Origin of the sequence: Streptomyces sp. NBC_00872 (assembly GCF_045161915.1) — a bacterium.
Taxonomy (GTDB): Bacteria; Actinomycetota; Actinomycetes; order Streptomycetales; family Streptomycetaceae; genus Streptomyces.
Genome location: NZ_CP108806.1, coordinates 2,700,686 through 2,816,028, shown reverse-complemented (window position 1 = coordinate 2,816,028; position 115,343 = coordinate 2,700,686). Strand labels below are relative to the sequence as shown.

The window sequence follows — 115,343 nt, the reverse complement described above, 5'->3', positions numbered from 1 at the left end:
CACCTGCCGCACCCCCTCGAACCCCGTGACCAGCCACGCGTCCGCGTCCCCATAGGGCAGCCGGATCTTGGTCACCGGATTCCTGGACATCAGTTCTGCGAGCAGGGGATCGAATTCCAGGCCCTCGCTGAAGTCGAACGGACAGGTGGTCGTTTCGCCGATTTCAGTCATCGCGTACTCCAGGACGGGCACGTTCGGTATGAACGGTGCGGTTGTCAGCGATGCATGATTACCTCCCCCATTTCGCGTATATACCCCAGGCGCGGCAAATGGGTAGCCCGCCACCCGTTGGAGTACCCGCCCCGATGCCCGCCCCCTCGCGCGCCCGCCCTCACTCCCGCCGGGCTGCGGCGAGAAGATGCCACGGACCCGCTCCGTCGGCCGTCGGATGCTTCACTTGCCGATGAGGTGACATATCGGAGCATCAACGCGACTTTGTGCGCGAATCCATGGGAGGAGGGTCTGATGACGGTCTTACCGACGCGCGGGACCGCGGAGGGCGGGGACGGCGAGGAGAAGGACAAGCTCCCCGGCCAGCCCTGGAAGCCGATCCTGGAACCGCATCCGGACGGCGGGTCGCCCGAAGGGGATGGGAAACACCGCAAGTGACACTCATGTCTGAGCAGGAGGGCCGCGCCGGCGATGAGTTGACGCGGCATCTCCTCGAACTCGGAGTTCTGACGCCCGAGTGGGCGAAGGTGTTCCGGGCCGTGCCCCGGTCACTGTTCCTGCCGGATCTCTTCTGGGCGTACGACACCAGCACCGGCCGCAGCGAGCCCGTGGCCAAGGACGATGATCCCGCGGGCTGGGCGCGGGCGGCGTACGAGAATATCCCGTTGATCACCCAGTGGGACGACGGGCAGCACGCCGGTACCCGGCCCGGAGACAAGCCGACCAGCTCGGCGAGCATGCCATCCATTGTCGCGTCCATGTTGTGCGATCTCGATGTGAGTGACGGGATGCGGGTGCTCGAAGTGGGCACCGGCACCGGCTGGAACGCCGGCCTGCTCGCCCACCGTCTGGGCGGCGCCGACGTCGTCAGCGTGGAGATCGATCCGGCGGTCGCGGCGCGTGCGTCGGGAGCCCTGGCGCGAGCCGGAGTCGCCCCGCTGGTGGTAGAAGGCGACGGCCGGGACGGCTGGGCGCCGGGAGCGCCGTACGACCGCCTGATCGTGACGGCAGGCGTACGGGTCATCCCGCCCCGCTGGCTGGAACAGACACGGCCGGGCGGCGTCATTCTCGCCCCGTGGGGCACCCACTACACCCATCAGGACGGACTGGTTCGGCTGACCGTGGGCGAGGACGGCCGGGCGGCAGGCCCGTTTCTCCGCATGGTGGAATTCATGAAACTCCGGGACCAGCGGCTCGACTGGAACCAGTTCGTGGGTCACGTCAAGGAGTTCCCCGGCGATGCCGACGTCTCCAGCACGGCTCTCACCGCGGCCGACGTCGGAGGCCGCTATGACACGGCGGACTTCGTCGCGGGCCTCTGCGTACCCGACTGTGCCCACGTCGTCAATCAGGGAGACTCGGATGAGCCGGGCGACGCGAAGGCCTGGTTCCTGGACATCCGCAGCCGCTCATGGGCGGCCGTAGTCTTCACCCCCGGGGCCGCCGACGCCACGGTCTACCAGTCCGGGGCCCGCCGCCTCTGGGACGAGGTGGAGCATGCTCTGACCTGGTGGATCGACCGTGGCAGACCGGAGTACGACCGCTTCGGCCTCACCGTGGCCCGGGACGGCGGCACAACCCCCTGGCTCGATGATCCGTCGAACATCCTGCCGTTCGCCGGGCCATGACCGCATGAGCGCGTCGACCAGCCCTCGCGCATTCCCTACGGGCGCTTCGCGCGATACCGCGAGAAGCCGTGGGCCGTCCCGGCGAGGGTGAATCCGGCCTTCACAAGGACCCTGCCGGACGCTGCGTTGTCCACCCGGTGTTTGGCGTGCACGGTGGAGACCCTCAGTGCGTCGAAGGCGAAATCCATCAGGTCGAGCACGGCGGCAGTCGCGTACCCCCGCCCCCAGCTGTTCCGGCGAAGGATGTAGCTCAGGGCACTGTCATCCTTGACCACATTGAGCTTGACGACGCCCACCAGGTCGCCGTTCACGTCGATACCGAAGACATAGCGAAGGCGCGGTCGGTCCGTGGACCAGGCCATGGCCCTGTGGATATATTCCACGGCTTCGACCTCGCCCATTGGGCCACGGTCCAGGAAGCGCACCGACTCGTAGCCGTAGCTGGCTTGGACGGCTGACCTGTCGTTCGGCTTCAGTTCACGGAGTTCGATCACGCTTCCGCCAGTGCGATGCCGAGCTCGGCGGCCGTAGGACGGTCGTCCGGGCCGGACAGAAGGACCGCGCGGAGTACGTTCTGGAGTGTTGGCCACGGGGTGGCGGAGTCCAACGGGATCGTGCCGGTGGCGATGGCCGTCCGTCGCGCGACCGGCCCCGCGTCCGGGCGTACGCCGACAGCGGCGTAGTCCAGTGGCCATCTTCCCGTCGTGCAGGTCCAGAGCGTACCGGCGAGGGCGTACACATCGGCTGAAGCGGCCGGCTTCACCGGCTGTGGGCCGTGGGTGATCCACGCCGCGAGCTCCGGAGCCACCAGATGTGTGATGCCACCGTAGAACTTCGGCCAGGGGGCCTCGCCTTCACGCCACGTCCATGCGAAGTCGATGAGTCTGGCACCACTCAGGGTGTGGATGCCGTGGGAGGGCTGGAGATCCCCGTGAATCCACCCGGCGATGTGGAGGTCGGCAACGGCGCGGCACAGTTCCACGGCTCCCACGAGCGCCTGACTGCGGCCGAGAACATGGGTACAGCGGTCCGAGCCGTCCCGGATCGACTGGAAGAGCTGAAATGTGGATGGCCCGTTCAGCCAGGGTGTGACGCACCAGACGCCTCCCGCGGCTCGCCCCGCCGTGACGGTGTAGCGGGGGAGCTGGTCGAGGACGGCGGCTTCCCGCGCTGTGGTCTCCGCACCCTCCCCGTAGCCGAACTTGACCGACACGGTGGCTGTGGCACCGGTCGCCTTCCATACGGCGGACCCGCGCCGGTCGGTGATCTCCTTCAGCTCAACTGGACCACAGAGGTACTCCGCTGCCTTCAGCGCCTCTTGGGGGCAGGCAGTGAACCGGCCCATTCCCGTACCACCTTCCACTCGCACGGCATATGGGCGAACACGTCGTGGCCGTCGTCGTCGGCTGTGGCCACCGTCGCTGAGAGGTCAGGGGTGTCCGTCAAGAACGCGGGGTCACGCAGACGCACCGACGACCGTACGGGAAGGAATGAGTACGGGGCCGGTGGGACGGACCGGCCGTGCTTGTCCCACTCCTGGACGCCCCGGGTGAATTTGCCGAACATCACACCCACCGGTCCGTAAAGATGCTTCAGCGCCCAGTGCGGCCAGACCATCAGCTCCCCGGGGTCCGCGTCCGCTCCCTCGCCGGCGGGGAGAACGACGATGTTCTCGCATGCGAGCGGGGACAGGGTTCGCCTCGCCGACGAACGTACCCACTCGGCGGCCCGGACCGCGGCATGGAACAACTCTGCCTCAAGCGAGTACCGATGGACTTCCGGTGCCATCTCGTACACCGTCCAGCACGTCATGCCTCGGGCAGTGGAGGCCTTGAGGAACGGGCAGTGCTTGTACATCGCCGTGACGTACCCGGATACGTCCACGCTCGTGGGATCCACCGACCGGGACTCGATGAGGCGGAGCGCCCCGGCGGTGGGCCGGGACGCTCTGTTTGTCCCTGCGGTGATCACCTGGTGGTCCTCTTGGGCTGAACGTCCTCGTCGTCACCGGGCGCGGGTGCGCAGTCCCACTCGGCCACCACTGTGCCGGTGTCCCGGTAGTGGGCCAGGGCGTACTCGTCGACGGTGCCGTCCGCGTGGGTGAACCAGATCTCCGGCAGGGGGCCGTAGGTCTCCTCGTACGCGCCGACCCAGGCGATGAGCCCGCTTCCCGCGGCCTCGACGTGTGTCAGCTTTCGGCCGGCGTGCTCCGCGGTGAACGCACCCTGCGCCTCCGGCCTCTCGGCAAGTCGATGCCACACCGCGTCGATCGCGTCGGAGAACATCTCAGGCGCGGTCTGGCCGGCGTCGAACCGTCGGCCGGCAATGACGAAGAACTTTCCCAATTCGACAAGCTCCACAGCGCCTTTGGTGGTGATAGCCATATGCTCTCCAGCGAATAGGCGAGTTTCGGCCGACAGTGGTCGGCTCGGTTGCCATCGAGGTTAGAGACAGGAGAAAGACGACAGCAATGAGTGTGCCGGAATGTGCCGAGAATCAAGGGAGAGAATCGACGGCCTTCATGATCAGGTCTTTTGCCGCCAAGCCGTGGAGGGCGAGTTCCGAAAGCGCGGAGAATGTCTGGATGTACATGCCGATCTCATGTGAATTTTTGACACTGAGATGAGCTGAGACGAGCTCGACGTTTACTTCCTCCTCATCGAAGACGAAGAACCCCTCGACCGGCCAGAGGCTGCTGCGATCGGTGTCCATGGGGATGATGCCGAGACTCACCGAGGGAAGGGACGCCGCCACCAGCAGGTGGTCCAGTTGTCCAGCCATGACCTCCGTGCCGCCGACGCGGTGGCGGAGGGCGCTCTCCTCAAGGATGATCGCGAAGCGATGGTCTCCCTCATGGAGAATGTGCTGTTTCTCAACACGAACTCGGACCGCCTGTTCCACATCGTCGATGACATGGCGACGATCGCGGATGGATTTCAGCAGCGCCTCGATGTACGGAGCTGTCTGTACGGGGCCCGGGATGAGCCAGGGTGAGTAGACACGAAAGCGCCGGGTGCGTTCCCACAGCGGAAGTACGGATTCCTGGGCGCGTTTGAGTCCGGTCTGTTCCATACGACGCCACTCGACGTACAAGCCGTCGATACCACGTGCTGTGGTCACCAATTCCTCGGCCAGCTGTGGGACTCCGCAGTGAAGTGCCCACGCTCGAAGGTCGGCTTCCGAGGGGCGTCGGATTCCGCTCTCGAAGCGTGAGCACTTCGATTCATGCCAGTCGGCTCGCAGGGCCAAGGCGCGCGCCGTCAGTCCGGCGTCCTTCCGGATCTCACGCAGCCGTCGGCCCAGGGCTTTCGTGGCCTCTTCCACGCTGGATGACGGTGACGACGAGCAGGACGGACGAGGTTGCCGTGAAGATCTCATGACCCGAGGCGAGTGCGGTCCGGACGGCTATACGGTCGGCTCATAGTCCTCGTGCGGTGTACCGCGTTCCCAGACGGCTTCGAAGGCCGATGCGCACAGCTTGGCCACCTCGGGGTCGCCCGTCACCTCGTGTTCCAGGGAGTCGCCGTCTCCGTCGAAGTGGTTGACGAGCACCAGGCTCTCGTCGAACAGCCAGAAGTCGTTCCCCGGAAGGGCGATGTCCGTCGCCTGACGGCGCGGGAGCCAGCGGACCTGCTCTCCGGCCGCGATATTCAGACCGTCGGTGACCTCGTACTCGAAGCGGATGTAGTCGCTGACGGGCTCGGAGACGATACGGGCACGGCGTACCCCGACGCCGCGATGTGTTGCCCGGGAGACCAGTTCGAGCCAGTCGGTCCAGCGCTCTGCCGGATCGATCCGGTGTCCGGCGCTCCAGTCGACGAACGCGGGGTCCGACTTCATGTAGCCGTCGCGCATCTCAAGATGCACCGCCGAGCTACGGCAGTTCAGGAACAACTCGTCGAACGTCGGCACCGTCGTCACCCTTCACCTCCAAGAAGAACTGCACCATGCGCCTGGGGATCTCCACCACGGTCTCGTGTTCGGGGATGTCCATCTGGGCCAGGTGCTCCTTGTCCAGCACTTTCCAGCCCTGGACAAGGTAGTTGTCCTTGACGTCGTCCAGATACACCGTGGGAGAACCCCCGCTGGGGCTCTCGGGATCCTTGCCGAGCGCGTGCAGGGCCATGATGGGGACCTCCGTCGTCGGTTACGTTCCGTGCGGTCCACGTTGCCGTGTGCTCGCCACCGGCGGCCAGGGACTTGCCAGAACTTGCCAACGGTACGGGCCGGCTGATCGGCGGCTTCATGAGCGCGGGAGGCATGTAGAACGCCGTTGCCCCCGGCCTGCCGCGCTGTTCGTGCGTGTACACGGCGTGTGCAGCGTGGTCGGCTCCGTGGTGGGCGCCGGGGTTGTCCGGTGGCCCGGAAGCGGGTGATGACCCGCTGTGGCTCCGGGCCGGTGGGCTCGGAGCCACAGGGGGGTCGCGGTGGGGCGCGACGGGAGCGGCTCGGACCGTTGGGGGACGGGCCCGGCCGGGTCAGCCGAAGGGGATCCGGACCACCGACTGGTTGCCGGTGCCGAGGGTGCTGGTGCCGTTGCCTATGGCGTTCCAGACCTCGACGCGGACCTTGCCGTTGACCAGGTTGCCGTGGGTGCCGGTGGCCGACTTGAGGCCGCTGGTCTGGGTGTAGTGCTCGTAGCCGGGGACGGGATCGGTCGCGAAGTACACATACGTCTCCGTGCGGTCCCAGGTGCCGTCGCCCGTGCGGTCGTAACTCACCCTCACCTGCTGGCCGTTGCCGACCGTCGCGCCCGAGTCGACGAAGAGGTCGAACTGTGTCGAGCCGCCGTTGTACGTCCGGGTGATACCGCTGGAGGTGAAGACCTGCGGGTTGTGCGGTGTGCCGTCGTAGTTGGCGCCGCCCGCCGTGGCGACGGTGGCCGTCGTGGCGGAGCCGGTGGAGTCGCCGAGGCCGGCGCCCGTACGCGCGTACAGCGTCGAGGAGCCCGAGGGCGGCGGGTCGGTGGGCGGATCCGTGGGCGGTTCGCTCGGGGTCGAGCCGCCGCCCCGGGTCCAGACGCCCACATAGTCGACGAGCATGGGACGGCCGGGAACGGTCGCCGCCGTCGGCGTCGGGCCGCCGAGCGCGTCCGGGAACGCGCCGCCGATCGCCACGTTGAGCAGCAGGAAGTACCCCGCGTGGTCCGTCATATTGGCCCAGGTGCCCGCGTCGACCTGGTTCTGCCGCACGGTGTGGAAGAGTTGGTCGTCCACGTACCAGCGCAGCTCGTTCGGTGTGGTCGAGCGGTCCCACTCGAAGCGGTAGGTGTGGAAGGCGGACTGGCAACTGGCGCCGGGGCAGGCGCGGTTGGCGCCGAGGCCGGTGGTCTCGTTGCAGGGGCCACCCGGGCTCACACCGCAGTGCAGCACGCCCCAGACGGAGTTGATCCCGTTGACGTTCTCCATGATGTCGAACTCACCGGTGCCCGGCCAGTTCCAGTAGTTGCCCCGGTACGGCGAACCGAGCGCCCAGAAGGCGGGCCAGTAGCCGAGCGCCGCGGTTCCGGTCACGTTCGGCATCTGGATACGGCCCTCGATACGGAGGGTGCCGCCCGTCGGAGCCTTGAAGTCGGCGCGCCGCGTCTCGATCCGGGCCGAGGTCCAGTTGCCCCCGCCGTCCCTGAGCGGGGTGATACGGAGATTGCCGTTGCCGTCGAGGCTCAGATTGTCGGGGTTCGCGGTGTAGTTCTGGATCTCGCCGGTGCCCCAGTTGCCGGGCCCGCCGGGGTAGCCGTGGCCCGTGTCGATCTGCCAGTCGGCGGCGGAGGGCAGGCTGCCGCCCGCGCCGTTGAAGTCGTCGCTCCATTGGAGGTTCCAGCCGGGAGCGGGCGGAATGGCGCCCTGCGCGCTGCCCGCGCCCGTCAGTCCGACGAAACCCGCGAGCGCGACGGTCAGGGCCATGGCCGCGGCGAGGAGGGGGGTACGGGAGCTGCCGGAGATACGCGGACGGACGGCGGCGGCCGTAGGCCGGGTACGGCCTCCGACGGAACGGATGGAGCGGATGGAACGGATCGTTCTGCTGATGCGGCTCGTTCTCAAGGAAACACCTCCGGTGAGGATGGTGCCGAGGGAGATCTGAGAGCGCTCTCAGTACGTCTTGTATGACCTGCCGGGGGAGTCGTCAATGGCTGCGACTCGTCCATTTCTTGAAGGAATCGGCTTCTTGCCTTGACGTCGGCGTCAGGGATTACCGTCGAGGACATGCGAATCGGTGAGCTGGCGGAGCGGGCCGGGACCACCGCCCGGACTCTGCGGTACTACGAGTCCCGCGGGCTCCTGCCCGCACGGCGCGCGGTGAACGGGTACCGCGTGTACGACGAGAGCGATCTGCGGCTCCTCCGGCAGATCCGGACCCTTCAGGACTTCGGGTTCGGCCTTGAGGAGACACGGCCGTTCGTCGAGTGTCTGCGTGCCGGGCACCCGGCCGGGGACGTGTGCCCCGCCTCGCTCGCCGTGTACCGGCGCAAGCTCATGGAACTGGACGGTCTGATCGACGAGCTCCGGTCGGTGCGGGTCCAGGTCGGGGCGCAGCTCGACCGGGCGGAGGCCGTACGGGCCGGTCTCGCGGCCGGCGCGGAGATGCCCGGCGGCCCCGAGCCGCGGTGCGAACTGACGGGACAGGGGCTCACCCATGTCACTCACGAAGGGGACGAGAAATGATCAACGCGGCGGATATTGAGACAGCGGGTATCCAGAGAGCGGGTATCCAGGCGTCGGGGGCCAAGGCGTCGGGTACCCGAGCGTCGGAGGCCAAGGCGTCGGGCGCCAGGGCGGCGGGCGTGGAATCCGTGACGGACGCCGACTTCGACGACGAAGTGCTGAAGTCCGGCCTGCCGGTCCTGGTGGAGTTCACCGCCGACTGGTGCCCGCCGTGCCGGCAACTCGCACCGGTCCTGAGCGCCGTGGCCGAGGAGGAGGCCGGCCGTATCAAGGTCGTACAGCTCGATGTGGACACCGATCCGCGGACGGCCGCGCGGTACGGCGTGCTCGCCCTGCCGACACTCATGGTGTTCCGCGCGGGAGAGCCGGTGGCGTCGATGGTCGGCGCCCGTGCGAAGCGCAAGCTCTTGCAGGAACTGGCCGACGTGCTCTGACGTGCCCTGTCACAAAAATGCCCCGGTCCGAATTGACGGCCGGGGTATTCGTCTGCGTATATTGAGTGTTTCCGTGTCCTGATTTCGTTGAGGATACGGGCTACTCACTGGAATGCAGCGTATCGGACAGGGGTCGAATTGTCAACCAGGGAATCCAGCGACGAATTGCGGAATGAGCAGCAATTCATCTCTGTCCTCTATGAGCGTCTCGACGCCCTCAGGGAGCAGGCCGAGACCGCCGTGGAGACGTCGATCGGCCAGGTCACCACCGTGCGGCAGGGCCGGGTGGAGCGGGACATCAGCGTCGCGGAACAGTCCCACCGGCTCTCCTCGCTGAATGCCGTCGAGACGGGACTCTGTTTCGGGCGGATCGATCTCCGGGAGGAGAGCGATCCGCAGGAAGACACCGATACCACCACCGCTATGGCCGGCACCGGCACCGGCACCGGCGCCACCCATCACATCGGGCGTATCGGAATGCGCGCCGACGACGAGGAGCACACCCCCCTGCTGATCGACTGGCGGGCTCCCGTCGCACGCCCCTTCTATCTCGCCACCGGCTATTCCCCCATGGGTCTGCGCCGGCGCCGGCACATCACCACCCAGGGGCGCCTGGTCACCGCGCTGCACGACGAGATCATGGATCTCACCGACACCACCCGCACCGGATACGAGGACCCGGACGGCGACGCCGTACTGCTCTCCGCGCTCAACTCCGCGCGTACGGGCCGGATGAGCGACATCGTCCAGACCATCCAGGCCGAGCAGGACCGCATCATCCGCGCACCGCACCGCGGCGTACTGGTCGTCGAGGGCGGTCCGGGCACCGGCAAGACCGCGGTCGCGCTCCACCGGGCGGCGTATCTGCTCTACGCGCACCGGGAGCGGCTCGCCCGCCGCGCCGTGCTGATCGTCGGCCCCAACCCCGCCTTCCTGGGCTATATCGGCGAGGTGCTGCCCTCGCTCGGTGAGACCGGGGTACTGCTGTCCACCATCGGCGAGCTGTTCCCCGGTGTACGGGCCACCGGTACGGACACCCCGGCGGCGGCCGAGATCAAGGGGCGGGCGGCGCTGGCCGAGGCGCTGGCCGGTGTCGTACGCGACCGGCAGACCGTGCCCCACCGTGCCACCGAGATCGCCCACGAGGGGTACGGGACGCTCCTCCTCGACCGCGCGATGGCGGAGGACGCCCGCTGGCACGCCCGGGAGACCGGCCTTCCGCACAATCTGGCCCGTCCGCACTTCGCGTTCCATGTCATCGACGCCCTGACCGCCCAGCTCGCGGAGCGGATCGGCGCCGATCCCCTCGACGGCGGCAATCTCCTCGGCGCCGACGACATCGCCCAGCTCGGCAAGGAGATCGCCACCAGCCGTGAGGTGCACGCGGCGATCGAGGAACTCTGGCCGCTCCTCACCCCGCAGCGGCTGATCGCGGACTTCCTCGCCGCCCCCACCCGGCTGCCGGACGGCGACGCCGAGCTGATCCGCAGGCCCGGGGGCAGGACCGACGGCCCCTGGACCCCGGCCGATGTACCGCTGCTGGACGAGGCCGCCGAACTGCTCGGCGAGGACGACAGCGCCGCCCGCGCCGCCGCGGAGGCCGAGCGCCAGGACCGGATCGCGTACGCGCAGGGCGTCCTCGATCTCTCGGAGGGCTCGAAGACCTACGAGTTCGAGGACCAGGAGTCCGAGGTGCTCGCCGCGCACGACATCATCGACGCCGAGCGGTTCGCGGACCGCCAGGAGGAGGCCGACACCCGCAGCACCGCGGAACGGGCCGCCGCCGACCGCACCTGGGCCTTCGGCCATATCGTCGTGGACGAGGCCCAGGAACTCTCCGCCATGGCCTGGCGGTTGCTGATGCGCCGCTGCCCGACCCGCTCCATGACCCTGGTCGGCGACCCCGCCCAGACCGGGGACGCGGCGGGCTGCGACTCCTGGCGGCAGATCCTCGCGCCGTATGTGGGCGACCGCTGGAGACTGGCGAAGCTCGGCGTCAACTACCGCACCCCCGTGGAGATCATGGAGGTCGCGGCGGAGGTACGGCGGACGGCGGACCCGCTCTTCGAGCCCCCGAAGTCGGTACGTTCGACGGGCCGCGCCCCGCTCGTACGTACCGTGGAACCGGCGGCCCTGGTCCGTACGGCCGCCGCGCTGACGGCCGCACCGGAGCTGGCGCACCCGGACGAGGGCCGTCTCGCGGTGCTCGCCCCCGCCACCCTGCTCCCCGCGCTGGCGGCCGAACTCCCGGGCGCCTCCTGGGGATCCGCGCCCGATCTCACCCGGCCGGTGGTTCTGCTCAGCGCCCGCCAGGCGAAGGGCCTCGAATTCGACACCGTGATCGTCGTCGACCCGGACGGCATCCTGAAGGCCTCACCGCGTGGTGCCAACGATCTGTACGTGGCACTGACCCGGGCGACCCAGCGGCTGGGGATCGTACGCACCTGACGGGGGACCGTACGCACCTGATCCGCCGCGCCGCCCGGTCCATCCGGGCCGCCCCCACCGGAACTACCCGGTGCCGCCCCCGCCGGAGCCCCCGCCTGAACCGCCCGGTGCTCGCCCCCGCCGGAACCGCTCCGGCGGGGGGCGGAGGGCATGCCACCCGGGGGGGCGGGGGGCACGCCACCGCGTCACCGTCACACAGGCCGCAGCCAGACCGTCGCCAGCGGGGGCAGTGTGAGCTGGATACTGGCCGGGCGCCCGTGCGCGGTCACCGACTCCGGCTTCACCGGCTCCGGGTTGAGCACATCGCTGCCGCCGTAACGCGCCGCGTCCGTGTTGAGGACCTCGGTCCAGGCCGTGAACTCCTCGGGCACACCGAGCCGGTACTGATGGCGCACCACCGGTGAGAAGTGCGAGACCGCCAGCAGCGGCGAGACGTCCGCGTCGAAGCGGAGGAAGGCGAAGACATTGTCGTCGGCCGCGCCCCCGTCCACCCACGAGAAGCCCTCGGGCACGGTGTCGCGCTGCCAGAGCGCGGGGGTCGCGCCGTACACCCTGTTGAGATCGCGCACCAGATCGCGCACGCCCCGGTGGTCGGCCTCCGCCTCGTACGACGGGTCGAGCAGCCACCAGTCCGGGCCATGGCTCTCCGACCACTCCGCGCCCTGGGCGAACTCCTGCCCCATGAAGAGCAGTTGCTTGCCGGGATGGGCCCACATGAAGCCCAGATAGGCGCGTTCGTCCGCGCGCTGCCGCCACCAGTCGCCGGGCATCTTGGAGACCAGTGAACGCTTGCCGTGCACGACCTCGTCGTGCGAGATCGGCAGGACGTAGTTCTCGCTGTACGCGTACACCATGGAGAAGGTCATCTCGCCGTGGTGGTACTTACGGTGGATGGGTTCCTTGGACACATAGTCCAGCGAGTCGTGCATCCAGCCCATGTTCCATTTCAGCCCGAAGCCGAGACCGCCGAAGCCGTCGGGGCCCGTCTCGTGGGTGGCGCGGGTGACACCGTTCCAGGCGGTGGACTCCTCGGCGATGGTCACCACACCGGGGCAGCGGCGGTAGACGGTGGCGTTCATCTCCTGGAGGAAGGCCACGGCGTCCAGATTCTCCCGCCCGCCGCGCTCGTTCGGGGACCACTGGCCCTCCTCGCGCGAGTAGTCGAGGTAGAGCATCGAGGCCACCGCGTCGACGCGCAGTCCGTCGACATGGAACTCCTCGCACCAGTACACGGCGTTGGCGACCAGGAAGTTACGGACCTCCGTGCGGCCGTAGTCGAACTCCAGCGTTCCCCAGTCGGGGTGCTCGGCCCGGCGCGGGTCCGGGTGCTCGTACAGCGGCGGGCCGTCGAACCGGGCCAGTGCCCAGTCGTCCTTGGGGAAGTGGGCCGGCACCCAGTCGACGATCACCCCGATGCCCGCGCGGTGGAGGGCGTCGACGAGATACCGGAAGTCGTCCGGGGTGCCCATACGGGACGTCGGCGCGTAGAAGCCGGTGACCTGATACCCCCAGGAGCCGCCGAAGGGATGCTCGGCGACGGGCATCAGCTCGACATGGGTGAAGCCGAGGTCCTTGACATAGGCGGGGAGCTGCGCGGCGAGCTGACGGTACGTCAGACCAGGTCGCCAGGAAGCGAGATGGACCTCGTAGACGGAGAACGGCGCCTCGTGCACCGGGCGGTCGGCGCGGTGCGCGAGCCACTCCTCGTCGCGCCACACATGGTGCGACTCGGTGACGACGGAGGCGGTCGCGGGCGGCACCTCCGTACGCCGTGCCATCGGGTCGGCGCGCACCGTGTGGGAACCGTCGGGCCGTGTGATGTCGAACTTGTAGAGCGCGCCCTCGCCGATCCCCGGCACGAACAGCTCCCACACCCCGCTGGAGCCGAGCGAGCGCATCGGCAGAGCCGTCCCGTCCCAGTAGTTGAAGTCACCGGAGACCCGTACGCCCCGGGCATTGGGCGCCCAGACGGTGAAGCGGGTGCCGGTCACGCCCTGGTGGACCATCGGCCGGGCGCCGAGCGCCCGCCACAGCTCCTCGTGCCTGCCCTCGCCGATCAGATGCAGATCGAGCTCGCCGAGGGCGGGCAGGAAGCGGTACGGGTCCCGCACCTCCAGCTCGTCGAGCTGTTCCGTGGCCTCGCTGTACCGGACGAGCAGGAGGTACTCCGGGACGGTCCGCAGGGGCAGGACCCCGGAGAAGAAGCCGTCGCCGTCGTCGTTCAGCCGGGCCCGTACGGCCGGCTCCTCGGTGACGACGGTCACAGCACGGGCGTAGGGCCGCAGCGTCCGGAAGAACACACCGTCCTTCACGGGATGCGCGCCCAGCAGCGCGTGCGGATCGTGGTGCGCGCCGCTGAGCAGCCGCTGCCGGTCGTCCTCGGCCAGGACCGGCGCGGCCCGCACCCCGCGCCCGCCCGGGTCCTCGCGCGGCGCGTCCTTGCGCGGCGGGTGCTCAATCGGCGCGTCCTCACGCGGCGTGTCCTCGCGGGTCCGGGGCGCGGAGGCGGCGCCGGAGTCCTGCGGGCGCGTGCGCCGCGCGGGCTTCTTCCCCGCGGGCTTCTTCCCCTGCGCGGGCTCCGGCTTCTCCTGCGCCCGCTTCGGCTTCCCCGATGCGGGTTCCGGCTTCCCCGATGTGGGCTCCGGATTCCCCGGCGCGGACTTCTTCCCCGTTCCGGCCGGAGCGGGGACGGAGGTGGTGGGGAGCCTGGGCTCCGAAGGACGGTCGGACGGCGTGCGGGCGGTCACGGGGGCTGCCTCCTCGGCGGGACTGCGCTGTGCGGACGGTGAGTAGGGGCGGGTCGGGGGCGGGCGGGGGTCCGGTCCGTGGTGGCGTTACGTTCCTTCCCGGTCCTGTCCGGCCGGAACGGGACCTGGCCGCACCGGGCCGCCGGGTCAGGCGTCCTCCGCCAGCCGGCGGATCGCCGCCATGGGCACCGGAAGCCAGTCGGGACGGTGCCTGGCCTCGTACAGCACCTCGTAGACCGCCTTGTCCGTCTCGTACGCGCGCAGCAGCTCCGGCTCGGCGCGCGGATCGGTGCCCGCCGCCAGCGCGTAGCCCTCGCAGTACGCCGCCCGGCAGCGCGCCGCCCAGTCCGGGCGCCACGGTTCATGGGAGCGGGCCGCGTAGTCGAAGGAACGGAGCATGCCCGCGACATCGCGGACCGGCGGCTGCGGACGGCGGCGCTCGGCGAGCGGACGGGCCGGCTCGCCCTCGAAGTCGATGACCGACCACCGTCCGTCCGGTGTCCGCAGGGTCTGTCCGAGATGCAGATCGCCGTGGACGCGCTGCGCGGGTCTGCCACGCGCCGCCTCGTCCAGCCCGGCGAGCGCGTCGAACGCGGTGCGCAGCCCCGGTACGTACGGCATCAGCACCGGCACCGCCTGCGCCGCCGCCTCCAGGCGCTCGGCCATTCCCTCCGCGAGCTGCGCGGTCTGCCGGCGTCCCAGGGTGACCGTCGGCAGCGCGGCGGCGAGCGCGATGTGCACCTCGGCGGTGGCCTGCCCCAGCGCACGCGCCTCCTTGGTGAAGTCACGGCCCCGGGCCAGCGCGGCGAGCGCGAGCTGCCAGCCGTCCTGGGAGCCGCGCAGATAGGGCTGGAGCACCCCGAGGGTGAGGGAGTCACCGCTGCCCGAGGGGTCGGCCGCCTCGAACCAGGCCACGGGCGCGGGCACCCGCTCGCACCCCTCGGCGGCCAGCGCGAGCGGCAGCTCCAGATCGGGATGGGGCCCGGGGAAGACCCGCCGCAGGATCTTGAGGATGTAGGCGTCCCCATACACCAGGGACGAGTTCGACTGCTCGGCGTCGAGCAGCCGGCCGGTCAGCCCGGTGGGGACCGTGCCCGCGTGGTCGAACCGCAGCGGTCCCAGCGCGCCCGACGCGCGCAGCCGCTCCAGCAGCAGCTCGGCCAGGCGCGGATCGTGCAGTCCCTCGTAGACGGTACGGCCGGCCAGCGGACCCTGGGTGGCATGGCCGATCAGCGCGGACGCCAGGGCCGGCGGCAGCGCCTTCCGTACCCCGAGCAGCAGCTGGTAGCAGTCGCCGCCGGAGACGGTGGCGGAGGTGGCGGCCGAGGAAGGGACCCCGGAGGGGGTGGACGAGGGAATCGATGGCGACGGCCCCGAGGCGCTCCGCTGTTCGACCCGTACGAGCAGATGCAGCAGCCCCGGACCCCCCGCGTTCATCGGCAGCAGCTCGGTGGCCGACACCGGCACGAAGCCGGTGACCGGCCGGCCCTTGCCCGCGAACCAGCGCTGGCGGGGCAGCCAGTCATGGAGCAACGGCGCGAGCGAGCCGACCAGCGCCCTCGCGTCGGCGGGCGACAGAGCGGGCGACACGGCTGGTGAGGCAGCGGGCGAGGCGGTGACGAGGCACGGGGTAGTCCGGGTGGATGCAGCCTTCGACATGGCATCGCGTCCTTTCCCCGGGCACACCACAGGATGCGCAGAGTGTCCCGGATTGCGGCAATGGCTGTCCGGCTGTGCGGGACGTGTCGGGTGAGGATGATCCGTACGGGCTCGGTTCTGTTCGCGCGGGGTGCGCACAAAGTCCGTACTGAGTCCGTAGTGGGTCGGTGCGGAGATCGTTTCCGTATGAACTCTGTACGGATTCGATCAAACGGAATGTGCTGGATGTGGTGGAGCGTGCCCCGTGCGGGGCGGCGGAAACCGCCTCGCACGGGACCGGGGCCGTCGCCGCGTTACGCGGGGACGCCGGGCATGCCGTCTTTCCTCAGCCGGAACCAGTAGAAACCGTGGCCCGCGAGCGTCAGCAGATAGGGCCACTCACCGATGGCGGGAAAGCGCACCCCGCCGATCAGCTCCACCGGATGACGCCCGCTGAACTGCCGCAGATCCAGCTCGGTGGGCTGTGCGAAACGTGAGAAGTTGTGCACGCAGAGCACCAGGTCGTCGCCGTTGCCCTGGGGGGAGGGCGCCTCGCGCAGAAAGGCGAGCACCGCGGGGTTGGAGGACGGCAGCTCGGTGTAGGAGCCGAGCCCGAAGGCCGGATTCTGCTTACGGATCTCGATCATCCGCCGGGTCCAGTGCAGCAGCGAGGACGGCGAGGCCATCGCCGCCTCCACATTGGTCACCTGGTAGCCGTAGACCGGGTCCATGATCGTCGGCAGATAGAGCCGGCCGGGGTCGCTGGACGAGAAGCCCGCGTTCCGGTCGGGGGTCCACTGCATCGGGGTGCGCACGGCGTCCCGGTCGCCGAGCCAGATGTTGTCGCCCATCCCGATCTCGTCCCCGTAGTAGAGGATCGGGGAGCCAGGCAGCGACAGCAGCAGCGCGGTGAACAGCTCGATCTGGTTGCGGTCGTTGTCCAGCAGCGGGGCGAGCCGGCGGCGGATGCCGATGTTGGCCCGCATCCGCGGATCCTTGGCGTACTCCGCGTACATGTAGTCGCGCTCTTCGTCCGTGACCATTTCGAGGGTCAGCTCGTCATGGTTGCGCAGGAAGATGCCCCACTGGCAGTTGGTCGGGATGGCCGGGGTCTTCGCCAGGATCTCCGAGACCGGGTAGCGGGACTCGCGCCGTACGGCCATGAAGATCCGCGGCATCACGGGGAAGTGGAACGCCATATGGCATTCGTCGCCGCCCTTGGCGTAGTCGCCGAAGTAGTCGACGACGTCCTCCGGCCACTGGTTGGCCTCGGCGAGGATCACCGTGTCCGGGTAGTTGGCGTCGATCTCCGCGCGGACCCGCCTGAGGAACTCATGGGTGGCCGGGAGGTTCTCGCAGTTGGTGTTCTCCTGCTGGTACAGATACGGCACGGCGTCCAGCCGGAAGCCGTCGATGCCCAGGTCCAGCCAGAAGCGCAGCGCGGAGATGATCTCCTCCTGCACCGCCGGGTTCTCGTAGTTGAGATCGGGCTGGTGGGAGAAGAAGCGGTGCCAGTAGTACTGCTTGCGCACCGGGTCGAAGGTCCAGTTCGACGTCTCGGTGTCGACGAAGATGACCCGGGCGTCCTGGAACTGCTTGTCGTCGTCGGCCCAGACGTAGTAGTCGCCGTACGGGCCTTCGGGGTCCTTGCGGGACTCCTGGAACCATTCGTGCTGATCGCTCGTGTGGTTCATGACGAAGTCGATGATCACGCGCATACCGCGCTGGTGCGCGGCGTCGACGAACTCCACGAAGTCGGCGAGATCGCCGAACTCGGGAAGCACCGCCGTGTAGTCGGACACGTCGTAGCCGCCGTCGCGCAGGGGCGACTTGAAGAACGGCGGCAGCCAGAGACAGTCGACCCCGAGCCACTGGAGATAGTCCAGCTTGGCCGTGATGCCCTTGAGGTCTCCGATGCCGTCGCCGTTGCTGTCCTGGAACGAACGCACCAGGACCTCGTAGAAGACGGCACGCTTGAACCAGTCGGGATCGCGGTCCTTGGCCGGGGTGTCCTCGAACGTGTCGTGGACGGGCTCATTGACGATCATGATGTGGGTGACCCTCCGATCGGCGGGGACGGTCGCAGCACCACGATGTGCGCGGGCGTGACGCCCGGCTCCAGACGCACATAGTTGGAGCTGCCCCAGTGATAGGTCTCGCCGGTGAGCTCGTCGCGCACCGGAACGGTCTCGTGCGGTTCAAGGCCGAGCCGTTCCATGTCCAACGAGACCGTCGCCTCCTGGGTGTGGTGAGGGTCGAGGTTGACGACCACCAGAACGATGTCCGTGCCCGCCCGCTTGCTGTACGCGATGACCGCGTCATTGTCGGCGTGGTGGAAATGGATGTCGCGCAGTTGCTGAAGAGCGGGATGCCGTCGTCTGATCCGGTTGAGCAGGGTGATCAGCGGGGCGATGGTGCGGCCCTCACGCTCGGCCGCTTCCCAGTCCCGTGGTCTCAGCTCGTACTTCTCGGAGTCAAGGTACTCCTCGCTGCCCGGCTTCGCGGGGGTGTTCTCGCAGAGTTCGTACCCCGCGTAGACACCCCAGGAAGGCGCCATCGTCGCCGCGAGCACGGCCCGTACCTCGAAGGCGGGCCTGCCCCCCTGCTGAAGATAGGCGTGCAGGATGTCAGGCGTGTTGACGAAGAAATTCGGCCGCATGTACGCGGCGGTCGCGGTGGACAGCTCGACCAGGTAGTCGGTCAGCTCCTGCTTGCCGTTGCGCCAGGTGAAATACGTGTACGACTGCTGGAAGCCGACCGCGCCGAGCGTACGCATCATGGCGGGCCGGGTGAACGCCTCGGCCAGGAAGATCACATCGGGGTCGGTGCGGTTGATGTTGCCGATGACCTTCTCCCAGAAGACCACCGGCTTGGTGTGGGGATTGTCGACCCGGAAGATCCGGACCCCGTGGGCCATCCAGTAGCGCAGCACACGGGTGGTCTCCCGGACCAGCCCGCGCAGATCGGTGTCGAAGGCGATCGGATAGATGTCCTGGTACTTCTTCGGTGGGTTCTCGGCGTACGCGATCGAGCCGTCGGCGCGGTGGTGGAACCACTCGGGGTGCTTGGTGACCCAGGGATGGTCGGGGGAGCACTGGAGCGCGAAGTCGAGGGCGATCTCCATCCGCAGGGTGCGGGCCGTCTCCACGAAGTGGTCGAAGTCCTCGATCGTGCCCAGATCGGGGTGGATCGCGTCATGACCGCCGTCGGGCGAACCGATCGCCCAGGGCACACCGACATCGTCGGGGCCGGGCTCCAGGGAGTTGTTGCGGCCCTTGCGGAAGGTGGTGCCGATGGGGTGGACCGGCGGCAGATAGACGACGTCGAACCCCATCGCGGCGACCGCGGGCAGCCGCTCGGCGGCCGTTCTGAACGTACCGCTGACGGGCGGCTCGCCCTTCTTGACGACCGCGCCCTCGGAGCGCGGGAACAGCTCGTACCAGGAGCCGTACAGCGCGCGCCTGCGCTCGACCAGCAGGGGCGCGGGGCGCGAGGCGGTGACCAGATCGCGCAGCGGATGCCGGGCGAGCGCGGCGTCCGCCGCCGGGGAGAGCGCGGCGGCCAGCCGGTCCCCGGCGGACAGCGACCCGTCGCGCAGGGCGTCGACGGCGGCCAGCACGGCCTCCCGGCCGTCGCGCTTCGGCACGCCGGCGGCGGCCCGTTCGTACAGCTCCGCGCCCTCGGCGAGGACCAGGGCGATGTCGTGCTCGTCGGTGGCCGCGGGGATCTTGATCCCGGCGGCGTGGCGCCAGGTGGCGACGGGGTCGCTCCACGCCTCGACGGTGTAGGTCCAGCGGCCTTCCTCGGTGGGGGTGACCTCGGCGCCCCAGCGGTCGGTGCCGGGGGCGAGTTCACGCATCGGGGTCCAGGGGCCGGGGCGGCCACCGGGGTCCATGAGGACGACATTGGCCGCGACCGCGTCATGGCCCTCGCGGAAGACGGTCGCGGTGACCTGGAAGGACTCACCGCTCACCGCCTTCGCGGGGCGTCTGCCGCAGTCGACGAGCGGTTGTACGTCCAGGACGGGAATGCGACCAATCAGCGGTTTCACTGGATCACCTGAGGGCTGTGCGGGCTTGACAGGCAGGGCGGGTGGGGCGGGTCGGCCGGACGCGGTGGACGGAGCGGGCCCGGCCGTTCGACCGGATGGACCGGACGCGTCGGGCTGAGCCGGCTCCGTACCTTTGCCGGTTCTTGATGTTTCGGATGCTCTTTGTAGCTGCTCGGTAGACGACTGGGAGGCTGCGGGCATGGCCGCTCCTGTCCGCGTTCACTCGAATAGCGCTGGAATCGTGTGGGAACGCGCTCGTTTGCCGTACGGACGCCGCGTATGAGCGGGGCGTATGGGCTGTGCGTACCGGGTGCGTACCGGATGAGCCTTCCCCCTCCCTTCGGGTGGGCAATCCGGCGATCTGTTAACTACTGGGGCGTAGAGAGCCCGGGGCGAATGCGCGAATGCGCCGTGGTTGCGAAGGGCGCCTGGGGACTACCGTCGGAGGGACGGCGGACCGTACACCCGTGGTGCGTCCGCTCCGACTCGTATGTCCCTGCGAAGGTGGAACACGTGAAGGCAATCCGTCGGTTCACCGTCCGCCCCGTCCTGCCCGCACCACTCCAACCGCTCAGCGACCTCGCCCGCAATCTGCGCTGGTCCTGGCACACCGAGACCCGAGAGCTCTTCGAAGCCGTCGACCCCGCCGGCTGGCGGGCCGCCGACGGCGACCCCGTGGGGCTGCTCGGATCCGTCTCCGCCGCCCGTCTGGCCGAGCTGGCCGGGGACAGTTCCTTCCTGGACCGGCTGACCGCCGCCGCGGCCGATCTCGACACCTATCTGCGCGGCGACCGCTGGTACCAGCAGCGTGACGCCGAGGGCGCCGAGCTGCCCGCCGCCGTCGGCTACTTCTCGCCCGAGTTCGGTGTCACCGCGGCCCTGCCCCAGTATTCGGGCGGTCTCGGCATCCTCGCCGGCGACCATCTCAAGGCCGCCAGCGATCTCGGCGTACCGCTCATCGGTGTCGGTCTGCTCTACCGGCACGGCTACTTCCGCCAGTCGCTCTCCCGGGACGGCTGGCAGCAGGAGCAGTATCCGGTCCTCGACCCCAACGAACTCCCGCTCACCCTGCTGCGCGAGGAGGACGGCACCCCCGCCCAGGTCGTCCTCTCGCTGCCGGGCAGGCGCTCGCTGCGCGCCGGTGTCTGGCTGGCGCGGGTCGGGCGGGTCCCGCTGCTGATGCTCGACTCGGACGTCGAGGAGAACGGTCCGGGCGAGCGCGATGTCACCGACCGGCTCTACGGCGGCGGCAGCGAGCACCGGCTGCTCCAGGAGATGCTGCTGGGCATCGGCGGAGTGCGCGCGGTCCGGGCGTACTGCCGGCTCACCGGCCACCCCGCGCCCGAGGTGTTCCACACCAACGAGGGCCATGCCGGATTCCTCGGCCTGGAGCGCATCCGTGAACTCGTCGACACCGGGCTCGGCTTCGAGGCCGCCCTGGAGGCCGTCCGCGCCGGCACGGTCTTCACCACCCACACCCCCGTGCCGGCCGGGATCGACCGGTTCGACCGCGAGCTGGTCGCCCGCCACTTCGGGGAGGACGGGGAGCTGCCCGGTGTGGCCGCCGAGCGGGTCCTCGGCCTCGGGATGGAGAGCTATCCGGGCGGTGAGCCGAATCTCTTCAACATGGCCGTGATGGGCCTGCGGCTCGCCCAGCGGGCCAATGGCGTCTCCACCCTGCACGGCGCCGTCAGCCGGGAGATGTTCGCGGGACTCTGGCCGGGCTTCGACCCGGAGGAGGTGCCCATCACCTCCGTGACCAACGGCGTGCACGCGCCGACCTGGGTCGCGCCCGAGATCGCCCGGCTGGGCGAGGGCCCCCCGGACGCCACCCTGTCGCCCGCGGTCCCCGACGCCGATCTCTGGGACGTACGCCGTCTGCTGCGCGAACAGCTCGTCATGGAGGTACGGAAGCGGCTGCGCGCGTCATGGCTCCAGCGCGGTGCCCAGGCCGCCGAGCTGGGCTGGATCGAGGGCGTGCTCGACCCGGACGTCCTCACCATCGGCTTCGCCCGCCGGGTCCCCTCGTACAAGCGTCTGACACTGATGCTGCGCGACCGCGACCGGCTGACGGATCTGCTGCTCGACCCGGAGCGCCCGGTCCAGATCGTCGTCGCGGGCAAGGCGCATCCCGCGGACGACGGCGGCAAGCGGCTGGTGCGGGAGCTGGTGCGGTTCGCCGACGATCCGCGGGTGCGCCACCGCATCGTCTTCCTGCCCGACTACGGCATGGGCATGGCGCGCAAGCTCTACCCGGGCTGTGACGTCTGGCTGAACAATCCGCTGCGTCCGCTGGAGGCGTGCGGCACCAGCGGGATGAAGGCCGCGCTCAACGGCTGTCTCAATCTGTCGGTGCTGGACGGCTGGTGGGACGAGTGGTTCGAACCGGACTTCGGCTGGGCCATCCCCACCGCGGACGGCGCGACCACCGATGAGAACCGCCGGGACGAGCTGGAGGCCAACGCCCTCTACGCGCTGATCGAGGACCGGGTGGCGCCCCGCTTCTACGACCGGGGTCCGGACGGTCTGCCCGAGCGCTGGATCGAGATGGTCCGCAGCACCCTGGTCACCCTGGGGCCGAAGGTACTCGCGGGACGGATGGTGCGTGAGTATGTGGAGCGGCTCTACGAGCCCGCCGCCCACGCCCACCGTGCTCTGGACGCCGCGACCGCGACGGAGCTGGCGTCCTGGAAGTACCGCACACGCACACTCTGGCCGTATGTGTCGGTCGACCATGTGGAGGCGGTCTCGGCCACCGGCGCCGGTGGCACGGCGGAGCTGGGCTCCACACTCTCGCTGCGGGTCCAGGCCGGCCTCGGCGAACTGCGCCCGGACGATGTGGAGGTACAGGCCGTCGCGGGCCGGGTCGGCTCGGACGACACACTCGTGGACGCGCGCACGTTCCCGCTCAAGCCGTCCGACGGGCCGGACCCGGAGGGCCGCTGGGTGTACGAAGGGCCGCTCGCGCTGGACCGTACGGGCCCTTACGGCTATACGGTCCGGGTGCTGCCCGCCCATCCGCTGCTCGCCACGAGCGCGGATCTGGGGCTGGTCGCGCTGCCCACGGAGGCGACGGGGGAGGGCGCGGGCGTACTGCTGCGCTGATCCGACGGGCGGGTCCGACAGGCGGGACGGAAGGTGCGGGGGCGGGGCGCGGGGGTGGGCGCCCGGCCCCCGCACCAGGTCATTGGTCCAGACCTTGACGTGTTCATGGGATGGTTCTACCTTCCTGGTTCATAACAGGTTCACGACTCCACTCACGGTTCATATGAGTGAATCGAGTTGAGGATCGTCCACTGACCGGAAGGCACCCCCACATGCGCCCCGGATCCATCCCCGGAATGACCAGAATCCTCGGACTCTCCGCCGCCCTGGCCGGTGTTCTGGCCGCGGCCTTCACGGCACCCGCCGCCGCCGAGAAGGCGCCGAAGACAGTCCCCGCCGCCGTCGCCGCCCCTGCCGTCGCCGCCGCCCCGGCGAACTTCACCCACCCCGGCGTGAACCTCAGCACCGCCCAGCTCGACTTCGTACGGAGCAAGGTGCAGGCGGGCGCGCAGCCCTGGAAGTCCGCCTACGACCAGATGATGGGGAGCAGGTACGCCTCACTCACGCGTACGGCCAAGCCCCGCGCGGTCGTCGAGTGCGGCTCGTACTCCAACCCCAACAACGGCTGCACGGACGAGCGCGAGGACGCGATCGCCGCGTACACCACCGCGCTGGCCTGGTACATCACCCGCGACGACCGGTACGCGCAGAAGTCGATCCAGCTCATGGACGCCTGGTCCAACTCGATCCAGGACCACACCAACAGCAACGCCCCGCTCCAGACGGGCTGGGCCGGCTCCTCCTGGCCCAAGGCCGCGGAGATCATCAAGCATGTCTACGGCAACTGGCCGAACGCCGGGCGCTTCAGCACCATGCTGCGCAATGTCTATCTGCCGGAGATCATCAACGGCTCCAACTCCAACGGCAACTGGGAGTTGACGATGATGGAGGCGGCGGTCAGCATCTCCGTCTTCCTCGACGACAAGGCGAGCTGGGACAAGGCGATCGGCAAGTACCTCGTCCGGGTGCCCGCGTACATCTATCTGGCCTCCGACGGCGCGCTGCCCAAGACCGTGCCCAGCCAGAACCTCAACACCCGCGACAAGATCGTCGGTTACTGGCAGGGCCAGGGCACCTTCATCACCGGTCTCACCCAGGAGACCTGCCGCGACTTCGTCCACACCGGCTACGGCATCTCGTCCGTCTCGCATGTCTACGAGACGGCCCGTATCCAGGGCCAGGACCTCTTCCCGCAGGTCGGCGAGCGGCTGAGGCAGGCGCTGGGCTTCCAGTCCAAGTACGAGGTCCAGGCCGAGCCCGTACCGTCGAACCTGTGCGGCGGCAGTGTGCAGCGCGGCCTCGGACCGATCACCGAGGTGGGCTTCAACGCGCTCAACACCCGGCTGGGCTACGCGATGACCAACACCCAGCGGCTCACGGAGCAGCAGCGGCCCTCGGGCACGAACAATCTGTTCGTGGCCTGGGAGACCCTGACCAACGCGGGCAACCCCAACTAGGCTCGCTGCTCGATCGAGCCCGGTAGTACGGAGAGGTGCCGGCCCCGGCGGGATCGGGGCCGGCACCTCTCCTTTGCGTCGGCATCTGCCTTCCGTGGCGGCCCGTGTCAGTGCGCGGAGGCGTCGGTGTCGGTCAGGGTGCGGGTGTCCGTGTTCGCGCCGCACAGGATGACGCAGATCCGCTCGCCCGGGGCGGGACGGTAGCCGCCCGTGGGGGTGGTGAGGGCCGCCAGGGCCGTGGCGGCGCCGTGTTCCACCGCGACGCGGTGGGCGGTCCAGAGGGTGTGGCGGGCGCGGGTGATCTCGGGGTCGGGGACCAGCACCGAGCGGACATCGGCGTGCTGGGCCGCGTGAAGGGCCAGCGGAGTGGCACGGGAGGCGCCCAGGGAGTCCGCGGCGACCGAGTCGACCGGGACGTCCACCACCGCGCCGGCCTCGATCGCGGCGTTCAGGGCGCGGCAGTTCTCCGGCTCGGCCGCCACGACCCGTACGCCGTGGTGACCGGCCGCCGTGGCCACTCCCGCGAAGAGACCGCCGCCGCCGACCGCGACCACCACCGTGTCGAGGCCCGGGAGCTGCCGGTGGATCTCCTCGAACAGCGTGCCCGCCCCGGCGGCGATCAGCGGATGGGCGTACGCGTGCGAGGCGAGCGCCCCGCTGCCGGCGGCGAACTCCTCGCAGGCCGCCAGCGCTTCGGCGTACCGCGCGCCGACCAGCCGTACCTCCGCGCCGTACGAGCGGAGCCTGGCCACCTTGACCGGCGGCGCGGTCTCGGGCAGGAACACCGTGGCGGTCACGCCCACTTGCCGGGCGGCCCAGGCGCAGGCGAGCCCCGCGTTGCCGCCCGACGCGATGGTCACCCCGGCGTCCGGGAGGGTGCCGGCCGCGCGGTGGGCCTGGAGGAAGTTCTGGGCGCCACGGGCCTTGAAGCTGCCGGTGTGCTGCATGAACTCCAGCGCCAGCCAACTCCGGGAGCCGCCGGGGGAGTTCGCGGCGCCGGCGGCGTCGCCGGCATCGGCCGCGCCGAGCTCCGTCGGCGCCAGGGCCACCGGGCGTACACGTCCCGCGACGCGGTCACCCGCCTGCTTGACGTCGTCATAGGTGAGTCGGTTCACGGGAGCTCCTGTGCTGCCGGGTATGGCGGAAGAACGCGGTGTACGGGCCTGCCTGGCGCCGGTGTCAGCCGCCGGTCGTCTCCAGGACGTCCGCCGCGCCGTACGCGCGCAGAAAGGTGTCGACCGCGGCCTTCGCCACGGCGCGCGTCTCGGCGGCGGGGACCTCGCGGGTGCCCAGCCGGGACCGTGTCTCCATGGGACCGGTGAGCAGCGCGAGCAACTGTTCCGCGGCTTCCTCCGGGTCGCACGGGCGCAGACGCCCGGACAGCGAGAGCCGTGCCAGCCGGTCCGCGAGGGCTTCGCCCAGCCGGTTCGACGTGCGTCCCTGGACCGCCTCGATCAGATCGGGGAAACGGGCGACCTGGGCGTACGTCAGCCACCGCAGCGCTCGTCCGCGCTCGTCGCAGCAGACCAGGAGCATCCGGTACGCCATGTCCTCCAGGGCGGCGCGCAGATCGTCACCGGGCTCGCGCAGCCGCTCGACGGCGGCGAGGTTCTCCGCCATCACCGTGTCGGCGGCGGCCTCCATCGCGTGCCGGAACAGGGTTTCCTTGTCGTTGAGGTGGTTGTACACGGTCGGCTTGGCGACGCCCGCCACCTCGGCGATCTCCTTGACACAGGCCTGTCCGTAACCCCGGCGGGCGAAGACCGTGAACGCGGCGTCGAGGATCGCCCGCCGCTTGTCGATGCGCCCCCGTGATGCCGTCCGCCCGGCCGGTGCTGTCGCTTCTGTCACCTTCGCACTCTACCGCCGGGCCCTCACCGACCGTACCTGCTGGTTCATTTCCATGGACCCGTCTGTTTCTTGACTGAGAAAACCATTAGATTGAACCCGCAGGTTCATTATCGCTCCGCACTCGGGAGAAATGCCCGTGATGGTTCATATTTTGCGTTTTGCCTTCAAGGACGGGACGACCGAGGAGGAGAAGGAGGGCGTCCTCGCGACGATGAGACGTACGGCCGCGGTCGGCCCGGTCTCGTTCTCGGCCGTCGGCCAGGACCTCGGGGACCCCGCCGAGGGCTTCACCCATGCCTACTGCGTGGGTATCGAGGATCTGGCGGCGCTGGAGCGGTACATGCACGACCCGGTGCATCTCGCCGGCGACGCCGGGATCGTCCCGTATCTCGCGAGGCTCTCGGCGGTCCGTCTGTCGGACGACATGGACCCCGGGCTGGGCGGGGAGATCGGGGCGATGCATCTGAGGAAGGTCGCCATGTACCCGGAGTGGGGCCGGCTCCTGGAGACGATCCCCGACGTACGGATCGCGTCCGGCGCCTGACCGACAGAACCGCCCGGGGTGTCGGTGAGGACACCCCGGGCGGTTCCCGGATCGGCTTCGGTCGGCTTCGGCCGGCTCGGCCGGAGCGGGCCGTCGTGCGGCTCAGCTCTAGAAGGTGAGCTTCCAGCTGTTGATACGGCCGACGTCCGCCGACGCGACGTCCTGGACGCGGAGCTTCCAGGCGCCGTTCGCGACCTCGGACGAGGCGCCCGCGTAGAACGTCTCCACGACGTTGTCCGCCGAGTCGCTGCCGCTGGCCGGCTTCAGGTTGTACACGCTGCCGTCCGGGGCGACCAGGTCGATGACCAGGTCACCGCGCCAGGTGTGCGTGATGTTCACGTCGACCTGGAGGGACGCCGGGGCGTTGCCCGTGACACCCGCGACGTTGATCGTCGAGGTGACCGCCGCGCCGTTGTCCGGAATGGAGACCTGCGTGGTGCTCTCGAACGACTGGCCCGTGCCGCCGCCACCGGGGCGGGGACCGACCGCGATACCGGCCCAGGCGTTCTGGACGGCCGTGTACTCGGCGCTGGTGGCGCCGTACAGCTCAGCGGTGGCCGCGAGGGTACCCGTACGGGCCGCCGAGTAGTTGGTCGTGGACGTGAACTTCGTGGCCAGCGCCCGGTACCAGATCAGCTCGGCCTTCGCCCGGCCGATGCCGGTGACCGGCAGACCGTCCGAGGTCGGGGAGTTGTAGGAGACACCGTTGACGACCTTGGCGCCGCTGCCCTCGGAGAGCAGGTAGAAGAAGTGGTTCGCCGGGCCCGAGGAGTAGTGGACGTCCACGCCGCCGATACCGGAGTACCAGTAGTCCTTGGACGCGCCGTCCTTGCTCGGCTGGTCCATGTACCGCAGCGGGGTGCCGTTGCCGTTGATGTTGATCTTCTCGCCGACCAGGTAGTCACCCGGGTCCTGCGGGCTGTTGGCGTAGAACTCGACCGCCGCGGCGAAGATGTCGGAGGTGGCCTCGTTCAGACCGCCGGACTCCTGGCTGTAGACCAGACGGGCCGTGGCGGCGGTGACGCCGTGGGACATCTCGTGGGCGGCCACGTCGATGGACGTCAGCGGCCGCTGGTCGCTCTGGCCGTCGCCGTACGTCATGCAGAAGCAGCTGTCCTGCCAGAAGGCGTTGACGTAGCCGCTGCCGTAGTGGACGTTCGAGGTCGCGCCGACACCGTCATTGCGGATACCGGTGCGGTTGTGCACGTTCTTGTAGTAGTCCCACGTCTGCGCGGCACCGTAGTGGGCGTCCGCGGCGGCGGTCTCCGTGTTGGACGGCAGGCCGTTGCCCCAGACGTCGTCGGGACCCGTGTAGAGCGCCCCGGTGTCCGAGTTGTACGTCCGGTGGTTGCCGCGGCCGGTGTCGGTCAGGGTGTACGCCGGCGCGGTGCCGAGGGTGACCTGACCGCTGTACTGGGTGTTGCCCACACCGTTGTTGACGGCCTGCCACTCGTACAGCTTCTTGCCGGTGGCGGCGTCGGTCACGACGTGCAGCTCGTTCGGGGTGCCGTCGTGCTGGAGTCCGCCGACGACCGTCTCGTACGCGAGGGTCGGCGTGCCCTTCGCCGCCCAGACCACCTTGCGCGGCGCGCGGTCGGCCTCGGTCTTCTTCGAGCCCTCCGCGGCGGCGGCGCTCAGCGCCTGCTTCTCGGCGACGGCGGGCGCGATGTCGGCCGTGGTGGCGACGTTCTCGAGGACGGCCTTGGACGCCTTGCTGACGGACTTCGTCGCGCCCGCCTTCGTCGCCGCCACGACGAGGTCGCCACCGAGGACCGGGAGGCCCTGGTACGTGCGCTCGTACCGGGTGTGCGTGGTGCCGTCCACATCCTGGAGGACATCACGGACGACGAGCTTCTCCTGCGCGCCGAGGCCGAGGTCCTGGGCGGTGGCCGCCTTGGACGAGTCGGCCGCCTTGATCAGCGCGGTGCGCTGCGCGGGGGAGAGAGTGCGCTCCTGCGCACCGGGGTTGGCCTTGCCGGCCACCGGTGCGGCGGGTGCGCTCTCGGGCTGGGCGGAAGCGGTACCGGCCTGCACACCGACGGTGAGCAGAGCGGCTGCCGCTATCAGAGCACCGGTCGCGGTGGCGCGACGGCTGGGCGTGGATCTCACGCGAACTCCTTCTGCGAGGGGGGTACCGGGCCGCTCGGTGGGCAGCCCGGACAGAGCAAGCGGAGCAATGTGGTGCGGAGAACGGGGGAAGAGTGACAGCCGTGACGGCTCACTGTCAGGAGCGCGTCAAGAAGTTGGCCGGAAATCGTCCGCTGCTCGAAAGGGCTTGTTCGTTAAGCGGACGTTTCGTCGATCATCGTGGAGATGCCGCCGAGGGTTCGCACAGTGTCAACAACGGTTTGCGGCAGCGCGATTCGATGACCGTGCGGAGTTCGGACGCGAAGTTGCCGAATGTGAACGTGATGTTGAGCGGACGGTGTGCTGACGCTGACGGGAACGTTTCGTAACGTGACCGATTTCTTACCGTCCCCTCCGCGGGGGCGCGGGCGTCAACTCCGCGACGGTACGCGCGTCAAGTCGCCGTACCACGCAGGGAGACGCGCGGTGCGGGAGCGGCGGCGGCCGGCGAGGTCCGGCGCGACCAGCGGCCCGCGATGACCGCGCACACCATCAGCTGGAGCTGGTGGAAGAGCATCAGCGGAAGGATCACCAGCCCCGCCGAGGATCCGAAGAGCACGGCGGCCATGGGCAGTCCCGTCGCGAGGCTCTTGTTCGAGCCGCAGAAGACGATGGTGATGCGGTCCTCGTGGCTGAACCCCAGACGCCGCGCGGCGAACGAGGTCGTACCGAGCGCCACCGCCAGCAGGGCCGCGGCCAGCCCCAGCAGGACGAGCAGCCGTGCCGGTGTCATCTGCTGCCAGATGCCCTCGGCCATGCCTCTGCTGAAGGCCGTGTAGACCACGAGCAGGATGGAGAACCGGTCCAGGAGCCCGACGTACCTCTTGTGGCGGCCGATGAACTCCCCGATCCAGCGGCGGCAGAACTGCCCGGCGACGAAGGGCAGCAGCAGTTCCGTGACGATGGTCAGCAGACCGTGCGGCGAGAAGCTCACCGCGGAGCCGATCAGCCAGGCCGCGAGCAGCGGGGTGACGGCCATCCCGGCCAGGCTGGAGTACGTACCGGCGCAGATGGCCGCCGGGACGTTGCCGCGGGCGGTGGAGGTGAGCGCGATCGACGACTGGACCGTCGAGGGGACGGCACAGAGGAAGAGCAGCCCCATGTAGAGCTGTTCGCCGAGCAGATACGGCACGAGGCCGCCGACGGCCAGCCCCAGCAGCGGGAAGAGCGCGAAGGTGCTGGCTCCCACGACGAGATGGAGCTTCCACTGCCGCAGACCGTCCAGCGCCTCCCGGGTGGAGAGCCGCGCGCCGTACAGGAAGAAGAGCAGACCGATGGCGATGTCGGCGGCATGGCCGACGGCCGTCGCCGCCCCGCCGGTCGCGGGCAGCAGCGCCGCGAACACGACCGTGCCGAGGAGGGCGACGACATAGGGGTCGACCGCCCTCCTCAAGCGGCCTGGCCAGGAACTCAGCCAGGTCATTGACGTCACGTCACTCACCGCTTTCGCCTTGCCACGGGGGATGGCCGACCTCGGGGATCCAGTTGCCGGAGGAAGTATGCCGACGATCCGGTTCCGGTTCTGCCCGGGGCGTCGGTGCCGGAGCGGGTGCGGGCGTCGGTGCCGGTGCGGGTGCCGGAGCGGGTGCGGGTGCCGAGCCCGCGCCCGCGCCGTCTCCGGTCTGTACGTCGATGGCCCCGCCGCCCCCGTCGTGATCGCTGCCCGCCGTGCCCTTGGCGAGGAGCAGCGTATTGAGCGTCCGGTCGATCTCCAGCCATGAGTCCGCGTAGGAGTTGTCGATCACGATGAGTCCGACGCTCCGGTTGCCCGCGGGCTCCGGCCGCGCTTCGTCCTCGTCGTCCTCGCCGCCCCAGGCCTCCACGGGAGTGACCGCCGGCCCGGCCGTCGCGGTACCGCCCGCGCACAGCACACTCGCCGCCGCCGCGACGACGGCCCCCGCCGTGGACGCCCCTCGTACGAGGGACCCTGCTTTTCGCTGCCGGTGCCGGCCGGTGCCGGACCGGAAGAGTTTCACGGACATACGACGGTTCGGCGCGCGGTCAGACCGACACCGACGAGCGGAACCGGTGGTGCCTGCTGATGTTCTTCTCCAGCAGTTCCGTGGATCCCTTGACGCCGATGGCTCCGGTTTCCGAGGTGTCCGGGAGACGGCCGTCGGCCAATTTGAGATCGGCCAGCGCGCCCTCGATCGCGCCGTGCGCGGCGAAAAGACATGGCGTGCTGTAGATGGCGAGATCGACGCCCAGCTCCGACAGTTCGGAAAGCGAGAGCCTCGGCGACTTTCCGCCCGCGATCTGATTGAACAGCAGCGGCTTGTCGCCGACGATCGAACGGATCTTACGGATCCACTCCACACTCCGGACCCCGTCGACGAGGACGACATCCGCGTCGGTCTCCGCGAGGGCCTCCGCCCGGCGGATGATCTCCCCCTCCTCCGTGGCGTCCGTACGGGCCACCACGAGCAGGTCCTGCCTGCTGCGCAGCACCAGGTCGAGCTTCTCCAGATACTCCTCCAGCGGCAGGATCAGCTTGCCGTCCGCGTGCCCGCATCTGCGGGGACGCTTCTGGTCCTCCAGGATCACCCCGGACGCCCCGGCGCGCTCCAGCCGCTGCACCACATGGCAGGCGACCTCGGGGTCCACATAGCCGTCGTCGATGTCCACGAGCAGATGGTGCTGCGGGAAGGCCAGCCGCAGCCGCTCCACGAAGGCCAGCATGTCGGGCCAGGCGATGAAGCCGATGTCGGGCAGTCCGTAGTGCGACGCCGCGAATCCGAAGCCGGAGACGAAGAAACCGTTGTAGTGCTGGGCCGCGATGGAGGCCGAGTACATGTCATAGATACCGATGAGAGGCGTCGTACGCGATGACGCGACCGCTTCTCGCAGAGTGGTGCCGTAGTTCATGGTTCTCCCTCAATTCAGAACCCGCCGCCCGAGCACGGGTTCAGGCCCTGTCGTGACGGGCAAACATTTACAGAAAACCAAGACTTCGTAAAACGACACACCGGTTCTTACCCCGAAGAGGCAAAAACTTGAGAGCGGTCATTGTGTGACTAATTATCGAGAGGCGACGGCCGTCGCGCCGGATTCCGCTGAATTCCCCTGTCAGGCAAGGCTTTCGCGCCAGGCGCGGTGGAGGCCCGCGAAGCGGCCCGTGCCCGCGATGAGATCGGCCGGTGTGCCGTCCTCGACGATGCGGCCGTGCTCCATCACCAGCACCCGGTCCGCGATCTCGACGGTGGAGAGCCGGTGGGCGATCACCACCGCGGTGCGGCCGTGCAGGACGGTGTCCATCGCGCGCTGGACCGCGCGTTCGCCCGGGATGTCCAGGGAGCTGGTCGCCTCGTCGAGGATCAGCACCGCCGGGTCCGCGAGCAACGCGCGCGCGAAGGCGACCAGTTGACGCTGGCCCGCGGAGATCCGGCCGCCCCGCTTGCGTACGTCCGTGTCGTAGCCGTCCGGCAGACCGCTGATGAAGTCGTGCGCGCCGATCTCCTTGGCCGCCCGGACGATCTCCTCGCGGGAGGCGTCGGGCCGGCCGATGGCGATGTTCTCGGCGACCGTGCCGGAGAAGAGGAACGCCTCCTGGGTCACCATCACCACACCGCGCCGCAGCTCCGGTGTGTCCAGCTCGCGCAGATCGACCCCGTCGAGCAGCACCCGGCCCTCCGTCGGGTCGTAGAACCGCGCCAGCAGCTTGGCCAGGGTGGACTTGCCCGCGCCCGTGGAGCCGACGACCGCGACCGTCTGGCCCGCCGGGACCGTCAGATCGAAGCGCGGGAGGACCTCACCCCCCGTGCGGTACGCGAAGCTCACCCCGTCGAACACGACCCCGCGGCCCGGGAAGCCGCTCGTGAGCGCGGGCAGCGGCCGGGGGTGCTCCGCCTCGGGCACCGAGGGCGTCTGGGCCAGCAGGCCCGCGATCTTCTCCAGGGAGGCGGCGGCGGACTGGTACGAGTTGAGGAACATCCCGAGCCGGTCGATCGGGTCGTACAGCCGCCGCAGATACAGCACGGCCGCGGCCAGCACACCGAGGGCCAGGGTGCCCCCGGCGACGCGATAGGCGCCCCAGAGCACGATCCCGGCGACGGCGGTGTTGGCCACGAGCCGGGAGCCGACCACATAGCGGGCCATCTCCAGCAGGGCGTCGCCGTTGGTGCGCTCGTGGCGGTGGTTGAGCTCGTGGAAGCGCGCGTCGTTGGCCCGCTCGCGCCGGAAGGCCTGCACCGGCCTGATGCCGTTCATCGTCTCCGCGAACTTCACGATGACGGCGGCGATCGCGGTGGACCGCCGGCCGAAGACCTCGGCCGCGCGGCGCTGGTAGAGCCGTACGAGCAGATAGAGCGGTACGAAGGAGAGCACGGCCAGCGCGCCGAGCCCGAAGTCCAGATAGAGCAGCATCGCGCAGATGTACGCGAAGGCCAGCACCACGCCGATGAGTTCCTGGAGACCCTCGCTGAGCAGTTCGCGCAGGGACTCCACATCGGTGGTGGACCGGGAGATCAGCCGCCCCGAGGTGTACCGCTCGTGGAAGTCCACGCTCAGCGCCTGCGCGTGGCGGAAGATACGGCCGCGCAGATCGAGCAGTACGTCCTGGTTGACCCGGGCGGCGGCGCGGATGAAGGCGTACTGGAAGACTCCCGAACCGACGGCGCAGATCAGATACCCGGCGCCGACGGCGATCAGCGGACCGTGGTCGTTCTCCCGGAAGGCGGGCACCCCGCGGTCGATGGCGTACGCGACGAGCAGCGGGCCCGCCTGCGCGGCGGCCTGCTGGAGCAGCAGGAGCAGCGCGGTCACGGCGACCCTCGTACGCCGGGCGCTCAGCAGGGACCGCAGCAGGGCGCCGGTGGCGCCCGGGGGCGCGGGCAGCGCGTCCTGGCCGAAGGGATCGTCGACGGGGGCGTCCGGGGACTCCGGGGGCCGGGCCGTGTCTGTGCCCGTGCCCTTCTCCAGGTCCGTGGCCCTCAGGTCCGTAGGCCTCAGGTCGGTGGTCTTCTCCAGGTCCGTGCCCGGCCCCTCGTCAGGGGCCGGTCCCGTGCCCGTGGTGCTGGTCGACGTGGTCATCGGACGGTCTCCTCAACGGCCTCGGACTCCACGCCCGGCTCGGTTCCGGACATCAGCCACGCGTACTCCTCGCTGGTGCGCAGCAGTTCCTGATGGGTGCCCACGGCGGCGATCCGCCCCCGCGAGATCAGCGCCACCCGGTCGGCGAGCATCACGGTGGACGGGCGGTGTGCCACCACCAGCGCGGTCGTCTCCCGCAGCACCTGCCGCAGTGCCGCCTCCACCAGCGCCTCCGTATGGACGTCCAGCGCGGAGAGCGGATCGTCGAGCACCAGGAAGCGCGGCCGGCCGACCACCGCCCTGGCGAGCGCGAGCCTCTGCCGCTGGCCGCCGGAGAGACTGAGCCCCTGCTCACCCACCTCCGTACGCATGCCTTGGGGCAGATCACCGACAAAGCCCGCCTGGGCCACCTCCAGCGCCCGGGACAGCGCCTCCTCGCCGGCGTCCGCCGCGCCCATCAGGACGTTCTCCGCGACGCTCGCGGAGAAGAGCGTCGGCTCCTCGAACGCCAGCGACACCAGCTCACGCAGCCGTGGACGCGGTATCAGGGCGATGTCCTCGCCGTCCAGCGTGATCCGTCCCGAGGTCACCTCGTGCAGGCGCGGTACGAGCGCGGTGAGCGTCGTCTTGCCCGACCCGGTGGACCCGACCAGGGCCATGGTCTCGCCGGGTCTGATGTGCAGATCGATCCCGGAGAGCACGGGTGTGGAGTCCGCGTCGGCGTCCGGGTAGCGGAACGAGACGCCCTCGAAGCGCAGCCCGCCCACCGCGTCCGGGTCGCTGTCGGGCGTCCTGTCGGGTCTCTTGGTGAGAGCAACCGTTTCTCCTGCCCGCGTGGCCCGCGTGTTACGAGCCGCCCGCGCCGCCGAAGCGTCCGACGGCTCCGGTTCCGCCTCCTCCGGTACGTCCATCACCTCGAAAAAGCGCTCGGTCGCCGTCGCCGACTCCTGGCTCATCGCCAGCAGGAACCCCATCGACTCCACCGGCCACCGCAGCGCCAGCGCCGTCGACAGGAACGCCACCAGCGTGCCCGCCGAGAGTCCGCCGTCGGCCACCTGGACCGTGCCCAGCACCAGCGCCACGCCGATCGCCAGCTCCGGAATGGTCATGATCAGGGCCCAGAGGCCCGCCAGCAGCCGTGCCTTGTCCAGCTCCGTGGTGCGCAGCCGCCGCGCGAGCGCCCGGAAGGCGAGCGCCTGGCTGTGATGGCGGCCGAACCCCTTGATGATCCGGATACCGAGCACGCCCTCCTCGACGACCGTGGTCAGATCGCCGACCTGGTCCTGGGCCCGGCGCGCGACCAGCGTGTACCGCCCCTCGAAGAACGCGCAGAGGACGACCAGCGGCACCACCGGGGCCAGCAGCACCACCCCGAGCGACCAGTCCTGGAGCAGCAGGATGACAAAACCCGCCAGGATCGTCGTCGTGTTCACCAGGAGGAACGTCAGCGGGAACGCGAGGAACATCCGCAGCAGCATCAGATCGGTCGTCCCGCGCGAGAGAAGCTGACCGGAGGGCCACCGGTCGTGGAAGGCCACCGGCAGCCGTTGCAGATGGCGGTAGAGATCGGCCCGCATCGCCGCCTCCACGCCGGCCAGCGGGCGGGCCACCAGCCATCGCCGGAAGCCGAACAGCACCGCCTCCACGATCCCGAGGAGCAGCAGGAACAGGGCCCCCAGCCAGACACCCCCCGGGTCCCGGTCGGTGACCGGTCCGTCCACCATCCACTTCAGTATGAGCGGGAACACCAGACCAAGACAGGACGCGACGATCGCGACGAATGCCGCACTGAAGAGACGCGTTCGCACCGGTCGTACGTAAGGCCACAGGCGCAGCAGTGAGCGTACGGAGGACCGGTCCTTGGTGGTGGCATGTTTTTCGGGCATCAGAGCGAGCCTACGGTTTACCACCGACCTCGCTCATATGGTTTTCGTCCTATCGGGGTCACCATGGCTTGGTCGTACCGTCGTATCAGCCGGATGGCTGATGCTCGCGTACCCGGAACACCAGGACGCACCGCGCCGGGACCGTCACCGTCGCCCCGGCCTCGTACACCGTGCCCGGTGCCTCCGTCTGCTCCTCCCGCGCGGTGTCCACGAGCAGCTCGTACGTCCGCGCCCAGGGCGGGCCCGGCAGGGTGACGTCGACCGGCGCGCCCGCCGCGTGCAGGACTGTCAGAAAGCTGTCGTCCGTGATCTTCTCGCCCTGCGCGTCCCGCCCCGGGATGTCCCGCCCGGACAGGAAGAGCCCGAGCGTGGACGCCGGCGCGTACCAGTCCTCCTCGGTCATCTCCTTGCCGTGCGGCGTGAACCACGCCAGGTCCCGCAGCCCGTCGGGGGCCTGGGGCCGGCCGGAGAAGAAGGCGCGGCGGCGCAGGACGGGATGGGCGTGCCGCAGGGCGAGCAGCCGGGTGGTCAGCGCGAACAGCTCACGCGCGCCCGCCGGATCGTCCGCCCGCTCGCCCGTCCCGCCGGACGCGTCTGTTCCGTCCGTAGCGTCGTCGCGCGCGTCGTCCGCCCGCTCGCCGGGCGGTCCGAGCAGCGACCAGTCGAGCCAGCTCACCTCGTCGTCCTGGCAGTACGCGTTGTTGTTGCCACGCTGCGTACGGCCCATCTCGTCGCCCGCGACCAGCATCGGCACCCCGGTCGACACCAGCAGCGTGGTGAGCAGATTCCGCAGCTGGCGCCGGCGCAGGGCGTTGACCGCGGGATCGTCGGTCTCGCCCTCCACCCCGCAGTTCCAGGCGCGGTTGTCGTCCGTGCCGTCCCGGTTGCCCTCGCCGTTGGCCTCGTTGTGCTTGCGCCCGTACGACACGAGATCGCGCAGGGTGAAGCCGTCGTGCGCGGTGACGAAGTTGACGGAGGCGTAGGGCCGCCGGCCGCCCCACGCGTAGAGATCGCTCGACCCGGAGAGCCGGTAGCCCAGATCGCGTACATCGGGCAGCGCCCCGCGCCAGAAGTCCCGTACGGCGTCGCGGTACCGGTCGTTCCACTCCGTCCACAGAGGAGGGAACGCGCCCACCTGGTAGCCGCCGTTGCCCACGTCCCACGGTTCCGCGATCAGCTTCACCCGGCGCAGTACGGGGTCCTGGGCGATCACCGCGAGAAACGGCGAGAGCATGTCGACATCGTGCATCGAGCGGGCCAGGGCCGCCGCCAGATCGAAGCGGAATCCGTCGACGCCCATCTCCGTGACCCAGTACCGCAGCGAGTCGGTGATCAGCCGCAGTACCTGGGGCTGGACCACATGGAGGGTGTTGCCGCAGCCGGTGTAGTCCAGATACCGGCGGGCGTCGGACGGGAGCCGGTAGTAGCCGCGGTTGTCGATCCCGCGCAGGGAGAGGGTCGGACCCAGCTCCCCGGCCTCCGCCGTGTGGTTGTAGACCACATCGAGGATGACCTCGATCCCCGCCGCGTGCAGCGCCCGTACCATCCGTTTGAACTCGCCGACCTGCTCGCCCCGGGTGCCGGCCGAGGCATAGGCGGCGTGCGGGGCGAAGTAGCCGATGGAGTTGTAGCCCCAGTAGTTGTGCAGTCCGCGTTTGAGCAGATGCTCCTCGTGGGCGTACTGGTGTACGGGCAGCAGCTCGACCGCCGTCACCCCGAGCCGGCGGAGATGGGCGATCGCGGCCGGATGCGCGAGGCCCGCGTACGTACCGCGCAGCTCCTCCGGGATTCCCGGGTGGAGTTTGGTGAAGCCCCGTACATGGAGCTCGTAGATGACCGAGTCGGCCCAGGGTGTCTTGGGGCGCCGGTCCTCGGTCCACTCGTCGTCGGGCGCGTCGTCGTGGACGACGACCCCCTTGGGGACGAACGGGGCGGAGTCGCGGTCGTCACGCACGGTGTCCGCGACATTGCGCTGCGGCCAGTCGCGGACATGGCCGTAGACCTCGGGCGGCAGCCTGCGGTAGTCGTTCCCCTCGGCGGCGTCGACCGCGCGGGCGTACGGGTCGAGCAGCAGCTTCGCCGGATTCCAGCGGGCGCCCGTCCAGGGGTCCCAGCGGCCGTGCACCCGGAATCCGTACCGCTGCCCGGGGCGGACCCCGGGCACGAAGCCGTGCCAGATCTCATGGGTCAGCTCCGTCAGCGGAAGCCGGGTCTCGGCACCGCTGTCGTCGAACAGACAGACCTCGACCGCTTCCGCGCCGCCCGCCCAGAGCGCGAAATTGGTGCCCGCGACCCCGTCGGGACCGGTCCGGAAGCGGGCCCCCAGCGGGGTCGGCGCCCCCGGCCAGACCGCCGTCGCCGGGTCGCCGGGTTTCCGGCGCCGGCCGTTGGCACCGTACCGGGGGAGGGCGCCGGTCTGTCCGTTCCCGCCCGGCTGTCCGTTCCCGCCCGGCTGTCCGGTCCCGTCCGGCTGTCCGGTCCCGCGGTTCTGACCGGTCCCGGCGGGCCCGCCGGGCCGCTCCGTGCGGTCCGCCGCCCGTGGTGTGTGCTCGGCTGCGCTCGCCACCTGTCCGGCCTCCCGCGGCTCCCGGGCCCGCGGATCGGCGCGCAGCGTCCCCGCCGCGGCCCTCCTCGCGTGGTCCTCCCACCTGTTCTGCCCGCAACAGGCCCCGCATTCACGTTTCCCCCGGAGGGGGGTGGTCGTTGGGCGGATCGTGAGACATGTACTGAAGCGCGCAAAGCGGGCGGGAGGCGGTATGGCCGCTGCCCTGGCATGGACAGGACTGCTGGCGGGGCTCGCGGGGCTGGCGGGATGCGCCGGCGAGCGCCCGCTCACCGACGCCAAGCCGAGGCCTCCTGGAATGAGCATCCGGATCACCCCCGAGGACGGTGCGAAGGACATCGGCGCGGCGGAGAAGATCGAGGTGAAGGTGGCGGACGGGCGGCTGGAGCGGGTGAAGGTCGTCCAGATCGAGGACGCGAGTCCCATCGTGCTGCCGGGACGTATCTCCGGGGACGGCCGCGTCTGGACGCCGGGGGACCGCGCGCGGCTCGCCCTGGCCGCCAAATACGGCGTCGACGTGGTGGCGGTCGACGGCCGTGGCCGGCGCTCGGCCCGGCACACCACCTTCACCACGGCCGTTCCCACCGACCGGTTCACCGGTTACTTCTCGCCCGAGAACCGGGCCACCGTCGGTACCGGGATGATCATCTCCTTCGACTTCAACCGGAAGATCCGGGACCGCGCCGCCGTCGAGCGCGCCGTCGAGGTCACCTCGGACCCGCCGGTCGAGGTGGTCGGCCACTGGTTCGGCGACCAGCGTCTCGACTTCAGGCCCCGTACGTACTGGAAGCCGGGCACCGAGGTCACGATGCGTATCGGGCTGCGGAACGTCCAGGCGGCGCCCGGGGTCTTCGGCATCCAGAACAAGACCGTCGGTTTCCGGGTCGCGCGGTCCCAGGTCTCCCGGGTCGACGCCAAGAAGCACACCATGGAGGTACGGCGTGACGGAATGCTGCTCTCGACCCTGCCGATCACCGCGGGCGCGTCCGAGAACCCCACGTACAACGGGAAGATGGTGGTGACCGAGTTGTACGACGTCACACGGATGAACGGCGAGACGGTTGGCTTCGGCGGCGAGTACGACATCGAGGATGTCCCGCACGCGCTGCGGCTGACCACCTCCGGCACGTTTCTGCACGGCAACTACTGGGCCCCCGAGGAGACGTTCGGCGCCGAGAACGTCAGCCACGGCTGTGTGGGTCTGCGGGATGTCAAGGGCGGTGCCCCCGACACCCCGGCGGGCTGGTTCTTCTACCAGACCCTGATCGGCGATGTGGTGGAGGTGGTCAACTCCCATGACCGCACGGTCGCTCCGGACAACGGCCTCGGCGGCTGGAATCTGTCCTGGCAGCGGTGGAAGGAGGGCTCGGCCGTCCACTGACCCCTGCCCCGGCCCTGGTTGAGTCCCGCTGAGCCCCTTGCCGAGCCCGCGTCCCCCGTCCGCCCTGCCCCGTCCCCGTGTCCTCCGCCCGCCGCCCGCCCCTTCCCGTACAACCCGTATGACCTGCGCCGTCCCGGACTTGTTGGGACGGAACGGTGACATTCGCGTACTCATCGCGACGCATGCGGTGTGATTATCTATCGCCGTGCGCGTGCATTTCAGCGCGCGGGAGTGCGGGCCGTGGCGGGGCCAGGCCGTGCGAGGGGAGACGACCAGAGTGAACGGGCTGCCGATACCGGGACAGCGGCGGGGACATCGGGGGACGGGGCCGCTGGCCCTGATGCTGGGAGCGCTCCTCCTGGTCGTCACCGCGTGCGGCGGCGGGGGCGGGGGCTCCGGCGAGGACGACGGTGACAAGAACCGCGGCAAGGGCAAGGACGCGGCGAAGGTCGAGAACGCCGCCTCCGTGGCGGTGGTGACGATCCTGCCGAAGGACGACGCGAAGGGGGTCGCGACCACCGGCGCCCTCAAGATCTCCGCGGCCAAGGGCAAGCTGACCACCGTCACCGTCCAGGACGACAAGGGCAATCCGGTCGAGGGCAAGCTCTCCGAGGGCGCCGCCGCCTGGGAGCCGCTCCAGCATCTGGCCGGCGCCACCAAGTACAAGGTGCACGCGATCGCCGAGGACGCCGACGGCCGGGAGTCCGCCAAGGACACCACCTTCACGACGCTCGTCCCCAAGAACACCTTCATCGGGACCTACACGCCGGAGGACGGTTCGACGGTCGGTGTCGGTATGCCGGTCTCGATCAACTTCAGCCGGGGCATCACCGCCCCCGAGGCCGTCGAGAAGGCCATCACGGTGACGGCGGAGCCGGCCGTACCGGTCGAGGGCCACTGGTTCGGCAACGACCGGCTGGACTTCCGTCCCGAGAAGTACTGGGCGGCGGGCACGAAGGTGACCGTCAAGCTCAATCTGGACGGTGTCGAGGGCCGTCCGGGCGTGTACGGCAAGCAGGCCAAGTCCGTGTCGTTCACGATCGGCCGCAGCCAGGTCTCCACCGTCGACGCGAGCGCCAAGACGATGAAGGTCGTACGGGACGGCAAGCAGATCAAGAACATCCCGATCACCGCGGGCGCCCCGGCGACCACCACGTACAACGGCCAGATGGTCATCAGCGAGAAGTACGAGGTGACCCGGATGAACGGCGCGACGGTCGGCTTCGGCGGCGAGTACGACATCAAGGACGTGCCGCACGCGATGCGCCTGTCCACCTCGGGCACCTTCGTCCACGGCAACTACTGGGCGTCGTCGGGCACCTTCGGCTCCGCGAACGTCAGCCACGGCTGTGTCGGGCTGCGGGACATCCGGGGCGGCGGGAACAACGGGACGCCGTCCGCCTGGTTCTACGACTCCTCCATCATCGGCGACGTGGTCGTCGTCAAGAATTCGAAGGACAAGCAGATAGCCCCGGACAACGGCCTGAACGGCTGGAACATGTCCTGGTCGGAGTGGATCGCGTAACGCCGCCTGGCCCCTGTCGGGGCCGCTGACGGCGACGGACCCGGCGCACCGTGACCAGGCGCGCCGGGTCCGACGTCGTTAGCGGCGGTTAACCTGCCTCGTATGGCATTCGTGAACCTCGAAGTCTCCGGCGGCGTCGGTACCATCCGGCTGGACCGCCCCCCGATGAACGCGCTGAACACCGCCATCCAGGACCGGCTGCGCGAGCTGGCCGAGGAGGCGGGCCGGCGTGAGGACGTCCGCGCCGTGATCCTGTACGGCGGCGAGAAGGTCTTCGCGGCCGGCGCCGACATCAAAGAGATGCGCGACATGGACCACGCGGCGATGGTCGTACGCTCCCGGGCGCTCCAGGAGTCGTTCACCGCGGTGGCCCGTATCCCCAAGCCCGTCGTCGCCGCGGTCACCGGCTACGCGCTGGGCGGCGGCTGTGAGCTGGCCCTCTGCGCCGACTTCCGGATCGCCGCGGACGACGCCCGGCTGGGCCAGCCCGAGATCCTGCTGGGGCTGATCCCGGGCGCCGGCGGCACCCAGCGGCTGGCCCGGCTGATCGGCCCCTCCCGCGCCAAGGACCTCATCTTCACGGGCCGTCAGGTGAAGTCCGCGGAGGCGCTGGCGATCGGTCTGGTCGACCGGGTGGTCCCGGCGGCGGAGGTGTACGAGCAGGCGGCGGCCTGGGCCGCGAAGCTCGCCCAGGGGCCCGCGCTCGCCCTGCGGGCGGCGAAGGAGTCGGTGGACGCGGGTCTGGAGACGGATCTGGAGACCGGCCTCGCCATCGAACGGAACTGGTTCGCGGGTCTGTTCGCCACGGAGGACCGCGAGCGCGGAATGCGGTCCTTCGTGGAGGACGGTCCCGGCAAGGCCAAGTTCCTCTGAAGGGAGCCCGATTGGACACGGAGAGCCACGACGTCAACCCCACGCACGCCTTAGCACAGACTTAAGAGAACCTTAAGGGAAATGCCGTGATCACTCCTGGCGATCATTGAATCGCGCGGCGTCATCGCAGGTCAGTACTGCCTCGTGTGGTCAAGTTCTGCCCTTGGCATATGCCATTCACGCCCCCTGGAATGATTCATTCCGGGGGGTCCATTCCCCCGGAAAGGCCCCGGAGCGGCCTCTGGGCGGCCATGATGGGGGGCATGGCGGGCCTGGAGGGTGTGGAGCAGCCGCGGCAGCGCGCCGGCGCGACCGCAGCGCGGTGGATACCGTCCGTCGAAGACGAACAGGCGCTCAAGGCGCTGGAGTTGTTCGGCAATCCGACGGAGGCGGAAGTCCGTCTGCCCTCCCGCCCGGAGTCCGCCTCGGCCGCCCGCAGGATCACCCACAGTGTGGTGCTGCGTCAGTGGGGGCTCTCGCCGCAGACCGCCGAGTACGCGGTCCTGCTCGTCTCGGAGCTCGTCGGCAACGCCGTGCGGCACACCGGTGCGCGGGTCTTCGGATTACGGATGCTGCGCCGCCGCGGCTGGATCAGGATCGAGGTCCGTGACCCCTCCCGTGGGCTGCCCTGTCTGATGCCGGTGCACGAGATGGACACCAGCGGGCGCGGGCTCTTCCTGGTGGACCGGCTCTCCGACCGGTGGGGGGTGGATCTGCTGCCGCGCGGCAAGACCACCTGGTTCGAGATGCGGGTCGCCGACCGCCAGACCCCATGAGTCCGTACGCCCCGGATCCCATGAGTCGGTGCGCCCAGGGCCCCGTGAGTCGGTGCGCCCCGGACCTCGTGAGTCCGTGAGTTCCGGACCCCGTGGTCCATACACCCCGGACTCCATGAGTCCGGGGTGTATGGACCCCGGGACTCCGCACCCGCCGGTATGGGTCCCGGCCCGCCGGCCGGCGGGGGTGCGGGATCCGCCGGGTAAGCGACCCCAGCGGCCCTTCATCGGGTCAATCGTCACCTTTCGCCCGGTACGCCCCTTAAATGGGGGCGTGATCCCGATCGACCGTCGCAGAGCACTGCGCGCAGCAGCCGGCGCGGCCGTCACGGGCGCCCTCGCCATCGGCTGTACGGACAGCGCCCCGGGCCCGCCCGGCTCCGGGCCCCCGTCCTCCGTACCGCCGCACGGACACAGCGGCGCCGCCTCGGGACAGGCGCGGCCCGCGGCCCGTGCCGCACCCCCGCCCCGGCGCTTTCCCGGGCAGCCCGCCGAGATCGCGCACGGCCCCCGCGACCGGGCCCGGGTCGCGCTCACCTTCCACGGCCAGGGCGACCCCGCCACCGCCACCGCGGTACTGACCGAGGCGGAACGCGCCGGGGCCCGGGTCACCGTCCTCGCCGTGGGCGGCTGGCTCGACGAGAATCCGCGCCTGGCCCGCCGAGTCCTCGACGGCGGCCACGATCTCGGCAACCACACCCTGCGCCACACCGACATCTCCATGATGGGCGAGGCGGAGGCGTACGCGGAGATCACCGGCTGCGCCGAGCGGCTGCGCAGACTCACCGGCTCCATCGGCACCTGGTTCCGGCCCTCCCGCACCCAGCACGCCACCCCGCTGATCGAGCGGCTCGCCCTGCGGGCCGGTTACCCGCATGTCCTCTCTTACGACGTCGACTCCCTCGACTTCACCTCGCCCGGCGCCCCGGCCGTCGTCCGCACCGTCACCGGGCAGATCCGCAACGGCTCCGTGGTGAGCCTGCACTTCGGCTACGCGGACACGGTCGCCGCGCTGCCCGCCCTCCTCGACGCACTGGAACGCCGCGGCCTGCGCGCGGTGACGACCACGGAGCTGCTGACCTGATGCTTCCTCCCATCAAACGGACCACCGCCCTGCTCGGAGCCGCGGCCCTCGCCCTCCTCGCGAGCTGCGCCGAGCCCGACGACCGACGGGACCGGACGAACGCCACCAAGGCCTCCGCGCGGCCTGCCGTGGCGCTGTCGAGCGCGCCCGCAGGGCTGCCCGGTATGCCGCCGGTGCAGAACCCCAAGGACATCTACGCCGCCGACCGGCCCGGGATGCTCTCCCCCGTGGTGCGGGGCTTCCCCTCCCGGGTCTATGTCCCCAACACCAACTCCGACACGGTCTCGGTCATCGACCCGGCGACCTACAAGGTCATCGAGACCATCGAGGTCGGCAGACAGCCTCAGCACGTCGTGCCCTCCTGGGATCTGAAGACCCTCTGGGTCAACAACAACCGCGGCCATACGCTCACCCCGATCGACCCCGCCACGGGCAAGGTGGGCGAACCCGTCGACGTGCACGACCCGTACAACCTCTACTTCACGCCCAACGGCAAGTACGCGGTCGTCATGGCCTCGCTCGACCGTCAGCTCGTCTTCCGCGATCCGCACACCATGAAGGTGAAGAAGACCGAGCCGGTCACCTGCGCGGGTGTCAACCACGCCGACTTCTCGGCGGACGGCCGCTACTTCATCGTCTCGTGCGAGTTCTCCGGTGAACTGCTGAAGGTCGACACGGAGCGGATGAAGGTCACGGCCCAGCAGAAGCTGCCCTTCCAGGGCGCGATGCCGCAGGACGTGAAGATCTCGCCGGACGGCAAGACCTTCTACATCGCCGACATGATGGCGCACGGCATGTGGGTGCTGGACGGCGAGAAGTTCACCGTCCCGAAGCTGATGGCCACCGGCAAGGGCACCCACGGTCTCTATGTCAGCCGTGATTCCAAGGTGATGTACGTGTCCAACCGCGGTGAGGGCACCGTCTCGATCTTCGACTTCACCCGGAACCGGCTGACCAAGAAGTGGCGGCTGCCGGACGGCGGCAGCCCCGACATGGGGGGTGTCTCGGCGGACGGCAAGGTCCTGTGGCTGTCGGGGCGTTACGACTCCGAGGTGTACGCGATCGACACGGTCAGCGGCAAACAGCTCGCGCGGATCCCGGTCGACGGCGGACCGCACGGACTCGCGGTCTATCCGCAGCCGGGGCGGTACTCGCTGGGGCATACGGGTGTCTTCCGGTGAGGGACGGGACCGTGCAGGGGGCCGGGGGTCCGACCGTGGCGTGTGAGCCGCTGTCCCGTGGTCCGCGGCCTCAGGTCGGTGTGGCCCGGGGTGTGGCCCGGGGTGTGGCCCGGCGTCAACTCGCTCTCCGTTCCCAGCCGTTCGACGCCGACACGCCCCCATTCGGGTGATGGTCCACGGCCCGCCGCCGTACAGCGTGGAGGGTGCTCCCCATGATCACCTCTCGCTCGCGGCAGCGGGCCGCAGCCGTCGCCCTCTCCGTCGCAGCCGTTCTCGTACCGGTCACCGCCACCGAGGCCGCGCCCACCGTCTCCACACCGGCCGTCTCCGCGCCCGCCGTCTCCGCGCCCGCCACCGGCGGACCCACCCTGGCCGGACCGACGCTCACCGGACCGACGCTCACCGGGCCGGTGCTCGCCGGGTCCGCGGTCTCCCGTCCCGCGTCGGCCGCCGCCCTCGCCGCCGCCGAACGCTGTCCCGCCGTCAAGGACCCGCTGTCGGCCGCGGCCGACCGCAGGGTCGACGTGGACCGGATCACCCCGGCGCCGTCCTGGCGCACCAACTGCAAGCAGCTCTACCGTGCCGACAGCCGTCCGCCGGAGATCGTCTTCGAGCAGGGCTTCCTCCCCAAGGCCACGCTGGACGGGCAGTACGACGTGGAGAAGTACGTCCTGGTCAACCAGCCCTCGCCGTATGTCTCCACCACCTACGACCACGACCTGTACAAGCAGTGGTACAAGAGCGGCTACAACTACTACATCGACGCGCCCGGCGGTATCGACGTCAACAAGACGATCGGTGCCACCCACAAATGGGCCGACCAGGAAGAGGTCGCCTTCCCCGGCGGAATCTCGCGTGAGCTGATCGTCGGTGTCTGCCCGGTCGACAAGCAGAAGAAGACCGAGATCATGACCGAGTGCCTGGACAACCCGCACTACAAGCCCTGGCGCGGCTAGGCCCTGTCGGGCCGCTCTGCCGGGCCGCTCTGCCGGGCTGGTCCGTATCCGGGCTGCCTCCGTATGGGGGAATGCGTACAGATAATCTGACCCCGTCAATACGGCACCACGAAGGGGCGGGACAGTGGCAGACATCGACGACGCGCGCAAGGCGTTCGAGCGGTTCGACGCGAACGGCGACGGACTGATCACGGCGAGCGAGTACAAGAGCGTGATGGCGCAGCTCGGTGACTTCCATGTGACCGAGACCGTGGCACAGGCCGTCATCAACGCCCATGACGCGAACGGCGACGGGCTGCTCACCTTCGACGAGTTCCTGGCCTCCCGCAAGAACGCCTGACCGGGACGGACGGGCGGGGGCGGGCCCACGGACCGGGTCCGCCCGGAGGGGTCGCGCATTCGCCCCGGCCGCATTGCCGCGCGGCGTGCCCGGAAGCGATGATCAAACGGTGATACTTCCGGGTCCGCCAGCCGATGGCACCAGCGGCGCCCCGGGGCGCAGGACCGTCGTGAACACGGGCCTGCTCGCCGGGGCGGCCGTGTTCGCCGTACTTGTCGCACTGCTCGCCGCGCTCGGCGCGGGCCTGGCCGCGCGCGGCACCGGTGAGCTGCGAATACCCGGCGCGGGCGCTACCACCGTGCTGCGGGTCGCCGTTCTCGCCGCCCTCGCCCTCCAGCTCGGTGAGCTGGCCGGCGCCCGGCTCGCGCGCGCCGGACCCGCCCCGCGCGGCTGGGCGTTCCCCGCCGCGCTGACCGGGGCCGCCGCCTCCGCCGCGCAGATCGGTCTGCTGGCCGCCGTCAGCGGGCTCGGCGTCACCACGGTGTACGGCACCGTGGAGGGCCGGCTCCTGCTCGCCATGGCCAACGGGTTTCTGCTCGCCGCCGGCTGCGTCGCGATGAACCGCCCGGCCTGGGCCCTGGCCCCGCTGGCCGTGGTCGTCGGCGCGGAGGCGCTCCGGGCGCACCCCGAGCCGTACACCCCGCTGGTCGGCACCGCGCTGACCGTCGTCCATCTCACCGCCGCCTCGCTGTGGACCGGCGGTCTGCTGTACGTCCTGCGTACGGCGTGGCTGCGGCGCGCCGACCCGGCCGGGGTCAAGGCCGTGCTGGCCCGCTATGCCCGTCTCGCCGGCTGGCTCTTCGCGGCCCTGGCCGCCACCGGCACCCTCTCCACCCTGCGCAGACTTCCCGCCGATGTCGTCCTCACCACCGCGTACGGCCGTGTCCTGATCGCCAAACTCGTCCTGGTCGCGGTCGTGAGCGCGCTGGCCCTGGCCGCCCGCCACCGGCTGCGCCAGGACCGGGACGCCGGCCCTCCCGCCCGTGCCGAGCTGGTACTGCTCGCCGTGGTCGTCGTGCTCTCGGGGATCCTGACGGTCGTTCCCGACCCGCACTGGCTCAGCACCCGCTGAGATCCCCCGCGTGTCCGGATCCGCCCGCTCGCCGGCGCTCTCGTGAGGCGCGCGCCGCGTGTCTGGGTAACCATGGGAGGACGCAGGTCACAGGCCCCTGCCAGAGCCTTGTCGGGAGGCCCCGATGGACGACTATCCGGAGAGCTACGAGCTGGTGTTCCAGGCATCCGCCGTGGAGGACGACGTGGTGATCGTCCGGCGCACCGCCGGCGCCGGTGCCGGCGGGTTCCCGGTCTACGAGGACGAGACGGGAATCGTGCGCGCGGAGATCAGCGACCGGGGAGAGGTCCGCATGCTGGCCAGCGGCGGCCACCAGGAGCTCGGAGCGCCGCTGCTGGTGCGGTCGCTCAGCTCCTGACCCCTGTCATTTCCTGACCCCTGTCATTGTCATATGTCCCCGTACCCGGACCGGTGTTTTGCCCCGTACCCGGACCGGACGCCCCGGAGGGAGGGCATCCGGTCCCCCGCCGGGGCGGCCCGACGGACTCAGGGGGCGCAGGATTCCTTGAAGCCGGTGAGAGCGGTGCAGCGGTACGCGGCCGGGTTGATCACCGACGGCGGCCGGCGCAGCTTGGTGGCCTGCTCGTAGTCGTAGGCGTAACCGACGAGAGTGGGCTCGCTCCACGCCTGGCCGAGGAACGAGATGCTGAACGGCCGCCGATTGGCGGCCTGATAGCCGGCCGGGACGCTGACGGAGGGGTAGCCCGCCTTCGCGCCGATGCCCGCGCTGCCGCTGTTGGCGAAGAGCAGCGCCGTCAGGCCGTTGTCCTTCATGACGGCGTCGATACGGTCCTTGCTGTCGGCGAGGTCCTGTGCGCGGTTCGCCCGGTAGAGCGCGGTGTCCTCGCTGTCCGGGGAGAGGTCCTTGGCCTGGGAGTTGAGCGCGTTGACCTGTCCGAACTTCAGCGCCTCGGAGGCGTGCGCGCTGTTGAAGGCGATGATGTCGGCGAGGCTCTTCATCGGCGCCTTCCTCGGCAGCCTGGCCAGATACGCGTTCAGATCGCGCTTGAACTCGTAGGACAGGACGGTCGAGCTGCGGCCCGAGGTGTCCAGGGTGACATCGACGAGCGTCGCGCCCCTGGCCCTGAGCGCGGTGACGGCCGCGTCCCACAGGGCGCGGTTGTCCGATCCCGCCGTCGGCACCTGACTGGCGACGACGCCGATACGGGCCCCTCGCAGCGCGGTCGTGGAGAGGTCCTTGGTGAAGTCGTGCCCGACGAGCGGGTTGGCGGCGGTGGCCGGGTCCTCCCGGTCCTTGCCGTCGAGCGCGGTGAGCGTGACCGCCGCGTCGGCGACCGTACGGGTGAGCGGGCCGGCGGTGTCCTGGCTGGCGGCGATCGGCACGATGCCCGTACGGCTGGCCAGCCCCACCGTCGGCTTGATGCCGACCACGGAGTTGGAGTACGCGGGGCTGAGTATGGAGCCGGAGGTCTCGGTACCGACGGTGACGGCGCCGAGGCCCGCCGAGGCCGCGACGCCCGAACCGGCGCTGGAGCCGCTCGGGGACTGGCTCCCGTCGTAGGCGTTGAGCACCTGCCCGCCCAGCGAGCTGTAGCCGCCGGGCATCCCGGAGGTCAGATAGTTGGCGAACTCGGTGAGGTTGGCCTTGCCGAGGATGACCGCGCCCGCCTCGCGGAACCGCGCGACGATCGGCGCGTCCTTCGCGGGATACGAGTCGGCGAGTGCCACGGACCCGGCGGTGGTCGGCATCCCCGCGACATCGATGTTGTCCTTGACGAGGACGGGTATGCCGAGCAGGGGGCTGTGCGGGCCCTTGCCGCGCCGTTTCCTGTCGGCGGCGGCGGCCTCCTTCATGGCGTCGGGGTTGACGGACCGTACGGCGTTGAGCGAGGGCCCCTGGGAGTTGAGGGCCCGGATGCGCTCCAGATAGGCCTCGGTGAGCCTGGTGCTGGAGAGCTTGCCGGAGTTGAGGAGACCGTTCAGCTCGGCCACGGTCGCGGTTTCGAGATCGACGGACAACGGTCTCTCGGGGCGGTGCGCGGTCGCGTCGGCCCTGGACATGGTCAGAGAGGCCGTACCGGCGACCATCAGCATGGCTGCGGCGAGGGCTACGGCGTGACGGCGGCGGAACGCCGTGCGCGCCGGGAAGTTGATTTCGATCGTATGCTCCTTGCGAGGCGGTGCAAACCTTTGGCCTGAGCATGGAAACGGCGCTCCTTGTCCGGCGCATATCGGCGTGATGTCGGTCGAGTTGCCATCAGCGCACCTGAGTTGGGTGAATCGGTGCGACGGTGATGTTCCTTCACCCGTTCCGCCCTCTTCGGGGGCGCGTGTACGCGCTGACGCGCGATCCTTGGACCTGGCGGGGGATTTCCCTTTTGTCATGGATCGATGGGTTCCGCGTGCCCCGGGAGATCTGTCAGACCTCCGCCATGGCGGCACTGATCCGGAAGACGGAAGGAAACTGACCCCATGTCCGATGCCCTGGAGACGAAATGACTTCCGCACAGCACCCTCCCCTCCCTCCCTTCACCAAGGAGACCGCCATCGAGAAAGTCAGGGGAGCGGAGGACGGCTGGAACACCCGCGACCCCGGGAAGGTCGCGCTGGCGTATACGGTCGGCTCCGTGTGGCGCAACCGGGCCGAGTTCGCCACCGGCCGTGACGAGATCATCGCCTTTCTCACCCGCAAGTGGCAGAAGGAGCTGGACTACCGGCTCATCAAGGAACTCTGGGCCTACGACGGCGATCGCATCGCCGTGCGCTTCGCCTATGAATGGCACGACGACTCCGAGAACTGGTTCCGCTCCTACGGGAACGAGAACTGGGAATTCGACGGGAACGGACTGATGCACCATCGCTACGCGTGCATCAACGACCTTCCCATCGAGGAATCCGAGCGCAAGTACCACTGGCCACTGGGGCGGCGTCCGGACGACCACCCGGGGCTGAGCGACCTGGGCCTCTGAGCGGGCGGGCAGAGGCAGGGGCCCGCGTGGTCCCGCGCGAACCCATGGTTCTCACGGTCGTTCACGGGACGCGGTCGGGTCGCTGTCGACCACGTCGAAGGCGCCCAGCAGGCCGGCGCACCGCAGTGTTCTGCTGATGGACGGATCGGTGATGACCAGCGCCAGCCTGCCACCGTGTTCCTGTATGCGGCGACGTGCCCGGCACAGGACGGAGAGCCCGCTGCAGTCGATGAATTCCACCTGCTGGAGGTCGACCACCAGATCGGGCTCCGGCGCGGCGGTCAGCGAGTCGAGGTGGTCGCTTATACCCGGCGCGGTCAGCATGTCGATCTCTCCTCGCAGCTCCACCACGACGGTTCTTCCCACGACCCGCGTGCGCGGGCGATCGCGCCACTCGTCCGACATGACCATCACCTGAGCCTCCGACCGGTCTTTTCGGGACACGGCCCATACAAGGGTGTTGTCCTGGGCCGGGGAGAGTGCCGACCGGCCCATGGGAGCGGGGACGACCAGTCCTGACCCGGGGGGCCACGCGGGGTGTGCGGGTGGTCCGGCCCGCCCGCTCGGCCCCGGCGTGGGTCCCGCGCGGTCCGGGTCCGCTCAGTCCAGGGCGGGGACCACCTCGACCGGGCAGGCCGCGTGACGCAGTACCGCGTGCTGGACACGGCTGAGGCGCGGACCGAGGGGCGGGAGCCGCCGCTTCGCGCCGACGACCAGCAGATCGGCGCCCGCCGTCTCGGCGAGGAGCGTCCGGCGTACCGGGCCCTCCACGAGTTTGGGCCGGGGGACGACATCGGGGTATTCGCCGTCGACCACGGCCAGGACCTCGTCCACGCGCGCCTGCGCCCGCCGGCGGTCCGGGCCGTGCCAGGCCCGTACGGCCACCAGCTCACAGCCCCTCCACCGCGCCTCGCGGAAGGCGAAGCGGGTGGCCTCGGCGCTGTCGGTGTGGTCCCCGACCCCGACGACCACGCGCCGGTGGACCGCCCGCCGGTTCGGTTCCCCGCCACGGACCACGGCCACGGGACAGCGGGCCCTGGCCGCGACGGCCAGGCTCACGGACCCCAGGAGCACGGCCGCGAGCGCACTGTGCCCGCGCGGTCCCAGCACCAGGAGCGCCGCCTCCCGCGCTTCTCTCAGCAGCACCGTCACCGGGTCCTCCGGCTGGATGCCGGTGGACACCTTCACCTCGGGGGCGAGGCGGCTCACCCGCTCCTCGGCCGAGGCGACGAGGTTCTCCGCCCGTATCTGCTCGGAGGGGCGGTCGGTGCCGGGCCCCGGCCGTACCCCTTCGTAGTGCTCCCAGAGGGAGGCATGGACCAGCCGCAGCGGCAGGCCGGAGCGCTCGGCCTCGGCCGCGGCCCAGTCGACCGCACGGGCGTTGCCGTCCGATCCGTCCACCCCCACGACCAGGGGAAGCTCCATCGCTCCCACCTCCTCTCCCTCACCCTTCCGGACCTTCTCCCCTCCGCGGCCTTCCTCCCCGCGACCGTTCGCCGGCCCTCCCGGACAGGTCGTGTCTCCCCTCCAGCGTGACTCTCCCCGGCCCGGTGTGCCCGTGTCCGTCTGCGGCTACGGTGGAAGTGCGGCCGCGACGGGGTACGACGTGCCGGCCGCGCCGGAGGAACCGTGGGCGACGACGGGAACAGGCGGACGGCGGACACCCCGAGACGGCTGGATGTCCTGCCGGAGGAGTTGCAGGCCCATCTGGACGCGGTCCAGCACGGCGCTCCGGAGTCCGTACGGAGCCTGCTCGAAGCCGTGCTCTCGGTGGGCCGGGAACTGGACCTGCCCCAGGTGCTGCGGCATATCGTGGAGGCGGCGGTGGTGCTGGTGGACGCGGAGTACGGCGCCCTGGGTGTCATCGGGGAGAAGCCACGGCTCGCGCAGTTCCTGCCTGTCGGTGTCACCGAGGAACAGGCCGACGCCATCGGCCATCTGCCCGAGGGCCATGGAATCCTGGGTGAGCTCATCCGCCATCCCGAGTCCCTGCGGCTCTCCGAACTGTCGGACCACCCGGCGTCGTACGGCTTTCCGGCCGGTCATCCGCCCATGCACTCGTTCCTCGGGGTGCCGATCCGGATCCGGGACGAGGTGTTCGGCAACCTCTATCTCACCGAGAAACGCGGCGGCAAGGACTTCGACGACGAGGACGAGGCCGTCCTGTCCACCCTCGCCGTGGCGGCCGGCGTCGCCATCGACAACGCCCGGCTGTACGAGCAGGCCCGGGGGCGCCAGCGCTGGCTGGAGGCCAACGCGGAGATCGTCGCGAGTCTGCTGTCCGGAGCGGACGAGACCCAGGTGCTCCCGCTGATCGTCGAGCACGCGCGCGGCATCGTCCGCGCGGACCTGGGGGCGCTGGCGGTTCCCGACGAGGAGAAGGACGTGCTGCGGGTCGCGCTCGCCGAAGGAGTCGACGCGGAGGCCCACCGGGGTCTGGTGCTTCCCCGGGAGGGCTCGTTCGTCGGGGCGGCGCTCCAGGCCGGAGAGCCGCTCACGAGCCTTGACGTCGGGACCGATCCGAGGATCACCGCCGGGCCGCCGCGGTGGCGTGGACTGGGGCCCGCCGTCGCGGTGCCGATGATCACCGGGGACGGTGTGCGCGGTGTGCTGCTGCTGGCCCGGACCCGTGGGAGCACCCCGTTCACCCCGGCCGACACGGCCCCTCTGCTGGCTTTCGCGGGACAGGCGGCCCTCGCCATGGAACTCGCCGGACGGCGGCGCTCGGCCGAACAGCTCACGCTTCTGGCGGACCGCGACCGGATCGCGCGCGATCTGCACGACCTCGCCATCCAGCGCCTCTTCGCCACGGGGATGACCCTCCAGAGCACCGTACGGTTCGTCGAGCATCCGGCCGCGCGGGAGAAGCTGCTGCGGGCCGTGGACGATCTCGACGAGACCATCAAGATCATCCGCTCGACGATCTTCGGTCTCCGCGCCCATGACACGGCCCGTGCCCGCCAGGGGCTGCGGGTCCGGGCCACCGTGGTGGTGGAGCAGGCCGTACGCTCCCTCGGCTTCACCCCGTCGGTGCGTATGGAGGGACTCATCGACACGGATGTACCGCCCGCGGTCGCCGAACATGTCGTCGCGGTCCTGGGCGAGACGCTGAGCAATGTCGCACGGCACGCGCGTGCGAGCGGGGCGGAGGTGTCCCTCGTCGTACGCAAGGGCCGGCTGACGGTGACCGTCACGGACAACGGGACCGGTGTCCCGGCGGACTGCGACAGAAGCGGTCTGGACAATCTGGCCGGGAGAGCGGAGGGCCTGGGAGGTACGTTGACGGTGGAAACCCCTGATCAGGGGGGCGCGCGTGTCGTTTGGACGGTACCGATCAACCAGGACTGACCCCTGACCCTGCGCGACCCTGCGCGGGCGCCCTCGTCAGTACGGCGTGTCGCCGGGACCGGGGCCGGGGGGATGAGGACCGGCCTGGGTGGCGAGAACGGCGGCCTGGATACGCCGTTCGACGCCGAGCTTGGCCAGCAGACGCGAGATATGGTTCTTGACCGTCTTCTCGGACAGATAGAGCCGTTTGCCGATCTGACGGTTCGTCAGACCCTCACCGATCAGGGCGAGGATCTCCCGCTCGCGGGGCGAGAGTTCCGACAGCGCGTCGGGCTCCGGCTCCGCCGCGGCGTCGTCGCCGCCGCGCAGACTGCTCATCAACCGGGTCGTCGTCGCAGGATCGAGCATGGACTGACCGGATGCCACGGTGCGCACGGCGGCCACCAGATCCGCTCCCTTGATCTCCTTCAGCACATATCCGGCCGCGCCCGCCATGATCGCGTCGAGCAGGGCATCGTCGTCGTCGAACGAGGTGAGCATCAGACAGGCCAGGCCGGGCATCCGCGAGCGCAGTTCCCGGCAGACCGTGATCCCGTCGCCGTCGGGCAGCCGTACATCGAGGATGGCGACATCCGGCCGCAGGGCCGGGCCACGGGCCAGGGCCTGGTCGATCGATCCCGCGTCACCGGCCACCTCGATGTCCGGCTCCGCGTCGAGCAGATCCTGCACACCGCGCCGCACGACCTCGTGGTCGTCGAGCAGGAACACCCGGATGGGCCTCTCCGGGGAGAAGTCCCGTGCCTCGTCCATGTTGTTCCTCCGCACTGGGGGCTGTCGTCATCCCGTCACTGTTGTCGGAGCTTTCACTGCCGTGGGGCGGCCGTGGGGCCGCCGCCCCTCCATCCTGGACCGGCCCCCCGGGGCGAACCAGGGCCGAACGGGTCCCCTGACCGGCTCCGGGCCGGGACCAACCGGCTCAACCGGGCGGGCGGTGGTGCGGTGGGGCGGCCGTGGGGCCGCCCAGGCGCTCGTCAGAGCCATCCGCGGGCTCTCATCAGAGCCACCCGCGGCGGCGGCTCCGTCCGGACGGTGCCGCGCCGACGCCCTCCATGTCACGGTTGGCGACATGGATCAGCAGCCCGCCGAGATCGGCCAGCGCGCGGCCGGCCGCGAGTTCGTCACCGATCTCCGGTACATCCACGTCATCGGGGCTGCACCGGGCCTTGCCGTGTCCGGCGAGCGACGTGGTCCCGGTGTCCAGCACCACGCGCGCCGTGGTTCTCCCGTCCTCCTCGAAGAGGTAGAGACGTACGGTCCACTCCGTTGTCTTCGACATGGCCTGCCTCATTCCACGGAGGGCCGCCGCGTTCGAGCGGCCCACAACACCACTGTCGGACGACCGCGGTGCCGACAGGCAGGGGCCAAAGGTCCCCAGTGGGGTCGGGGCGAGCGGGTCACAGCGCCGGAGGTGGCCGAGGGCATGGCCCGTCATCGGTCAGGGGGCGGGAGACCATGAACAGCGCGTAGTCGCCGATGTGCCGATCGTCATGGCCAGGCCGAAGGTACCGCCGACGCCGACGCCGACGCCGACGCCCTCGGCCGCGCCGGCCGCGGCGCGTCAACTCTTCTTCCCCACGGCGTCGCTCGCGACGGCCACGCCGACACCCAGCACGGTCAGCACGAGGCAGCCGTAGATCTCGTAGCCGTCGGGGACGAGAAAGCGGAAGAAGCCGAAGAACGTCGGGAACCAGTCGATCCACTGGTGCAGCAGACCGCTGACGCCGTAGGAGATGAACATGAAGCTGACGAATCCGAGGAAGGCCTTCATCCCCCGAGCGTAGAAAACGCCGGTCGGAGCCGGTACCGGCCGAGGGGATACCGAGCCGCGACCAAAGTCTCGGTCCGCGGGCGCCGATCTTCCTCCATGTCGCGGTGGTGCCCTGCTTCTCGTAGTCGGTGATCACCCGGTCATCCGGTCACCGGTCACCCGATCACCCGTCAGGGCCGTTGTGTCCGGTCCGGAGGCCACAACCGCGTCTTCTCCGGTGCGATCTCCTTCACCACCTTCGCCAGTGCCTCGCACGCCTCCTCGATGCCCTGTCTGAGCTTGTTCTGCTCGGTGATGGTCGCGGCCAGGAGAAGCGAGGTCAGCGCCACGGATCCATTGAGCACCTGGAGGCTGAACAGCCGTTCCATGAGGCTGTAGTGGGCGAAGGCGCCGATGTCCTTGGCCGCTTCGAGGATCGCCACGACCGAGACGAACAGCGCGTACGGGGCGCTCGCGGCGAGTTCGAAGCGCAGGGCCGCCCAGATGAGTACGGGGAAGAAGAGAAAGACCAGGGTGAGGGACCTCGTGACGGCGAGCGGTGTGATGACGACGGCGGCGACGACGATGGCGGCCGACTCGGCCCATCGGTGGGTCGGCAGGGGCAGCCGGATACGGCAGAGGACGAGCAGGAAGGGCGTGACGAGGAGGACACCCATGGCATCGCCCGTCCACCATGCCAGCCAGGTCGGCCAGAAGCCCAGCGGCAGTGTTCCGCTGAGCGCCAGCGCCCCCGCGCCCACCGTGGAGCTGATCAGTATCCCCGTCAGGGCGCCCAGGAAGACCAGGGCCATCCCGTCCCGCAGCCGGTCCAGTTGCACGCGGAAGCCCACGCGACGCAGCAGCAGCCAGGAACAGAGGGGAGCGACGGTGTTGCCCGCCAGGATCGCGACGTTGGACGGGCCGAACGGGCCGAGCGTGGCCACACTGCCGAAGGTGCCCAGGGTGATTCCCGGCCAGACCCCGGTCCCGAGGAGTAACAGGGCCGCCAGGGCGATGCCCGTGGCGGGCCAGAGGGGGGAGACATCCACGCCGTCGAGCCTCGTCACCCCCTTCAGCGTGCCGACGCGCGTGCCCGCGTAGTAGGCGACGGCGACGCCGAGGATGCGAGGAACAGTCACGGACAGACGTCGTTTCTTCCCGGTACGCGCCACACCAGCTATCAGACAACGCCCCGCCGCCCAGTCCGGCCATGACACGCACGGGCCCGTCGTCACGCGGGCCGGGGGAAGAGGCGAGGTCCGGAGGGGAAGAGGCGAGGGCCGTGCCGCCGTCGATTCGGCAACCGGGCCCGTACTCCCGGCAGTCACCGTCAACGTCTTCGACGCCACCGCGCCAACTCCGCGTCCGCCATGGGCCCGTGGTGCGTTCGGCCGTCACGGCCCGCCGAGCCGGCGGACCGCCTCGTCGGCGAGACGGTCACACGCGCCCGGGAAGCCGGACGACGGTGACGAAGAACTCGTCGATCTGGCGGACCGCCGAGATGAACTGCTCCAGGTCGACGGGCTTGGTCACATACGCGTTGGCGTGCAGCTTGTAGCTGCGCAGAATGTCCTCCTCCGCCGAGGACGTGGTCAGTACGACGACGGGGATCGGCGCGAGATCGGGATCGGTCTTGATCCGTTCGAGCACCTGGCGTCCGTCGTACTTCGGCAGATTGAGATCCAGCGCGCCGACGGCAAACCAGCAGGACGGGCGGTCCCGGCCGTCGTGTCCCGTCGCGGAGCCATGGCCTGTCCCGCACACCCCGTAAGACCGTGTCCTGTCCCCGGGACGGCCACTGTCCGGACCCTCGGCCGAGGACCTGGGACACCGCCCGAGGGACTTCCTCGTGGGCCGGGAGTGTGCGGTTACGATCCCGCATCGGTGGATAATTTGTACAAACTATGGGCTTATTGTGAACATCACCATGGGGTGAGCCCGGCGGGGGGTGTGAGAACACAGGCGCCGGGTCTCGATTCCCGAGTGTCTGCGTGATCACCAGCTGGGGGGCTCTCCGTGTCCGCTTTGTCCAACCGCGCCACTGCGCGCTCCTGGCCCTCCGCGTGATTCCGCCGCACGACATGACCTGAGGGGCCACGGTCCCCGCCATGCTCCGCCCGCCCATGTCCTGAACCGCTCCGCCGAGGGCCGCCCCACCCGCGCCCGCGCGCGGCCCCGTTCGCCGGTACGGCACGGGCGCCCGCGCGGCAGGCGCCTGCGCGGGAGGGCCCGTGACACCGCCGGACGGGCTCCCGGTCCACCGCGCCCGCCGAGCCCATGTCTCCCACTCCGCACGGAAGTTCCGATACAACGATGCAGCAGATACCGCCCACCATCTCCACGGCCCGTACCACGGCACCGCCGCAACGCGCCGGATCCGCTTACCCGGCAACGCCGTTGGCGCCGTCGCGGACGGAACCACCCGCGTCCGCCGAGCCGCCGGGGAAGCCGTCCGCCCGCACCGCGGGCGCCGATCCCACCAGGGATCCCTGGTGGGACAACGCGCGTTATGTCTCCGCGACGCTGATCGTCGTCCTGCACACCATAGGCAGCGTCATGGAGCGGCACGAGTCGCTTCAGGCGTTCCATGTGGCGACCTGGGCGCTGCGGGTACCTCTCTTCGTCGTGCTGGCCGGGGTGTTCAGCGCCGCCGCCCCGCTGGACGCACACCGGTTGCGCGGGATCGTACGGAGCATCGCACTGCCGGCGGCCCTGTTCAGCCTGCTGTACTCGCTCGAAATGGTGGCGCTGGGGAACGAGTTCAAGCTCCATGTGACACAACTGCCGTGGACCCTCTGGTTCTTGATGTCGCTGATCTGCTGGCGTCTGCTGCTCCCGGTCGTCGTCCTGCTGCGCTACCCGCTGGCGGTCACCTCGGTGGTCGCCCTGGCCGCGGGCTATGTCGACGAGCTGGGGTTGGCCTTCTCCGCCAGCCGTACGGTCGTCTACCTGCCGCTCTTCCTCATCGGGTGGCGGATCGGACAGGGTTCCCTGCGGGGCTGGTTCACCGCCCGCTGGACCCTGCCGGTGGCCGTCGCCGCTCTGGCGGCGGGGGCCCTGGTCGGGTGGCTCGGGCACGACCGCGTCAAGGGCACCTGGACGTCCATGCGGCACCCGTACACCTCGGCCGACACACTGGGCCTCTACGGGGCCTGGGTGATCCGGCTGCTCGTGCTCGCCGGCGCGGTCGCTCTGGTGCTGTGCCTGCTGCGGGTGGTGCCCCGGCGCCGGATTCCCTTCGTCTCGGCGCTGGGCGCTGGAGGGTTCACCATCTATCTGCTGCACCCCCTGGTCATTCTCCCGGTGCGCGAGACGGGCTGGATCGCCCGTGCGAACACCCCCGCCGAACTGGCCGGGCTCGTGCTGTGCGCCGTGACCCTGACCGCCGTCCTGGGCTCCCGGCCCGTACGGCGTCTGGTCCGGCCGCTCACCAGACCGCCGATGGGCTGGCTCTTCGCCCCGGCGGGGCGCCGGGCGGCGTAGGCGACGTACTGCCCGCCGACCTGACCGGGGGCGTTTTGCGTCGGGGCCGTTTGCGTGAGCGGTGTGTCCGGCGGCCCGGCGCGTTGTGCGCCGGGCCGTGTTGGGGCGACCGCGTGTGGCAGATGGTCCTTGCTTCTCGCGAGGTGGGCCGGGTCAGCCGATGGTCTGCCGGGTTCGCCACCAGATGGACGCACCGATGATCTCGGTTCCGGTGCCGGTGAGGGCGGTTCTGCCGCCGGGGTGGAAGCGTACGGCTCCGTCGGAGCGTACGGCCCAGATGTCGGGGATGGTGTCGCCGTTGGCGTCGGGGGTGCCGAGGAGGAGGCGGACGGTGGAGGATTGCCAGCCGGAGGCGACGTACTGGGTGTCGGCTCCTCCCGCCGAGCCGGCTGCCGAGGCGAGGGAGTTGAGGTCCACTCCCCCGGATGCGGCTTTGATTCCGGTGCGGAGGAGCAGTCGTCCGGTTTCGTCGGTGCGGAAGATCATGTCGGTGACGCCGTCGCCCGTGACGTCCAGGACGGTGACGATGTCGCGTGTGGCCCAGGAGGCGCCGGAGAGTCTGGTGGCTTGTTGGAGGGTGGCGCCGTTGTAGCCGGTGAGGACCCAGAGCGCATCACCGACGGTGAGGAAGATGTCGGCTTTACCGTCTCCGGTGGCGTCTCCGGCGGAGAGGATCTGGGTGAAGGTGCTGGGGTCGGGGGCTCCCTCCGGGAGCAGGATCTCGCGGCGCTTGTCGATGTTGACACCGCCGTAGCCGTCGCCGGGATAGATCCAAAGCTTGCCGTTGACGCGGGCGATGAGGTCCTGGAGTCCGTCACCGCCGTAGATGTCGCCGTTGTGGGTGATCAGTGCGTTGTTGAAGTGGCCGGAGGGGGCGCCGGTGTAATACGGGAGGTCGTCGCCGTTGGGGTCTTTGTCGGGGTTGTCGCGGTAGGCGCCGAGCATCGCGTAGTCCAGGTCGCCGCTGCCCTTGACGAGGTCGTTGGTCGCCTGTGAGGGGTACAGGTTGAGGTTGCCGGCCTCGGTGATGGACATGAGGTCGGGCAGTTTGTCGCCGGTGAAGTCGCCGGGGGTGTCGGCCTGGTCCCTGGGACTGACGTAGAAGAAGTACTTGGTCGGGGCCGAGACGTTGCCGGCGCCGTCGACGGTGCGTACGTACAGCACGTTGGGGCCCGCGGCGGGCGGTTTGGTGTTGGAGAGCGTCGCGCTGACGCTGGTCGCTGTGCCGGCGGTGCGGGGCAGGGAGAACGGGTAGCTGGCGGAGTTGAAGCCGTACTCGTACCGCACGACGTCCGTGCTCAGGGCGCGGACGGTGAAGGAGCCCGGGGTGCCGAACTTCTTCTCGCTCCAGATGCCGTCCTCCGGCAGGTTGCCGAAGCCGTTCTCGCTGTCGTCGGCGTTGGGGAAGTCGGTGGAGGAGACTTTGGGCGGCTTGGGGGCAGCGGTGTCCAGGACGAACCGGCAGGGGGTTTTCTTGGGGGAGTAGTCGGAGCTGGTGCCCGCGTCGTCGAAGGCCCTCGCCCGCCAGGAGTACACGGTGTTGTTGGTCAGCTTGCTGGTCGGGAAGGCGGAGGTGGTGACACGGGCGGTGCTGGTGGCCGAGCCCACGGACTTCTTGCCGGTGGTCTTGAGCAGGTCGCCGATGGTGTCCCACTTGCCCACCGGCCACAGGTCGAAGTCCAGATAGTCGAGGTTCTTGTCCTTGTCGGTGGCCGAGGCGGTGAAGGTGATCTCTCCGGCGCCCATCCGGACGTACGGCTCCGTGGTGGTGCACTTGGAGTCGGGCCCGAGGTCGAGCGACGTGGGTGCGCCGGGGCGGCGGTTGTAGTCGAGTTCGAGTACGGGGGCGAAGTCTCCGTTGGCGGTGAACTTCTTCCAGGAGTACTGGGAGTTCTCGTTCACGGCGCGCATACCGAAGGTGATGCTGCTTCCGCCGCTGTCGGCGGTCTTCTGGGCGGCCTTCTTGACGTCGAAGGTCTCGAACGCGTCGCGGCAGCCGGACTTGTAGCCGTGCGCGAAGCTCCTCGTACTGATCTTGTTGCCGTCGTGGAGCCTGGGTGCGTTGCTCCAGTTGCTCTTGGAGTCGATGCGCTCGGTGAGGTGCACGCTCATGGCACGGCTGTCACACGACCAGGAATAGGTCTCCAGGACACGCAGCGTGGCCCGTTTGATGACCGTGCCCTTCAGGGACGCGTCGAAGTCGATGTTGAAGAACGAGCGTGAGGTGCCCCAGGTGTCGGACTCGAAGCCGACCCGGGCCTCATGGGTGCCGCCCTTGTTGAAGCCCTTGCCGTTGTAGAAGGTGGCCTTCGGATAGCGGTTGTAGACCGTGGTCCAGTTCTGGGTGTGCTTCTTGACCGACGGGTCGATGAAGACCGGGAAGACGGTGGACGGGTCGGCCAGGAGTTCCGCGTCCGGGGTGAGCACCCAGTTGGCGCCGGACAGATCGGCGTCGACCAGCGCGCCGTGGGAGTCGGGGGAGGGGCCGTCGAGCGCGGGCAGGGACAGGGTCGCGGCCGAACCGGTCTGCGAGGGCACGGGTGTCGGCTCGGCGGGAGCGGTGGGCAGAGGGGACTCCGATACGGGAGGAACGGACTCGTCGCTCGCGGCCGGTAGCACCTCGGCGTACGGGTCGGTCTGCTCGTCCGCCTCGACCTCTTCGTCGGCACTGGCCGAAGGCGGGGGCTCATCGGAGGGTGTCGTGGTCTCGGAGGGGAGGACCTCGGGTGCGGTGGGCTGTGCGGTGGCGCCGACCTGGCCGTCGGTGACGGCGGTTGCGCCGGCGTTGTCCCACATCACCGGGGAGGGGGACATCGCCACCTCGTCGCCGTAGGGGTCCTCGGCGCTGACGATGTCGGATCTCGGGTCGAGCCGGAAGGTGAGGGTGGGCGACGTCAGACCGTAGGAGAGCTGGGCGATACGGGGATCGGCGGCGGCGGCACGGTTCTTCACCACGATGAGCTGGGCGAATCCGTCGTCGTCCGCGGTGAGGACCAGATCCGCGCCCGGGATGATCTCGGGATACAGCGCCCGGTTCGCGTCGATGATCGGCTCGGGAATGGGGCCGGGCCAGGTGAGCTGGATGTCGTGGCCGTCGGAGTGCAGTGTGACCAGCGCGCTCCCGGCCGCATCGGCTGCGGAGGCCGCTGACTTGAGGAGCGGGACCCGGTGCGCTGTCGTACGTGACGCGCGCTCATCGCGTTCCGCGCCGCCCGTTGATCCGGCGGAGAACACCATGCCTGTGTTCGTGGCCTTGGGCTCCCAGCCCTTGTCGGTGCGGTGCAGTGACCGGTCGATGGGCTTCCACTCGCCGCCGACCTTGGCACGGATCGGCGATACGTGGATCTGACGGGACATCAGGCCGTCGGGGCGCGCCCAGGTGGTGGAGTCGGCCGTACGGAGCGCCGTGACCTCGACCGGCTTGCCGGTCTTCGCGGCCCGGGTGAGGGCGTCCGACTCGCTGACGTCGGACGTACCCGAGGCCGTGGACGGTCCGGAATCCCCCTCCGGATCCGTGAGTCGAAGTCCGGCGTATGTCAGACCCGTCGCGGCGATGGCGGCCGCGCAGGCCATGGCGACGGCGCGCTGGCCCGGTAGCCGGTACCGGCGTTGCGACATGAGTGAGACCCCTCCCCCCTCGGCCCCGGCACTCGGCGGATCGCCGACCGGAGATACGAAGCCCCCCTCGCGGACCTGAGCGCACGGGACGAGCGAGCAGATCATGACTCATAGGTGAGCGGCCGTCACCCCAAAAAATCCACGAGGACTTCACGGGATGTCGAAGGAGAGGGGAGGGGTGCCCACGTCTCTGACAACCGATCAGTGGGCCTTTCCTTTCGGCGACATGGACGAAAACGGCACTAACCGGTTTATCTTGCGGGTTTCATTGAGGGTCAAACGGTCATAGGTGTTGATTCAGGATTAATGCCTTGATGCATCGTGATAGCTGCTTCTGGCCACCTACCAGATGCTTGCCTGGGGTCGATGAGTGATTGATCCGTTGCGTGGCGTGACCATCATCACTTGATCAAAAAATCCCTCGCCTTTCCTTACGAATTCCCCACAGAATCAGCGCGTCTTGCATGACGTCCCGTGCGGCCCCACCCCGGTGCCGTGCCGAATGGTCCGGGGGGATCTGGCGTGTCTCGTCTGTCTGAAGCTCGCCGTCGTCGACGCCGTGTCCGCCACACTCTGGTGCCCGCACTGGGCCTCGCTCTGCTGGTGACCCTGCTGCCCACCCAGGCGCTGGCGATTCCGCCGGGGCCCGGCCAGGACGGGCGCGAGGAACTGGTGCTGGAGGAGCTCGACCAGGACCAGCCGGTGCCGGGCAAGACCGCCGACCGGAATCTCGACAGCCTGAAGACCGAGACGCCGGAGGACTTGGCCCAGGCCCCGGCGGGTACCACCACTGTTCCGCTCGCCGACAGCGGCACTGTCACTTTCGGCTCCGGTGCGCTTCATGCCTCCGCGGGCACCGCCGCCTCCGCCCGCGCCACCGTCTTGGCCGGCGCCGTACAGGCGGCCACCACCCCGGTCGAGGACCTGCCCGTCAGCCTGGGCCAGGCGCCTGGCGAGGCGGCACCGACCGGGACCTGGCAGGTCGTGGTGGCCGGCCGGACGGACGCGGTCTCGCAGGGCGTGGACGGCGCGGTGGTCACCGTACAGGCTCCGTCCACCGGTTCGGTTCCGGTGTCGGTGCGGTTCGACTACGCCGAGTTCAAGAACCTCTACGGCGCGGACTGGGCGTCCCGTCTGCGCTTCGTCCAGTTTCCCGAGTGCTATCTGGTCACGCCCGATGTCGAGGAGTGCCAGGCGTACGAGGAACTGGAGACGGTCAACGACACCGGGACCGGAACGGTCACCGCGACGGTGGACACCGCCGCGGACGGCACCGCCACACCTGCCTCCGCGCCCTCGGCCTCCCGTGACGACGGCACCGCCGTCATGCGTGCCGATTACCACACCAAGGCGGCGGCAGCCGGTGACAGCGCGGTACTCGCCGTCACCGACTCCGGTGCGGGCAGCGGCGGTTCGTTCAAGGCGACTCCGCTGGCGTCCAGCGGTACGTGGGCGGCGGGTGGCTCCTCCGGCGCGTTCACCTGGTCGTATCCGCTGACGGTCCCGCCGACTCCGGCCGGCCCTTCCCCCAATATCTCCTTCGAGTACAACTCGCAGGCCGTGGACGGCAAGACGGCCGTCTCCTCGCCGCAGGCGTCGTGGATCGGCGAAGGCTGGGACTACGAGCCGGGTCATATCGAGCGGCGCTACCGCTCCTGCAAGGACGACACCAAGACGCTTGACGCGGGAGCGCCCAACAACACCGCGAAGAAGGACAAGACGTCCGACCTGTGCTGGGTGTCGGACAACGCGGTGATGTCGCTGAACGGCAGGACCACCGAGCTGGTCCGGGTCGGCACGAGCGATCTCTACCGTCCCAAGAATGACGACGGCACCCGAGTCGAGCGGAAGACCGGCGCCGCCAACGGTGACAACGACGGTGAGTACTGGGTGGTCACCACCACCGACGGTACGACGTACTACTACGGCCTCAACGCCGTCGGCGGTGGTCATGCCGACAGCGGTTCGGTCTCCACCGTTCCGGTTTACGGCAATCACCCCGGCGAGCCCTGCCACGCCACTGCCTTCGCCGACTCCCGGTGCGGCTCGGGCAAGCAGCAGGCGTGGCAGTGGGGCATGGACAAGGTCGTCGACGTCCATGGCAACGCGATGGTCGTCACCTGGAAGCAGGAGACTAACTACTACGCGGTCCATGAGAAGCGCAAGTCGCCGGAGCGCTACGACCGCGCCGCCTACCCCGTCTCCATCGAGTACGGGATGCGCACCACCGACCTCACCAAGCCTTCGGCCACGGTCGAGTTCGGTGTCAAGCAGCGCTGCCTGAAGGAGGGCACCGCCTGCGACGCGACGAACTTCGACAAGACCGACGACCCCGGCGCCTACCGTCCCTGGTGGGACACCCCCGGCAACCTCAACTGCAAGTCCACGTCCAAGATGTGCCCCGCCTTCCCGTCCTTCTGGACCCGGCTGCGCCTGGACACGGTGACGACGAAGGCCGCCCGCCCCGGCCAGACGGGCCTGGGCAAGGTCGACACCTACACGCTTCACCAGTCCTTCCCCGCCGACTGGTACGACACCTCTCCAGGACTGTGGCTCAATTCCCTGACCCGCACCGGGTTCGCTCCCGGCGACACCACGGGAACCGTGCAGTCCAAGGACGGCGTCAGTTTCGCCCAGTACACGGTCGGCTCGTCCTCGCCACTGAAGGCGCGGCTGATGGACCGCCAGCTTCCCAACCTGGTGCCGACCGGACCCGGTGACAGGAACCCCGGCTTCACCCGCCCGCGCATCGGTACGGTCGCCACCGAGAACGGCGGCGACATCGAGGTCGAGTACGCCGGCGGCTGCTCCGCCGAACCCGCCACCGACAAGGGCAAGGGCAACGGCACCTGCTATCCGGTGCGCTGGTCGCCGGACGGTGAGGAGAAGGTCCCGGCCAAGGCGTGGTTCAACAAGTACGTCGTCGCCTCGGTCACCGAGACCGACAAGGTCACCACACATGGCAAGCCCATCGTGACCTCGTACACGTACACGTCCCCGGCCTGGGACAAGACCGACGACGAGTTCGCCCGTCCGTCCCTGCGTACCTACAGCGTATGGCGCGGCTACCGCCAGGTCGCCACCGTCAAGGGCAGCAAGTCCACGTCCCAGCAGGGCGACCCCGAGACACAGTCGTACTCGGTCTCCCGCTATTTCCAGGGCACGGGCGGCGCGGTCAAGGACTCCAAGGGTGCGGTGGAGCTGCTGGCCGACGATGCTCCGCAGTTCGCCGGGATGGCCGCCGAGACCCTTACCTATGAACACTCCGAGGGCAAGCTCCTTCAGCGTGCTCTTGTCTTTCCCAAGTCGAAGGAGACCGCCTCCCGAGCCCGTGAGGCCGAGGACGGCACCGATCTCGACCCGCTGCTCGCCCATCGCACCTGGGTGTCGCGCACCGACGCCATCCAGACCCTCGACACCGGCTGGCGGGCGATACGGACCGAGACCACGGTCGACGACACCTACGGGCTGCCCACGCAGATCCAGATGTCGGTCGTCAGACCCCAGGGCACCGGCGAGGCCCTGAGCAACCAGGTCTGTATGCGGACCAGTTATGTCCACAACACCGCCGACTGGATCATCGGCAAGGCGAAGGACACCCGCTCCACGGCGACGCCCTGCTCCGGCTTCACCACCGCGGATCCCGCGACTCAACTGCTGAGCTCGGTGCAGACCTCGTACGACGACCAGGCCTGGGGAGCCGCTCCGACGAAGGGACTTCCGACCTCGGCGGCGGAGATCAACGGTGAGGGCACGTCCCACTCCGTGGTCACCACGACGACGTACGATCCACTGGGCCGGGTCCGGAAGGTCACCGCGCCTCTCACCGGCACCAGCGAGACGGTGTACACCCCGGACACCGGTGGTCCGGTGACGTCCGTCAAGACGATCAACGCCCTGGGGCATTCGTCCACCACGGCTTACGACCCGGGCCGCGCGCTGCCGCTGACCGTCACCGACACCAACGGCAAGGTCACGCGCACCGAGTACGACGCGCTCGGCCGTCTCGTCAAGGGCTGGTCCGCGTCGCGCTCCTCCGGTGGCAAGGACCCGGACGTCCAGATCACCTATCAGACCGCCGTCGCGACGGCCACGGAGACCAAGCCGGCCGCCGTCACCGTCAAGTCCCTCAAGGACGACGGCGGTTACAGCAGCCAGGTCACCATCTACGACGGCCTGGCACGGGAGGTGCAGACCCAGACCGAGGCCCATGGCGCGGGCCGGATCATCACCGACACCAAGTACGACGACCACGGTCTGGTGTGGGAGAAGAGCGGTGGCTATCTCGCCAGGGGCGAGCCGACCACCAAGCCGTTCGCCCGTATCTCCGAGACCTTGGTGCCGAGCAAGATCAAGACACGCTACGACGGCCTGGAACGCGTCGTGCGCACGTCCGAATATCACGGCGGCGAGTATCAGTACGCCTCGTACACCACCTACGGCGACACCTACGTCTACAACGATCCCGCCGGCGCGACCGCTCCCTCCACGGTCACAGAGACCGACGCGATGGGCCGCGTCAGCTCGATCAAGCACTACACCACCAGCGTCGGCGCCGGCTCGGGCCGGACGACGAGCTACCAGTACGACGCGCGCGGCAACCGGACCAGGGTCACCGATCCGGCGGGCAACGCCTGGAGCTACACCTACGACGTCCGTGGCCGGCTGACGAAGTCCACCGACCCGGACACCGGCACATCCCTTCTCGGCTATGACGACGCCGACCGGCAGATCAGGTCCGAGGACGCGCTGGGCAAGTCGGTCCACACCAAGTACGACGAGCTGGACCGTGTCACAGCCATCCGTGAGGGCTCGGCCACGGCCAGTCCGGTCAAGGAATTCACCTACGACACCCTGCCCGGCGCGGTCGGCCTGCCGGTCGCCTCGATCCGCCATGACGCCGGCGGCGACTACATCAACCGGATCACCGGCTACGACACCGATTACCGGCCCACCGGGCGAGAGACGGTCATCCCCGCCAATGGGATGACCGCGGGTCTGTCCGGTACGTATGCCTATTCGTACGCGTACACCCCCACCGGGAAGCCGCTGTCGGTCACTCTCCCGGCCAAGGGGGGTCTCGCGGCCGAGAAGGTCGTCACCCGTTACGACTCCGACGGTCTGGCGGAGTCCACCTCGGGCCTCGACTGGTACACCTCCGACGTCACCTTCTCCCCCTACGGCGAGCCGCTGCGGTCCGCCACCGGATCACAGCCCTCACGGGTGTGGACGACCAACTTCGTCGACCAGTACACCGGGACTCTCCAGCGCACGGTCGCGGACGGGGAGAACGTCAGCGGAACCCGGATATCGGACAGTTACTACTCCTACGACGCCTCTGGCACCATCACCTCCAACGCCCGCAAGCTCACCGACGCCACCGGCTCCACCTGGGACAACCAGTGCTACACCTACGACGCACTCGGTGAACTGGTCCACGCCTGGACCTCCAAGATCACCCCCGACGGGTCGGGAACCGGCTGCCGCTCCTCCGGTGGTACCAACTGGGGCTACCAGGAGGACGCCACGGCCTCCGGCGGGCCGGTCACCGACGCCCCCGACACGGCGGCCGACACCACCAGTCCGGACGCGGGACTGACCGCCTCCCTGGCCGCCGCGGCGCCCGCCGCCGACACGGTCTCCACCGGTACCACCGCCTACCGCCAGTCCTTCACCTTCGACTGGCTCGGCAACCGTGCCACCCTCACCGAACACGACACCGCCGACGCCACCAAGAACGTCACCTACAAATACGGCTACGGCCGCGAAGAACCGGCCGGTACCCAGCCGCACACCCTGTCCTGGGTCAGCTCCACCCCCTCGGGCAAGGGCAGCGGCTACACCAACAACGCGGTCGGCAACACAGAGGTCCGCGACCTCGCCGCCACCACCCAGCAGCTGGACTGGACGGCCGAGAACAAGCTCGCCACGATCACCGACGACGGTGTCAGGACGAGCTATGTCTACGACGCCGACGGCAACCGCATCCTGGAGAACTCGCCCACCGGATCCACCCTCTATCTGGGCGAGACCGAGCTGACCACGGACAGCACGGGCAAGATCACCCGTGCCTCCCGCGCCTACGGGCACCCGGGCGCTCCCACGGTGGTCCGTACCACCACCAACGGCGCGACCACCGGGCACAAGCTCAACGCTCTCATCGCCGACCACCTCGGCACCGCCAACACGACCGTCGAACTGAGCAGCACCCAGACGGTCACCCGACGGTCCTTCAAACCGTACGGAGAGGCCCGCGGCCCCAAGCCCTCCACCTGGCCCAACAAACGCGGCTACCTCGGCGTCGGTATCGATGACGCCGCCACGGGGCTGACCCATATCGGCGCCCGTGAGTACGACCAGGCCGCAGGCCGCTTCCTCACCGCGGACCCGGTCATCGACATCGCCGACCCGCTCCAGATGAACGGGTACGCGTACAGCAACAACAGCCCCGTCAGCAGCAGCGACCCGACCGGACTGATGCTCGCCCCCATGGGGGGCGGCGACGGAAGCGCCGGGAAGGGCGGGGGCAATGACAGCCCGCCCCCGCCGGCCTCCTCGGGCAGCTCGACCACGGTCACCTACACCACCACCAAGACCGTCACGGTGACCAAGCCGGCCCCTTGCGACTGGTGGTGCAAGGCCAAGGGCTTCGCACGGGAACATGTCACCGTCATCACCGTCGTCACCGAGGTCGTCGTGGGTGTCGGCTGCGGAATCGGGGCAGCCGCCGCCGGCGCGGCCACCGCGGGAGTCGGCGCCGTAGTCGTCGGAACGGCCTGCGGAGCCGCCGCGGGCGCGGTGGCCGGAGCCGTCGGCAACGCCCTTGATCCGAAGGCCGACCACAGCCTCGGCGGCTACATGTCCGCCTCAGGCAAGGGAGCCGCGGTCGGAGGCGTCAGCGGAATCGTCGGCCTGGGCGTGGGCAAACTCGCCGGCAAGGCCGTCGGCAAGCTCGCCCAGACCTCCGTCGGCCAGGCGATCGGCAAGAGCCTCAAAGCCGCGGCCTCCAAAGTCCTCGGCAAGGGCGGCGCGTCAGGAGCCGGGGCGACCGTTCCCAAGTGCTTCCTCGCCGGCACCCCGGTCCTTCTCGCAGACGGCACCTCGAAGAACATCGAGGACATAGAGGTCGGCGACAAGGTCCTCGCCACCAACCCGGCAACAGGCGAGACCAGCGCCCAGCCCGTCACCGAACTCCTCCCGTCCGAGGGTGAGAAGAAGCTCAACGAGCTCACCATCTCCACGGCCGACGGCAACAAAAAGATCACAGCCACGGCCGAACACCCCTTCTGGGTCCCCAAGGAAAACGCCTGGGTCAACGCGGCCGACCTCAAACCCGGCACAACCCTCAGCACCCCCGACGGCACCACCGCAAAGATCGCCGCCAACCGCGCTTACACGGACCACGTCCGCACCTACAACTTCAGCGTCGCCAAACTCCACACGTACTATGTGCTGGCCGGGACCACGCCGGTCCTCGTCCATAATGTCTGCGCCAGGCCAGAGGGATACGACGGTGCGGAAGGTTCCGGTTATGGGCCAGCTGACCCGCCGGTGCGGGTTGCAGGACCATGGGTAAAGAACGATATCGGTCGAGGAACGCGCGGGCTGCGTCCGGAAAGTCTCGGTGATCGCCTGCAGATCCATCACGCCGACCAAGAGGCGGGATCCCCGATTCATGAGTTGGATCAGGACTTCCACCTTAACGCCGACATCCATCGAAATAAGTTCAACCAGGGCGTCACCAAGAAGATGAGAAAGGAAGATACTCAGCTTCACTGGTGGTACCGATCCATGGAGCAAGGGTGGGGCAGCGCCTACGGGCCGGAGGCGTGGTTTGATAATTGGCCCACTGCGGGATGAATGAGGGGCGACATAGATGGACTTCGCTGACTTTGTGGCACTGATCGACGAAACTCGCAGGTTGCACCCATGGTGGCTTGCGGGATTTGAGCCGATGCGTGCAACAGAAGAGGACTTGGACCATGTTCGGAGGGAGCTTTCGATCTCACTCCCCGCCGACTACTTGAGGTTCATGTCGGAAATTGGAGGAGGGGCGTTCGGATTCATGGACATCTTTCCGGCGCGCTCCGACTCGCCTCAGTGTGACGATGTCGTCGCTGTGAACTCCCAGTCACGGTGTCCGGCGAACTTCTATGCATTCGCTCCAGTAGGAACTGGCGACCTGTGGGGATTTTCCCGCGATGGCGACGAGGCAATCGACGGGGTCTTCTTCCTGGATCACGAGGATGGATCGCTGACTAGCGAAGGAATGGGATTCCTAGATTTCCTCGCCGCGAACGCATTGCGGCCACGGTAGGAATTTCGGGATTTGCATGATGAAGCCCCGCCGGAGTGCTCCGGCGGGGCTTCACCGCGTCTTGACGGCAGTAGCTGACGGCAACGTCAACGGACAGGCGCTGCACAAAGCGGCGGGTCGTTGCCGTCGTCGGGCTCGACAGAGCTGTCGGCGACGTTGCCGAGTGCGTGTCCGAGAAGGTCGATGGCTTGGCGCTGGAGGCGGAGCCGGACGTGGGCGTACACGGTGGCGGTGACGCCGATGTGGGCGTGGCCCAGGAGCTCCTTGATGACGACGAGTTCGACGCCTTGTTCCAGGAGCAGGGTCGCGGTTGAGTGCCGTAGGTCGTGGAATCGGATCGCCCGCAGGCGAGAGCGGCGAAGGAGCGCGTTGAAGTGGCGGGTGAGGGTGGCGGGTTCGATGGGGTGGCCGTCCGGGCGTGTGAAGACGAGGCCGTAGTCCACCCACTCCGCGTCGGCCTGCTGCTTCTCGCGGGCCTGCCGGTTACGGTGCGCGCGGAGCGAGGCGAGGCAAGGCAAGGGGCTGGGAGGGCGATGCGGCGCTCCGAGCTGATGGTCTTGGTCGGCAGGGTGGTGAGGCCACCGGTGCGGGTGCGCTGGAGCGTGCGGCGGATGCTGGCGGTCCCGGCGTCGAGGTCGAGGTCTTCCCAGCGCAGGCCGAGGAGTTCGCCCTTGCGGAGCCCGGTGCGAAGGGCGAGCTCAAACAGAGTCTGGAAGCGGTGGCCATGGGCGGCCGTGAGGAAGTGCCGGGCTTCGTCGGCGGTGAGGGGGTCGAAGCGGCGGGGGCGCGGAGTGCCGGTGCGGACGTTACGGGCGACGTTGCGCGGGATCTCCTCCTCACGGACAGCGTGCTCCAGCGCGGACTTGAGCACGGAGTGGATGTAGGCGAGCGTCAGCGGCGAGAGGTACTTACGGCAGCACCTCCCGACGGCGCAGCAACGCGGCCGGCGGTCGGGCTGCGCGTCGGGCCTGCGCCGGGCGTCGATGCCACGAGCGCAGCACTGGCAGACGGTCCGCAGCCCGTTCAGCCAGGTGCGCACATCCTTTGCGGCGAGTTTGGCGAGCTTCTTCTTGCCCAGGCCGGGGGTGAGGTACTGGTTGACGCAGGCGGTGTAGCGGGTGTGGGTGGTCTCCCGGAGCTGGTGGATGGCGACGTTGTCCAGCCAGTACGTCAGGTAGGCGGCCAGGCTGTCCTGGGCGGAGACCACTGGGATGCCGCGGTTGCTGGCGGCGGTCTTCTCGGTGAGCTTGGCGAGTGCTTCCTTGCGGGTGATGCCGTAGACGCGGACTCGCTTGCGGGAGTCGCCCGGGGCGAGGACGTAGCCGGCGGCTTCCCAGCGGCCGTCCTTGCGCTGGTAGACGGTGCCGTCGCCGTTGGCGCGGACCCTGCGCGAGCTGGTGCCGGGAGTCGAGGTGGGGCCAGTGGTCATCAGGATGCCTCTTCGAGGTGGTGGTGGACGAGGGCGGTCAGGGCGTGGGTGGGGATGCGGCGGGCGCGGCCGATGGTGATGGAGGCGAGCTGCCGAGTGCGGATGAGGTCCTAGACGGTGGAGCGGCTGATCTTGAGCCGGGCCATGACCTCGGGGACGGTGAGGAGTTCGCTGTCGGCGGTCACGCGATCGCCTCCGTGTGGACGGGGGTGGTCAGCGGGTCGGTGGAGTGTCCGGCCCGGTCACGGGAGCGATGTGCGTGCCTGGGGCGGCTCGGCTGCTCGGGTCGCGGCCGCGGTGGGGTGGCCAGGAGGTCGGCGAGGTGGGCGAGTTCGGGCAGGAGGCCAGTTCCGGCGTACTGCCAGTGCGAGATCACCAGGGTCGTGTCCGTGCTGCCGTGTCGCCTGTTTTCCGCGCGCTGACCGGAACGGTGACCGGGGCCGGGGTCGGAGTGACCGGCGGTCAGGTCACCGCGGTCATCGCGGTCACCGTGCCGGTCAGTGACCGGCCGACCCTCACGCACCGGCCCCTGCTCGGCGGATCGGCCGACCAGAGCCGGGTCGGCTGCCGTGGAGGCGGCGGTTTCGGGTTGACGGGTGCGCCAGGCGGTGCGTTCTGCTCGGAGGTGGGTGAGGGTGGTGGAGTAGCGGCGGGTGCGGGTGGAGAAGTGGCCTCGGAATCCGAGCATGTGGGCCCACTGCCGCAGGCGGAGGTGGGTGTGCTGGGGCTGGGCGCCGAGGTGCCAGGCGGTGTGGATCATGCGGCGGGCGTGGTCGGTGAGGTCGTGCTGGGCGAGTTCGGCGAGGAAGCGCAGTCGGCGGTCGAGGGTGCCGGTGGTGGTTTCGGCGCCCTTGGTGGCGTACTTGGCGATGTAGGCAGCGACGCGCCGGTCGGTGACGGGGGCGTCGCCGGTGAAGTCGGTACTGCGGATCACGCGGACGTCAATCTGCCGCCCGAACCGGAACACCGGGGGTGCCAGTACCTGCGCCCGGTCGGCCTCCCCAGCCTTGGAGGGGCGTTGGTGCTGGACGCGGGTACGGTTGGCGGCTGCGCGGACCGCGTGGTCGAGGAGTTCGGTGGTGGCCCAGGCGGGCGGGGTGCTGGTGGGGCCGGTGGGTCCGTCGATGCGGATGACGGTGTGGAAGTGGATCTGGCCGCGCTTTTGGTATTCGGCGACCTTGGCGTAGGAGAGCGTGGCGTGGTGGCGCAGGGTGCGCTGGGTGAGTCCGGCGGCGTGGGCGATCTCGCGGCGCAGGTGGGTGGTGAAGCGGGCCCACAGGGCTGGGGCGTGGGCGTTCCACAGCACCGCGCCGGTGTAAGTCGTACCGCTGCGGGTTCAGCGGGGTGCCGAGGAGGGGGTCGCCGTCGGCGTGCCGGGTGCCGCAGGTGCAGGGGGCGGTGCCGGGTTGGTTGTGGACGGGGCCGAAGCCGGGGGCTGTGAGGGTGGCGAAGACGCGGGGGTGGGTGGAGACGCTGGTGGGGACGGTCTTGCCGCCGCGTAGTCCGGCGGCGATGAGCTGGTAGGTGTCGTAGCGGTAGAGGGTGGAGCAGGCGGGGCAGCGGGTGGTGCGGCGGTTGCCGCAGCGCACCAGGAGTTCGCCGGCGGGCAGGTGGCGGGTGTCGAGGTGGTCGAGGATCTGGCCGGTGGCGGTGTCCAGACGGGTGCGGTGTCCGGTCATGCGGATCGGGCGGGCGCAGCCGCCCAGGGAGCCGATCTGCCGGGCCAGGGGCGCGAGGTATCCGGCGGCGGCGAGCTTGGCCAGCCTGGCCGTCAACCGCGCCCGACGCTCAAGCGCCGAGCTACGGTTCGCGGACGCGTTGGCCGGGGCGGAGCGCACCGGTGTGGCGAACGTTCCCTCCACGGGAGCGGGCGTGCTTGCGGGGGAGGGGAGTTGGAGCTGTGCAGGCATGGGGGCAGACCTCCAGCAAGGGACGGGAGAGGAGGAGGGGTGACTGAGGGGCGACCCGGGTGGTCAGCGCACGAGGGCACGGTGCGCGAGTCGTCGGGTGCGGGAGGTGCGCCAGGTCATCTGCCCTGGTCAGGGGTGCTGCTCTGCGGCGGTGCGTGAAGGTAGCATCGCTTCAAGCGCGCATTCAAGTGCATCCCTCCTCATCTGTTTCGGTAGCCGGTTGGGACGCGAGTACTGTGGCCCCGGTTTCCCGTTTTGGGCAGGCCGGATTTCGGTGGTAGTGGAGCGGAGAGGGCGGGTGGCCTGCGGTGACGGTGGGGCGGCGGGGACGCAGGCCAGCGGGCGGCACGGTGCTGCTGACGTTCGAGGTCATCGCCGAGGCCCTGCGAGAGCGGATCGGCTCAGGCGGGCTGAAGCCGGGCGACGCGTTGCCGACGCAGGCAATACTGATGGGGGAGTTCGGGGCCTCCAGCCTGTCCGTGCAGAAGGCGATGGCCCTGCTGAAGCGGGACGGCTACGCGATCTCCCGCCCGGGGAAGGGCGCCTTCGTCGCCCAGCCCGACATCGACACTGACGAAGACCCCGGCAGCCTGGACGGAGGGAATGCGCCCGTCGGCGGGACGGCGGCTCGCGTCGAGGCGCTGGAGCTGGCGCTGGCCGAGACGCTTGATCAGCTCACCGCCCTGCGTGCCCGCGTAGAAGCTCTTGAGGTGGGCGTCACCGAGCGTGACCGCTGACCCGTCGGCCCCTGGAGGGCCAGGGGCTGGAGTCGTGCGTCCAGATTTTCTCTACGAGGTTTGAAGCCATGCAGAATGACATCAATGACGTCACAACGCGTTTCCCGGGAAAATACAACAATGCGATTGGCGATATGGTCGGCGCCCTGTCCGGTAATACTCAGTATCAGGCGCTGCGTACCGTCCCGCAACAAGTTCATGTGCAGTTGACCCTGTGGTGAGGGTACGAGGCGCTCCGGAGGTGGAGAATGGTGATTGATCTTGATCCCCCTCGAGGGGCAGGAGATCTGGCGATTGGCATGCCCATCGATGAGGCGGAGCGAGTCCTGCGGGAGATCCCGGGATTCATGCCGCCAGTCGCAGGGGAAGTTAGAAATAAGGGTTTTGCGCACTACGATTCGGAGTTGTCAATCTCCCTCGACTTCGATTCTCGCGGAATGGTGCGCGCGATCGAATTGTTCCGCCCCGAAGGTGATGTTCAGGTTACTTTCCGTGGCCTTTCTTTGTTCGAGGAGCCTGCAGATTTCTTGATTGCGCGGCTCTCTGAAATGTCCCGGATTGAAATTGGGGATGAAGGGCTGAATATCACGGCTCCTGATATCTTCATCGGACTCTGGAGGAGTGTGACTCCCGAAGATTCCGGTGGAGAAGAGGGGCGTTATTTTGAGTCGGTTCTGATCGCCGCTCCTGGCTACGGAACATAAAAAATTCGGCCCTGCCCTTCGATTTCTTTGGGTGGGTTGGAGTGAATGTTTTGGCCAGCAGCATTGAGATCCTCTTTGATCACTCTCGGGCCGCTGATTTGGAAGGCTGCTCGAAGGCGACTTCGCGCTCGGGTTAAATAATTGCAGGGCCTCACCGGAACAGTGTCCGGTGAGGCCCCCGGGGCGGTTGACGGCAGTAGTTGACGGCAACGTCGGCGGATGGGTGCTATACGAAGTACTGGTTCGGTTGCGTCGTCGGGCTCGTCTGCGGTGAGCAGGTCGCGGGCCTCCTCCACGGTCGGGGGATCGAAGCGGCGTGGCCTGGGGGGTGGTTCGAAGTTCCGTCGGGCGCGGTGGTGGTGGGGTTGCGTCCAAAGTTTCTCTACGAGATCGAGATCAAGGGCGCCCCGCTGACGCGGGCCGCCGGTCGGCGACCGCCGCCCGCTCCTGTCTGCCGCCCCGCTGGCGACGGCCGCCGACCACTCGGCGCGCAGAGCCCAGGGGCGTAGGCCGGACTACCAATCGGAAGCCCCGCGGTCCGACCGCTTCAGCAGCAGACCGGCCGGGCACCGGAGAGGCCGCCCGGCGCGTTCGTAGCGTGCGGCGTCGGCACCCCGGTGGAGCTGTCGTCCGGAACGCCGACCGTTGTGCCCGGCTGGGGGCCGTGACGACGGAGATAACTGGGCTGATGCCGGTGCGGGGTTGAGCGAGACACACGTGGCGGGTGATCGGTCGGCGCGCCCGCCGTCGTGGCTGACTTTCTGTGGCAGAGGCCAGAACACCCCCACAGCCATGAGCACACCACGCGCGTGGGCCCCGTCCCTGCCGGGGCTGACGAGGACGGGGGAGCCTCGATCGGCTGCGCCCGGCAGGTACGGGAGTCGGGTGGGTCAGCGTGGTGCGGCGCCGGGGCGAGCGGGGCGGGTCACGTCTGGCGCCAGGTCCGCCAGGGGCGGGTGATGATCTCCCGGTAGGTGTGGTGGGACGGGTTCTGGCCGCAGTGCCGCAGCACCCAGTCCTGCGGCACTGCGAAGTCCTCGCTCGTCGGGGACATCTCTTCGTCCACGGCGCACTGCATCGCGTACAGGACCGGCTCCGCGTCCGGTTCGCGGTCGGGCTGGAGAGTCCAGGTCTCGTAGCGCAGGACCGAGCGAGGGGTCACCGTCCCCACCCCCGGTTAGCCACGGCAACCTTCGCGCTCAACTTCTCCGTCGGAGTCGGCGTGCGTACGTCCTCGGGCGGCACGTCCCACTCCCGGCCACCGCGTGGCGGTCGAAGCTGCACGTACGGTCCTACATGCCCCATCACCACGCCCACCTTGCCGTTTCGTCGGTCGACCACCAGGGCGCCGGCATCGGGCGAGGCGGTGTGCCCGTCGGCATCAGGGGTGGGAGCCGTCATCGTGACCACCCCGGCGAGGCGGCGCGCGACCGGGCGTGCAGTCGCAGGGCGGGAGCACATGGGGTGGCGCTCATGCGCACGGTGACGCTCCTCGGCGGCGTTGATGCGTGCCCCTGGGCCTGTTGGTGCCGCAGGGTCGGCACCGATCCTCACGCCGGTCACCGGGACGGAGGAACCTCCACCAAACCCCACTTCGGGACGTCCCGCGCCGTGTAGAACGTCCCTGGTGCCGTCCTGGGACGAAGGGGGAGACTCGTGCCGAACGAGAGACTACGAGCCGTCATGGCGGCGGGAGGCTGGACGTACGCCGCACTCGCTCAGCAGGTCGAGGTCGACCCCAAGTCGGTCGAGCGCTGGGTGAACCTCGGGCGTATCCCACGTCGTGCCACCGCCCTCCAGGCGGCCAAGGCCCTGGGAGAAGACGTGCACGCACTCTGGCCGGCGCTCCGCCAGGCCCGCCCCGCCCGCGCCATCAGCCCCGAACTGGTCGCGCTCTACGAGCAGCGGGCCGACCTCCCCGTCTCGGCGTTCACCGACCTGATGGCCCAGGCACGGGAACGGATCGACATCCTCGTCTACGCGGCGGTCTTCCTCCACGAGGCGTACCCGCGGCTGAACGAACTCCTCACCGAACGCGCCGCCCAAGGCTGCACCGTCCGCATCGCGATCGGGGACCCAGACAGCGACAACGTCCAAGCCCGCGGCCAGGAAGAGCGGTTCGGCCACGGCATCGAATCCCGCTGCCGCCTCGCACTCATGCACTACAAGCCGCTCGCCGGCACCCCGGGCATCGACGTCCGCACCCACGAAACCACGCTCTACAACTCCCTCTACCGCGCCGACGACCAGCAACTCGTCAACGCCCACGTCTGGGGCGTCAACGCCTACGCCGCCCCCGTATGGCACCTTCGCCGACACGAGACAGGCGGCATGTTCGACACCTACGCCGACAGCTTCGACTCCGTGTGGACGACCGCAACCCCCGTACGAGAGGAAGGCTGACCGTGGCCCGCACCGAGTACTACGACGACCCGAACGCGCCCAAGCCGAACAGCATGGTCGTCGCCGCGTCCGCCGTCGTCACCGACGATCACGGGCGCATCCTCCTCCAGCGCCGACGCGACAACGACCTATGGGCCCTGCCCGGAGGCGGCATGGACCTCACCGACTCCCTGCCCGGCACCGCCGCCCGCGAAGTCAAGGAGGAGACCGGCCTCGACGTCGAGATCACGGGCCTGGTCGGGACCTACACCGACCCGAAACACATCATCGCCTACACCGACGGCGAGGTCCGCCGCCAGTTCAACGTCTGCTTCACCGCCCGCATCACCGGCGGCCGACTGGAGATCTCCGACGAGTCCACCGAGCTCCGGTTCGTGCCGCCGGAAGAGATCGAGCAGTTGCCGATGCGCCACACCCAACGACTCAGGCTCCAGCACTTCCTGGAACACCGCGAGAAGCCGTACCTGGGCTGAACCGCCTGACGGCAGTAGCGACGGCAACAACCACGGATTTCCCCGCACAACCACGGACACCAGTGGAACGCAAAACGCACGCTGACCAGCGAAGAAGCAGGTAGAGGGGTACTGCGTAGCACACGTACTATGTGCTGGCGGGCACCACGCCGATCCTGGTGCATAACACGTGCGGGCCAGCTGACGTGATGGTTACTGAGGTTGAACTCGTGGTGTCGTGCCATTGCTCAGGTAGGCCTGATGGTCAGGCCGGTCTCGGCGAGGCAGCCGTCTATGAGGTGACTGCGGTACTGAATGTGCCGTAGGCCGTGTCGGATGCGCTGGACGAGGTGTTCGGGGGTGCGGAAGGCGACGTTGGAGAGCCAGCCGCGCCGCAGGAGTGACCAGATCCCTTCGACCGGGTTGAGGTCGGGTGCGTAGGGCGGCAGATAGAAGATGGTCAGCCAGTCCCGGGACGCGGCGAACTCCCGCAGGCCGGCGGCCTTGTGGACGTTGAGGTTGTCCCAGACGAGCACGATCGGGCCGCGGAGCTGCTGGTGTGCGGAGATCAGCAGGTCGCGGTAGTCACGCCAGGAGAAGCTCTTGCGGCCGTCGCGGCGGCCGTCGTCCCGGCGTGGCCGGTAGATCAGCCTCGACCGGTGGCCGGGTTTGTAGCAGGTCAGCGCGGCGATCGATATCCGCCTGCGGGAACGGCAGCGGACTCGCACCACCGGGGTCCGGCCACGCTGGGACCAGGTCTTCGCGTGCGGCGGCGTCATGGAGAATCCGGCTTCGTCCTCGAAGACGAGCCAGGCTCCACGGGCCGCCGCGAGCCTTCCGCGCAGGGCCACACCTCCTTGACCCACCCGGCTACCGCCTCGTCGTCCCGCTCCATCGCCCGTCGCGCCGGGACCTGGCAGGACCAGCCGTTGCGGACCAGGAGCTTGCGGACGCCCTGGACGGTGTAGGCCAGGTGGAAGCGCCGGCCGATCACCGTCTTGATCCGCGCCAGCGTCCATCGCTGGTCCTCCCAGCCGTGCGCGGCCGGCCCCTTGGCCAGCTCCGCCTCCAACTGCGCGAACTGCTTCTCGCTCAACCTCGGCACCGACGCCGGCCCCTGCGACCGCAGAGCCCTCAAACCGCCCTCGTCCCACACCCGCCGCCACCGCTGGACCGAGCGGACACCGACCCGCAGATCCCTGGCGATCACCGAACTCGCCTCGCCCTGGGCAAACCCCTCAGCCGCCCGGAGTCGTAACTCCTCACGGAACTGCTGCCGTTCGGCGGTCAGCCCGCCCCCTTGTGAATACCGCATGCCCCGGTGATACCGCAGCCAACGGACACCCGTCAGCCCCTACGACACCACGAGTTCAACCTCAGTAGCCTGGGATGCCGAAGGGACAGTTCAATCTCAAGGCCGCCGCATTGCAGAACCTCAGCGACAGCGGGGTGCTCTACAAAGCGCCGAATCCGGTTGCCCGCGATTCCTCGATAACCAACAATTATAAAGCGAATCTAATTGCTCGCGTATTTGATCAGTTTGGCTCCACCAATCCGGTGTTTGCGGCCGCTCTGAGGACTCGCCTTCTGACGCGAATGAACCCAGATCATGTTTGGGAACTTCAGTTGGGCGGTCCGGATGATGTGGGCAATCTGCATATTCTAGACGCGTTCACCAATCAGACGATTGGTCGTGAGATATGGGGGCAAATTAGAACCCTTCCTGACTATACGCCGATCCGAATTAATATTATGGGGCCGTCATGATCTCTCTTGAACTTCGCCAAGCCTTCGCAGTTGCTCGGGATGCGGTGCGGCTGGAGCCGGAGTGGGCCATGATGAATTCCATCCCGGAGGGGGTTCGTGGCGGCCCTGGCGCGGAGGAGGTTCCGGGGGATTACCTGGAGTTTCTTTCCGTGGCCAATGGGGCAATCTTCGGCAGGATCGTTATTTTTGATGCCGCGACTATCGGTGAGATGCAATTCTATGCTGACGAGACTGAAGGTGCGCCGGTTCGACTTGGGCGTGAGTCATGGTTTTGCTTCGGGAAAGTGAATGATGATCCTCTCTTTATTTCTCGGCGCGACGGTTCGGTGTGGGGTTTTCCCGATATGGGTATCATCTGGTGGCAGAGTGATATCTTCGAGCGCCTTGCGGGCGATCTTGATGAATTTCTTCTGAGGTGCGTATTTGGTCGCGGATACTTGTCTGTCTCGGGTGCTTCGGAAGGTGATCAGTGGTGGCGTTTGCTGACGCATACGGGCAGTGCCGAGTAGGGGATTACCATTTTGACGGCCGTCGGGCTGTGGCTGTGCTAGAAAGTGCTGTCGTCTATTGCGAGCGCACCTGTGGGAAGCGGACAGTTTTTGGCTTCGGGACTGTGCCATTCCAGTTCCTGGTCCGACTGTCAACCGGTAGCCGGACGCCATTTGGCAGCGCAATACTTCGCTTCGTCGTGGCGAAGTCGAGAAGCATCACTAACTCAAGGTTCTCGCGTAGGCGCCGGGTAGATCTTCCTGAAATGGAATCCTGTACCAGTTGGTCATGCTAAGCGCCTCGATGCGGGGGAAGAGACCTGGGGCCCGACTGACGGACCCTGCTGGTGATCGTTCTCCCAGGGACTTTCAGGGGCTTTCAGATCTGTCAGAGGGGCTTTCCAGGGTGAATCCGCTGCGCGTGCGGGGAGAGTCCGTGACAGAGCTGAAAGACGGGAAACCGCTGATCAGAGTGCGTTTCCTCAGCACTCGATGATGTTCACCGCGAGGCCGCCGCGTGCCGTCTCCTTGTATTTGACGGACATGTCCGCGCCCGTCTCCTTCATGGTCTTGATGACCTTGTCCAGGGAGACCTTGTGGCTGCCGTCGCCACGCAGGGCCATCTTCGCCGCCGTGACCGCCTTGACCGCCGCCATGCCGTTCCGTTCGATGCACGGGATCTGCACCAGACCGCCGACCGGGTCGCAGGTCAGGCCCAGGTTGTGTTCCATGCCGATCTCGGCCGCGTTCTCGACCTGTTCCGCGCTGCCGCCCAGGACCTCCGCGAGTGCGCCCGCCGCCATGGAGCAGGCGGAGCCCACCTCGCCCTGGCAGCCGACCTCGGCGCCGGAGATGGAGGCGTTCTCCTTGAAGAGCATGCCGATGGCGCCCGCCGCCAGCAGGAAGCGGACCACGTTCTCGTCCTTCTCCTCCGCCGTGGCGCCGCCCGCCGCGAAGTTCATGTAGTAGTGCAGGACCGCCGGGATGATGCCCGCGGCGCCGTTGGTGGGGGCGGTGACCACCCGGCCGCCCGCCGCGTTCTCCTCGTTCACGGCCATCGCGTAGAGCGTGATCCACTCCATGGCGTGCGCCTGCGGGTCGCCCTCGGCGCGCAGCTGGCGCGCGGAGTGGGCGGCGCGGCGGCGGACCTTCAGCCCGCCCGGCAGGATGCCCTCGCGGGCCATCCCGCGTGAGACGCACGCCTGCATCACCCGCCAGATCTCCAGCAGTCCGGCCCTGATCTCGTCCTCGGTGCGCCAGGCCTTCTCGTTCTCCATCATCAGCGCGGAGATCGACAGACCCGTCTCGCCCGACAGCCGCAGCAGCTCGTCACCCGTGCGGAAGGGGTGGGTCAGCACGGTGTCGTCGAGCTTGATCCGGTCCTCCCCCACCGCGTCCTCGTCCACCACGAACCCGCCGCCCACGGAGTAGTACGTCTTCTCCAGGAGGAGGCCGCCGTCGCCGTCGTAGGCGAGGACCGTCATCCCGTTGGCGTGGTACGGCAGGGCCTTGCGGCGGTGCAGGACCAGATCCGTAGCGGCGTCGAAGGCGATCTCGTGCACACCGAGCACATTGAGCCTGCCGCCGGCGCGGATACGTTCCGCCTGCTCGTCCGCGCTCTCCACGTCGACGGTGCGCGGGGAGTTGCCCTCCAGGCCGAGCAGAACGGCCTTCGGGGTGCCATGGCCATGGCCGGTCGCGCCGAGCGAGCCGTACAGCTCGGCGCGGATCGAGGCGGTGTGGGCGAGCAGGCCCTCGTTCTTCAGTCGGCGGGCGAACATCCGCGCCGCGCGCATCGGACCGACCGTATGGGAGCTGGACGGGCCGATACCGACCGAGAACAGGTCGAAGACCGAGATGGCCACGGGGGTGACTCCTTGCTGAGTGGTAGACGCCGTTGTCTGCCGGGGTGGTGCAGAGATGACGCGTACATACGGTTCGGGGCACCGCGCCGCACGGTCCAGTGTGCGCGGTGCCCCGTGAACCCCGGCCGAACGGATCACGTCGGACCGGGTGTTGCGGTGTATTCGAGCCGAACGCCACGTGGTCCGGGCCGAGTGCCACGGCCGGGCCGAGCGAACGCCACGATCGGGCCGGCCCGAATGCCACGGTCGGGCCGGACCGATCGCCCGGCTGGTTCGAGCCTGCTGGTTCGAGCCGGGTGGACGATCGGTCCGGGCCCTTGAGCCGGCCGTGGTTACTTCAGGCCGGGGTACAGCGGGTGCTTCACGGCCAGCGCGGAGACCCGCCCGGCCAGTTCGTCACGGTCGAACGACGGCTTGAGCGCCGTCGCGATGATCTCCGCGACCTCGGTGAAGTCCTCGGTGGTGAAGCCGCGGGTGGCCAGCGCCGGGGTGCCGATCCGCAGGCCCGAGGTGACCATCGGGGGACGCGGGTCGTTCGGGACGGCGTTGCGGTTGACCGTGATGCCGATCTCGTGGAGCCGGTCCTCCGCCTGCTGGCCGTCCAGCTCGGAGTCGCGCAGATCCACCAGGACCAGGTGCACGTCCGTACCGCCGGAGAGTACGGAGACGCCCGCCTCGGCCACATCCGGCTGGACCAGCCGCTCGGCGAGGATCCGGGCGCCCTCCAGGGTGCGCCGCTGGCGCTCCTTGAACTCCTCCGTCGCCGCGATCTTGAAGGAGACCGCCTTGCCCGCGATGACATGCTCCAGCGGGCCGCCCTGCTGACCCGGGAAGACCGCGGAGTTGATCTTCTTCGCCAGCTCCTTGGTGGAGAGGATCACACCGCCGCGCGGACCGCCCAGGGTCTTGTGCGTGGTCGTGGTGACGACATGCGCGTGCGGCACCGGGTTGGGGTGCAGCCCCGCCGCGACCAGACCGGCGAAGTGCGCCATGTCGACCATCAGATACGCGCCGACCTCGTCCGCGATCCGGCGGAACGCCGCGAAGTCGAGCTGACGGGGGTACGCCGACCAGCCGGCCACGATCAGCTTCGGACGGGACTCCTTGGCGAGCCGCTCGACCTCGGCCATGTCGATCTGGCCGGTCTCGCCGTCGACGTGGTAGGCGACGACGTTGTAGAGCTTGCCGGAGAAGTTGATCTTCATGCCATGGGTGAGGTGCCCGCCGTGGGCGAGGTTCAGACCCATGATCGTGTCGCCGGGGGAGAGCAGCGCGAACATCGCCGCCGCGTTCGCCTGGGCGCCCGAGTGCGGCTGTACGTTCGCGTGCTCGGCGCCGAACAGCGCCTTCACCCGGTCGATGGCGATCTGCTCGACCACATCGACATGCTCGCAGCCGCCGTAGTAGCGACGGCCGGGGTAGCCCTCGGCGTACTTGTTGGTCAGGACGGAGCCCTGCGCCTCCATGACCGCGACCGGGGCGAAGTTCTCCGAGGCGATCATTTCGAGCGTGGACTGCTGGCGGTGGAGCTCGGCGTCGACCGCGGCGGCGACGTCCGGGTCGATCTCATGGAGTGAGGAGTTCAGAAGCGACTTCGAAGACATCACAGTCCCTGGGGTGTCAGTGGCCGGAGCAGATCAGTTGCCGGAAAAGTCTCGGTACTCGTCGGCGGTGAGCAGATCGGACGGCTCTTCCGCCACGCGTACCTTGAACAGCCAGCCGCCTTCGAACGGAGCGGAGTTCACCAGTGAGGGGTCGTCCACCACGTCCTGGTTCGTCTCGGTGACGTCACCGGTCACCGGGGCGTAGAGATCGCTGACCGACTTGGTCGACTCCAGCTCCCCGCAGGACTCGCCCGCGGTCACCGTGTCACCGACCTCCGGGAGCTGGGCGAACACGACATCGCCGAGGGCGTTGGCCGCGTACTCGGTGATTCCGACCGTCGACACCCCGTCCTCGGGGTCGGTCAGCCACTCGTGCTCCTTGGTGTAGCGGAGCTGCTGGGGGTTGCTCATGACCTGAATTCTCCTGTACGCGGGGGAGTGGTGCGGAACGGCTGTCTTACGGAACGAGATGGAACGAGACGGAACGAGACCGGAACGGGATACGGCAGGGCGGCTTCGGGACCGCTCCGGGACCGCTCCGGGACGGTACCCGGACGGTTCCGGGGCGGTCCCTGGACGGCTCAGGAGCGGTCCAGGGACGGTACCGGGACCCGAGAGGACGACACCGGGGCGCCCGGGAAGGGCCCGGGAAGGCGGGACTCCAGGGCCCGGGAAGGCGGGACTCCGAAGTCGTCCGTATCACTTCTGGCGCTTGTAGAAAGGCAGCGCCACGACCTCGTACGGCTCGTGGGTGCCCCGGATGTCGACCCCGACGCCCGGCGTCCGCGGCCCGGCGTACGAGGCGTCGACGTACGCCATGGCGATCGGCCTGCCCAGGGTGGGGGAGGGAGCGCCCGAGGTGACCTCGCCGACGACCACGCCGTCGGCGACGACCTGATAGCCCGCCCGGGGGACCCGGCGGCCCTCGGCGACCAGACCGACCAGCTTGCGGGGCGGGGCGCTCGCGGCGCGCTCGGCCGCCGCCTCCAGGGCCTCGCGTCCGACGAAGGCGCCCTCGTTCGACGTCTTCCCGAACTTCACGACCCGGCCGAGGCCCGCGTCGAACGGGGTGAGACCGGTGGTCAGCTCGTTCCCGTACAGCGGCATCCCGGCCTCCAGCCGGAGGGTGTCGCGGCAGGAGAGCCCGCACGGCACCAGGCCGACGCCCTCGCCGGCCTCGGTCAGCGCCCGCCACAGCGTCTCCGCGTACTTGGGCTCGACGAACAGCTCGAAACCGTCCTCGCCGGTGTAGCCCGTCCGGGCGATCAGGGCCGGGACACCGGCCACGGTGCCCGGCAGACCCGCGTAGTACTTGAGCCCGTCCAGATCGGCGTCGGTCAGCGACTTGAGGATGCCCGGGGACCGCGGCCCCTGGACGGCCAGCAGCGCGTACGCGTCACGGTCGTCGCGCACCTCGGCGTCGAAGCCGTCCGCGCGGGCGGTCAGCGCGTCCAGCACGGTCTGGGCGTTGGAGGCGTTGGCGACGACCAGGAACTCGTCCTCGCCGAGGCGGTAGACGATCAGGTCGTCCAGGATCCCGCCGTCCTCCCGGCAGATCATGGTGTAGCGCGCGCGGCCCACGGCGACGGCGCCGATGTCGCCGACCAGCGCGTAGTCGAGCAGCCGCCCGGCGGCGGGTCCCGAGACGGTGATCTCGCCCATGTGCGAGAGATCGAAGAGCCCGGCCCTGGTCCGTACGGCGTTGTGCTCGTCGCGCTCGCTGCCGTACCGCAGCGGCATGTCCCAGCCCGCGAAGTCGGTCATGGTCGCGCCCAGCGCGCGGTGCGTGGCGTCGAGAGCGGTCGTACGGGGGGTACTGCTCGGCGGGGCGTGATTCATCGGAGTGGCTCCCAGGGCATGACGACGAGGACGGTCCTCCCCATCTGTCATCGGAACCTGAGAGGTTCACCACGACCACCCGTATCAGGGGTCATGACTTGCACCTTGGGTGGAGCCGCCGCACAGCGGCCCGCTTTTCAGATCTGCCTCATCCACGCGGTACGGGGCCTGAGAGATTCAAGGGAGGAACTTGCTCCTTCGGCGCCCGGCGCACACGGTGACCGGGACTCTCCCGCGCGGATTCAAACGGCCGGTATGCAGTTGGCGGGCACATCATCGCACGCATCCGGGTGGTTCGGAGCGCCTGGCCCGCAACTTGCCGGACGGCGTGAAAAGCTTGTAGCGCATTACCATTTCTTTACACTTTGTGGGCAAGGTTCATGGGCCAGACCGACTGAGCTGACAGGGGGGACGGCGAACATGTCGCAGAGGGCGGGGGCATATGTGACGACCGCGGGGGTGCCGGCGCAGCAGGGGGTGTCCGACCGGGAGGCCGTGGCGCGGCCCGTGGCGGTCGTACGGGACCTACGGGGGCGGCGGGGCCGGGTGCCGGAGTCCCTGGTCTTCACCTCGGGGGATCTGGTGGTGGTCTCCGGGCTGCCGGGCAGCGGCAAGTCCACCCTGATCCGGCGGGCCGCCGCGGGCGGCGGGATCGACTCGCAGGACGCCAGGGACCGCTGGGAGCGCAGACTGCCGGGCAGCCTCCCCTATGCCGTCTACCGACCGCTCGTCCGTATAGCGCATTACGCGGGACTGCGGCGCGCGCTCCGCTCCGGCGAGAGCGTGGTCGTGCACGACTGCGGTACGCAGAGATGGGTACGGCGCTGGCTGGCCCGTGAGGCCCGCAGACGGGGCCGCGGGCTCCATCTCGTCCTGCTGGACGTGGCACCGGAGGTGGCCCGCGAGGGCCAGCGGGAGCGTGGTCGCGGGGTCTCCGGCTACGCGTTCGCCCGTCATCGAAGGGCCGTCCGCCGTCTGCTGGGCGGTGCCGAGTCGGGCCGGCTGCCCAAGGGCTGTGCCACGGCGGTGCTCCTGGACAGGGACGCGGCGGGAGCGCTGGACCGGATCGTCTTCCCCCCGAAGCCCGGCCCCTGACCCCGAAGCCGGACCCGTGACGGCGCGGTGACCACCGCACGAGCGGGTACGGGCCCTCGCCTGCGGCGTTAGGGTGCTGCGGCAGGCACGAGGGTGGAGGAAGCGACTGTGAACACTGCATGGCCGGGCAATGAGCTGGAAGAGGTGCTCGCCGCCTCGCTCGGCAGCCGGGGGGCGGGCGGCCGGCTGGTGGAGGTGCTCGGACGCAGCGAGGTCTGGGTGCCGCTGCCCAACGGCGGGGGGCCGGACAGCCCCGGTCTCGATCTGCCGACCCTGGAGATAGAGGGCGCGCCCTATGTCCCGGTCTTCAGCTCCCAGCAGCAGTTCCTCCAGTGCGTCGGCGCCCATATGCCCTTCACCGTGGCGCCGGCCCGTGATTTCGCCCGGGGTCTGCCGCCGCAGCTCGGTATCGCGGTCAACCCGGGCGGCATGGTCGGACTGCCGCTGCCGCCGCCCGCCGTCGCCGAGCTGTGCCGGGCGGGACGGACCCCGCTCGACGGACAGGCGAGCGGCGGCCGGGTCAGGCTCTTCCAGCCGGACTGGCAGGAGGACCCGGTCGACTTCCTCTCCGCCGCCGCGGAGGAGTTCGAGACGTCCGGTGTGGTGCTCTCGGCCCGCCGCGCGCTCGCCAGCGTCGAGGGGGACTCCCCGGCGCTCTTCATCGGCGTACAGCTCTCGTCCTGGGAGGCCGCCGACCGCAACGCGCCGCTGGACGCGCTCGGGCGCGCGCTGGGGCGGGTAGGGGTGGGCTGGCCCGTCAATCTGATCCTGCTGGATGTGGCCCAGGACCCGGTGGGCGACTATCTCCTGGCGAAGGTGCGGCCGTTCTACCAGCGCGCGTAGAGGCGTCGGCCGCGGCGGTCGCGGGTACGAGAGGCGCGATACGCGAAGAGCGGCCGACCGGACGGAGCACAGGCCCCGTCCGGTCGCCGGCGGGGAGCGCACCGGCGTCAAGGGTGTGTCAGGACGGCCCCCTAAGCTGGTTTGATGGCTGGGCCCCCGTGTGCCGGTACGGGCCCTCCCGCACAGGGGCCGACGGGCTCCGGGGGTGCTGGCCGAATGGTGGATCGAAGAGGGGCGGGACCCAGAGTGAGCGCGTCAGGCACCGCGGCGGCCGGGCAGGTCGAGCAGATGCTGCGCCAGGTGACGCCAGGACGCTACGACGCGTACGAGGCGCTCCTCCAGGCTCTCGCCGACGACAGCGTCTGGATGCTGCTCTGGCACGGCCGGACCGGCTCACCGGACTCCCAGTACGGCAACATGGAGGTCGACGGGCTCGGGTACGCCCCGTGCGTCACCTCCGCCCAGGAACTCGCCGTCAGCGGCTGGACCCGCGCGCACGAGGTGGTCACCGGCCGCGACATCGCCCGCGCGCTCTACCCCGACCGCTGGGGCATCTGGCTCAACCCGCACGCGCCCGGCGGCGGGGTCGGCATCCCCTGGCTCGATCTGCGGCGGATCGCCACCGGGCTGGAGCGGATGCCCGCGGGACCGCTGCGGCTCTCCGAACCGGCCATCGCGCTTCCGCAGTTCTACGCCCTGCTCACCCAGAACGCCCACCGCACCCCCGCGGTCCGCTCGCTGCGCCGCGCCTGGGTGCAGCCGGCGCTCGGGGTGCCGTATCTGACGATCGGCCTCGATCTGTACGACACGAGCCCGGCGTCCGTCGACTCCGTACGCGCGATGATGCGGCAGTCGATCACGGCGGTCCCGGACGGACTGCCGGTGTCGACGGTGGCGATGTCCGACGAGTACGACCCGGTGACGATGTGGCTGCGGGCCAATTCCCGTCCGTTCTACGACCGTGAGGCGCACGCGGGGCCGGCACCGACCTCCGGATACGGCTATCCGCCGCCCGCTTCCCACGCGTACTGAGCGTCCGAGCGTCCCCCGCGTCCGCCGACGACCTGCCACGCACGATACGGATGCTCTGGTTCCGCCGTAGATCAGGCGAGTTGAGTCGTATGTCCGATCTGGTGGAATAGTGACCGAGTTGGTCCGCTGAGACGGGCGTGCCGTCCGGATAACGGAACACCTCTACCCGCATCACGTTTGAGCAAACATTCCCCGTTGGGGCTGGCGGGTGATCGCGAAGTGGTTGAAGACTCCGGGGAGCAGGTGGTCTCGGCCTAGTGTGCGATGCGCTGACAGAAGCAGTTCCCGCCACAGGGAGACCACGTGCGTCATGTGATGTGAAAGTGCCGCTACAGCGGCGGTCATGGGCCGGCCACCGTCGGCCGAGAGGGGTCTCCAGCGCAATGACGGCACCTATCGAGACCACCGGGTCGGCGGCGACAGCGCAGCCGGAAGCGGTCCTGGAGGGCGCCGGGGGCAAGCAGATCGAAGGCCGTTCGCTCGGCCGGATCGCGTGGACGCGTTTCAAGCGGGACAAGGTCGCCGTAGCGGGCGGCGTCATCGTGATCCTGCTGGTTCTTGTCGCCGTACTGTCCAAACCGATCCAGGCGGTGTTCGGTCTCGACCCCAACGCCTTCAACCAGGATCTGGTCGACCCCACCCTGCTGGCGCCCAAGGGGGGCTTCGGCGGTATGAGCTGGGATCACCCGCTGGGCGTCGAACCGCAGACCGGGCGTGACATCCTGGCCCGTATCATCGAGGGCTCCTGGGTCTCCCTGGTGGTCGCGGCCGGATCGACGTTGCTCTCGGTCGTCATCGGCGTCGTGATGGGCGTCGTGGCGGGTTTCTACGGCGGTTGGGTGGACAGTGCCATCAGCCGCATGATGGACACCTTCCTCGCCTTCCCGCTACTGCTTTTCGCGATCTCGATCTCGGCGTCGCTCCAGGGCGACGCGTTCGGTCTTGAGGGGCTTCCGCTCCGTATCGCCGTACTGATCTTCGTGATCGGCTTCTTCAGCTGGCCGTACATCGGCCGGATCGTGCGCGCGCAGACGCTCAGCCTGCGTGAGCGGGAGTTCGTGGAGGCGGCCCGGTCGCTGGGGGCGCGGGGGCCGTTCATCCTGTTCCGGGAGCTGCTGCCGAACCTGGTCGCGCCGATCCTCGTGTACTCCACCCTGCTCATCCCCACCAACATCCTCTTCGAGGCTTCCCTGAGCTTCCTGGGTGTGGGTATCGCTCCGCCACAGGCTTCATGGGGCGGCATGCTGTCCACCGCGGTCGACCTCTACCAGGTCGACCCGATGTTCATGATCATCCCCGGCATGGCGATCTTCATCACCGTGCTGGCTTTCAATCTGCTGGGGGACGGGCTGCGTGACGCACTCGACCCCCGTGGCAAGTAATAGCGGCCCTGCCGCATCGGTCAATCGAGGGGGCTTTCCTCAGGATGAACAGCAGAAAGACGGCAGCGGCCATCGCCGTGACGCTGGCCATGGCGCTCGGTGCGAGTGCCTGTGGCAGCTCCGACAAGAACGACAGTGACGGCAACAAGGGCGGCGGCAGCGCCAAGGCCGATGCCGCGATGTCGAGCATTGTCAACTCGACCGACAAGAAGGGGGGGACGGTCGTCTTCGAGCACTCCAGCGGCCCGGACTCCCTGGACCCGGGCAACACGTACTACGGCTGGGTGCAGAACTTCTCCCGCCTGTACGGCCGTTCCCTGGTCACCTTCAAGCCGGCCGCCGGCAAGGAAGGTCTCGAGGTCGTCCCCGACCTGGCGACCTCGCTCGGCAAGGCCAGCCCCGACGCCAAGACCTGGACGTACACGCTCCGCAAGGGCGTGAAGTACCAGGACGGCACCGAGGTCACCTCGAAGGACGTCAAGTACGCCATCGAGCGCAGCAACTTCGCGCCCGAGGCGCTGTCCAACGGCCCGACGTACTTCAAGGCCTACCTTGAGGGCGGCGACAAGTACAAGGGTCCGTACAAGGACAAGTCCCCCGAGGGTCTGAAGTCCATCGAGACCCCGGACGACTACACGATCACCTTCAAGCTCAACAAGCCGTTCGCGGACATGGACTACCTGGCCGCCTTCTCGCAGACCGCTCCGGTCCCGCAGAAGGCCGACAAGGGTGCCGAGTACGTCCAGAACATCGTCTCCTCGGGTCCGTACAAGTTCGACTCGTACAGCGAGAGCAGCGGTGCGACGCTCTCCCGGAACCCCGAGTGGGACCAGGCGAACGACCCGATCCGCAAGGCGCTGCCGGACAAGATCGAGCTGAAGCTCAACGTCAACGCGACGACGATCGACGAGCACCTGCTCAACGACACGATCACCGCGGACGTCGGCGGCACCGGTCTCCAGGCCAAGACGCAGCCGAAGGTGCTCGTCAAGGCGGACGAGAAGGCCAAGACGGACAACCCGTACGCGGGTGCGCTCCAGTACATGGCGATGAACGTCAACGTGAAGCCGTTCGACAACGTCGACTGCCGCAAGGCCGTCCAGTACGCGGTGGACAAGGCCGGTGCGGTCAACTCCATCGGTGGCTCGGTCAAGGGTGACCCGGCCAGCACGCTGATCCCGCCGTCGGTGAGCGGTTACAAGAAGTTCGACCTGTACGCGACGCCGGGCAGCAAGGGCGACGCGGCCAAGGCCAAGGAAGCGCTGACGGCCTGTGGCAAGCCGGGCGGCTTCAAGACCACGCTGACGGCCCGCGCGGACCGTCCCGACGAGGTCACCGTGGCCACCCAGATTCAGGAGAGCCTGAAGAAGGTCGGCATCACCGCGGAGATCAAGACGTTCCCGTCCGACAAGTACTTCACGGACTTCGCCGGTGTGCCGGACTGGGTCCACAAGAACAACGCGGGCCTCATGATGATGGCCTGGGGTGCCGACTGGCCGACCGGCTTCGGTTTCCTCGACCAGATCGTGAACGGTTCGGCCATCAAGCCCTCCGGTGGCACGAACCTGATGGAGCTGAACGACCCGAAGATCAACAAGGCGCTGTCGGACGGCATCGGCACCGTTGACCCCGCGGCCCGTCAGGCCGCCTGGGGCGATGTCGACCAGCTCGTCATGGAGAACGCCTCGGTCGTCCCGCTGTTCTACCGCAAGAACCTGCTCTACCGGCCCGAGTCCGCGGCCAACGTCACTGTCACCGAGGCCTACCTCGGCATGTACGACTACGTGCTGATGACCTCGACGAAGTAGTGACACCGGGCCTCGTGCCCCGTAACACGAAGTAACACCTGTACATCAAAACAGCACCCCCCTGAAAGGCAGGTGAAGGTGCCGGGCCGTCCAGGCGTATCCCGCCAGGACGGCCCGGCACCGCACGGCTGTGGCTGCGTACATCATCCGACGCGTCTTCGCCGCGGTGTTGCTGCTGCTGGTGGTCAGCGCAGTCACGTTCGCGATCTTCTTCCTTGTGCCCCGCCTCGGCGGGCAGACGACCGACTCGCTGGCCGCCCAGTACATCGGCAAGAGTCCCGACCCGGACGCCATCGCCGCTGTCAAGAAGAACCTGGGGCTCGACCAGCCCGTCTACCTTCAGTACTGGCACTTCATCAAGGCCATCGTGGTCGGCGCCGAGTACAACTTCGGCCCCAACCCCTCGGTCTGCCATGTGCCCTGCTTCGGCTACTCGTTCAAGACGCATGTCGAGATCTGGCCCGAGATAGTCCAGCGCATACCGGTGACCCTGTCGCTCGCCGTCGGTGCGGCGGTCCTCTGGGTGATCTCCGGTGTCGCGATCGGTGTGCTCTCCGCGCTCAAGCGGGGATCGATCTTCGACCGGCTGGCCATGGGCGTCGCCCTGGCCGGTGTCTCGCTGCCCATGTTCTTCACCGGTCTCGTCGCCCTCGCCCTGTTCAGCTTCCACTGGACGATCTGGGAAGGCCTCGAATTCGTACCGTTCACCGAGAATCCCGGTGAATGGGCGTGGAACCTGATTCTTCCCTGGTGCACGCTCGCCTTCCTCTACTCGGCGCTCTACGCACGGCTCACCCGCGCGGGAATGCTGGAGACGATGGGCGAGGACTACATCAGAACCGCGCGGGCGAAGGGTCTGCGGGAGCGCGACGTGGTCTTCAAGCACGGTCTGCGCGCCGCCCTGACCCCGCTCGTCACCATCTTCGGCATGGACTTCGCGCTGCTGCTCGGCGGCGCGGTCATCACCGAACGCGTCTTCTCCTTCCAGGGCATGGGCGCCTACGCCATCCAGGGCGTGACCCAGAGCGACCTGCCCAAGGTGATGGGTGTGACCCTGGTCGCCGCCTTCTTCATCGTTGTCTGCAACCTGCTGGTGGACCTTGTGTACGCCGCGATCGACCCCCGGGTGAGGCTCTCATGAGCGACGTACAGAAGACGGACGCGGACAAGGCCGCCACGGGTACGGGTACGACGGGTGCGGGCGCGGGCACGGGCACGGGTTCCGCCGGGGACGCCGCCGACAAGTTCCTCTCCGTACGCGATCTGCGGATCCACTTCGACACCGACGACGGTCTGGTGAAGTCCGTCGACGGCGTCAGCTTCGACCTGAAGGCCGGCCAGACCCTCGGTATCGTCGGGGAGTCCGGCTCGGGCAAGTCCGTGACCTCGCTGGGCATCATGGGGCTGCACAGCTCCGAGCGGGCCAGGATCTCCGGTGAGATCTGGCTGGACGGCGAGGAGCTGATCGGCGCCGGCACCGAGCGTGTGCGCAAGCTGCGCGGCCAGAAGATGGCGATGATCTTCCAGGACCCGCTGTCCGCGCTGCACCCGTACTACAGCATCGGCGCGCAGATCGTGGAGGCCTACCGCGTCCACAACGCCGTGGACAGGAAGACCGCCAAGAAGCGGGCCGTCGAGATGCTCGACCGGGTCGGCATCCCCGAGCCCGCGCGGCGCTACGACGACTATCCGCACCAGTTCTCCGGCGGTATGCGCCAGCGCGCGATGATCGCGATGGCCCTGGTCAACAACCCGCAGCTGCTGATAGCCGACGAGCCGACGACCGCCCTGGACGTCACCGTCCAGGCGCAGATCCTCGACCTCATCCGGGATCTCCAGAAGGAGTTCCACTCGGCGGTCGTCATCATCACCCACGACCTGGGCGTCGTCGCCGAGATCGCGGACGAGCTGCTGGTGATGTACGCGGGCCGCTGTATCGAGCGCGGTACCGCGGAGAAGGTCTTCTATCAGCCGCAGCACCCCTACACCTGGGGTCTGCTGGGCTCGATGCCCCGTATCGACCGGGAGCAGACCGACCGGCTGGTGCCGGTCAAGGGAACCCCGCCGAGCCTGATCAACGTCCCGTCCGGCTGCGCCTTCCATCCGCGCTGCCCGTACGCCGACATCCCCAAGGACAACATCACCCGCACCGAGCGTCCTGAGCTGCGGCAGATCACCGACGGGCACTTCTCCGCCTGCCATATGTCGCCGGCGGAGCGGGAACAGATCTGGACCGAAGAGATTGCGCCGAAGCTGTGACTGATCCGAGCAAGAAGATTCCCGAGCAGGGGGCGGGCCAGGGACCGGACGGTTCCGGCCCCGAGCCGCTCCTCAAGGTCACCGGCCTGGCCAAGCACTTCCCGATCACCAAGGGTGTGCTCAAGCGCAAGGTCGGAGCGGTCAAGGCGGTCGACGGACTGACCTTCGACGTCCGTCCCGGGGAGACCCTCGGTGTGGTCGGCGAGTCCGGCTGCGGCAAGTCGACGATGGGCCGGCTGATCACACGGCTGCTCGAACCGACCGGCGGAAAGGTCGAGTTCGAGGGCCGGGACATCACGCATCTGTCCGCCGGCGCCCTGCGGCCGATGCGCCGTGACGTCCAGATGATCTTCCAGGACCCGTACGGCTCGCTGAACCCGCGCCACACCGTCGGCGGGATCATCGGCACCCCCTTCAAGCTCCAGGGCATCGAGCCCGAGGGCGGTGTGAAGAAGGAGGTCCAGCGGCTGCTGGAGCTGGTGGGCCTCAGCCCCGAGCACTACAACCGCTATCCGCACGAGTTCTCCGGCGGCCAGCGGCAGCGCATCGGTATCGCGCGGGCGCTCGCGCTCAACCCGAAGCTGGTCGTGGCCGACGAGCCGGTCTCGGCGCTGGACGTGTCGATCCAGGCGCAGGTCGTGAACCTGCTGGACGACCTCCAGGACGAGCTGGGTCTGACCTATGTGATCATCGCGCACGACCTCTCGGTGATCCGCCATGTGTCGGACCGGATCGCGGTGATGTACCTCGGCAAGATCGTCGAGCTGGCGGACCGCTCGTCGCTGTACGAGTCGCCGAAGCACCCGTACACCAAGGCGCTGCTCTCCGCGGTGCCGGTGCCGGACCCGAGCAGGCGCGGCGGGAAGAGCGACCGGATCCTGCTCAAGGGCGATGTCCCGTCGCCGATCAACCCGCCGAGCGGCTGCCGCTTCCACACGCGGTGCTGGAAGGCGACGGAGATCTGCAGGACGACCGAGCCGCCGCTGCTCCAGCTGGCGCCGGGCCACCAGGCGGCCTGCCACCACCCGGAGAATGTGCAGGACACCGTGTCGGTGACGGCGCGGGAGACGGTGGAGGTGCGCGCCGAGGCCGGGGCGCCGGAGACCGAGGCCGGGCCGGACGCCGGACCGAAGGACGCCGGCGCCGGACCGGACGCCGGGGCCGAGAAGTAGCAGCACGGTGGCGCGCGGGTGCCCGGCCCGGTACCGGAGCGCGCGACAGGCAGGGCCGGCCGGCCCCTGGTCCCGACGGGGCCGGGGGCCGGCGGCGTGTGCGCCCCCGTGCCGCGCGTCGTTCGTGCGCTGCACAATGACCGGGTGTTCCACGACCTCTTCACGCCCTCCGTCCAGCACGGTCTGGACCTCGCCGGGATCTTCGTCTTCGCGATATCCGGCGCCCTGCTCGCCGTGCGCAAGAACTTCGACGTCTTCGGTATGGCGGTGCTCGCCGAGATCACCGCGCTCGGCGGGGGCCTGCTCCGCGATCTGATCATCGGCGCGGTCCCGCCCGCGGCCTTCACCGATCTCGGCTACTTCTCCATGCCACTGGTGGCGACGGCCCTGGTGTTCTTCCTCCATCCGCAGGTCGAGCGGATCCAGGGCGCGGTCAATGTCTTCGACGCGGCGGGGCTCGGCCTCTTCTGTGTCACGGGCACCACCAAGGCGTACGAGTACGGCCTCAGCCTCACCGCCTCGGTGGTGCTCGGTCTCGGCTCGGCGGTCGGCGGCGGTGTGCTGCGCGACGTCCTCGCCAACGAGGTGCCCTCGCTGCTGCGCTGGGACCGCGATCTGTACGCCGTACCGGCCATCGTCGGCGCCGCGATGGTGGCGCTCTGCATCCGCCTCGACGCGCTGAACGGGGTGACCAGCGGGCTCGCCGTCCTCACCGCGTTCGCGCTGAGGCTGCTGGCGATGCGCTTCCACTGGCGGGCGCCGCGCGCCTGGAACCGGCGGTCGGCCGCGGCGGAGGAGCCGGAGTTCGCACGGCTGTAACCCTCGTAAGCTACTGCTTAGTACAGCCATCTTGTAGGGTTGTCTTCCATGGCACAGGCATCCATCGCGTCCATCGGCGACAGCGAGTTCGACCGCGCTACGGCCCTCACCCTGCGGGAACCGGGCGTCCACGACGCGCTGCTCTCCCCGGGATGGACGATCATGAACGTCCTCAACGGGGGCTATCTGCTGGCGCTGATCGGCCGCGCGCTCGGCGACACCCTGCCGCACACGGACCCGTTCGCCGTCTCGGCGCACTACCTCACACCGTCCACACCCGGCCCCGCCGTGGTGCGTACGGAGGTGATACGGACCGGCCGTACGCTCTCCACCGGCCAGGCGTCCCTCTTCCAGACCGCCGAGGACGGCTCCGAGGTCGAGCGGATCAGGGTGCTCGCCTCGTACGGCGATCTGGACGCGCTGCCCGACGATGTGCGGACGGCGGCGAAGCCGCCCGGGATCCCACCGCTGGAGCGCTGTGTCAGCTCGGCCGACGGGCCGCCGCCGCCCGGCGACTTCGCGATGATCGACCGGCTCGATCTGCGGCTCGACCCGGCGACGGTCGGCTGGGCCGTCGGCGCTCCCTCCGGGCTGGGCGAGATGCGCGGCTGGTTCCGCTTCGCGGACGGTCGTGACGCCGATCCGCTCGCGCTGCTGCTGGTCGTGGACGCGCTGCCGCCGACCGCGTTCGAGATGGGCCTCAAGGGCTGGACCCCGACGGTCGAACTGACCACCCATGTCCGCTGCCGCCCGGCGCCGGGCCCGCTCCGGGTCGCCCTCACCACCCGTAACCTCGCCGGAGGCTTCCTTGAGGAGGACGCGGAGATCTGGGACAGCGCGGACCGCCTGGTGGCCCAGTCCCGCCAACTCGCCCGCGCGCCACGCGGCTGACGCCCCGGCGGGTCATGGCCCCGGCCGGGCGGGCCCCGCGCACCATGGGCGGGGGAGCCGGTCTCCTCGGGGCGCTGCCAACTCGGTGGCGCGGGCCGGGGATCCGGATGTGCCGTGCCGGGGGTCCGGTCGCGGTGCCGGCGGCCGGTCCGGTGGGGTGTGGGGCGTGGCCGGTGCGGACCGGGCGCGTGTACGGCTTCCGTGACTCGTAGAATCGAGCTCACCATGGCTTACCTCGACCACGCCGCGACCACTCCGATGCTGCCGGAGGCGATCGAGGCGATGACCGCCCAGTTCGGCTTCGCCGGCAACGCCTCCTCGCTCCATGCCGCCGGCCGCCGGGCCCGCCGTACCGTCGAGGAGGCCCGCGAGACGCTCGCGGAGGCCCTTGGCGCACGGCCCAGCGAGGTGGTTTTCACCTCGGGCGGCACCGAGGCCGACAACCTCGCCGTGAAGGGCCTGTACTGGTCCCGCCGCGCCGCGGACCCGGCCAGGACCAGGGTCCTGTCCAGTCCCGTGGAGCACCACGCCGTCCTCGACGCCGTGCACTGGCTCGGTGAGCACGAGGGCGCGACCGTCGAGTATCTGCCGGTCGACTCCTACGGCCGGGTGCTGCCCGGGGCACTGCGCGAGGCCATCGCGCGCGAGCCGGGGGATGTCGCCCTCGCCACCGTGATGTGGGCCAACAACGAGATCGGCACGATTCTGCCGGTCCGTGAACTGGCGGAGGTGGCCGCGGAGTTCGGGATTCCGCTGCACTCCGACGCCGTCCAGGCCTTCGGCCAGACGGAGTTGGACTTCGGTGCCTCGGGGCTCGCCGCGATGACCGTCTCCGGACACAAGATCGGCGGCCCGTACGGCATCGGCGCCCTGCTGCTGGGCCGTGAGTACACCCCCGTACCCGTACTGCACGGCGGCGGCCAGGAGCGCCATGTGCGCTCCGGCACCCTCGACGTCCCCGCGATCGCCGCCTTCGCCGTCGCGGGCCGGCTCGCCGCCGAACGGCGCGAGCGGTTCGCCCAGGACATCGGCGCCCTGCGGGACGAGCTGATCGAGGCCGTACGCGCGGCCGTCCCCGATGCCGTCCTCGGCGGAGACCCCGCCCACCGGCTGCCCGCCAACGCCCACTTCAGCTTCCCCGGCTGCGAGGGCGACTCGCTGCTCCTGCTGCTCGACGCCCAGGGCATCGAGTGCTCGACGGGCTCGGCCTGCACGGCGGGTGTGGCGCAGCCGAGCCATGTTCTGCTTGCCACCGGGAGCGACCCCGATCTGGCCAGGGGCACCCTGCGCTTCTCCCTCGGCCACACCTCGACCAGGGCGGATGTGGAAGCGGTGGCGAAGGCCATCGGCCCGGCCGTCGACCGGGCCAGAAGCGCCGGGCTCAGCTAGCACCGGGCTCAGCTAGGCCCTGTCCGGCGTCGGGCTCGGCTCGCGTCGGGCTCGGCCGCTCCAGCCGCCCTGGTGTCAGACCGTGCCCGTCCGCTCCCTCTCCGTGCCCGCTTCCCGCACCAGCTCCATATAGCGGTCCCAGTCCCAGTACGGCCCGGGGTCCGTGTGGTCCGTGCCCGGGACCTCCACATGGCCGATGATGTGCTCCCGGTCCACGGGGATGTCGTACCGCGCGCATATCCCGGCCGTCAGCCGCGCCGACGAGCGGTACATCGCGTCCGTGAAGGACGACCGCTTATCCACCCATCCCTCGTGCTCGATGCCTATCGACCGCTCGTTGTAGAGGCGATTGCCCGCGTGGTACGCCACGTCCAGCTCGCGGATCATCTGCGCCACATGCCCGTCCTTGCGCACCACATAGTGCGAGGCGGCGCCATGGGACGGATCGCGGAAGACCTTGAGCGCCACCTGATAGCTGCCCTGGACGACATGGATCACCACGCGGTCCACCACATAGTCGTCGGGCCTGTCCGCCCGGCGCCAGTTCGCCGGGGAGGCCGCGACCCACTGCGCCGACACGTAGTCCAGCTCACCTTCCTTGCGCGGCTTGTCGATGCCCGGCACCCGCCACCACAGCCGCGAGACCTTCTCACGCGCCAGCACACCGCCGCCGAGCAGCGCCGCCGCGCCGCCGATCAGCACCGTCCTGCGATTGATCTCCCCGGAATCCGCGGCCGCGCGATGGCGTCCGCCGCCGCCCCTGCCCCTGGCCGTGCCCGGTGTTTTCTCGCCCATGTGATCGTCAACGCAAACCGGGGCGACTCCGGTTCCCGCCGGGCCGTACTCTGGGGAGGCTATGACTCAGAATCCCCAGCGCCCACTCCGTGTGCTCGCCGCCATGTCGGGCGGCGTGGACTCCGCCGTCGCCGCCGCCCGTGCCGCCGAGGCGGGCCACGACGTCACCGGAGTACATCTGGCGCTCTCCGCGAATCCGCAGTCCTTCCGTACGGGCGCCCGCGGCTGCTGCACCATCGAGGACTCCCGCGACGCGCGCCGCGCGGCCGATGTGATCGGTATCCCCTTCTATGTGTGGGATCTCGCCGAACGCTTCCGTGAGGACGTCGTCGACGACTTCGTCGCGGAGTACGAGGCGGGCCGCACCCCCAACCCCTGTCTGCGCTGCAACGAGAAGATCAAGTTCGCCGCACTGCTCGACAAGGCGCTCGCCCTCGGCTTCGACGCCGTGTGCACGGGCCATTACGCGACGGTCGTCACCGGCGAGGACGGCACCCGGGAACTGCACCGCGCCAGTGACATGGCCAAGGACCAGTCGTATGTCCTCGGGGTGCTGGACGAGCGGCAGCTCGCACACGCGATGTTCCCGCTCGGTGACACCCTCACCACCAAGGACGAGATCCGCGCGGAGGCCGAGCGCCGCGGTCTGGCCGTGGCGAAGAAGCCCGACAGCCATGACATCTGCTTCATCGCGGACGGCGACACCCAGGGCTTCCTCGCGAAGCGTCTGGGCCGGGCCGAGGGCGACATCGTGGACGAGTCCGGTACGAAGGTGGGCAGCCACGACGGCGCGTACGGCTTCACCATCGGCCAGCGCAAGGGCCTGCGCATCGGTCATCCGGCCGCCGACGGCAAGCCCCGCTACGTCCTGGACATCTCGCCCGTCGACAACACCGTGACGGTCGGCCCGGCAACCGCGCTGGACGTCGTGGCGCTGACGGCCGTCAAGCCCCGCTGGTGCGGTACGGCGCCCGCGGGCCCCGGTGGCTACACCGCCCAGTTGCGCGCGCACGGCGGTGAGACCGCGGTGACGGCGGAGCTGACGGACGGGACGCTGCGTGTCAGCTTCGAGGAGCCGGTCCGCGGGGTGGCGCCCGGCCAGGCGATCGTGCTGTACGACGGCACGCGCGTGGTCGGCTCGGCGACGATCGCGACGACACGGCGGCGTACGACGGCACTGGCCGGCTGACGAGCGGCCACCCACCGGGGTCGGCCGTTTACCGGGTCGGGCGCTCACCGGTCGGGCGCTCACCGGGTGGGCCGCTCACCAGGCCGACCGCCCACCGGATCGGGCGCCCACCGTGCTCGGGCGCTCACGGGGTCGGGCGCTCACCGGGTCGGCTGCCCACCGGGTCGGGCGCTCACCGTGCTCGGCTGCCCACCGTGCTCAGCCACTCACGGGGTCGGCCGTCCGCGGAGAGGCCCGTTCCCGTGCGGGGGCCGTGCGGCCCCCGCACGGGGGTGAAATCCGTGTCCGGGTGACGGGGGCGCCGTCTACCTGCCCGTCTGGAGCGCGGACCAGGTGGCCGCGCCGACGATGCCGTCCGCGCCCAGCCCACGCCCGCTCTGGTAGTCACGGACCGCCTGCGCCGTCCCCGACCCGAACTGTCCGTCGATGGACACCGTCCGCCCGAGCGCGGCGGTCAGCGCGCGCTGGAGACGCTCCACGGCCGCGCCCGTGCTGCCTTCCCGCACCACCGGGGTGCTGCCCGCGGCGAGCAGGGCCGTCCATGTACGGGCGCCGACGACACCGTCCGAGGTGAGACCCCGGGCGGTCTGGAAGGACCTGACCGCGTTCACGGTCCGGGTGCCGAAGATGCCGTCCGCGGTGCCCGCGTCGTACCCCTGCTGGTTCAGCAGGGTCTGGACGGCCGTCACCTGGGCGCCGGTGGAACCACTCCTGAGGGTGGAGTACGAGGCGAAGTTGAGCTGCACGCCCCCGCCGCCGGAGCTGCCGCCCACGAGCTGCATGTAGTAGTTCCAGTTCCAGTTCGGCCCCGGATCGGTGTGGTCGTTGCCCGGTACCTCCGCATGGCCGACGACATGTGCCCGGTCCTTGGGGATGCCGTACCGGTCGCACAGATACTTCGTCAGGGCGGCCGAGGAGCGGTACATCGCGTCGGTGAACCAGCTCGGGTCGGCGACGTACCCCTCGTGCTCTATCCCCAGGCTGGAGGAGTTGGCCGAGCGCGCGTGGTACGCGGTGTCGCTGTCGCGGACCATCTGGGTGACCGCGCCGTCCGACGAGCGCACCACATAGTGCGAGCTGACCTGCGAGGACGGGTTCTGGAACCAGCTGATGGTTCCGGCGTACGAGCCCTGGGTGACATGGACGACCACCGTGCTGATCGACGCGCTCCGGCCGGCGGAGTAGTTGGCCGCGTTGGCGGGGACCCAGGCGGCGGGCGGATAGTCGGGGCTGAGCGCGGCGCGCTGCCGGCCGCCGGCCGCGTCCGCCGCGTACCGTCCGCGCTCGGGCTCGACGGCGCGCGGCCGTACGGTGACGCGCTCGCCGCCCGCGACATCGGCGGTGATGCCCTGCCCGAGGAGCGTGTAGACGGTGTCGGCGTACAGCCGGGCCGTGGCGGTGTCGGTGGCTCCGCCGTAACGGGCGACCACCGGGTACCACTCGTCCACGCTGCGGCGCTCCGTGGCGTCCAGTCCCAGCCCGTCGGCGTAGGAGCGCAGTACGGCCGCGCCGCCGCGGATGTTCGCCGCCGTGTCCGTACGCAGCCCGGCGCTCGGCTCGCCCGTCAGCTCGGCGGCCTTCTCCAGGGTGCGGCTCCGCGGATTGCTCACGAGATGCATCACCCCGTAGCCATTGGCCTGGCTCGGCTCGCCACGGTGTCCGTCGAGGTGGGTCTCGCCGTATCCGACGGCCACCAGCAGATCCCGTGGCACACCGAATTCCGAGGCCGCGCGCGCGAAGGCCCGGCCCATGGAGTCACGGTCCGCCGGGCCGACGGGAGCGGGCGCGGCGCCGGCGGGCTGGGCCGTGGCGATGAGCGCCGCGGTGACCAGAGCACCGAGCGCGGACAGTGCCGTCCGTCTCCATGGCGTCGATCGTCGGTACATGCTTCCTCCTGGTCGGTCGGTTCGACGGTCTCCGCGCGAGCGGATCCGGGGTCTACGCCCGTTGAACGACCAGACCTATCGGTGAGTCATGCCCATGTCAAGGGTCTCCAAGTGGCCCTGTACCGAACGAGGTTGGGCGATTCTCACATCTCGTCACGCGCGGACCTCCGGTCCGTGGGCCCATATCCCGGGCCCATGCCGCGCGACGGACGGCGCGGCGATGTCCACGCGGCGTGCGACGTCTACGCGGTGAAGAACTCCTCCAGCACCGGTGCCAGCACATGCGGGGCCACATCGTGGGTCTGGCCGGTCAGGGTGCGATGGCGGCCCCGGGGCAGGGCCTTGGCCACCGACCTCGCCGTGTTCCGCAGGAGGACCGGGCTGCATCCGCCGTCCACGACCATCGAGCGGGTCCTGATGGACTTCAGCCGCTCGGCGGGGACCAGCCCGGGGCCCAGTACCGCGTTGTCGTACGCGAGCGTCTCCGCGAGCGCCGTCAGATCCGGCCACATCGGCGACCGCCGCATTCCGCTGATGATCTCGGGCGCCACCCCCACGACGGTCATGAACAGCTCGACCGCCTCGGTCCTCCGCCCGCGCGCCAGCAGACCCGGAAGGCGCTCGGCGTATGCCGCGTACTCCGCCAGGTCGCTCGGATCGGTGGCGTACGGCGGTTCGTACACGGCGAGCTGAGTGACCGTCAGCCCGGCCGCCGCCGCTTCCAGTACGAGTGCCGCGCCCGAGGAGACGCCGTACACGGACGCGCTGCCGCCCGCCTCCGTGATCAGGGCCGCCAGATCCTCTATCTCCCGCTCCACGGCGTACGGAGCGGTGTCACCGCTCGCGCCGCGCCCGCGCCGGTCGTATATGAGCACCTCGAAGACCGGCGCGAGCAGCTTCGCCAGCGGAGCCTGTGATTCCGCCGTATTGAGCGCGCCACCGACCAGAATCACCGGTGGGCCCTCGCCCGTCCGCCGGTAAGCGATGGAGGTACCGTCCCCCGACTTGGCAGTACACACGTGGTCCATGGTGATGCAGACCGGCGCGCCGCGTACAACTCATCGCCCAACGGCGAAGATTTTTCTCGGTCCTTTCCTCCCTGGTCCTGGACTTCTTCTCAGTCCGGGACGATCTCGGTGTCGTAGAAGCAGAAGTGGCCCTTGATCTGCGCGACTTCGGCCTTGGGCGTGGGATAGCCCCAGACCAGATCGGCGGCGTCGGGCAGCGACCAGTAGGAGGCGTCGCCCTTGAACGGGCAGTGGGTGGTGGTCGCCGAGGCGGTCAGCAGCTCCGTACGCACATCCTCCGGCGGGAGGTAGTAGCGCACCGGGCAGCCGGTCTCCCGCAGCACCAGCGGACTGCGGCTCTCGGCGAGCACCTGTCCGTCGCGTACGACGCGTACATGCTCGGTGCCCTGCTCGACGGTGATGGTGTGTCCCGTGGCCATGGTGTTCCGTCCCTTCGGTGTTCCTGGCTCATGCGTTTCCCGTGTTTCCCGGCTCTCGCCACTGTCTTCAGCAACGATCCGGCGCGCGGTCTTCCCGGTCGGACCGTACCGGCCCTTACCGGCCCGTACCGTTGCCCCATGAATATCTGTGTCTTCCTCTCCGCCGCCGATCTCGACGAGCGCTACACGCGCCCCGCCCGTGAATTCGCCGAGCTGATCGGCAAGGGCGGCCACACCCTGGTGTGGGGCGGCTCCGACAGCGGGCTGATGAAGGTCGTCGCCGACGGGGTGCAGGAGAGCGGCGGCCGGCTGGTCGGGGTCTCGGTGGACTTTCTCAGCGAGTTCGCGCGGCCCGGCGCCGACGAGATGGTGATCGCCAAGGATCTCGCCGAGCGGAAGGCACTGCTCCTCGCCAAGTCCGACGCGGTCGTGATCATGGTCGGGGGTACCGGCACGCTGGACGAGGCCACGGAGATCCTGGAGCTGAAGAAGCACGCCCTGCACACCAAGCCCGTGGTGCTGCTCAACACGGCGGGCTTCTACGACGGGCTGAAGCAGCAGTTCCGGCGGATGGACGAGGAGGGCTTCCTGCCGTTGCCCCTCACCGACCTGGTCTTCTTCGCGGAGGACGGGGTCGGCGCGCTCGCCTATCTGGAGGAGAGCGCGGGCGTGCGCTGAGCGGTCCGGGGCGGGAGCACGGGGGGCGCGGGGCGGTCCGGGGCGGGGGCACGGGCGTGCGCGGGCCTGTCCGGAGGGCGAGCGCCGGACTGTTCGGAGGCGGAACGCGGGTGTGCGCGGGGCGGTCCGCGGTGATGCGACCATGACCGCATGGCTACCCATCTCATCACCGGTGCGGGTTCGGGCATCGGCGCCGCCGTCGCGCGCCGTCTGCACGAACGCGGCGACGACCTGCTGCTTCTCGCCCGTGACGCCGGCCGCGCCAAGGAACTCGGCGCGGACTTCCCCGGTGCCCGTACGCTCGTCGGCGATCTCGCCGCCCCGGACCGGCTCTCCTGGGCGCTCGCCCAGCAGTCTTTGCCCGACCGGCTCGACTCGCTCCTGCATATCGCGGGTGTGGTCGACCTCGGTCCGATCGGCGAGCTGACCCCCAAGGTCTGGCAGCACCAGCTCGCCGTGAATCTGGTCGCCCCGGCCGAGCTGACCCGGCTCTTCCTGCCCCAGCTCCGGGTCTCCCAGGGCCAGGTGATCTTCGTCAACTCGGGTGCCGGGCTCAGCGCGCACGCCGAGTGGGGCGCGTACGCCGCCTCCAAGCACGGTCTGAAGGCGCTCGCCGACTCGCTGCGCCGCGAGGAGATGCCGAACGGGCTCCGGGTGACCTCCGTCTATCCGGGCCGTACGGCGAGCCCCATGCAGATCAAGGTCCATCAGCAGGAGGGCAAGGAGTACGACGCGTCGCGCTGGATCGACCCCGGTTCGGTGGCGACGACGATCCTCGCCGCGCTCGATCTGCCGCGTGACGCGCGGATCGACGATGTGACCGTACGGCCGGGCCGATGAGCGATCTCGTCTGGGGACCCGCCACCGGCGTCGGCTCGATGCCCGGCGGTGACGCGCGGGAGACCGCCAAGGCCGTCACCGGCACCTTCGAGGACTTCCCTTATCTGCCGGAACTGCCCGCGCGGGGGCCGGGCGCCGACATGATCGGCCGCACGGCGGGGCTGCTCGTCGAGGTCTACGCGCGGGTGGAGCCGAGCGGCTGGCGGATCGGCGACCGGCCGGGACGGGACACCCGGCGGGCCTGGTCCTGGCTGGGCGAGGATCTTGACGCGCTGGAGGAGTTCACCCAGGGCTACGAGGGCCCGCTCAAGATTCAGGCCGTCGGGCCGTGGACGCTCGCCGCCTCGCTGGAACTGCGCAACGGCGAGTCGGCGCTCGGCGACCCGGGGGCCTGCCGTGATCTGACCGGATCGCTGGTGGAGGGGCTGACCGGGCATCTCGCGGAGGTACGGCGCCGGATCCCGGGGGCCGTACCGGTGCTCCAGCTCGACGAGCCGTCCCTCACCGCCGTACTGCGCGGCCAGGTCAGAACGGCCAGCGGTTACCGCACCCACCGGGCCGTGGACCGCCAGGTGGTCGAGAGCGCGCTGCGGGAGGTGACCGCGGTGAGCGGGGGTACGGCGGTCGTGCACTCCTGCGCGCCCGACGTGCCGTTCGCGCTGCTGCGGCGGGCGGGCGCCGCGGCCGTCTCGTTCGATTTCGGACTGCTCACCGAGCGTGACGAGGAGTCGATCGGCGAGGCGGTGGAGGGCGGTACGAAACTCTTCGCCGGAATCGTGCCGGGCACCGACGGCCCATTGTCAGACCCGGCCGGTAGCGTCATGGGTGTCAGAACGTTGTGGCGCAGGCTGGGGCTGAATCCGGGGACTCTCGCCGAGTCCGTGGTGCTCACCCCCTCGTGCGGGCTCGCGGGCGCTTCACCCGCGTACGCGCGCGCTGCGCTCGCGCACTGTGTCAGGGCCGCGAGATCCCTCGCGGACAACCCTGAGTGACAATCCCGGGTGACGGGCCGTGGTGAACGGGAGGACGAAACGGTGGCTGGCGAAGAGCGGACCGGAGTACCGGCACAGGCGCGTTCGAGCGTGCCCGCGGAGGCGCGGGACCAGCACGCCCAACTCGCCGAGCAGATCGAGGAGCACCGCTTCCGGTATTACGTGAGGGACCAGCCCGTCATCAGCGACGGCGACTTCGACCGGCTGCTCAGATCGCTGGAGGCGCTGGAGGAGACCTATCCCGAGCTGCGTACGCCCGACTCACCGACCCAGAAGGTCGCGGGCGCCTACGAGACGGACTTCACCGCGGTCCAGCACCGCGAGCGGATGCTCTCCCTGGACAACGCCTTCGACGACGAGGAGCTGGCCTCCTGGGCCGATCGCGTCGCCAAGGACGTGGGCACCACGGATTACCACTTCCTGTGCGAGCTGAAGGTCGACGGGCTCGCGGTCAATCTCACCTATGAGCACGGCAGACTGACCCGCGCCGCCACCCGCGGCGACGGGCGCACGGGCGAGGACATCACGCCCAATGTCCGCACGATCGCGGAGATTCCGCACCGGCTGGCGGGGGAGCGCGTGCCGGCCCTCGTGGAGATCCGGGGCGAGGTCTACTTCCCGATGGAGGCCTTCCAGGAGCTGAACGCGCGGCTGGTGGAGGCCGGGGACAAGCCCTTCGCCAATCCGCGGAACGCGGCGGCGGGTTCACTGCGCCAGAAGGACCCCAAGATCACCGCGACCCGTCCGCTGCACATGGTGGTGCACGGCATCGGCGCGCGCGAGGGGTTCGACATCGACTGCCTGTCGCACGCGTACGGCCTGCTGCGCGAGTGGGGTCTGCCGACCGCCCGGTACAACAAGGTGGTCGACGGCCTGGAGGGCGTGCGGGAGTTCATCGCGTATTACGGGGAGCACCGCCACTCGGTGGAGCACGAGATCGACGGCGTGGTCGTCAAGCTCGACGAGATCCCGCTCCAGGGCCGGCTGGGCTCCACCTCACGCGCCCCGCGCTGGGCGATCGCCTGGAAGTACGCGCCGGAGGAGGTCAACACCAAGCTGGTCAACATCCGCGTGGGCGTGGGCCGTACGGGGCGCGTCACACCGTACGCGCAGGTCGAGCCGGTCACCGTCGCCGGTTCCGAGGTCGAGTTCGCCACCCTGCACAACCAGGACGTGGTGAAGGCCAAGGGCGTCTGGATCGGCGACACGGTGGTGCTGCGCAAGGCCGGTGATGTCATCCCGGAGATCCTCGGCCCCGTCATCGATCTGCGGCCCGACGACGCCTACGAGTTCGTGATGCCGGCCGTGTGCCCCGAGTGCGGCACGGAGCTGCGGGCCATGAAGGAGGGCGATGTCGATCTGCGCTGTCCCAACGCGCGTAGCTGCCCCGCCCAGTTGCGCGAGCGGCTGTTCTATCTCGCCGGCCGCAAATGTCTGGACATCGAGAACTTCGGCTATGTGGCTGCCGCCGCGCTGACGAAGCCGCTGGAGCCGGAGACGCCCCCGCTGCTGGACGAGGGCGATCTCTTCGACCTGACGGCCGATCAGCTCCTGCCCATCAAGGCGTATGTCCTCGACCAGGACAGCGGACTGCCCAAGCGCGATCCGAAGACCGGCGAGGAGAAGATCGCCACGGTCTTCGCCAACCAGGAGGGCGAGCCCAAGAAGAACGCCCTGGCGATGCTGGAGAACATCGCGGCGGCCAAGGAGCGCCCGCTGGCCCGGATCATCGCCGGGCTCTCCATCCGCCATGTGGGGCCCGTCGCGGCCGAGGCGCTGGCCAGGGAGTTCCGCTCGATCGACCGGATCGAGCGGGCCACGGAGGAGGAGTTGGCGGCCGTCGAAGGCGTCGGTCCCACCATCGCCGCCTCCCTCACCCAGTGGTTCGAGGTCGACTGGCACCGCGAGATTCTGCGCAAGTGGCGTGCGGCCGGGGTCCGTATGGAGGACGAGGGCGCGGGCGAGGACGAGGGCCCGCGGCCGCTGGCGGGACTGACGGTGGTCGTCACCGGCACCCTGGAGCGGTACACCCGGGATGGCGCGAAAGAGGCGCTCCAGAGTCTTGGCGCAAAAGTGACCGGCTCCGTTTCGAAGAAGACCGGATTTGTGGTCGTGGGTGAGAACCCAGGTTCGAAATACGACAAGGCGATGCAGCTCAAGGTGCCCGTGCTGGACGAGGAGGGCTTCGCCGTACTGCTCGAACAGGGCCCGGACGCCGCCCGGGAGGTCGCGCTCACGGCCGAGGAGCCCGAGGCCGCCGCCGAGGAGACGGCCCAGGTCCCCGGCATGGAGACGACCGGCGGGACGGACGGGGAGACCCCCGAAGGGACCAGCGGGGACACCCCTGAGGGGACCACGGGGGAGCCGTCCGCGGAGCCGGCCGCGAAGAGCCCTCAGGAGTAGCGCGCGACCGTCGGGTTCGGGCCGCAAAGCTCACCCGTTCGGCGCATACCAGATGGATACGGATGGGCAGGTCGCATTCGGGCAACAGCTGTAGAGCGCTGCCCGTTGACGCCTTTCGCGGCCTACTGTTGGGATGTGCGCCTGTCGTGCACGGCTGCGTGGTGCGATTTCAGCCGTGATGGCATGACAACGTGCCATCGCGTGGCATCGGCTCCGCCGGCTGTGAGAGGGACGGGAATGAAACCGACCGAGAGCGCCGCCCCGGTCTCACCCCCGCGTGGTTTCGCGGGAATTGCGGGCACTGCGACGAAAACGCCCGTTCTTGTGGTGGGACTCGCCGGGATCCTGTTGGCCGCCGGCCTCATCCGCACGGTGCGGGACGGCCATGCGCTCTTCCCGGGCGGTTCGACGGGCTGGGCGATGGCCGTGCTGACCGGCATCATCGTCGGCCATCTCGTGGCGCTCGGCCGCGACCGCTGGTGGGGCGGCACGGGCTCGGGCGCGGCCCTCACCCTGGCCGTCCTGCTGCTGTACGGCTGGGTGCCCGCCGTGCTCGTCAGCCTCTCCGTCGTGGTGCTGGTCGGTATGGCACGCAGACACCGCTGGCGGCAGGGCGTCCTGCACGGCGCGGCGGACATGCTGGGCATCGCCGCCGCCGCGCTCGTCCTGAGACTCTTCGATGTGCTGCCCACCGTCGAGAAGCCCTGGGACCCGCTCGACTGGGGGATCGAGGCCGTCCCGGAGATCGTGCTGGCGGCCGGGGTCCATCTGCTCGTGACCCGGCTGCTGTTGTGGTACGCGCTGGCCCCGCAGGGCGGCGGGCTCCCGACCGTGGCCCGTACGGCCCTGTACCGCCAGGGACTTGTCGCGGTCGCCCTGCTCGGTATCGCCCCGCTGATCTGTGTGGTGGCGATGACCGTGCCGGTACTGCTGCCGCTCTTCTCCATCCCGCTGATCGCCCTGGACTCCACGCTGTGGATCGCCAGGGCACGGGCCGAGGAGCAGCTCCGCGACCCGCTGACGGGTCTGCCGAACCGGCAGTGGCTGCTGGAGCGCACCTGGTCGGCGCTGGAGGACGCGGAAAGCCTCGGCGCCAGATCCGCGCTGGTACTGATCGACCTCGACCGCTTCCGCTCGGTCAATGACACGCTCGGCCATCTCGCGGGTGACCGGCTGCTGCTCCAGATTGCCGACCGGCTCCGGCTGGCGCTGCCGCGCGGCGCGGAGGCCGCGCGGCTCGGCGGCGACGAGTTCGCGGTTCTCCTGCCGACCTGCGACTCCACGACCAGCGCCCAGCGCGTCGCCCGCCATCTCGTGGCCGAACTGTCCTCGCCGCTGGACCTCGACGGTCTGACGCTGGTTCTGGAGGCCAGCGCCGGAGTCGCCGTCTACCCCGATCACGCGCTCGACGCGGAGGGGCTGCTGCGCCGGGCCGATGTCGCGATGTACCAGGCGAAGCGGGACCGTACGGGAGTCGAGGTGTACGAGTCCAAGCGGGACTCCAACACCCCCGACCGCCTCGGTCTGCTGGGGGATCTCAGACGCGCGCTGGACGCCGGCGAGGTGGAGCTGCACTACCAGCCCAAGGTCCGTTTCGACGGCCAGGTCGCGGGTCTGGAAGCGCTGGTGCGCTGGGTGCACCCGGAGCGCGGCCGGGTCCCTCCCGACGAGTTCATCGCGATCGCCGAGTCCTCGGGCCTGATGCCGCATCTCACCGAGTACGTCCTCGAAAGCGCCCTCGCCCAGGTCGCGCGGTGGCGTTCCCAGGGGCTGAAGGTGCCGGTCGCCGTGAATGTCTCGCCGCGCGATGTCCACACCCCCGGTTTCGCGGGGGCGGTCGCGGCGCGGCTCGCCCGCCATGGTGTCCCGGCCGGCTCGCTCCAGCTGGAGATAACGGAGCATGTCCTGCTGGAGGACCCGCAGCGCGCCGCCGACACCCTGGCGGGGCTGACCGGGCACGGTGTGAAGATGTCGCTCGACGACTTCGGCACCGGGTACTCCTCGCTGGTGCATCTGCGGCGGCTGCCGGTGAGCGAGCTGAAGATCGACCGCTCCTTCGTGGCCCGGCTGGCGGTCGACACCGAGGACGCGGAGATCGTCCGCTGCACCGTCGATCTGGCGCACTCTCTGGGCCTGCTGGTCGTCGCGGAGGGTGTCGAGGACGACGAGACCTGGGAGCGGCTGCGGGACCTGGGCTGCGACGCGGTCCAGGGCTGGCTGGTGGCCGCCGCGATGCCGCCGTCCGAGGCGACGGCCTGGCTGCTGGCCAGGGGCGAGCGCGGCTGGCAGCGTCCGGCGGAGCTGGAAGCGGCCCGCCGTAAGCAGTCGGGCCAGGTCGTGGAGCAGTCCGGCCACGTGGTGCAGTAGCGCCCGGCCCGGCCCCCGTGGGCGGAAAGGGCACCAGTCCCCGGCGGGCGGAAGAGCACCAGTCCCCCGGCGGGCGGAAAGGGCCCCGGCCCCCGGCGGGCGGGAAAGGGTCCGGCGGCCTCGGCGGCGCCCAGCGGTCCGGCCATCGAGCGGCCCGCCTCCGCACGCCGTGACCGGTCACAGAACGCGACGGTTCGCGCACGCGGAGACGTTCTTCCCGTCAGGACGCGGCCCGGTCGCCCAGGAGCCCGTCCCCCGGCGGTGGGGGGCGATTTATCTGTTGCGTGGTGAGGTGACCGCGCCCTCTAGGATTGGGCTCAAAGAAGCCATCAACCCCTGAGGATCGCTGAATGCCTGGCATCACGCGCGAGGAGGTCGTTCACCTCGCTCGGCTGGCGCGTCTGGAGCTGTCCGGCTCCGAGCTCGACCACTTCGCCGGACAGCTCGACGACATCATCGGCGCGGTCGCCCGCGTATCCGAGGTCGCCGACCAAGACGTACCGCCGACCTCCCACCCGCTGCCGCTGACCAATGTCATGCGCGCGGACGAGGTCCGTCCGTCGCTCACCCCCGAGCAGGCGCTCTCCGGTGCCCCTGCCCAGGAGCAGCAGCGTTTCAAGGTGCCGCAGATCCTGGGGGAGGACTAACAGCCATGACGGACATGAGCAGGACCGAGAACATCATCAGGCTCACCGCCGCCGCGATCGCCGGGAAGATCGCCGCCGGTGAACTCACGGCCGTCGAGGTCACCGAGGCCCATCTCGCCCGTATCGAAGCGGTCGACGAGAAGGTCCACGCCTTTCTCCATGTGGACCGCGAGGGAGCGCTGGCCCAGGCCCGCGCCGTGGACGCCAAGCGCGTGGCCGGGGAGAAGCTCGGCCCGCTGGCCGGAGTCCCTCTCGCGCTCAAGGACATCTTCACCACCGAGGGCGTCCCGACCACCGTCGGTTCCAAGATCCTCGAAGGCTGGATCCCGCCCTACGACGCGACCGTCGTCAAGAAGCTCAAGGACGCGGACGTCGTCATCCTCGGCAAGACCAACATGGACGAGTTCGCCATGGGGTCCTCCACCGAGAACAGCGCGTACGGCCCGACCGGCAACCCCTGGGACCTGACCCGGGTCCCCGGCGGCTCCGGCGGCGGTTCGTCCGCCTCGCTCGCCTCGTACCAGACGCCCCTCGCCATCGGCACGGACACCGGCGGCTCCATCCGCCAGCCCGCCGCCGTCACCGGCACGGTCGGCGTCAAGCCCACCTACGGCGGGGTCTCCCGCTACGGCATGGTCGCCTTCTCGTCCTCCCTCGACCAGGGCGGGCCCTGTGCCCGTACGGTCCTGGACGCGGCCCTGCTGCACGAGGTGATCGCCGGCCACGACCCGATGGACTCGACCTCCATCGACGCCCCGGTCCCGTCGGTCGTCGAGGCCGCGCGCAACGGCTCGGTCGCCGGGATGCGCGTCGGTGTCGTCAAGCAGTTCCGCGGCGAGGGCTACCAGGCCGGTGTCGTCCAGCGCTTCGACGAGTCGGTGGAGCTGCTCAGGGAACTCGGCGCCGAGGTGGTCGAGCTGGACTGCCCGTCCTTCGACCTCGCGCTCGCCGCGTACTACCTGATCGCGCCGTCCGAGTGCTCCTCCAACCTCGCCCGTTTCGACGCCATGCGCTACGGCCTGCGGGTGGGCGACGACGGTACGAAGTCCGCCGAGGACGTCACGGCCCTGACCCGTGAGGCGGGCTTCGGGGACGAGGTCAAGCGCCGCGTCATGCTCGGTACGTACGCGCTCAGCTCCGGTTACTACGACGCGTACTACGGCTCGGCGCAGAAGGTCCGTACGCTCATCACCCGGGACTTCGAGAAGGCCTTCGAGCAGGTCGACGTGATCGTCTCCCCGACGACCCCGACCACCGCCTTCCCGATCGGCGAGCGCGCCGACGACCCGGTGGCGATGTATCTGGCGGACCTGTGCACCATTCCGACCAACCTGGCCGGCAACGCCGCGATGTCACTGCCCTGCGGTCTCGCGCCGGAGGACGGCCTCCCGGTCGGTCTCCAGATCATCGCCCCCGCCCTGAAGGACGACCGTCTCTACAAGGTCGGTGCCGCCGTCGAGGCCGCCTTCGTGGAAAGGTGGGGGCACCCGCTGCTGGAGGAGGCACCGTCACTATGACCAGTGCAATGAGCAAGGCCAAGGGTTTCAAGAAGTCCAAGGCCGGCACGTACCTGTCGATCGGGACCACCGCTTTCGGCGCGATCAGCGTCGTCAAGCAGGCCAGGACGGCCCGCCAGGACAATGACACGCTCCGGCTGGTCGACGCGGTCGTCTCCGCCGCCGCCATCGTCACGGGCGTCGCTCTGCTCCTGCGTGAGCTGAAGCGCCTGGGCGACGACGACGTCCTGCTGGGCTGAGAGGGAAAGTTTCACAGTGACCGTCATTGAACTCGTGTCGTACGAGGACGCCCTCGCGACGTACGACCCCGTCATGGGCCTGGAGGTCCATGTCGAGCTCGGCACGAAGACCAAGATGTTCTGCGGCTGCTCCACCGAGCTGGGCGCTGCGGCCAACTCACAGACCTGTCCGGTCTGTCTGGGCCTGCCGGGATCGCTCCCGGTCGTCAACGCGATCGGTGTCGAGTCGGCGATCAAGATCGGTCTCGCGCTCAACTGCGAGATCGCCGAGTGGTGCCGCTTCGCCCGGAAGAACTACTTCTATCCGGACATGCCGAAGAACTTCCAGACCTCCCAGTACGACGAGCCGATCGCCTTCAACGGCTATCTGGACGTCCAGTTGGAGGACGGCGAGATCTTCCGGGTGCAGATCGAGCGCGCCCACATGGAGGAGGACACCGGCAAGTCGACCCATGTCGGCGGTGCCACCGGACGGATCCATGGCGCCTCGCACTCCCTGCTCGACTACAACCGCGCCGGGATCCCGCTGATCGAGATCGTCACCAAGCCCATCGAGGGCGCCGGCGAGCGGGCCCCCGAGGTCGCCAAGGCGTATGTCGCCGAGCTGCGTGAGCTGATCAAGACGCTCGGTGTCTCCGAGGCCCGGATGGAGATGGGCCAGATGCGGTGCGATGTGAACCTCTCGCTGCGCCCGCACGGACGCGAGAAGTTCGGTACGCGCTCCGAGACGAAGAACGTGAACTCGCTGCGCAGTGTCGAGCGCGCCGCGCGCTTCGAGATCCAGCGCCATGCCGCGGTGCTGAACTCCGGCGGCACGATCATCCAGGAGACCCGGCACTTCCACGAGGAGGACGGTTCCACCACCTCGGGACGGGTGAAGGAGGAGGCCGAGGACTACCGGTACTTCCCGGAGCCCGACCTCGTACCGGTGGCGCCCTCCCGCGAGTGGGTCGAGGAGCTGCGCCGGGGACTGCCCGAGCTGCCGCGCGTGCGCCGCAACCGGCTGCGCGAGGAGTGGGGCGTCTCCGAGCACGACATGCAGTCGATCCTCAACGCGGGCGCGATCGATCTGATCGTGGCCACGATCGACACGGGTGCCCCGGCGGACCAGGCCCGTAAGTGGTGGATGGGCGAGCTGGCCCGGCACGCCAACGAGTCGGGCCGCCCGCTGGACGAGCTGCCCATCACCCCGGAGCAGGTCGCCCGGATCGGCGCGCTCGTCGCGTCCGGCGATCTCAACGACAAGCTGGCCCGCCAGGTGATCGACGGCGTGCTCGCGGGCGAGGGCGACCCGGACACCGTCGTGGAGAAGCGCGGTCTCAAGGTCGTCTCCGACGACAGCGCGCTCGGCGCGGCCGTGGACGAGGCCATCGCGGCCAACGCGGCCGTCGCGGACAAGATCCGGGCCGGCAAGGTCGCCGCCGCGGGCGCGCTGGTGGGTGCCGTCATGAAGGCCACCCGTGGCCAGGCCGACGCGGCGCGTG

At 69.5% G+C, this 115,343-nt stretch carries 93 protein-coding genes, 4 pseudogenes and 1 riboswitch (2 of these 98 running past the window's edge); of the genes and pseudogenes, 51 read left to right on the top strand and 46 right to left on the bottom strand.

Annotated elements, in window-relative coordinates; all coding sequences use genetic code 11:
- Positions 1–171: the beginning of a cytochrome P450 gene (locus OG214_RS11935; RefSeq protein WP_405984715.1), read on the bottom strand. Its footprint begins 1,035 nt before the window's first position; the window shows 171 of its 1,206 coding nt (coding positions 1–171); its start codon is at positions 169–171; the stop codon falls past the left edge of the window.
- A gap of 294 nt (positions 172–465) precedes the next feature.
- On the opposite strand from OG214_RS11935, the gene OG214_RS11930 reads away from it, so the two are divergent.
- Positions 466–609 (top strand): hypothetical protein, encoded by a 144-nt coding sequence (locus OG214_RS11930; protein ID WP_383032985.1) that lies wholly within the window; start codon positions 466–468, stop codon positions 607–609.
- Between the two features lie 5 nt (positions 610–614).
- Entirely contained in the window at positions 615–1,799 is a 1,185-nt protein-coding gene (locus OG214_RS11925) for a methyltransferase domain-containing protein (RefSeq protein WP_405984714.1), read from the top strand.
- A 35-nt stretch (positions 1,800–1,834) separates the two neighbouring features.
- Here OG214_RS11925 and OG214_RS11920 read toward each other — a convergent pair whose 3' ends face one another.
- The 8 genes from OG214_RS11920 to OG214_RS11885 all read right to left on the bottom strand — a co-directional run bounded on the left by OG214_RS11920 (position 1,835) and on the right by OG214_RS11885 (position 7,702).
- Positions 1,835–2,293 (bottom strand): GNAT family N-acetyltransferase, encoded by a 459-nt coding sequence (locus OG214_RS11920; protein ID WP_405984713.1) that lies wholly within the window; start codon positions 2,291–2,293, stop codon positions 1,835–1,837.
- Positions 2,290–3,144 carry a hypothetical protein gene (locus OG214_RS11915; RefSeq protein ID WP_405984712.1) on the bottom strand — a complete coding sequence of 285 codons (855 nt, stop codon included), beginning with the start codon at positions 3,142–3,144 and terminating at the stop codon, positions 2,290–2,292. The genes OG214_RS11920 and OG214_RS11915 overlap by 4 nt, the downstream gene beginning before the upstream one ends.
- Positions 3,108–3,683, bottom strand: a complete 576-nt coding sequence (locus tag OG214_RS11910) for a hypothetical protein (protein ID WP_405984711.1) — start codon at positions 3,681–3,683, stop codon at positions 3,108–3,110. Before OG214_RS11910 ends, OG214_RS11915 begins: the two co-directional genes overlap by 37 nt.
- Before the next feature lie 83 nt (positions 3,684–3,766).
- The gene (locus tag OG214_RS11905; RefSeq protein ID WP_363084108.1) at positions 3,767–4,183 is read right to left on the bottom strand and encodes a hypothetical protein; all 417 of its coding nucleotides are present in this window, start codon (positions 4,181–4,183) and stop codon (positions 3,767–3,769) included.
- A gap of 112 nt (positions 4,184–4,295) precedes the next feature.
- Positions 4,296–5,177, bottom strand: a complete 882-nt coding sequence (locus tag OG214_RS11900) for a helix-turn-helix transcriptional regulator (RefSeq protein WP_363084109.1) — start codon at positions 5,175–5,177, stop codon at positions 4,296–4,298.
- Positions 5,178–5,204: 27 nt separating this feature from the next.
- Positions 5,205–5,720 carry a DUF6879 family protein gene (locus OG214_RS11895; protein ID WP_363084110.1) on the bottom strand — a complete coding sequence of 172 codons (516 nt, stop codon included), beginning with the start codon at positions 5,718–5,720 and terminating at the stop codon, positions 5,205–5,207.
- Complete coding sequence (locus OG214_RS11890) at positions 5,674–5,925, bottom strand: hypothetical protein (RefSeq protein WP_363084111.1); 252 nt, start codon at positions 5,923–5,925, stop codon at positions 5,674–5,676. The genes OG214_RS11895 and OG214_RS11890 overlap by 47 nt, the downstream gene beginning before the upstream one ends.
- 352 nt (positions 5,926–6,277) lie before the next feature.
- Positions 6,278–7,702, bottom strand: a complete 1,425-nt coding sequence (locus OG214_RS11885) for a glycoside hydrolase family 16 protein (protein WP_363084114.1) — start codon at positions 7,700–7,702, stop codon at positions 6,278–6,280.
- Between the two features lie 300 nt (positions 7,703–8,002).
- Here OG214_RS11885 and OG214_RS11880 point away from each other — a divergent pair, with 300 nt between their 5' ends.
- The 3 genes from OG214_RS11880 to OG214_RS11870 all read left to right on the top strand — a co-directional run bounded on the left by OG214_RS11880 (position 8,003) and on the right by OG214_RS11870 (position 11,343).
- A complete protein-coding gene (locus OG214_RS11880; RefSeq protein ID WP_363084112.1) occupies positions 8,003–8,461 on the top strand; it encodes a MerR family transcriptional regulator in 459 nt (152 codons plus the stop codon).
- A gap of 119 nt (positions 8,462–8,580) precedes the next feature.
- A complete protein-coding gene (gene trxA, locus OG214_RS11875; RefSeq protein WP_405987481.1) occupies positions 8,581–8,895 on the top strand; it encodes a thioredoxin in 315 nt (104 codons plus the stop codon).
- A 138-nt stretch (positions 8,896–9,033) separates the two neighbouring features.
- Positions 9,034–11,343: a HelD family protein gene (locus OG214_RS11870; protein WP_405984710.1), complete on the top strand. Its 2,310-nt coding sequence runs from the start codon at positions 9,034–9,036 to the stop codon at positions 11,341–11,343.
- 191 nt (positions 11,344–11,534) lie between these two features.
- Here OG214_RS11870 and glgB read toward each other — a convergent pair whose 3' ends face one another.
- The 4 genes from glgB to OG214_RS11850 all read right to left on the bottom strand — a co-directional run bounded on the left by glgB (position 11,535) and on the right by OG214_RS11850 (position 19,770).
- On the bottom strand, positions 11,535–13,802 hold the full coding sequence (gene glgB / locus OG214_RS11865; RefSeq protein WP_405987480.1) for a 1,4-alpha-glucan branching enzyme: 2,268 nt from the start codon (positions 13,800–13,802) through the stop codon (positions 11,535–11,537).
- A gap of 435 nt (positions 13,803–14,237) precedes the next feature.
- Entirely contained in the window at positions 14,238–15,749 is a 1,512-nt protein-coding gene (locus OG214_RS11860; protein ID WP_382858297.1) for a maltokinase N-terminal cap-like domain-containing protein, read from the bottom strand.
- 293 nt (positions 15,750–16,042) lie between these two features.
- Positions 16,043–17,776, bottom strand: coding sequence for a maltose alpha-D-glucosyltransferase (gene treS, locus OG214_RS11855; RefSeq protein ID WP_363083037.1), 1,734 nt, complete (start codon positions 17,774–17,776; stop codon positions 16,043–16,045).
- Positions 17,773–19,770 carry an alpha-1,4-glucan--maltose-1-phosphate maltosyltransferase gene (locus OG214_RS11850; RefSeq protein WP_363083041.1) on the bottom strand — a complete coding sequence of 666 codons (1,998 nt, stop codon included), beginning with the start codon at positions 19,768–19,770 and terminating at the stop codon, positions 17,773–17,775. The genes treS and OG214_RS11850 overlap by 4 nt, the downstream gene beginning before the upstream one ends.
- Before the next feature lie 522 nt (positions 19,771–20,292).
- Here OG214_RS11850 and glgP point away from each other — a divergent pair.
- Both glgP and OG214_RS11840 read left to right on the top strand, forming a co-directional pair.
- Positions 20,293–22,884: an alpha-glucan family phosphorylase gene (glgP, locus tag OG214_RS11845; RefSeq protein WP_363083036.1), complete on the top strand. Its 2,592-nt coding sequence runs from the start codon at positions 20,293–20,295 to the stop codon at positions 22,882–22,884.
- 212 nt (positions 22,885–23,096) lie between these two features.
- Positions 23,097–24,341: an alginate lyase family protein gene (locus tag OG214_RS11840; RefSeq protein WP_363083035.1), complete on the top strand. Its 1,245-nt coding sequence runs from the start codon at positions 23,097–23,099 to the stop codon at positions 24,339–24,341.
- 107 nt (positions 24,342–24,448) lie between these two features.
- On the opposite strand, the gene OG214_RS11835 is transcribed toward OG214_RS11840, so the two are convergent.
- Together OG214_RS11835 and OG214_RS11830 are read right to left on the bottom strand one after the other, a co-directional pair.
- The gene (locus OG214_RS11835) at positions 24,449–25,456 is read right to left on the bottom strand and encodes a serine/threonine dehydratase (RefSeq protein ID WP_405984709.1); all 1,008 of its coding nucleotides are present in this window, start codon (positions 25,454–25,456) and stop codon (positions 24,449–24,451) included.
- Positions 25,457–25,520: 64 nt separating this feature from the next.
- Positions 25,521–26,192, bottom strand: coding sequence for a TetR/AcrR family transcriptional regulator (locus tag OG214_RS11830; protein ID WP_405984708.1), 672 nt, complete (start codon positions 26,190–26,192; stop codon positions 25,521–25,523).
- 139 nt (positions 26,193–26,331) lie between these two features.
- Here OG214_RS11830 and OG214_RS11825 point away from each other — a divergent pair, with 139 nt between their 5' ends.
- The gene (locus tag OG214_RS11825; protein WP_405987479.1) at positions 26,332–26,736 is read left to right on the top strand and encodes a Dabb family protein; all 405 of its coding nucleotides are present in this window, start codon (positions 26,332–26,334) and stop codon (positions 26,734–26,736) included.
- A 108-nt stretch (positions 26,737–26,844) separates the two neighbouring features.
- Here the strand turns inward: OG214_RS11825 and OG214_RS11820 are convergent, their stop codons facing one another.
- The 7 genes from OG214_RS11820 to glgX all read right to left on the bottom strand — a co-directional run bounded on the left by OG214_RS11820 (position 26,845) and on the right by glgX (position 38,343).
- Positions 26,845–28,845 (bottom strand): M4 family metallopeptidase, encoded by a 2,001-nt coding sequence (locus tag OG214_RS11820; protein ID WP_405984707.1) that lies wholly within the window; start codon positions 28,843–28,845, stop codon positions 26,845–26,847.
- Positions 28,846–29,257: 412 nt separating this feature from the next.
- A complete protein-coding gene (locus OG214_RS11815) occupies positions 29,258–30,286 on the bottom strand; it encodes a bile acid:sodium symporter family protein (protein WP_405987478.1) in 1,029 nt (342 codons plus the stop codon).
- Positions 30,287–30,296: 10 nt separating this feature from the next.
- Positions 30,297–30,845: a hypothetical protein gene (locus tag OG214_RS11810; RefSeq protein WP_405984706.1), complete on the bottom strand. Its 549-nt coding sequence runs from the start codon at positions 30,843–30,845 to the stop codon at positions 30,297–30,299.
- 19 nt (positions 30,846–30,864) lie between these two features.
- Positions 30,865–31,728 (bottom strand): isocitrate lyase/PEP mutase family protein, encoded by an 864-nt coding sequence (locus OG214_RS11805; protein ID WP_363083450.1) that lies wholly within the window; start codon positions 31,726–31,728, stop codon positions 30,865–30,867.
- 201 nt (positions 31,729–31,929) lie between these two features.
- Positions 31,930–33,891: an ABC transporter ATP-binding protein gene (locus tag OG214_RS11800; RefSeq protein ID WP_363083451.1), complete on the bottom strand. Its 1,962-nt coding sequence runs from the start codon at positions 33,889–33,891 to the stop codon at positions 31,930–31,932.
- The gene (locus OG214_RS11795; RefSeq protein ID WP_405984705.1) at positions 33,888–35,777 is read right to left on the bottom strand and encodes an ABC transporter ATP-binding protein; all 1,890 of its coding nucleotides are present in this window, start codon (positions 35,775–35,777) and stop codon (positions 33,888–33,890) included. The genes OG214_RS11800 and OG214_RS11795 overlap by 4 nt, the downstream gene beginning before the upstream one ends.
- Positions 35,778–35,862: 85 nt before the next feature.
- Positions 35,863–38,343: a glycogen debranching protein GlgX gene (glgX, locus tag OG214_RS11790; protein WP_405984704.1), complete on the bottom strand. Its 2,481-nt coding sequence runs from the start codon at positions 38,341–38,343 to the stop codon at positions 35,863–35,865.
- 190 nt (positions 38,344–38,533) lie between these two features.
- Here glgX and OG214_RS11785 point away from each other — a divergent pair, with 190 nt between their 5' ends.
- From OG214_RS11785 to OG214_RS11740, 10 genes are all read left to right on the top strand, one after another.
- The gene (locus tag OG214_RS11785) at positions 38,534–39,721 is read left to right on the top strand and encodes an Ig-like domain-containing protein (protein WP_363083454.1); all 1,188 of its coding nucleotides are present in this window, start codon (positions 38,534–38,536) and stop codon (positions 39,719–39,721) included.
- 277 nt (positions 39,722–39,998) lie between these two features.
- Entirely contained in the window at positions 39,999–41,246 is a 1,248-nt protein-coding gene (locus OG214_RS11780; protein WP_405984703.1) for an Ig-like domain-containing protein, read from the top strand.
- Between the two features lie 102 nt (positions 41,247–41,348).
- On the top strand, positions 41,349–42,119 hold the full coding sequence (locus OG214_RS11775) for an enoyl-CoA hydratase/isomerase family protein (RefSeq protein WP_405984702.1): 771 nt from the start codon (positions 41,349–41,351) through the stop codon (positions 42,117–42,119).
- Between the two features lie 251 nt (positions 42,120–42,370).
- Complete coding sequence (locus OG214_RS11770; RefSeq protein WP_405984701.1) at positions 42,371–42,895, top strand: ATP-binding protein; 525 nt, start codon at positions 42,371–42,373, stop codon at positions 42,893–42,895.
- Between the two features lie 274 nt (positions 42,896–43,169).
- Positions 43,170–43,979 (top strand): polysaccharide deacetylase family protein, encoded by an 810-nt coding sequence (locus OG214_RS11765; protein WP_405984700.1) that lies wholly within the window; start codon positions 43,170–43,172, stop codon positions 43,977–43,979.
- On the top strand, positions 43,979–45,160 hold the full coding sequence (locus OG214_RS11760) for a YncE family protein (RefSeq protein ID WP_363084031.1): 1,182 nt from the start codon (positions 43,979–43,981) through the stop codon (positions 45,158–45,160). Before OG214_RS11765 ends, OG214_RS11760 begins: the two co-directional genes overlap by 1 nt.
- 212 nt (positions 45,161–45,372) lie before the next feature.
- Complete coding sequence (locus OG214_RS11755; RefSeq protein ID WP_405984699.1) at positions 45,373–46,116, top strand: ADP-ribosyltransferase; 744 nt, start codon at positions 45,373–45,375, stop codon at positions 46,114–46,116.
- A 124-nt stretch (positions 46,117–46,240) separates the two neighbouring features.
- Complete coding sequence (locus OG214_RS11750) at positions 46,241–46,456, top strand: EF-hand domain-containing protein (protein WP_363084029.1); 216 nt, start codon at positions 46,241–46,243, stop codon at positions 46,454–46,456.
- A 169-nt stretch (positions 46,457–46,625) separates the two neighbouring features.
- Entirely contained in the window at positions 46,626–47,528 is a 903-nt protein-coding gene (locus tag OG214_RS11745) for a CopD family protein (RefSeq protein ID WP_363084028.1), read from the top strand.
- 124 nt (positions 47,529–47,652) lie between these two features.
- Positions 47,653–47,886, top strand: coding sequence for a DUF6296 family protein (locus OG214_RS11740; RefSeq protein WP_363084027.1), 234 nt, complete (start codon positions 47,653–47,655; stop codon positions 47,884–47,886).
- Positions 47,887–48,014: 128 nt separating this feature from the next.
- On the opposite strand, the gene OG214_RS11735 is transcribed toward OG214_RS11740, so the two are convergent.
- The gene (locus OG214_RS11735; RefSeq protein ID WP_363084026.1) at positions 48,015–49,583 is read right to left on the bottom strand and encodes an amidase family protein; all 1,569 of its coding nucleotides are present in this window, start codon (positions 49,581–49,583) and stop codon (positions 48,015–48,017) included.
- A gap of 401 nt (positions 49,584–49,984) precedes the next feature.
- Here OG214_RS11735 and OG214_RS11730 point away from each other — a divergent pair, with 401 nt between their 5' ends.
- Complete coding sequence (locus tag OG214_RS11730) at positions 49,985–50,458, top strand: nuclear transport factor 2 family protein (RefSeq protein ID WP_363084025.1); 474 nt, start codon at positions 49,985–49,987, stop codon at positions 50,456–50,458.
- A gap of 51 nt (positions 50,459–50,509) precedes the next feature.
- Here the strand turns inward: OG214_RS11730 and OG214_RS11725 are convergent, their stop codons facing one another.
- Both OG214_RS11725 and OG214_RS11720 read right to left on the bottom strand, forming a co-directional pair.
- Positions 50,510–50,863: an STAS domain-containing protein gene (locus OG214_RS11725; protein ID WP_405984698.1), complete on the bottom strand. Its 354-nt coding sequence runs from the start codon at positions 50,861–50,863 to the stop codon at positions 50,510–50,512.
- Between the two features lie 195 nt (positions 50,864–51,058).
- Positions 51,059–51,883 (bottom strand): universal stress protein, encoded by an 825-nt coding sequence (locus OG214_RS11720; protein ID WP_405984697.1) that lies wholly within the window; start codon positions 51,881–51,883, stop codon positions 51,059–51,061.
- Between the two features lie 204 nt (positions 51,884–52,087).
- Between OG214_RS11720 and OG214_RS11715 the strand changes: the two genes are divergently transcribed.
- Positions 52,088–53,806, top strand: coding sequence for a GAF domain-containing sensor histidine kinase (locus tag OG214_RS11715; protein WP_405984696.1), 1,719 nt, complete (start codon positions 52,088–52,090; stop codon positions 53,804–53,806).
- Between the two features lie 36 nt (positions 53,807–53,842).
- On the opposite strand, the gene OG214_RS11710 is transcribed toward OG214_RS11715, so the two are convergent.
- From OG214_RS11710 to OG214_RS11690, 5 genes and pseudogenes are all read right to left on the bottom strand, one after another.
- Positions 53,843–54,556, bottom strand: coding sequence for a response regulator transcription factor (locus OG214_RS11710; RefSeq protein ID WP_363084021.1), 714 nt, complete (start codon positions 54,554–54,556; stop codon positions 53,843–53,845).
- Positions 54,557–54,800: 244 nt separating this feature from the next.
- Positions 54,801–55,082 carry a DUF1876 domain-containing protein gene (locus OG214_RS11705; RefSeq protein WP_365903199.1) on the bottom strand — a complete coding sequence of 94 codons (282 nt, stop codon included), beginning with the start codon at positions 55,080–55,082 and terminating at the stop codon, positions 54,801–54,803.
- A 282-nt stretch (positions 55,083–55,364) separates the two neighbouring features.
- Positions 55,365–55,574, bottom strand: a complete 210-nt coding sequence (locus OG214_RS11700; RefSeq protein WP_405984695.1) for a hypothetical protein — start codon at positions 55,572–55,574, stop codon at positions 55,365–55,367.
- Positions 55,575–55,744: 170 nt separating this feature from the next.
- Positions 55,745–56,692 (bottom strand): MASE1 domain-containing protein, encoded by a 948-nt coding sequence (locus tag OG214_RS11695; protein ID WP_363081260.1) that lies wholly within the window; start codon positions 56,690–56,692, stop codon positions 55,745–55,747.
- Positions 56,693–56,990: 298 nt separating this feature from the next.
- Positions 56,991–57,239: pseudogene (locus OG214_RS11690) on the bottom strand (response regulator); the annotation flags it as partial.
- 627 nt (positions 57,240–57,866) lie between these two features.
- Here OG214_RS11690 and OG214_RS11685 point away from each other — a divergent pair.
- Complete coding sequence (locus OG214_RS11685; protein ID WP_405984694.1) at positions 57,867–59,036, top strand: acyltransferase family protein; 1,170 nt, start codon at positions 57,867–57,869, stop codon at positions 59,034–59,036.
- A 153-nt stretch (positions 59,037–59,189) separates the two neighbouring features.
- On the opposite strand, the gene OG214_RS11680 is transcribed toward OG214_RS11685, so the two are convergent.
- Positions 59,190–62,654 (bottom strand): DNRLRE domain-containing protein, encoded by a 3,465-nt coding sequence (locus tag OG214_RS11680; RefSeq protein WP_405984693.1) that lies wholly within the window; start codon positions 62,652–62,654, stop codon positions 59,190–59,192.
- Between the two features lie 576 nt (positions 62,655–63,230).
- On the opposite strand from OG214_RS11680, the gene OG214_RS11675 reads away from it, so the two are divergent.
- Both OG214_RS11675 and OG214_RS11670 read left to right on the top strand, forming a co-directional pair.
- A complete protein-coding gene (locus tag OG214_RS11675; protein WP_405984692.1) occupies positions 63,231–70,514 on the top strand; it encodes a polymorphic toxin-type HINT domain-containing protein in 7,284 nt (2,427 codons plus the stop codon).
- A 16-nt stretch (positions 70,515–70,530) separates the two neighbouring features.
- Complete coding sequence (locus OG214_RS11670; RefSeq protein WP_405984691.1) at positions 70,531–70,971, top strand: SMI1/KNR4 family protein; 441 nt, start codon at positions 70,531–70,533, stop codon at positions 70,969–70,971.
- Positions 70,972–71,057: 86 nt separating this feature from the next.
- Here the strand turns inward: OG214_RS11670 and OG214_RS11665 are convergent.
- The 3 pseudogenes from OG214_RS11665 to OG214_RS11655 all read right to left on the bottom strand — a co-directional run bounded on the left by OG214_RS11665 (position 71,058) and on the right by OG214_RS11655 (position 74,079).
- Positions 71,058–72,400: pseudogene (locus OG214_RS11665) on the bottom strand (tyrosine-type recombinase/integrase).
- Positions 72,400–72,546: pseudogene (locus OG214_RS11660) on the bottom strand (helix-turn-helix domain-containing protein). The pseudogenes OG214_RS11665 and OG214_RS11660 overlap by 1 nt, the downstream one beginning before the upstream one ends.
- 35 nt (positions 72,547–72,581) lie before the next feature.
- A pseudogene (locus OG214_RS11655) lies at positions 72,582–74,079 on the bottom strand (replication initiator).
- Between the two features lie 581 nt (positions 74,080–74,660).
- Here OG214_RS11655 and OG214_RS11650 point away from each other — a divergent pair.
- The 3 genes from OG214_RS11650 to OG214_RS11640 all read left to right on the top strand — a co-directional run bounded on the left by OG214_RS11650 (position 74,661) and on the right by OG214_RS11640 (position 75,751).
- On the top strand, positions 74,661–75,047 hold the full coding sequence (locus tag OG214_RS11650) for a GntR family transcriptional regulator (RefSeq protein WP_405984690.1): 387 nt from the start codon (positions 74,661–74,663) through the stop codon (positions 75,045–75,047).
- A 68-nt stretch (positions 75,048–75,115) separates the two neighbouring features.
- A complete protein-coding gene (locus tag OG214_RS11645; protein ID WP_405984689.1) occupies positions 75,116–75,268 on the top strand; it encodes a hypothetical protein in 153 nt (50 codons plus the stop codon).
- Positions 75,269–75,295: 27 nt separating this feature from the next.
- Positions 75,296–75,751, top strand: a complete 456-nt coding sequence (locus OG214_RS11640) for a hypothetical protein (protein WP_388555144.1) — start codon at positions 75,296–75,298, stop codon at positions 75,749–75,751.
- 925 nt (positions 75,752–76,676) lie between these two features.
- Here the strand turns inward: OG214_RS11640 and OG214_RS11635 are convergent.
- A complete protein-coding gene (locus OG214_RS11635; protein ID WP_405984688.1) occupies positions 76,677–76,922 on the bottom strand; it encodes a hypothetical protein in 246 nt (81 codons plus the stop codon).
- Complete coding sequence (locus OG214_RS11630) at positions 76,910–77,152, bottom strand: hypothetical protein (RefSeq protein WP_405984687.1); 243 nt, start codon at positions 77,150–77,152, stop codon at positions 76,910–76,912. Before OG214_RS11630 ends, OG214_RS11635 begins: the two co-directional genes overlap by 13 nt.
- A 282-nt stretch (positions 77,153–77,434) precedes the next feature.
- On the opposite strand from OG214_RS11630, the gene OG214_RS11625 reads away from it, so the two are divergent.
- Together OG214_RS11625 and OG214_RS11620 are read left to right on the top strand one after the other, a co-directional pair.
- The gene (locus OG214_RS11625; RefSeq protein WP_405987477.1) at positions 77,435–78,154 is read left to right on the top strand and encodes an XRE family transcriptional regulator; all 720 of its coding nucleotides are present in this window, start codon (positions 77,435–77,437) and stop codon (positions 78,152–78,154) included.
- 2 nt (positions 78,155–78,156) lie between these two features.
- Positions 78,157–78,627, top strand: coding sequence for an NUDIX domain-containing protein (locus OG214_RS11620; protein WP_405984686.1), 471 nt, complete (start codon positions 78,157–78,159; stop codon positions 78,625–78,627).
- A 227-nt stretch (positions 78,628–78,854) separates the two neighbouring features.
- Here OG214_RS11620 and OG214_RS11615 read toward each other — a convergent pair whose 3' ends face one another.
- The gene (locus tag OG214_RS11615; protein WP_405987476.1) at positions 78,855–79,385 is read right to left on the bottom strand and encodes a transposase; all 531 of its coding nucleotides are present in this window, start codon (positions 79,383–79,385) and stop codon (positions 78,855–78,857) included.
- Positions 79,382–79,921, bottom strand: coding sequence for a winged helix-turn-helix domain-containing protein (locus OG214_RS11610; RefSeq protein WP_363079506.1), 540 nt, complete (start codon positions 79,919–79,921; stop codon positions 79,382–79,384). The genes OG214_RS11615 and OG214_RS11610 overlap by 4 nt, the downstream gene beginning before the upstream one ends.
- Before the next feature lie 74 nt (positions 79,922–79,995).
- On the opposite strand from OG214_RS11610, the gene OG214_RS11605 reads away from it, so the two are divergent.
- Together OG214_RS11605 and OG214_RS11600 are read left to right on the top strand one after the other, a co-directional pair.
- Positions 79,996–80,373: a hypothetical protein gene (locus OG214_RS11605; protein WP_405984685.1), complete on the top strand. Its 378-nt coding sequence runs from the start codon at positions 79,996–79,998 to the stop codon at positions 80,371–80,373.
- Positions 80,370–80,882 carry a hypothetical protein gene (locus OG214_RS11600; RefSeq protein WP_405984684.1) on the top strand — a complete coding sequence of 171 codons (513 nt, stop codon included), beginning with the start codon at positions 80,370–80,372 and terminating at the stop codon, positions 80,880–80,882. Before OG214_RS11605 ends, OG214_RS11600 begins: the two co-directional genes overlap by 4 nt.
- Positions 80,883–81,343: 461 nt before the next feature.
- Here the strand turns inward: OG214_RS11600 and OG214_RS11595 are convergent, their stop codons facing one another.
- From OG214_RS11595 to gcvT, 4 genes are all read right to left on the bottom strand, one after another.
- Complete coding sequence (locus tag OG214_RS11595) at positions 81,344–82,726, bottom strand: L-serine ammonia-lyase (protein WP_405984683.1); 1,383 nt, start codon at positions 82,724–82,726, stop codon at positions 81,344–81,346.
- 332 nt (positions 82,727–83,058) lie between these two features.
- Positions 83,059–84,330, bottom strand: coding sequence for a serine hydroxymethyltransferase (gene glyA / locus OG214_RS11590; protein ID WP_363081252.1), 1,272 nt, complete (start codon positions 84,328–84,330; stop codon positions 83,059–83,061).
- Positions 84,331–84,363: 33 nt separating this feature from the next.
- Positions 84,364–84,741 (bottom strand): glycine cleavage system protein GcvH, encoded by a 378-nt coding sequence (gene gcvH / locus OG214_RS11585; RefSeq protein WP_405984682.1) that lies wholly within the window; start codon positions 84,739–84,741, stop codon positions 84,364–84,366.
- Positions 84,742–85,029: 288 nt separating this feature from the next.
- Positions 85,030–86,169 (bottom strand): glycine cleavage system aminomethyltransferase GcvT, encoded by a 1,140-nt coding sequence (gene gcvT, locus OG214_RS11580; protein WP_405984681.1) that lies wholly within the window; start codon positions 86,167–86,169, stop codon positions 85,030–85,032.
- A 147-nt stretch (positions 86,170–86,316) separates the two neighbouring features.
- A riboswitch (glycine riboswitch) is annotated at positions 86,317–86,414 on the bottom strand.
- Positions 86,415–86,589: 175 nt separating this feature from the next.
- On the opposite strand from gcvT, the gene OG214_RS11575 reads away from it, so the two are divergent.
- From OG214_RS11575 to OG214_RS11525, 11 genes are all read left to right on the top strand, one after another.
- Entirely contained in the window at positions 86,590–87,264 is a 675-nt protein-coding gene (locus tag OG214_RS11575) for an AAA family ATPase (protein WP_363081249.1), read from the top strand.
- Positions 87,265–87,372: 108 nt separating this feature from the next.
- Positions 87,373–88,107: an enhanced serine sensitivity protein SseB gene (locus OG214_RS11570; protein WP_382852062.1), complete on the top strand. Its 735-nt coding sequence runs from the start codon at positions 87,373–87,375 to the stop codon at positions 88,105–88,107.
- Positions 88,108–88,353: 246 nt separating this feature from the next.
- Positions 88,354–89,139 (top strand): enhanced serine sensitivity protein SseB C-terminal domain-containing protein, encoded by a 786-nt coding sequence (locus OG214_RS11565; protein ID WP_363081247.1) that lies wholly within the window; start codon positions 88,354–88,356, stop codon positions 89,137–89,139.
- Positions 89,140–89,522: 383 nt separating this feature from the next.
- Positions 89,523–90,521 carry an ABC transporter permease gene (locus OG214_RS11560; RefSeq protein WP_363081246.1) on the top strand — a complete coding sequence of 333 codons (999 nt, stop codon included), beginning with the start codon at positions 89,523–89,525 and terminating at the stop codon, positions 90,519–90,521.
- A 44-nt stretch (positions 90,522–90,565) separates the two neighbouring features.
- Complete coding sequence (locus OG214_RS11555) at positions 90,566–92,329, top strand: ABC transporter substrate-binding protein (RefSeq protein ID WP_363081245.1); 1,764 nt, start codon at positions 90,566–90,568, stop codon at positions 92,327–92,329.
- Positions 92,330–92,459: 130 nt separating this feature from the next.
- The gene (locus OG214_RS11550) at positions 92,460–93,470 is read left to right on the top strand and encodes an ABC transporter permease (RefSeq protein ID WP_363081904.1); all 1,011 of its coding nucleotides are present in this window, start codon (positions 92,460–92,462) and stop codon (positions 93,468–93,470) included.
- Complete coding sequence (locus tag OG214_RS11545; RefSeq protein ID WP_405984680.1) at positions 93,467–94,588, top strand: ABC transporter ATP-binding protein; 1,122 nt, start codon at positions 93,467–93,469, stop codon at positions 94,586–94,588. The genes OG214_RS11550 and OG214_RS11545 overlap by 4 nt, the downstream gene beginning before the upstream one ends.
- Positions 94,585–95,760 (top strand): ABC transporter ATP-binding protein, encoded by a 1,176-nt coding sequence (locus OG214_RS11540; protein ID WP_405984679.1) that lies wholly within the window; start codon positions 94,585–94,587, stop codon positions 95,758–95,760. The genes OG214_RS11545 and OG214_RS11540 overlap by 4 nt, the downstream gene beginning before the upstream one ends.
- Positions 95,761–95,904: 144 nt before the next feature.
- Positions 95,905–96,579: a trimeric intracellular cation channel family protein gene (locus tag OG214_RS11535; RefSeq protein WP_363081906.1), complete on the top strand. Its 675-nt coding sequence runs from the start codon at positions 95,905–95,907 to the stop codon at positions 96,577–96,579.
- A gap of 48 nt (positions 96,580–96,627) precedes the next feature.
- Entirely contained in the window at positions 96,628–97,470 is an 843-nt protein-coding gene (locus tag OG214_RS11530; RefSeq protein WP_363081907.1) for a thioesterase family protein, read from the top strand.
- A 225-nt stretch (positions 97,471–97,695) separates the two neighbouring features.
- Entirely contained in the window at positions 97,696–98,859 is a 1,164-nt protein-coding gene (locus tag OG214_RS11525; RefSeq protein ID WP_405984678.1) for a cysteine desulfurase family protein, read from the top strand.
- A 75-nt stretch (positions 98,860–98,934) separates the two neighbouring features.
- Here the strand turns inward: OG214_RS11525 and OG214_RS11520 are convergent, their stop codons facing one another.
- Complete coding sequence (locus OG214_RS11520; protein WP_405984677.1) at positions 98,935–99,654, bottom strand: N-acetylmuramoyl-L-alanine amidase; 720 nt, start codon at positions 99,652–99,654, stop codon at positions 98,935–98,937.
- 61 nt (positions 99,655–99,715) lie between these two features.
- Here OG214_RS11520 and mnmA point away from each other — a divergent pair, with 61 nt between their 5' ends.
- On the top strand, positions 99,716–100,843 hold the full coding sequence (gene mnmA / locus OG214_RS11515; RefSeq protein ID WP_363081910.1) for a tRNA 2-thiouridine(34) synthase MnmA: 1,128 nt from the start codon (positions 99,716–99,718) through the stop codon (positions 100,841–100,843).
- Between the two features lie 305 nt (positions 100,844–101,148).
- Here mnmA and OG214_RS11510 read toward each other — a convergent pair whose 3' ends face one another.
- From OG214_RS11510 to OG214_RS11500, 3 genes are all read right to left on the bottom strand, one after another.
- Positions 101,149–102,729, bottom strand: a complete 1,581-nt coding sequence (locus OG214_RS11510; RefSeq protein WP_405984676.1) for an N-acetylmuramoyl-L-alanine amidase — start codon at positions 102,727–102,729, stop codon at positions 101,149–101,151.
- 242 nt (positions 102,730–102,971) lie between these two features.
- Positions 102,972–103,757 carry an alpha/beta fold hydrolase gene (locus OG214_RS11505; protein WP_405984675.1) on the bottom strand — a complete coding sequence of 262 codons (786 nt, stop codon included), beginning with the start codon at positions 103,755–103,757 and terminating at the stop codon, positions 102,972–102,974.
- Between the two features lie 89 nt (positions 103,758–103,846).
- The gene (locus OG214_RS11500; RefSeq protein ID WP_363081913.1) at positions 103,847–104,176 is read right to left on the bottom strand and encodes a DUF427 domain-containing protein; all 330 of its coding nucleotides are present in this window, start codon (positions 104,174–104,176) and stop codon (positions 103,847–103,849) included.
- Positions 104,177–104,314: 138 nt separating this feature from the next.
- Between OG214_RS11500 and OG214_RS11495 the strand changes: the two genes are divergently transcribed.
- The 9 genes from OG214_RS11495 to gatB form a co-directional block, all read left to right on the top strand.
- A complete protein-coding gene (locus tag OG214_RS11495; protein WP_405984674.1) occupies positions 104,315–104,854 on the top strand; it encodes a TIGR00730 family Rossman fold protein in 540 nt (179 codons plus the stop codon).
- A gap of 150 nt (positions 104,855–105,004) precedes the next feature.
- The gene (locus tag OG214_RS11490) at positions 105,005–105,694 is read left to right on the top strand and encodes an SDR family oxidoreductase (RefSeq protein WP_405984673.1); all 690 of its coding nucleotides are present in this window, start codon (positions 105,005–105,007) and stop codon (positions 105,692–105,694) included.
- Positions 105,691–106,686 carry a methionine synthase gene (locus OG214_RS11485; RefSeq protein ID WP_405984672.1) on the top strand — a complete coding sequence of 332 codons (996 nt, stop codon included), beginning with the start codon at positions 105,691–105,693 and terminating at the stop codon, positions 106,684–106,686. The genes OG214_RS11490 and OG214_RS11485 overlap by 4 nt, the downstream gene beginning before the upstream one ends.
- Before the next feature lie 42 nt (positions 106,687–106,728).
- Positions 106,729–109,089, top strand: a complete 2,361-nt coding sequence (gene ligA / locus OG214_RS11480; RefSeq protein WP_363081917.1) for an NAD-dependent DNA ligase LigA — start codon at positions 106,729–106,731, stop codon at positions 109,087–109,089.
- A 237-nt stretch (positions 109,090–109,326) separates the two neighbouring features.
- Entirely contained in the window at positions 109,327–111,456 is a 2,130-nt protein-coding gene (locus OG214_RS11475) for a bifunctional diguanylate cyclase/phosphodiesterase (protein ID WP_363081918.1), read from the top strand.
- Between the two features lie 350 nt (positions 111,457–111,806).
- Complete coding sequence (gatC, locus tag OG214_RS11470) at positions 111,807–112,103, top strand: Asp-tRNA(Asn)/Glu-tRNA(Gln) amidotransferase subunit GatC (protein WP_066945642.1); 297 nt, start codon at positions 111,807–111,809, stop codon at positions 112,101–112,103.
- Positions 112,104–112,117: 14 nt separating this feature from the next.
- A complete protein-coding gene (gene gatA, locus OG214_RS11465) occupies positions 112,118–113,620 on the top strand; it encodes an Asp-tRNA(Asn)/Glu-tRNA(Gln) amidotransferase subunit GatA (protein WP_382852430.1) in 1,503 nt (500 codons plus the stop codon).
- Positions 113,617–113,859 carry a hypothetical protein gene (locus tag OG214_RS11460; protein WP_093602362.1) on the top strand — a complete coding sequence of 81 codons (243 nt, stop codon included), beginning with the start codon at positions 113,617–113,619 and terminating at the stop codon, positions 113,857–113,859. Before gatA ends, OG214_RS11460 begins: the two co-directional genes overlap by 4 nt.
- A 16-nt stretch (positions 113,860–113,875) precedes the next feature.
- Positions 113,876–115,343, top strand: partial view of an Asp-tRNA(Asn)/Glu-tRNA(Gln) amidotransferase subunit GatB gene (gatB, locus tag OG214_RS11455; RefSeq protein WP_363081920.1) — the 5' portion only. It continues 41 nt past the right edge of the window; the window shows 1,468 of its 1,509 coding nt (coding positions 1–1,468); its start codon is at positions 113,876–113,878; its stop codon lies beyond the right edge, outside the window.

Coding starts and splice junctions, on each gene's coding strand:
- OG214_RS11685 (WP_405984694.1), top strand. CDS start 57,867: ATGCAGCAGATACCGCCCACCATCTCCACGGCCCGTACCACGGCACCG.
- OG214_RS11525 (WP_405984678.1), top strand. CDS start 97,696: ATGGCTTACCTCGACCACGCCGCGACCACTCCGATGCTGCCGGAGGCG.
- OG214_RS11640 (WP_388555144.1), top strand. CDS start 75,296: ATGGTGATTGATCTTGATCCCCCTCGAGGGGCAGGAGATCTGGCGATT.
- OG214_RS11785 (WP_363083454.1), top strand. CDS start 38,534: ATGGCCGCTGCCCTGGCATGGACAGGACTGCTGGCGGGGCTCGCGGGG.
- OG214_RS11555 (WP_363081245.1), top strand. CDS start 90,566: ATGAACAGCAGAAAGACGGCAGCGGCCATCGCCGTGACGCTGGCCATG.
- OG214_RS11890 (WP_363084111.1), bottom strand. CDS start 5,925: ATGGCCCTGCACGCGCTCGGCAAGGATCCCGAGAGCCCCAGCGGGGGT.
- gcvH (WP_405984682.1), bottom strand. CDS start 84,741: ATGAGCAACCCCCAGCAGCTCCGCTACACCAAGGAGCACGAGTGGCTG.
- glyA (WP_363081252.1), bottom strand. CDS start 84,330: ATGTCTTCGAAGTCGCTTCTGAACTCCTCACTCCATGAGATCGACCCG.
- OG214_RS11885 (WP_363084114.1), bottom strand. CDS start 7,702: ATGGCCCTGACCGTCGCGCTCGCGGGTTTCGTCGGACTGACGGGCGCG.
- OG214_RS11915 (WP_405984712.1), bottom strand. CDS start 3,144: ATGGGCCGGTTCACTGCCTGCCCCCAAGAGGCGCTGAAGGCAGCGGAG.
- OG214_RS11485 (WP_405984672.1), top strand. CDS start 105,691: ATGAGCGATCTCGTCTGGGGACCCGCCACCGGCGTCGGCTCGATGCCC.
- OG214_RS11740 (WP_363084027.1), top strand. CDS start 47,653: ATGGACGACTATCCGGAGAGCTACGAGCTGGTGTTCCAGGCATCCGCC.
- OG214_RS11460 (WP_093602362.1), top strand. CDS start 113,617: ATGACCAGTGCAATGAGCAAGGCCAAGGGTTTCAAGAAGTCCAAGGCC.
- OG214_RS11600 (WP_405984684.1), top strand. CDS start 80,370: ATGATCTCTCTTGAACTTCGCCAAGCCTTCGCAGTTGCTCGGGATGCG.
- OG214_RS11730 (WP_363084025.1), top strand. CDS start 49,985: ATGACTTCCGCACAGCACCCTCCCCTCCCTCCCTTCACCAAGGAGACC.
- OG214_RS11795 (WP_405984705.1), bottom strand. CDS start 35,777: ATGCCCGAAAAACATGCCACCACCAAGGACCGGTCCTCCGTACGCTCA.
- OG214_RS11500 (WP_363081913.1), bottom strand. CDS start 104,176: ATGGCCACGGGACACACCATCACCGTCGAGCAGGGCACCGAGCATGTA.
- gatA (WP_382852430.1), top strand. CDS start 112,118: ATGAGCAGGACCGAGAACATCATCAGGCTCACCGCCGCCGCGATCGCC.
- OG214_RS11575 (WP_363081249.1), top strand. CDS start 86,590: ATGTCGCAGAGGGCGGGGGCATATGTGACGACCGCGGGGGTGCCGGCG.
- OG214_RS11530 (WP_363081907.1), top strand. CDS start 96,628: ATGGCACAGGCATCCATCGCGTCCATCGGCGACAGCGAGTTCGACCGC.
- OG214_RS11860 (WP_382858297.1), bottom strand. CDS start 15,749: ATGTCGAAGGCTGCATCCACCCGGACTACCCCGTGCCTCGTCACCGCC.
- OG214_RS11610 (WP_363079506.1), bottom strand. CDS start 79,921: ATGCGGTATTCACAAGGGGGCGGGCTGACCGCCGAACGGCAGCAGTTC.
- OG214_RS11930 (WP_383032985.1), top strand. CDS start 466: ATGACGGTCTTACCGACGCGCGGGACCGCGGAGGGCGGGGACGGCGAG.
- OG214_RS11645 (WP_405984689.1), top strand. CDS start 75,116: ATGCAGAATGACATCAATGACGTCACAACGCGTTTCCCGGGAAAATAC.
- treS (WP_363083037.1), bottom strand. CDS start 17,776: ATGATCGTCAATGAGCCCGTCCACGACACGTTCGAGGACACCCCGGCC.
- OG214_RS11495 (WP_405984674.1), top strand. CDS start 104,315: ATGAATATCTGTGTCTTCCTCTCCGCCGCCGATCTCGACGAGCGCTAC.
- gcvT (WP_405984681.1), bottom strand. CDS start 86,169: ATGAATCACGCCCCGCCGAGCAGTACCCCCCGTACGACCGCTCTCGAC.
- OG214_RS11725 (WP_405984698.1), bottom strand. CDS start 50,863: ATGTCGGACGAGTGGCGCGATCGCCCGCGCACGCGGGTCGTGGGAAGA.
- OG214_RS11510 (WP_405984676.1), bottom strand. CDS start 102,729: ATGTACCGACGATCGACGCCATGGAGACGGACGGCACTGTCCGCGCTC.
- OG214_RS11700 (WP_405984695.1), bottom strand. CDS start 55,574: ATGAAGGCCTTCCTCGGATTCGTCAGCTTCATGTTCATCTCCTACGGC.
- OG214_RS11625 (WP_405987477.1), top strand. CDS start 77,435: ATGGCGGCGGGAGGCTGGACGTACGCCGCACTCGCTCAGCAGGTCGAG.
- OG214_RS11900 (WP_363084109.1), bottom strand. CDS start 5,177: ATGAGATCTTCACGGCAACCTCGTCCGTCCTGCTCGTCGTCACCGTCA.
- gatC (WP_066945642.1), top strand. CDS start 111,807: ATGCCTGGCATCACGCGCGAGGAGGTCGTTCACCTCGCTCGGCTGGCG.
- OG214_RS11490 (WP_405984673.1), top strand. CDS start 105,005: ATGGCTACCCATCTCATCACCGGTGCGGGTTCGGGCATCGGCGCCGCC.
- OG214_RS11775 (WP_405984702.1), top strand. CDS start 41,349: ATGGCATTCGTGAACCTCGAAGTCTCCGGCGGCGTCGGTACCATCCGG.
- OG214_RS11805 (WP_363083450.1), bottom strand. CDS start 31,728: ATGAACTACGGCACCACTCTGCGAGAAGCGGTCGCGTCATCGCGTACG.
- OG214_RS11810 (WP_405984706.1), bottom strand. CDS start 30,845: ATGTCCGTGAAACTCTTCCGGTCCGGCACCGGCCGGCACCGGCAGCGA.
- OG214_RS11560 (WP_363081246.1), top strand. CDS start 89,523: ATGACGGCACCTATCGAGACCACCGGGTCGGCGGCGACAGCGCAGCCG.
- OG214_RS11475 (WP_363081918.1), top strand. CDS start 109,327: ATGAAACCGACCGAGAGCGCCGCCCCGGTCTCACCCCCGCGTGGTTTC.
- mnmA (WP_363081910.1), top strand. CDS start 99,716: ATGACTCAGAATCCCCAGCGCCCACTCCGTGTGCTCGCCGCCATGTCG.
- OG214_RS11825 (WP_405987479.1), top strand. CDS start 26,332: ATGGTTCATATTTTGCGTTTTGCCTTCAAGGACGGGACGACCGAGGAG.
- OG214_RS11630 (WP_405984687.1), bottom strand. CDS start 77,152: ATGACGGCTCCCACCCCTGATGCCGACGGGCACACCGCCTCGCCCGAT.
- OG214_RS11925 (WP_405984714.1), top strand. CDS start 615: ATGTCTGAGCAGGAGGGCCGCGCCGGCGATGAGTTGACGCGGCATCTC.
- OG214_RS11880 (WP_363084112.1), top strand. CDS start 8,003: ATGCGAATCGGTGAGCTGGCGGAGCGGGCCGGGACCACCGCCCGGACT.
- OG214_RS11770 (WP_405984701.1), top strand. CDS start 42,371: ATGATGGGGGGCATGGCGGGCCTGGAGGGTGTGGAGCAGCCGCGGCAG.
- OG214_RS11705 (WP_365903199.1), bottom strand. CDS start 55,082: ATGTCGAAGACAACGGAGTGGACCGTACGTCTCTACCTCTTCGAGGAG.
- OG214_RS11815 (WP_405987478.1), bottom strand. CDS start 30,286: ATGACCTGGCTGAGTTCCTGGCCAGGCCGCTTGAGGAGGGCGGTCGAC.
- OG214_RS11720 (WP_405984697.1), bottom strand. CDS start 51,883: ATGGAGCTTCCCCTGGTCGTGGGGGTGGACGGATCGGACGGCAACGCC.
- OG214_RS11840 (WP_363083035.1), top strand. CDS start 23,097: ATGCGCCCCGGATCCATCCCCGGAATGACCAGAATCCTCGGACTCTCC.
- OG214_RS11505 (WP_405984675.1), bottom strand. CDS start 103,757: ATGGACCACGTGTGTACTGCCAAGTCGGGGGACGGTACCTCCATCGCT.
- OG214_RS11520 (WP_405984677.1), bottom strand. CDS start 99,654: ATGGGCGAGAAAACACCGGGCACGGCCAGGGGCAGGGGCGGCGGCGGA.
- OG214_RS11545 (WP_405984680.1), top strand. CDS start 93,467: ATGAGCGACGTACAGAAGACGGACGCGGACAAGGCCGCCACGGGTACG.
- OG214_RS11605 (WP_405984685.1), top strand. CDS start 79,996: ATGCCGAAGGGACAGTTCAATCTCAAGGCCGCCGCATTGCAGAACCTC.
- OG214_RS11760 (WP_363084031.1), top strand. CDS start 43,979: ATGCTTCCTCCCATCAAACGGACCACCGCCCTGCTCGGAGCCGCGGCC.
- OG214_RS11710 (WP_363084021.1), bottom strand. CDS start 54,556: ATGGACGAGGCACGGGACTTCTCCCCGGAGAGGCCCATCCGGGTGTTC.
- OG214_RS11680 (WP_405984693.1), bottom strand. CDS start 62,654: ATGTCGCAACGCCGGTACCGGCTACCGGGCCAGCGCGCCGTCGCCATG.
- OG214_RS11670 (WP_405984691.1), top strand. CDS start 70,531: ATGGACTTCGCTGACTTTGTGGCACTGATCGACGAAACTCGCAGGTTG.
- OG214_RS11735 (WP_363084026.1), bottom strand. CDS start 49,583: ATGCTGATGGTCGCCGGTACGGCCTCTCTGACCATGTCCAGGGCCGAC.
- OG214_RS11615 (WP_405987476.1), bottom strand. CDS start 79,385: ATGACGCCGCCGCACGCGAAGACCTGGTCCCAGCGTGGCCGGACCCCG.
- OG214_RS11800 (WP_363083451.1), bottom strand. CDS start 33,891: ATGACCACGTCGACCAGCACCACGGGCACGGGACCGGCCCCTGACGAG.
- OG214_RS11905 (WP_363084108.1), bottom strand. CDS start 4,183: ATGGCTATCACCACCAAAGGCGCTGTGGAGCTTGTCGAATTGGGAAAG.
- OG214_RS11755 (WP_405984699.1), top strand. CDS start 45,373: ATGATCACCTCTCGCTCGCGGCAGCGGGCCGCAGCCGTCGCCCTCTCC.